Source organism: Azospirillum canadense (genome assembly GCF_025961225.1).
GTDB lineage: Bacteria > Pseudomonadota > Alphaproteobacteria > Azospirillales > Azospirillaceae > Azospirillum > Azospirillum canadense.
Genome location: NZ_JAOQNG010000002.1, coordinates 629,984 through 737,500 on the forward strand (window position 1 = coordinate 629,984; position 107,517 = coordinate 737,500).

Annotated in this window: 87 protein-coding genes, 1 pseudogene and 1 riboswitch (2 of these 89 only partly in view); of the genes and pseudogenes, 42 read left to right on the forward strand and 46 right to left on the reverse strand. The window is 69.2% G+C overall.

Annotated elements, in window-relative coordinates:
- From M2351_RS17440 to M2351_RS17465, 6 genes are all read left to right on the forward strand, one after another.
- Nucleotides 1-134, forward strand: the end of a protein-coding gene (locus M2351_RS17440) for an Lrp/AsnC family transcriptional regulator (protein WP_264657388.1). Its footprint begins 358 nt before the window's first position; the window shows 134 of its 492 coding nt (coding positions 359-492); its start codon lies off the left edge, out of view; its stop codon occupies nucleotides 132-134.
- A gap of 413 nt (nucleotides 135-547) precedes the next feature.
- The gene (locus M2351_RS17445; protein WP_264657389.1) at nucleotides 548-2,041 is read left to right on the forward strand and encodes an NAD-dependent succinate-semialdehyde dehydrogenase; all 1,494 of its coding nucleotides are present in this window, start codon (nucleotides 548-550) and stop codon (nucleotides 2,039-2,041) included.
- Between the two features lie 29 nt (nucleotides 2,042-2,070).
- Nucleotides 2,071-3,450 (forward strand): aspartate aminotransferase family protein, encoded by a 1,380-nt coding sequence (locus M2351_RS17450; protein ID WP_264657390.1) that lies wholly within the window; start codon nucleotides 2,071-2,073, stop codon nucleotides 3,448-3,450.
- Between the two features lie 25 nt (nucleotides 3,451-3,475).
- Nucleotides 3,476-4,573 (forward strand): alcohol dehydrogenase family protein, encoded by a 1,098-nt coding sequence (locus tag M2351_RS17455; protein WP_264657391.1) that lies wholly within the window; start codon nucleotides 3,476-3,478, stop codon nucleotides 4,571-4,573.
- 324 nt (nucleotides 4,574-4,897) lie between these two features.
- Nucleotides 4,898-9,178, forward strand: coding sequence for a response regulator (locus tag M2351_RS17460; protein WP_264657392.1), 4,281 nt, complete (start codon nucleotides 4,898-4,900; stop codon nucleotides 9,176-9,178).
- A 4-nt stretch (nucleotides 9,179-9,182) separates the two neighbouring features.
- Nucleotides 9,183-13,364, forward strand: coding sequence for a hybrid sensor histidine kinase/response regulator (locus tag M2351_RS17465; RefSeq protein WP_264657393.1), 4,182 nt, complete (start codon nucleotides 9,183-9,185; stop codon nucleotides 13,362-13,364).
- On the opposite strand, the gene gcvA is transcribed toward M2351_RS17465, so the two are convergent.
- Nucleotides 13,285-14,232: a transcriptional regulator GcvA gene (gcvA, locus tag M2351_RS17470; RefSeq protein ID WP_264657394.1), complete on the reverse strand. Its 948-nt coding sequence runs from the start codon at nucleotides 14,230-14,232 to the stop codon at nucleotides 13,285-13,287. The two genes, M2351_RS17465 and gcvA, sit on opposite strands and share 80 nt — an antisense overlap.
- A gap of 181 nt (nucleotides 14,233-14,413) precedes the next feature.
- On the opposite strand from gcvA, the gene M2351_RS17475 reads away from it, so the two are divergent.
- The 8 genes from M2351_RS17475 to M2351_RS17510 all read left to right on the forward strand — a co-directional run bounded on the left by M2351_RS17475 (nucleotide 14,414) and on the right by M2351_RS17510 (nucleotide 24,126).
- Entirely contained in the window at nucleotides 14,414-15,259 is an 846-nt protein-coding gene (locus M2351_RS17475; RefSeq protein WP_264657395.1) for a transketolase, read from the forward strand.
- Nucleotides 15,256-16,266, forward strand: a complete 1,011-nt coding sequence (locus M2351_RS17480; protein WP_264657396.1) for a transketolase family protein — start codon at nucleotides 15,256-15,258, stop codon at nucleotides 16,264-16,266. The genes M2351_RS17475 and M2351_RS17480 overlap by 4 nt, the downstream gene beginning before the upstream one ends.
- A gap of 42 nt (nucleotides 16,267-16,308) precedes the next feature.
- The gene (locus M2351_RS17485; protein ID WP_264657397.1) at nucleotides 16,309-17,073 is read left to right on the forward strand and encodes an SDR family NAD(P)-dependent oxidoreductase; all 765 of its coding nucleotides are present in this window, start codon (nucleotides 16,309-16,311) and stop codon (nucleotides 17,071-17,073) included.
- A 26-nt stretch (nucleotides 17,074-17,099) separates the two neighbouring features.
- Complete coding sequence (locus M2351_RS17490; protein ID WP_264657398.1) at nucleotides 17,100-18,005, forward strand: NAD(P)-dependent oxidoreductase; 906 nt, start codon at nucleotides 17,100-17,102, stop codon at nucleotides 18,003-18,005.
- A gap of 69 nt (nucleotides 18,006-18,074) precedes the next feature.
- On the forward strand, nucleotides 18,075-19,118 hold the full coding sequence (locus M2351_RS17495) for a TRAP transporter substrate-binding protein (protein ID WP_264657399.1): 1,044 nt from the start codon (nucleotides 18,075-18,077) through the stop codon (nucleotides 19,116-19,118).
- A 4-nt stretch (nucleotides 19,119-19,122) separates the two neighbouring features.
- A complete protein-coding gene (locus M2351_RS17500) occupies nucleotides 19,123-21,003 on the forward strand; it encodes a TRAP transporter large permease (protein WP_264657400.1) in 1,881 nt (626 codons plus the stop codon).
- A 136-nt stretch (nucleotides 21,004-21,139) separates the two neighbouring features.
- Nucleotides 21,140-23,131, forward strand: a complete 1,992-nt coding sequence (gene tkt / locus M2351_RS17505) for a transketolase (protein ID WP_264657401.1) — start codon at nucleotides 21,140-21,142, stop codon at nucleotides 23,129-23,131.
- A 29-nt stretch (nucleotides 23,132-23,160) separates the two neighbouring features.
- Entirely contained in the window at nucleotides 23,161-24,126 is a 966-nt protein-coding gene (locus tag M2351_RS17510; RefSeq protein WP_264657402.1) for a D-2-hydroxyacid dehydrogenase, read from the forward strand.
- Nucleotides 24,127-24,261: 135 nt separating this feature from the next.
- Here M2351_RS17510 and M2351_RS17515 read toward each other — a convergent pair whose 3' ends face one another.
- From M2351_RS17515 to M2351_RS17540, 6 genes are read right to left on the reverse strand one after another with little or no spacing between them, the layout of a single operon-like run.
- Nucleotides 24,262-25,029, reverse strand: coding sequence for a 3-oxoacyl-ACP reductase (locus M2351_RS17515; RefSeq protein WP_264657403.1), 768 nt, complete (start codon nucleotides 25,027-25,029; stop codon nucleotides 24,262-24,264).
- 20 nt (nucleotides 25,030-25,049) lie between these two features.
- The gene (locus M2351_RS17520) at nucleotides 25,050-26,048 is read right to left on the reverse strand and encodes an ABC transporter substrate-binding protein (protein WP_264657404.1); all 999 of its coding nucleotides are present in this window, start codon (nucleotides 26,046-26,048) and stop codon (nucleotides 25,050-25,052) included.
- Nucleotides 26,049-26,070: 22 nt separating this feature from the next.
- Nucleotides 26,071-26,820 carry an ABC transporter permease gene (locus M2351_RS17525; protein WP_264657405.1) on the reverse strand — a complete coding sequence of 250 codons (750 nt, stop codon included), beginning with the start codon at nucleotides 26,818-26,820 and terminating at the stop codon, nucleotides 26,071-26,073.
- Nucleotides 26,817-27,590, reverse strand: coding sequence for an ABC transporter ATP-binding protein (locus M2351_RS17530; RefSeq protein WP_264657406.1), 774 nt, complete (start codon nucleotides 27,588-27,590; stop codon nucleotides 26,817-26,819). Before M2351_RS17530 ends, M2351_RS17525 begins: the two co-directional genes overlap by 4 nt.
- Nucleotides 27,591-27,603: 13 nt before the next feature.
- Nucleotides 27,604-29,058 carry an acyl-CoA reductase gene (locus tag M2351_RS17535; RefSeq protein WP_264657407.1) on the reverse strand — a complete coding sequence of 485 codons (1,455 nt, stop codon included), beginning with the start codon at nucleotides 29,056-29,058 and terminating at the stop codon, nucleotides 27,604-27,606.
- A gap of 4 nt (nucleotides 29,059-29,062) precedes the next feature.
- Nucleotides 29,063-30,148 carry a LuxE/PaaK family acyltransferase gene (locus tag M2351_RS17540; protein WP_264657408.1) on the reverse strand — a complete coding sequence of 362 codons (1,086 nt, stop codon included), beginning with the start codon at nucleotides 30,146-30,148 and terminating at the stop codon, nucleotides 29,063-29,065.
- A gap of 82 nt (nucleotides 30,149-30,230) precedes the next feature.
- A riboswitch (TPP riboswitch) is annotated at nucleotides 30,231-30,359 on the reverse strand.
- A 154-nt stretch (nucleotides 30,360-30,513) separates the two neighbouring features.
- Here M2351_RS17540 and M2351_RS17545 point away from each other — a divergent pair.
- The 7 genes from M2351_RS17545 (at nucleotide 30,514) to M2351_RS17575 (ending at nucleotide 42,354) form a co-directional block, all read left to right on the forward strand.
- Complete coding sequence (locus M2351_RS17545) at nucleotides 30,514-30,885, forward strand: hypothetical protein (RefSeq protein ID WP_264657409.1); 372 nt, start codon at nucleotides 30,514-30,516, stop codon at nucleotides 30,883-30,885.
- 172 nt (nucleotides 30,886-31,057) lie between these two features.
- Entirely contained in the window at nucleotides 31,058-32,473 is a 1,416-nt protein-coding gene (locus tag M2351_RS17550; protein ID WP_264657410.1) for an MdtA/MuxA family multidrug efflux RND transporter periplasmic adaptor subunit, read from the forward strand.
- Nucleotides 32,474-32,490: 17 nt separating this feature from the next.
- The gene (locus M2351_RS17555) at nucleotides 32,491-35,595 is read left to right on the forward strand and encodes an MdtB/MuxB family multidrug efflux RND transporter permease subunit (RefSeq protein WP_264657411.1); all 3,105 of its coding nucleotides are present in this window, start codon (nucleotides 32,491-32,493) and stop codon (nucleotides 35,593-35,595) included.
- The gene (locus M2351_RS17560; RefSeq protein ID WP_264657412.1) at nucleotides 35,592-38,843 is read left to right on the forward strand and encodes an efflux RND transporter permease subunit; all 3,252 of its coding nucleotides are present in this window, start codon (nucleotides 35,592-35,594) and stop codon (nucleotides 38,841-38,843) included. Before M2351_RS17555 ends, M2351_RS17560 begins: the two co-directional genes overlap by 4 nt.
- Nucleotides 38,844-38,876: 33 nt before the next feature.
- The gene (locus M2351_RS17565; RefSeq protein WP_264657413.1) at nucleotides 38,877-40,358 is read left to right on the forward strand and encodes an efflux transporter outer membrane subunit; all 1,482 of its coding nucleotides are present in this window, start codon (nucleotides 38,877-38,879) and stop codon (nucleotides 40,356-40,358) included.
- A gap of 117 nt (nucleotides 40,359-40,475) precedes the next feature.
- A complete protein-coding gene (locus M2351_RS17570; protein WP_264657414.1) occupies nucleotides 40,476-41,489 on the forward strand; it encodes an AAA family ATPase in 1,014 nt (337 codons plus the stop codon).
- Entirely contained in the window at nucleotides 41,479-42,354 is an 876-nt protein-coding gene (locus M2351_RS17575; protein WP_264657415.1) for a ParB/RepB/Spo0J family partition protein, read from the forward strand. Before M2351_RS17570 ends, M2351_RS17575 begins: the two co-directional genes overlap by 11 nt.
- 88 nt (nucleotides 42,355-42,442) lie before the next feature.
- Here M2351_RS17575 and M2351_RS17580 read toward each other — a convergent pair whose 3' ends face one another.
- Both M2351_RS17580 and M2351_RS17585 read right to left on the reverse strand, forming a co-directional pair.
- Nucleotides 42,443-42,940, reverse strand: a complete 498-nt coding sequence (locus M2351_RS17580; protein ID WP_264657416.1) for a hypothetical protein — start codon at nucleotides 42,938-42,940, stop codon at nucleotides 42,443-42,445.
- Nucleotides 42,941-43,209: 269 nt separating this feature from the next.
- Entirely contained in the window at nucleotides 43,210-44,850 is a 1,641-nt protein-coding gene (locus M2351_RS17585; RefSeq protein WP_264657493.1) for a tetratricopeptide repeat protein, read from the reverse strand.
- 420 nt (nucleotides 44,851-45,270) lie between these two features.
- On the opposite strand from M2351_RS17585, the gene M2351_RS17590 reads away from it, so the two are divergent.
- The 10 genes from M2351_RS17590 (at nucleotide 45,271) to phbB (ending at nucleotide 55,577) form a co-directional block, all read left to right on the forward strand.
- On the forward strand, nucleotides 45,271-47,100 hold the full coding sequence (locus tag M2351_RS17590) for a methanol/ethanol family PQQ-dependent dehydrogenase (protein ID WP_264657417.1): 1,830 nt from the start codon (nucleotides 45,271-45,273) through the stop codon (nucleotides 47,098-47,100).
- On the forward strand, nucleotides 47,072-47,638 hold the full coding sequence (locus tag M2351_RS17595; RefSeq protein WP_264657418.1) for a c-type cytochrome: 567 nt from the start codon (nucleotides 47,072-47,074) through the stop codon (nucleotides 47,636-47,638). Before M2351_RS17590 ends, M2351_RS17595 begins: the two co-directional genes overlap by 29 nt.
- 251 nt (nucleotides 47,639-47,889) lie before the next feature.
- A complete protein-coding gene (gene coxB / locus M2351_RS17600; RefSeq protein WP_264657419.1) occupies nucleotides 47,890-48,873 on the forward strand; it encodes a cytochrome c oxidase subunit II in 984 nt (327 codons plus the stop codon).
- The gene (ctaD, locus tag M2351_RS17605) at nucleotides 48,870-50,801 is read left to right on the forward strand and encodes a cytochrome c oxidase subunit I (protein WP_264657420.1); all 1,932 of its coding nucleotides are present in this window, start codon (nucleotides 48,870-48,872) and stop codon (nucleotides 50,799-50,801) included. Before coxB ends, ctaD begins: the two co-directional genes overlap by 4 nt.
- Nucleotides 50,801-51,409: a cytochrome c oxidase subunit 3 gene (locus M2351_RS17610; protein WP_264657421.1), complete on the forward strand. Its 609-nt coding sequence runs from the start codon at nucleotides 50,801-50,803 to the stop codon at nucleotides 51,407-51,409. The genes ctaD and M2351_RS17610 overlap by 1 nt, the downstream gene beginning before the upstream one ends.
- Before the next feature lies 1 nt (nucleotide 51,410).
- Nucleotides 51,411-51,755: a hypothetical protein gene (locus M2351_RS17615; RefSeq protein ID WP_264657422.1), complete on the forward strand. Its 345-nt coding sequence runs from the start codon at nucleotides 51,411-51,413 to the stop codon at nucleotides 51,753-51,755.
- A 29-nt stretch (nucleotides 51,756-51,784) separates the two neighbouring features.
- Complete coding sequence (locus tag M2351_RS17620) at nucleotides 51,785-52,210, forward strand: c-type cytochrome (protein WP_264657423.1); 426 nt, start codon at nucleotides 51,785-51,787, stop codon at nucleotides 52,208-52,210.
- Between the two features lies 1 nt (nucleotide 52,211).
- Nucleotides 52,212-53,024: a substrate-binding domain-containing protein gene (locus M2351_RS17625; RefSeq protein ID WP_264657424.1), complete on the forward strand. Its 813-nt coding sequence runs from the start codon at nucleotides 52,212-52,214 to the stop codon at nucleotides 53,022-53,024.
- 68 nt (nucleotides 53,025-53,092) lie between these two features.
- Nucleotides 53,093-54,547: a sigma-54 interaction domain-containing protein gene (locus tag M2351_RS17630; RefSeq protein WP_264657425.1), complete on the forward strand. Its 1,455-nt coding sequence runs from the start codon at nucleotides 53,093-53,095 to the stop codon at nucleotides 54,545-54,547.
- Between the two features lie 289 nt (nucleotides 54,548-54,836).
- A complete protein-coding gene (gene phbB, locus M2351_RS17635; RefSeq protein ID WP_264657426.1) occupies nucleotides 54,837-55,577 on the forward strand; it encodes a beta-ketoacyl-ACP reductase in 741 nt (246 codons plus the stop codon).
- Between the two features lie 82 nt (nucleotides 55,578-55,659).
- On the opposite strand, the gene M2351_RS17640 is transcribed toward phbB, so the two are convergent.
- The 6 genes from M2351_RS17640 to M2351_RS17665 form a co-directional block, all read right to left on the reverse strand.
- A complete protein-coding gene (locus M2351_RS17640; protein ID WP_264657427.1) occupies nucleotides 55,660-56,442 on the reverse strand; it encodes a 3-hydroxybutyrate dehydrogenase in 783 nt (260 codons plus the stop codon).
- A 17-nt stretch (nucleotides 56,443-56,459) separates the two neighbouring features.
- Entirely contained in the window at nucleotides 56,460-57,107 is a 648-nt protein-coding gene (locus tag M2351_RS17645) for a 3-oxoacid CoA-transferase subunit B (RefSeq protein WP_264657428.1), read from the reverse strand.
- On the reverse strand, nucleotides 57,100-57,762 hold the full coding sequence (locus tag M2351_RS17650; protein ID WP_264657429.1) for a CoA transferase subunit A: 663 nt from the start codon (nucleotides 57,760-57,762) through the stop codon (nucleotides 57,100-57,102). Before M2351_RS17650 ends, M2351_RS17645 begins: the two co-directional genes overlap by 8 nt.
- Nucleotide 57,763: 1 nt before the next feature.
- Complete coding sequence (locus tag M2351_RS17655) at nucleotides 57,764-59,155, reverse strand: GntP family permease (RefSeq protein ID WP_264657430.1); 1,392 nt, start codon at nucleotides 59,153-59,155, stop codon at nucleotides 57,764-57,766.
- Nucleotides 59,156-59,169: 14 nt separating this feature from the next.
- Nucleotides 59,170-59,652 carry an SRPBCC family protein gene (locus M2351_RS17660; protein WP_264657431.1) on the reverse strand — a complete coding sequence of 161 codons (483 nt, stop codon included), beginning with the start codon at nucleotides 59,650-59,652 and terminating at the stop codon, nucleotides 59,170-59,172.
- Nucleotides 59,653-59,835: 183 nt separating this feature from the next.
- Nucleotides 59,836-60,063, reverse strand: a complete 228-nt coding sequence (locus M2351_RS17665) for a hypothetical protein (RefSeq protein ID WP_209766756.1) — start codon at nucleotides 60,061-60,063, stop codon at nucleotides 59,836-59,838.
- Between the two features lie 206 nt (nucleotides 60,064-60,269).
- On the opposite strand from M2351_RS17665, the gene M2351_RS17670 reads away from it, so the two are divergent.
- Nucleotides 60,270-62,675 carry an EAL domain-containing protein gene (locus M2351_RS17670; RefSeq protein WP_264657432.1) on the forward strand — a complete coding sequence of 802 codons (2,406 nt, stop codon included), beginning with the start codon at nucleotides 60,270-60,272 and terminating at the stop codon, nucleotides 62,673-62,675.
- A gap of 9 nt (nucleotides 62,676-62,684) precedes the next feature.
- On the opposite strand, the gene M2351_RS17675 is transcribed toward M2351_RS17670, so the two are convergent.
- The 10 genes and pseudogenes from M2351_RS17675 to M2351_RS17720 form a co-directional block, all read right to left on the reverse strand.
- The gene (locus M2351_RS17675) at nucleotides 62,685-63,089 is read right to left on the reverse strand and encodes a RidA family protein (protein WP_264657433.1); all 405 of its coding nucleotides are present in this window, start codon (nucleotides 63,087-63,089) and stop codon (nucleotides 62,685-62,687) included.
- Nucleotides 63,090-63,092: 3 nt separating this feature from the next.
- Nucleotides 63,093-63,998, reverse strand: coding sequence for an alpha/beta hydrolase (locus tag M2351_RS17680; RefSeq protein WP_264657434.1), 906 nt, complete (start codon nucleotides 63,996-63,998; stop codon nucleotides 63,093-63,095).
- Nucleotides 63,988-64,656 (reverse strand): annotated as a pseudogene (locus M2351_RS17685) (ABC transporter ATP-binding protein); the annotation flags it as partial. The gene M2351_RS17680 and the pseudogene M2351_RS17685, both read right to left, overlap by 11 nt.
- Nucleotides 64,657-64,708: 52 nt before the next feature.
- Complete coding sequence (locus tag M2351_RS17690; protein ID WP_264657436.1) at nucleotides 64,709-65,479, reverse strand: ABC transporter ATP-binding protein; 771 nt, start codon at nucleotides 65,477-65,479, stop codon at nucleotides 64,709-64,711.
- Nucleotides 65,476-66,516, reverse strand: a complete 1,041-nt coding sequence (locus M2351_RS17695) for a branched-chain amino acid ABC transporter permease (protein ID WP_264657437.1) — start codon at nucleotides 66,514-66,516, stop codon at nucleotides 65,476-65,478. The genes M2351_RS17690 and M2351_RS17695 overlap by 4 nt, the downstream gene beginning before the upstream one ends.
- A 12-nt stretch (nucleotides 66,517-66,528) precedes the next feature.
- Complete coding sequence (locus M2351_RS17700; RefSeq protein ID WP_264657438.1) at nucleotides 66,529-67,413, reverse strand: branched-chain amino acid ABC transporter permease; 885 nt, start codon at nucleotides 67,411-67,413, stop codon at nucleotides 66,529-66,531.
- 46 nt (nucleotides 67,414-67,459) lie between these two features.
- Entirely contained in the window at nucleotides 67,460-68,389 is a 930-nt protein-coding gene (locus M2351_RS17705; RefSeq protein WP_264657439.1) for a hypothetical protein, read from the reverse strand.
- A 14-nt stretch (nucleotides 68,390-68,403) separates the two neighbouring features.
- The gene (locus M2351_RS17710; protein ID WP_264657440.1) at nucleotides 68,404-69,357 is read right to left on the reverse strand and encodes a ferritin-like domain-containing protein; all 954 of its coding nucleotides are present in this window, start codon (nucleotides 69,355-69,357) and stop codon (nucleotides 68,404-68,406) included.
- A 71-nt stretch (nucleotides 69,358-69,428) separates the two neighbouring features.
- The gene (locus M2351_RS17715) at nucleotides 69,429-70,610 is read right to left on the reverse strand and encodes an ABC transporter substrate-binding protein (RefSeq protein WP_264657441.1); all 1,182 of its coding nucleotides are present in this window, start codon (nucleotides 70,608-70,610) and stop codon (nucleotides 69,429-69,431) included.
- A 61-nt stretch (nucleotides 70,611-70,671) separates the two neighbouring features.
- Nucleotides 70,672-71,517 carry a GntR family transcriptional regulator gene (locus tag M2351_RS17720; protein ID WP_264657442.1) on the reverse strand — a complete coding sequence of 282 codons (846 nt, stop codon included), beginning with the start codon at nucleotides 71,515-71,517 and terminating at the stop codon, nucleotides 70,672-70,674.
- Nucleotides 71,518-71,669: 152 nt separating this feature from the next.
- Between M2351_RS17720 and M2351_RS17725 the strand changes: the two genes are divergently transcribed.
- Nucleotides 71,670-72,425: an SDR family NAD(P)-dependent oxidoreductase gene (locus M2351_RS17725; protein WP_264657443.1), complete on the forward strand. Its 756-nt coding sequence runs from the start codon at nucleotides 71,670-71,672 to the stop codon at nucleotides 72,423-72,425.
- Between the two features lie 7 nt (nucleotides 72,426-72,432).
- Here the strand turns inward: M2351_RS17725 and M2351_RS17730 are convergent, their stop codons facing one another.
- The 3 genes from M2351_RS17730 to M2351_RS17740 form a co-directional block, all read right to left on the reverse strand.
- Nucleotides 72,433-74,103, reverse strand: a complete 1,671-nt coding sequence (locus M2351_RS17730) for a methyl-accepting chemotaxis protein (protein ID WP_264657444.1) — start codon at nucleotides 74,101-74,103, stop codon at nucleotides 72,433-72,435.
- A 163-nt stretch (nucleotides 74,104-74,266) separates the two neighbouring features.
- Nucleotides 74,267-76,135, reverse strand: coding sequence for a DEAD/DEAH box helicase (locus M2351_RS17735; protein ID WP_264657445.1), 1,869 nt, complete (start codon nucleotides 76,133-76,135; stop codon nucleotides 74,267-74,269).
- A 246-nt stretch (nucleotides 76,136-76,381) separates the two neighbouring features.
- Complete coding sequence (locus M2351_RS17740; RefSeq protein WP_264657446.1) at nucleotides 76,382-76,684, reverse strand: hypothetical protein; 303 nt, start codon at nucleotides 76,682-76,684, stop codon at nucleotides 76,382-76,384.
- 230 nt (nucleotides 76,685-76,914) lie between these two features.
- On the opposite strand from M2351_RS17740, the gene M2351_RS17745 reads away from it, so the two are divergent.
- Complete coding sequence (locus M2351_RS17745; RefSeq protein WP_264657447.1) at nucleotides 76,915-77,733, forward strand: uroporphyrinogen-III synthase; 819 nt, start codon at nucleotides 76,915-76,917, stop codon at nucleotides 77,731-77,733.
- A gap of 35 nt (nucleotides 77,734-77,768) precedes the next feature.
- Here the strand turns inward: M2351_RS17745 and M2351_RS17750 are convergent, their stop codons facing one another.
- The 4 genes from M2351_RS17750 to M2351_RS17765 all read right to left on the reverse strand — a co-directional run bounded on the left by M2351_RS17750 (nucleotide 77,769) and on the right by M2351_RS17765 (nucleotide 83,443).
- Nucleotides 77,769-79,061 carry an MFS transporter gene (locus M2351_RS17750; RefSeq protein ID WP_264657448.1) on the reverse strand — a complete coding sequence of 431 codons (1,293 nt, stop codon included), beginning with the start codon at nucleotides 79,059-79,061 and terminating at the stop codon, nucleotides 77,769-77,771.
- Nucleotides 79,062-79,133: 72 nt separating this feature from the next.
- Nucleotides 79,134-81,926 (reverse strand): ATP-binding protein, encoded by a 2,793-nt coding sequence (locus tag M2351_RS17755; RefSeq protein ID WP_264657449.1) that lies wholly within the window; start codon nucleotides 81,924-81,926, stop codon nucleotides 79,134-79,136.
- A 207-nt stretch (nucleotides 81,927-82,133) separates the two neighbouring features.
- A complete protein-coding gene (locus M2351_RS17760; protein ID WP_264657450.1) occupies nucleotides 82,134-83,015 on the reverse strand; it encodes an oxidoreductase in 882 nt (293 codons plus the stop codon).
- Nucleotides 83,016-83,083: 68 nt separating this feature from the next.
- Complete coding sequence (locus tag M2351_RS17765; protein ID WP_264657451.1) at nucleotides 83,084-83,443, reverse strand: hypothetical protein; 360 nt, start codon at nucleotides 83,441-83,443, stop codon at nucleotides 83,084-83,086.
- A 277-nt stretch (nucleotides 83,444-83,720) separates the two neighbouring features.
- Here M2351_RS17765 and M2351_RS17770 point away from each other — a divergent pair, with 277 nt between their 5' ends.
- Genes M2351_RS17770 through M2351_RS17780 form a run of 3 tightly spaced genes read left to right on the forward strand, consistent with a single transcriptional unit; the run spans nucleotide 83,721 to nucleotide 86,275 of the window.
- Nucleotides 83,721-84,668 carry an ABC transporter substrate-binding protein gene (locus M2351_RS17770; protein WP_264657452.1) on the forward strand — a complete coding sequence of 316 codons (948 nt, stop codon included), beginning with the start codon at nucleotides 83,721-83,723 and terminating at the stop codon, nucleotides 84,666-84,668.
- A 3-nt stretch (nucleotides 84,669-84,671) separates the two neighbouring features.
- Complete coding sequence (locus M2351_RS17775; protein ID WP_264657453.1) at nucleotides 84,672-85,490, forward strand: ABC transporter ATP-binding protein; 819 nt, start codon at nucleotides 84,672-84,674, stop codon at nucleotides 85,488-85,490.
- Complete coding sequence (locus tag M2351_RS17780; RefSeq protein ID WP_264657454.1) at nucleotides 85,487-86,275, forward strand: ABC transporter permease; 789 nt, start codon at nucleotides 85,487-85,489, stop codon at nucleotides 86,273-86,275. Before M2351_RS17775 ends, M2351_RS17780 begins: the two co-directional genes overlap by 4 nt.
- A gap of 15 nt (nucleotides 86,276-86,290) precedes the next feature.
- Here M2351_RS17780 and M2351_RS17785 read toward each other — a convergent pair whose 3' ends face one another.
- The 4 genes from M2351_RS17785 to M2351_RS17800 form a co-directional block, all read right to left on the reverse strand.
- The gene (locus tag M2351_RS17785) at nucleotides 86,291-89,689 is read right to left on the reverse strand and encodes a PAS domain S-box protein (RefSeq protein ID WP_264657455.1); all 3,399 of its coding nucleotides are present in this window, start codon (nucleotides 89,687-89,689) and stop codon (nucleotides 86,291-86,293) included.
- A 22-nt stretch (nucleotides 89,690-89,711) separates the two neighbouring features.
- Nucleotides 89,712-90,764, reverse strand: coding sequence for an HD domain-containing phosphohydrolase (locus M2351_RS17790; RefSeq protein ID WP_264657456.1), 1,053 nt, complete (start codon nucleotides 90,762-90,764; stop codon nucleotides 89,712-89,714).
- Between the two features lie 128 nt (nucleotides 90,765-90,892).
- Nucleotides 90,893-92,161: a glycerate kinase type-2 family protein gene (locus M2351_RS17795; protein ID WP_264657457.1), complete on the reverse strand. Its 1,269-nt coding sequence runs from the start codon at nucleotides 92,159-92,161 to the stop codon at nucleotides 90,893-90,895.
- A 124-nt stretch (nucleotides 92,162-92,285) separates the two neighbouring features.
- The gene (locus tag M2351_RS17800; protein ID WP_264657458.1) at nucleotides 92,286-92,462 is read right to left on the reverse strand and encodes an RSP_7527 family protein; all 177 of its coding nucleotides are present in this window, start codon (nucleotides 92,460-92,462) and stop codon (nucleotides 92,286-92,288) included.
- Nucleotides 92,463-93,016: 554 nt separating this feature from the next.
- Between M2351_RS17800 and M2351_RS17805 the strand changes: the two genes are divergently transcribed.
- The gene (locus M2351_RS17805; protein WP_264657459.1) at nucleotides 93,017-93,694 is read left to right on the forward strand and encodes a lysozyme inhibitor LprI family protein; all 678 of its coding nucleotides are present in this window, start codon (nucleotides 93,017-93,019) and stop codon (nucleotides 93,692-93,694) included.
- Between the two features lie 13 nt (nucleotides 93,695-93,707).
- Here M2351_RS17805 and M2351_RS17810 read toward each other — a convergent pair whose 3' ends face one another.
- Entirely contained in the window at nucleotides 93,708-94,928 is a 1,221-nt protein-coding gene (locus M2351_RS17810; RefSeq protein WP_264657460.1) for a plasmid replication protein, read from the reverse strand.
- Between the two features lie 699 nt (nucleotides 94,929-95,627).
- Here M2351_RS17810 and M2351_RS17815 point away from each other — a divergent pair.
- Together M2351_RS17815 and M2351_RS17820 are read left to right on the forward strand one after the other, a co-directional pair.
- On the forward strand, nucleotides 95,628-96,506 hold the full coding sequence (locus M2351_RS17815; protein ID WP_264657461.1) for a helix-turn-helix domain-containing protein: 879 nt from the start codon (nucleotides 95,628-95,630) through the stop codon (nucleotides 96,504-96,506).
- A gap of 8 nt (nucleotides 96,507-96,514) precedes the next feature.
- Nucleotides 96,515-97,138 (forward strand): hypothetical protein, encoded by a 624-nt coding sequence (locus M2351_RS17820; RefSeq protein ID WP_264657462.1) that lies wholly within the window; start codon nucleotides 96,515-96,517, stop codon nucleotides 97,136-97,138.
- 58 nt (nucleotides 97,139-97,196) lie between these two features.
- Here M2351_RS17820 and M2351_RS17825 read toward each other — a convergent pair whose 3' ends face one another.
- The 6 genes from M2351_RS17825 to M2351_RS17850 form a co-directional block, all read right to left on the reverse strand.
- Nucleotides 97,197-97,670, reverse strand: coding sequence for an alanine racemase C-terminal domain-containing protein (locus M2351_RS17825; protein ID WP_264657463.1), 474 nt, complete (start codon nucleotides 97,668-97,670; stop codon nucleotides 97,197-97,199).
- Entirely contained in the window at nucleotides 97,646-98,401 is a 756-nt protein-coding gene (locus tag M2351_RS17830) for an alanine racemase (RefSeq protein WP_264657464.1), read from the reverse strand. The genes M2351_RS17825 and M2351_RS17830 overlap by 25 nt, the downstream gene beginning before the upstream one ends.
- Nucleotides 98,398-99,102, reverse strand: a complete 705-nt coding sequence (locus M2351_RS17835; RefSeq protein ID WP_264657465.1) for an RNA polymerase sigma factor — start codon at nucleotides 99,100-99,102, stop codon at nucleotides 98,398-98,400. The genes M2351_RS17830 and M2351_RS17835 overlap by 4 nt, the downstream gene beginning before the upstream one ends.
- 327 nt (nucleotides 99,103-99,429) lie before the next feature.
- Nucleotides 99,430-99,990: a ubiquinol-cytochrome c reductase iron-sulfur subunit gene (gene petA, locus M2351_RS17840; RefSeq protein WP_264657466.1), complete on the reverse strand. Its 561-nt coding sequence runs from the start codon at nucleotides 99,988-99,990 to the stop codon at nucleotides 99,430-99,432.
- A gap of 54 nt (nucleotides 99,991-100,044) precedes the next feature.
- On the reverse strand, nucleotides 100,045-101,013 hold the full coding sequence (locus tag M2351_RS17845; RefSeq protein WP_264657467.1) for a cation diffusion facilitator family transporter: 969 nt from the start codon (nucleotides 101,011-101,013) through the stop codon (nucleotides 100,045-100,047).
- Nucleotides 101,010-101,930 carry a YihY/virulence factor BrkB family protein gene (locus M2351_RS17850; protein ID WP_264657468.1) on the reverse strand — a complete coding sequence of 307 codons (921 nt, stop codon included), beginning with the start codon at nucleotides 101,928-101,930 and terminating at the stop codon, nucleotides 101,010-101,012. Before M2351_RS17850 ends, M2351_RS17845 begins: the two co-directional genes overlap by 4 nt.
- Nucleotides 101,931-102,191: 261 nt before the next feature.
- Here M2351_RS17850 and M2351_RS17855 point away from each other — a divergent pair, with 261 nt between their 5' ends.
- The gene (locus tag M2351_RS17855) at nucleotides 102,192-103,778 is read left to right on the forward strand and encodes a gamma-glutamyltransferase family protein (protein WP_454464589.1); all 1,587 of its coding nucleotides are present in this window, start codon (nucleotides 102,192-102,194) and stop codon (nucleotides 103,776-103,778) included.
- A gap of 95 nt (nucleotides 103,779-103,873) precedes the next feature.
- Here M2351_RS17855 and M2351_RS17860 read toward each other — a convergent pair whose 3' ends face one another.
- Together M2351_RS17860 and M2351_RS17865 are read right to left on the reverse strand one after the other, a co-directional pair.
- Nucleotides 103,874-105,223, reverse strand: coding sequence for an amidase (locus M2351_RS17860; protein WP_264657469.1), 1,350 nt, complete (start codon nucleotides 105,221-105,223; stop codon nucleotides 103,874-103,876).
- Nucleotides 105,224-105,341: 118 nt separating this feature from the next.
- A complete protein-coding gene (locus M2351_RS17865; protein WP_264657470.1) occupies nucleotides 105,342-106,421 on the reverse strand; it encodes a tartrate dehydrogenase in 1,080 nt (359 codons plus the stop codon).
- Nucleotides 106,422-106,534: 113 nt separating this feature from the next.
- Here M2351_RS17865 and M2351_RS17870 point away from each other — a divergent pair, with 113 nt between their 5' ends.
- Nucleotides 106,535-107,455 carry a LysR family transcriptional regulator gene (locus M2351_RS17870; protein WP_264657471.1) on the forward strand — a complete coding sequence of 307 codons (921 nt, stop codon included), beginning with the start codon at nucleotides 106,535-106,537 and terminating at the stop codon, nucleotides 107,453-107,455.
- On the opposite strand, the gene M2351_RS17875 is transcribed toward M2351_RS17870, so the two are convergent.
- On the reverse strand, nucleotides 107,443-107,517 hold the 3' portion of the coding sequence (locus M2351_RS17875; protein ID WP_264657472.1) for a hypothetical protein. The gene runs 312 nt beyond the window's last position; only the last 75 of its 387 coding nucleotides appear in the window; its start codon lies off the right edge, out of view; it ends in the stop codon at nucleotides 107,443-107,445. The genes M2351_RS17870 and M2351_RS17875 overlap by 13 nt on opposite strands.

Below are 107,517 nucleotides of genomic sequence, written 5' to 3' on the forward strand. Positions count from 1 at the left end.
CCTACCAGCGCATCATCGACCGCCTGCTGGAAAGCGAGGTCGGGATCGACCGCTACTTCACCTACATCGTCACCCGCACGGTGAAGGACGAGCCGGTGATGCCGCTGGACGCACTGATGGGTGGTGGGGAGTAGGAGGTTGGGGGGTGGGGAGTGGTTGCGTTGGGCCCCCTCCCTAACCCTCCCCCACCTTCGGCGTCAGGCGAACGCCAAAGGCGTTCGCCTGACGCCGTCAGCGCATGCTTCGCATGCGCGAGAGGCGAGGGAGGGGACTGCCGCCGCGCATCCCTGAAAGCCCTCCCCCGCTCTCGGCGGACCCAAAGGGTCCGCCTGCCGCGTCAGCGCAAGCTTCGCTTGCGCGAGAGCGAAGTGGGGAAGGGTTGGGTGGGGGCCCAACGCGACCACCATCCACCACACCGCAGAGACTTTCTCTACAGCGACGTCACCGCAAAGAGACTTCCTCCACGCGACGGCCCAGCTTCAGACACCTTCTCCGCCAGTAGCCGGTAGCCTTGGGGGACGATTTCCCCCGAGCCACCGAGGCGCCCATGACCGCACAGTTTGCCCGGCCGGACACCCACGACGCGCTTGGCCGCCTGACCGACCGGCGGCTGTTGCGCGAGCTTTCCTACATCGGCGGGCGCTGGACCGCCGCGCGCGATGGCGCCACCACCACGGTGCGCGACCCGGCCGGCGGCGGGACCGTCGCCCATGCCGCGGCGTTGGGGGCCGAGGAAGCGCGCGCCGCCGTCGATGCGGCGAGCGCCGCCTTCCCCGCTTGGCGCGCCTTGCTGCCGCAGGAGCGGGCGGTGCTGTTGCGCGGCTGGTTCGACCGCATCGTCGCGGCCCGGGAAGACCTCGCCCTGCTGATGACGTTGGAGCAGGGCAAGCCGCTGGCTGAATCTCGCGGGGAGATCGACTATGCCGCCTCCTTCGTCGAATGGTACGCGGAGGAAGCCAAGCGGATGACGGTGGAGGGCGTGTGCGGCCACCTGCCCGGCGCCGAGATGATGGTCCGGCGGGAGCCGCTGGGCGTTGTCGGCGTCGCCACGCCATGGAACTTCCCGTCGGCCATGCTGACGCGCAAAGCCGCGGCGGCGCTGGCCGCCGGCTGCACGGTGGTGGCGCACGCCTCGCACCACACGCCGCTGTCGGCGCTGGCGCTGGCGGAACTGGCGGAGCGCGCGGGCCTTCCGGCCGGCGTCTTCAACGTGCTGACCGGCGATCCGGAGCCCATCGTCGGTACCTTCTGCGACGACGCGCGCGTGCGCGCCATGAGCTTCACCGGATCGACCGAGATCGGCCGGCTGATCGCCGCGCGTTGCGCGCCGACCATGAAGCGGCTGGTGATGGAACTGGGCGGGCACGCCCCGCTGTTGGTGTTCGACGATGCGGACCTCGACCGGGCGGTGGACATCGCCGTGGACGCGAAGTTCGCCACCTCCGGCCAGGACTGCCTCGCCGCCAACCGCATCTTCGTGCAGCGCCCGGTCTACGAGACCTTCTGCGCGGCCTTCGCCACCCGCGTCGCGGCTCTGACCGTGGGTCCGGGCCTGCGGGACGGCGTGCAGATCGGCCCGCTGATGCACGAGCGCGCGGTCGCCAAATGCGCGGAGCATGTGCGGGACGCGGTGGAGCACGGCGCGCGCTGCCTGACCGGCGGCAGTCGGCACCCCGCCGGACCGCTGTTCTTCGCGCCGACCGTCCTGGCCGACGTGGCCACGGACGCCCAGATCATGCGGGAGGAGACCTTCGGCCCCGTCGCCGCCGTCCTGCCCTTCGACACGGAGGACGAAGCGGTGGCCCGCGCCAACGACACCGACTACGGCCTCGTCGCCTACGCGGTGACGCGGGACGCGGGCCGAGTCCTGCGCCTGTCGCGGGCGCTGGAGTACGGGATGGTCGCGGTGAACCGGGTGAAGATCACCGGGGCGCCCATCCCCTTCGGCGGGGTCAAGCAGTCCGGGCTGGGCCGCGAGGGCTCCCGCCACGGGCTGGAAGCCTTCACCGACCTGAAATACGTCTGCCTCGACCTCGCCTGAACCAAACCATCTCTGCCGGGAACCACGCCATGACCGACCGCAGCAACGAACTGACCGCCTGGGACCGCGACCATTTCTTCCATCCCTCCACCCACATGGCGGCGCACGCGCGCGGCGACACGCCGACCCGCGTCATCACCGGGGGCGAGGGCGTCTACATCGTTGACCGCGACGGCAAGCGCAGCCTCGACGCTTTCGCCGGGCTGTACTGCGTCAACGTCGGTTACGGCCGGCGGGAGATTGCCGACGCGATCGCCGAGCAGGCGGGCAAGCTCGCCTACTACCACGCCTATGTCGGGCACGGGACGGAGGCGTCGGTCACGCTGTCCAAGATGATCATCGACCGCGCGCCGACGGGCATGTCGCGCGTCTATTTCGGCCTGTCGGGGTCCGACGCCAACGAGACGAACATCAAGCTGGTCTGGTACTACAACAACGTGCTGGGCCGGCCGGAGAAGAAGAAGATCATCTCGCGCTGGCGTGGCTATCATGGGTCCGGCGTGATGACCGGCAGCCTGACCGGGCTGGAGCTGTTCCACAAGGCCTTCGACCTGCCCCGCCCGCCGATCCTGCACACGGAAGCCCCCTATTTCTTCCGCCGCGCCGACCGGTCCATGAGCGAGGAGCAGTTCTCCCAGCACTGCGCCGACAAGCTGGAGGAGATGATCCTGGCCGAAGGGCCGGACACCGTCGCGGCCTTCATCGGCGAACCGGTGCTGGGCACCGGCGGCATCGTCCCGCCGCCCGCCGGCTATTGGGAAAAGATCCAGGCGGTGCTGACCAAGTACGACGTCCTGCTGATCGCCGACGAGGTGGTGACCGGCTTCGGGCGGCTGGGCAGCATGTTCGGGTCCGACCATTACGGCATGAAGCCGGACCTGATCACCATCGCCAAGGGCCTGACCTCCGCCTACGCCCCGCTGTCCGGCACCATCGTTTCGGAGACGATGTGGCGGGTGCTGGAGAAGGGGTCGGACATGATGGGTCCGATCGGCCATGGCTGGACCTACTCCGCCCACCCCATCTGCGCGGCGGCCGGCGTCGCCAACCTGGCGCTGATCGACGAGATGGGCCTCGTCGACAACGCACGGGAGACCGGCGCCTATTTCCGCGCTGCGCTGACCGAGGCGCTGGCCGGGCACCGGCTGGTCGGCGAGGTGCGCGGCGAGGGGCTGATGGCCGCCGTGGAGTTCGTGGAGGACAAGGATGACCGTCGCTTCTTCCCGGCGGAGGCCAAGGTCGGCCCGCGCCTGTCCGCCGCCATGCTGGAACGCGGAGTCATCTCCCGCGCCATGCCGCAGGGCGACATCCTGGGCTTCGCCCCGCCGCTCTGCCTGACGCGGGAGGAGGCGGACAAGGTCGTCGCTGCGGCGCTGGGCGCCGTGAAGGCCGTCGCGGCCGAGCTGTGATCCCCGGAAGCTGGAGGCGATGACCATGGACAGCCTGCCCCGCACCATGCACGCCGTCGTCCTGACCGGGCACGGCGGGCTCGACCGGCTCGTTTACCGCGACGACGTGCCGGTCCCCTCCCCGGCGGCCGGCGAGGTGCTGGTGGAGGTGTCCGCCTGTGGCATGAACAACACCGACGTCTGGGTGCGCGAAGGCGCCTATGGCACCGAAAGCGACCCGGACGCGGTGTCCAGCTGGCGCGGGCGCGGGGAGCGGTCCACCCTCACCTTCCCGCGCATCCAGGGCACCGACACGGTCGGGCGGATCGTCGCCGTGGGCGAGGGCGTGCCGCCGTCGCGCGTCGGCGAGCGGGTGGTCGTCGACTTCAGCATCTACAACGCCGAAGACGACAGCCTGGCCGACATCGACTACATCGGCCACGGGCGGGACGGCGGCTATGCCGACTACATGACCTGCCCGTCCGACCACGCCCACACCACCACCAGCACGCTGACCGACGCCGAGCTGGCGACCTTCTGCTGCGCCTACCTGACCGGGGAGCACATGCTGGACCGCGCCGCCGTCGCCGCGGGTGAGCGGGTGCTGGTCACCGGCGCGTCGGGCGGGGTCGGCTCCGCCATCCTCCAGCTTTGCCGGGCGCGGGGCGCCATTCCCTACGCGGTCACCGCGCCCGGCAAGGAGGCGGCGATGCTGGAGATCGGGGCGGAGGCCGCCATCGCCCGCACCGCCCCGGACCTGCCGGCCGCGGTGGCCGAGGCGACGGGCGGGCGGCCCATCGACGTGGTCGCCGACCTCGTCGGCGGGCCGATGTTCAACGACCTGCTGCGCATCCTGCGGCCGGAGGGGCGCTACACCACCGCCGGGGCCATCGCTGGGCCGGTGGTGCAACTCGACCTGCGCACGCTGTACCTGAAGCATCTGCAGTTGCACGGCTCGTCCCAGGGAACGCGCGGAGCCTTCCGCCGGTTGCTGCGTTACATCGAGGAGGGCCGGATCCGGCCGCTGCTGGCGGGGACCTACCGGCTCTCCGACTTCCACCGGGCGCAGCGGGACTTCATGGGCAAGGGCTTCGTCGGCAAGCTGGTCGTGGTGCCCGACCGGAAATGGCCCGGCCAACAATAACCCGGCCCAAAATAGCGCCGTGTCGCGCGCAAGGGCGATGTTGAACGCACCGGCCGAGCACCACAGAATCCAGCGCAGGGGATTTGACAAAAGCGAAACATCGACAGGGCGGCTACGCCCGCTTCCGGCCCGGCCGCCAATACCACCCCGCCGTTCCTGTGGAACCCGCGTCTTCCGATCCGGTTACGGTTTTCCTTCCCACGGGAAAGCCTATGTCTTTCGAACGAGTGCCATTTTTCGGGATGCACTCTATCAATGGCACACCAACGGTTCCGAACGGAAAGCAGGGGACTCCTTCGAATGAGCGGAAGCGGCGGAACGGCCATGGATGCGGCTGCCCCGACCTTTCTCGCCGGGGGCGGCGAAATGGGCGAACGCATGCGGACCTTCGACTGGTCCGCCACGCCGTTGGGGGTGCCAGAGACCTGGCCGCAGAGCCTGAAAACCGCCATCCGGATCATGCTGACCTCGCGGCAGCCGATCTGGATCGGCTGGGGCCCCGACCTGCTGTTCTTCTACAACGACGCCTACAAGGCGATCATAGGCGGCAAGCACCCGCGCAGCCTGGGCCAGCCCACCGCGGTCGTGTGGCGGGAGATCTGGAGCGACATCGGGCCGATGCTCGCCCAGGCCATGACCGGCATCGAGGGCACCTACGTCGAGAACCAGCTCCTGATCATGGAGCGCTACGGCTATCCGGAGGAGACCTACTACACCTTCTCCTACAGCCCGATCCCCGACGACGACGGCAACGCCGGCGGCATCATCTGCGCCAACACCGACGACACCCAGCTGGTGATCGGGGAGCGCCAACTCTCCCTGCTGAGGGATTTGGCCGCCGGCGCAGGGGAGGCGCGCAGCAGCGCCGAGGTGTGCGAGCGCAGCGCCCGCGCGCTGGAAACCGACGCGCACGACCTGCCCTTCGCCCTGCTCTATCTGGCCGAACCGGGCGCGACGACCTTCGCGCTGTGCGCGATGAGCGGCATCGACCGGTCCCATCCCGCCGCACCCGTCACCCTGACGGAAGCGCCGGACTCGGCCTGGCCCGTCCCAGACCGGTCGCGCGGCCTGGAACTGGTGACCGACCTGCAAGCACGGTTCGGCACAGAGCTGCCCACGGGCCCCTGGGGCAAGGCGCCGGAGCAGGCCGCCGTCCTGCCGCTGCCCGCGGTGAGCGAGAGCGGCCGCGACGGGATCCTGATCGTCGGCCTCAGTCCGTTCCGGCTGTTCGACGACAACTATCAGCGCTTCGTCGGGCTGGTTGCCGGCCAGATCGCCGGAGCCATCGCCAACGCCGACGCCTATGAGGGCGAGCGCCGCCGCGCCGAAGCCCTGGCCGAGATCGACCGCGCCAAGACGGCCTTCTTCTCCAACGCCAGCCACGAGTTCCGCACGCCGCTGACCCTGATGCTGGGGCCGGTCGAGGCGATGCTGGACCGCAATCCTGCCGTGGGTGGCCCGGACGCGGTGGTCGACCGCCACGAGCTGGAGCTGGTCCAGCGCAACGGGCAGCGCCTGCTGCGCCTGGTCAACGCGCTGCTGGATTTCTCGCGCATCGAGGCCGGCCGAATGCGCGCCGCTTTTGAGCCGATCGACCTGGCGGCCTACACCGCCGATCTGGCGAGCAGCTTCCGGTCCGCCATGGACAAGGCGGACCTGCGCTACCGGATCGAGTGCGCTCCCCTGCCCGAGCCGGTCTGGATCGACCGGGACATGTGGGAGAAGATCGTCCTGAACCTGATCTCCAACGCCTTCAAGTTCACCTTGGCGGGCGAGGTGTCGGTCAGCGTGGCGGCGGAGGCCGGGCAGGCCGTGCTGCGCGTGCGGGACACCGGCGCCGGCATCCCGGAGAGCGAACGCGGGCGGGTGTTCGACCGTTTCCACCGGATCGATGGGCAGGTCGGCCGGACCTACGAGGGCACGGGCATCGGGCTGGCGCTGGTGAAGGACCTGACCAACCTGCACGGCGGCACCGTCGCGGTCGACAGCCGCGTCGGCGAGGGCACCACCTTCACCGTCGCCGTTCCCTTTGGAAAAGCCCATGTCCCGCCGGCGGAGCATCACCGGGAAGCATTCGGCACCCCGCCCCAGACCGCCACGTCGACACGCGCCGACATGTTCGTGGCCGAGGCGCTGCAGTGGCTGCCGAACGCCGACCCGACATCGCGGCCGGTTCCCGTCGCGACCGAGGCGTCGGAGCGCGCCAAGGGCAAGACCATCCTTCTGGCCGACGACAACACCGACATGCGCGGCTACGTGGAACGGCTGCTGTCCACCGCCGGATACCGGGTGGAGGCGGTGGCCGACGGGCAGGCGGCGGTGGCGCGCGCCCATCAGGTGCAGCCGGACCTCGTGCTGTCCGACGTCATGATGCCCCTGCTGGACGGCTTCGGGGTGATCGACGCCCTGCGCCGCCACCCGGACACCAAGGACCTTCCCATCATCCTGCTGTCCGCGCGCGCGGGTGAGGAGGCGTCCATCGAAGGATTGCAGGCCGGCGCCGACGATTACCTCGTGAAGCCCTTCAGCGCGCGGGAGCTTCTGGCCCGCGTGGAGGGCACGCTGCGCTTGGCGGAGCTGCGCCGGGAGACGAACGCGGCCCTGCGCGCGGCCAACGAGGATCTGGAACAGCGCGTCGCGGAACGGACGGTCGAGCGCGATCGGGTCTGGCGGAACTCGCGCGACCTGCTCGTCGTCCTCGGCATGGACGGGGTGTTCCGCTCGGTCAACCCGGCCTGGACCGCCATCCTGGGGCACGCGCCGGACGAGGTCGTGGGCCACAGTTTCCACGATTTCGTCTGGCCCGAGGACGCGGACTGGACGCAGAGCGGCTTCAAGGCCGCGGTGGCGGAGCGGGACCTGACCAACTTCGAGAACCGCTACCGGCACAAGGACGGAACGCCGCGCTGGATTTCCTGGCACACGGCGGCGGAGGGGGATCTGCTCTACGCCTACGGCCGGCACATCACGGCCGAGAAGGAGCAGGCCGAGGCGCTGCGCCAGACGGAGGAACAGCTGCGGCGGGTGCAGAAGATGGAGGCCGTTGGCCAACTGACCGGCGGCGTCGCGCACGACTTCAACAACCTGCTCCAGGTCATCGGCGGCAATTTGCAGCTTCTTTTGAAGGACGTGGCCAGCCAGTCACGGGCGGAGCATCGGGTGCGCAACGCGCTGAGCGGTGTGTCGCGCGGCGCCAAGCTGGCCTCGTCCCTGCTGGCCTTCGCGCGGCGCCAGCCGCTGGAACCGCGGGCGGTCAACCTGGGCCGGCTGATCCGCAGCTTGGACGACATGCTGCGCCGCGCGCTGGGCGAGGAGATCGAGATCGAGGTGGTCAGCGGCGGCGGGCTGTGGAACACCATGGTCGACCCGGCCCAGGTGGAGAACGCCCTTCTGAACCTGGCGATCAACGCGCGCGACGCCATGGGCGGGCGCGGCACGTTGACCATCGAGAGCGGCAACGCCGAGCTGGACGACCAGTATGCCGCCCGCCACGAGGACGTCCGGGCCGGCCAGTACGTCATGCTGGCCGTCAGCGACACCGGCTGCGGCATCCCGCCGGACGTCATCGAGCGGGTGTTCGAGCCCTTTTTCAGCACCAAGCCGGAGGGACAGGGTACCGGGCTGGGGCTCAGCATGGTCTACGGCTTCGTCAAGCAGTCGGGCGGGCACATCAAGATCTACAGCGAGCCCGGCCATGGGACGACGATCCGCCTCTACCTGCCGCGCACGCAGGAGGCCGAAGACCTGCCAGTCGCCTTCGACGCCGCCCCGGCGCACGGCGGCAGCGAGACCCTGCTGGTCGTCGAGGACGACGAGGACGTGCGGCAGACCGTGGTGGACATGCTGAACGACCTGGGCTACCGCGTGCTCCAGGCGCGGGACGCCCAGAGCGCGCTCGCCATCCTGGAAAGCGGCGTGGCGATCGACCTGCTGTTCACCGACGTCGTCATGCCCGGCCCGCTGCGGAGCCCGGAACTGGCCCGGAAGGCGCGGGAGCGGTTGCCCAAGCTGGCGGTGCTGTTCACCTCCGGCTACACGCAGAACGCCATCGTCCACGGCGGACGGCTCGACGCCGGGGTGGAGCTGCTGAGCAAGCCCTACACGCGGGAGGTGCTGGCCCGCAAGCTGCGCCACGTCCTGCGCAACCAGCAGCAGAAGGATGCCCAGCTTGCGGCCCCGTTCCCCACGGCGTTCGCGGCGGAGCCCGACGCCGACGGCGCGGAGGACGGCCTGCGCGTGCTTCTGGTGGAGGACGACGCGCTGATCCGCATGACCACGGAGGAGATGCTGGTCAGCCTGGGCCACACGGTGATCGAGGCGGCGGACGCCGAGGACGCCCTGGCGGCGGTCGACGGGGACGAGGCGGTCGACGTGCTGATGACGGATATCAGCCTTCCGGGCCTGTCGGGCGAGCAGTTGGCCGCAAGGCTGCGCCAGCGCCTCCCCGGGTTGCCGGTGGTGTTCGCGTCGGGATATGACCGACCCGCCGAGCGATTGTCACCCGACAAGGCCGGCCCTGCCGTCCACCTGTCCAAGCCCTACGACGTCGCCACGCTGAAGGACGCGCTGCGGACGGCCGTGCGGGACAGACCACGGCGCCCCTGACGCCATGACGAGGGGGCGGCGTCCCGGTTCGGGATCATCCATCGTCCTGCGGAGCGCGCTCCGCCCGATTCATGCGCTCGGCGCGGCCGTGCTGATGCTCGCGGCGGGGTCGGCCCGCGCCAATGCCGGCACCGATCCGTGGGCGAGCCTGTCCAGTTCGCTGTTCAGCCACATTGGCCCGGGCGAGGGCCTGCCCTACTCCGTCGGATCGGCGCTGGCGCAGGACGGCGAGGGCTATGTCTGGATCGGCACGCCCGGCGGGCTGGCGCGCTGGGACGGCTACCGCATGCGGGTCTACCGCCACCGCACCGAAGACCCGGAGTCCCTGCCCGAGAACATCGTCACGAACCTGTTCACCGACGCCCAGGGACGGCTTTGGCTGGGCACGGCGTCGGGCCTCGTCGCGCGGTACGACGCCCGTCAGGATCGCTTCGTTACCTTCCGCGACCAGGGAAGCGGCCTCGGCCGGCTGAGCGGATTGGCCGACGATGGGGCGGAGGGGGCCTGGGCCGTCGGGAACAGCGGGCTGGCCCACCTCGACGGCCGGTCCGGACAATGGCGCCGCGACAAGCCTGGGGACGTCGGCCTGCCGCCGGGCGAGATCCGCAGCGTGCTGCGCGACCGGTCCGGGACGCTCTGGCTCGGCACGGCGGTCGGACTGCGGCGCCGTGCCGCCGGCGAGAGCCACTTCCGCGCGGTGGACGGCCCCGCGGGCTCCATCGTCGCCACGGCGCTGTTCGAGGATTCGTCCGGCACGATCCGGTTCGGCACGGCAGCCGGTCGGTTCGGCAGCATCGTCGGCGGCGAGGCGCGCCTGGAGGACGCCCTCGCCCCGTCGGGGCAGCGGGTGTCCGCCATCGTGGAGCCCGAGCCCGGGACGCTGTGGATCGCGGAGTTCGGCGGGGGCATCCGGGAACTGAATGTGGCGACCGGCGCCGTCCGCTCCTTCCGCAACGACCCGGCCAGCCCGACCAGCATCGCCGACGATTCCATCCTCGGCCTTCTGGTCGACCGGTCGGGCCTCGTCTGGGCGAGTGGGCTGGGCGGGGTGGACCGCCACGATCCGCACGACCGCGGGATCCTGACCGTCCTTCCCGGCAAGCCGTCCGGGCTGCCCGGCAAATATGTGCGCAGCATGACAGTCCGGGCGGACGGCAAGGTCTGGCTGGCGTTCCGCGACAAGGGAATCGCCTTGCTCGACCCTCCCGCGGGCCACATCGAACAGACCATCGCCCCATCCGAGGAACCGGGAAACGGCCTGCCCGGCGCCATGATCCAGGCCATCGCCACCCCCGAGGACGGCCCCGGGGGCGGTGAGGTCTGGGCCGGAACGACCGCCGGGCTGTACCGGGTCCACGCCGAAAGCGGGACGGCATCCGTGTTCCGGCCGCTGGGCATGGCCAACATCCTGTCCCTGATGGCCGACGGGCCCACGCTGTGGGTCGGGGGCAGCATGGGGCTGGCGCGCATCGACCTGAACCGCGGGACCGTGGAGGTGTTCAAACACCGGGCCGACCGGCCGGACAGCGTCAGCGACAACAGCGTGCAGAGCCTGCTGCGCGACGGCATGGGTCGGCTCTGGGTGGGCACCCAGCGGGGCCTGAACCTGTTCGACCCGGCGCGGGGGACCTTCCGGCGTTTTCTGCACGACCAGGACGACCTGACCAGCCTGCCCAACGACATCGTCCACACCATGCTGGAGGACGGCCAGGGGCGGCTTTGGGTCGGCACGGCCGGCGGCATCGGCATCCTTGATCCTTCTGAGGACTCGTTCGACAGCGGCCGAGCCCGCTTCCGGACGCTGAGCGCCGCCAACGGGCTGCCGCACGACACGGTCACGGTGCTTCAGGAAGGCGACGACGGCCAGATTTGGGCCGCCGGCGGCGATCGTCTCGCCACGATCGACCCGCAGACCCTGACCATCCGCAACTTCGGCCCGATGGACGGCGCCGGAATCCGCACCCATTGGGTCGGGTCGGGCGCCCGGCTGCCCGACGGCACGCTGCTGTTCGGCGGCTTCGGCGGGATGACCGTCGTCAAGCCCGGACGGCGGCCACAGTGGGAATTCCAGCCGCCGCTGGTGGCGACCGACATCCGCGTCGGCAGCCGGTCGGTCCCGCCGCCTTCCACGCAAGCGTCTCTGCCGCTGTCGCCCATCGTCGTCACGCCCGAAGACCGCAGCATCCGGGTGGAGTTCGCGGCGCTGGACTTCTCAGCGCCGGAGCGCAACCGCTATGCCTACCGGCTGAAGCCGTACGATGACCGCTGGACCGAAACGGACGCGGGCAACCGGACGGCGACCTACACCAACCTGTCCCCGGGGCGCTACACGCTCACCGTCCGCGGAACGAACCGCGACGGCGTGTGGAGCGGCCATGTGCTGTCCATCCCGTTCCAGGTTCTGCCGGCCTGGTACCAGACGATGTGGTTCCGGACCGCCGCCGCGCTCGCCGGCCTGTCGGTCCTGGCCGCCGCCCTGCACGGATGGACCGCCCTGCTCCGCCGCCGCCAGCGGGAGTTGGAGCGGCAGGTCGCGCAGCGCACCGCCGAGGTGGAGACCGAACGCGCCCGCGCCCTGGCCGGCGAGGCCGGCGCGCGCCGCGCGATGGAGGAGGCCGAGGCGGCAAACCGAGCGAAATCGCGGTTCCTGGCCGTGGTCAGCCACGAAATCCGCACGCCCTTGAACGGCGTGCTGGGAATGCTCCAGCTGCTCGACCCGAAGGCGATGGGCGGCGAGCAGCGCCGCTACCTGGATATCGCCAAGACGTCGGGCAACCAATTGGCCAGCCTGGTCGAAAGCGTCCTGGAATACGGGCGCAGCGAGGCCGAGGAGGACGGGGTCGAGTTGGGGATCGTCGACCCGCGGCACCTCGTGACCAGCGCGGCGGACCTGTTCGCCGTCCAGGCCGCCGCCAACGGGGTGCGCGTCGATCTGGCCATCGACGCGCGGGTGCCGCCGGCGATCCGGTGCGATCGGGTCCGGCTGACCCGCGTTTTGCACAACCTGCTCGGCAACGCCGTCAAGTTCACGCCGCAGGGCCGAATCACCATCTCGCTCGACTTCTCCCCACATCTGGAGGGCGCGCACGGCGATCTGCGCCTCAGCGTCGCGGACACGGGCATCGGCATCGCCCCCGACCTTCGGGAAGCGATTTTCCAGGACTTCGTGCAGGCCGACGATTCCATCACGCGGCGCTTCGGCGGAACCGGACTGGGCCTGGCGGTCTGCCGCCGGATCGCGACGACGCTGGGCGGCAACCTGACGGTGGAAAGCGCGGTCGGCGTCGGCAGCACCTTCCGCCTGACCATACCGGTGGAGGCCGTGCCGGTGGAACCAGTTCAGGCGGCCAAAAGGACGGAGGGGAACGAGGCGCCGGCCCTCGACATCCTGCTGGTCGATGACGACCCGGTGAACCGGCTGGTCGGGCAGGCGCTGATCGGCAAGCTGGGGCACCGGGTGACGGCCGTCGACGGCGGGGCCGCCGCGGCCGACGCCGCGTCCGCGACGCGCTTCGACGTCGTCCTCATGGACATGCACATGCCGGAGATGGACGGAATCGAGGCGATCCGGCACCTGCGCGCACTGCGGGCGGGCCATCCCGATGGAATGCGCGTCGTCGTCATGACGGCCGACATGACCGCGGAAACGCGGGAGCGGTGCCGGCGGGCGGGCGTGGATCGGGTGGTGTCCAAGCCGCTCCACCTCGACGCCGTGCGGAATGCGCTTTCCCTGACCGCGCCGGCAGCCGCCAACGGGGCCGCCGATGGAGACGCCGACGGGGCCGTGGAGACGTGGCTGGATCTCGCGTTCCTGCGCGTGCAAAAGGCCAATCTGGGCGTCCCCGGCCTGATCCGGCTGGGTCGGCTGTTCGCCCGGACGTCGCGCCGGACCCTGGCCGCCCTGGAGGCCGCTGCGGCGGCGGGCGACGCGGAGGCCGTGCGCGACGAGGCGCACCGGCTGCGCGGCGCCGCCGGCGTCCTCGGCCTCACGCAGCTGGCCGCCGCCGCTGCGGCCATCGAGGCCCGGACGGATGGGAGTGCTGCGCTGGACATGGACCGGATCGCCAGCCTGCGGGGCTTGCGCGCGGGATCCTTCAAGGCGCTGTTCAGGGCGGCGCGGATGGCGCCGGAAACGCCGCCCGAACAGCCGGGTCCCTCCCCAACCGGAGCGTCTCCAGCTCGGTGAACAGCCAGTTCTGGAAGCTGCGGATCTTCGGCAGGTCGGCGCGCGATTTCAGCAGGTTGAAGGTGTAGCCCTGGACCTTCAGCCCCTCCAGCCCGAAGGGGGCGACGAGGCGGCCGGTCTCCAGCTCCCGCTGGACCAGAAGCAGGCTTTCCAGGCAGACGCCCAGCCCGTCCACCGCCGCGCTGATCGCCATGAAGGAGCGGTCGAAGCGCGGGCCGCGGGTGATCTCCAGCCGCACCTTGCGGTTCTGCCGCCACCAGTCGCGCCAACCGACCAGGCAGACCTCGCTGTGGATCAGCGTGTGATGGCGCAGGTCGTCGGGCGTGCGGATCGGGTGCGGCCCGTCGGCCAGGGCCGGCGCGCACAGGGGGACGATGGATTCCGTCGGAAAGGGCAGCACCAGCGTGCCGGCCGGCTGGAGCCGCGTGCCGTAGCGGATGTCCACGTCCACCGCTTCCGTCGTCAGGTCGACCGGCTGGGTCGACGCGTTCAGCCGCACGTCGATGTCGGGGTTGAGCGAACTGAACCGCGCCAGCCGCGGCATCAGCCATTGGGTGGCGAAGCTGGGCGTGGAGTGGACCGTCAGGATGTCGCTCTTCTCCGTGCGGCCGATGTTGCGCGTCGCGGTGTCGATGCGCGCGAAGGCCGCCGTGATCTCCTCCGCGTAGCGGCGGCCGGCGTCGGTCAGCACGACCGCCCGGTGGACGCGGTGGAACAGCCGCAGCCCGACGATATCCTCCAGCAGCTTCACCTGATGGCTGATCGCCGAGGGGGTGACCAGCAATTCCTCCGCTGCAAGCGCGAAGGACGCGTGCCGCGCGGCGGCCTCGAACGCCTGGACGGCCTTCAGCGGAATACGATGCTGCATCGCCCCATTCACATGAATTGAATTCAGCTAAGCGCACTGATTATTCGTTTGAGCACCGGATGGCAAGAAAATATGCTTTTCCCAGGTCGCAGGGACATCCCAAGCGGCAAAAGACTTCAAAAAAGCGATCAACCTTCGTCCGAAGACCAGACGCAATGATGGCCGGACCACGGAGAACCGCGTGAACACAACCGCCATAGGGCATAACACCCACCTTGCCGAGCGCGCCTACCGCATCCGCCGCAACGCCTTGCGGATGGGCGAGGTGCAGGGCCAGGGCTACATCGGACAGGCGCTGGACATCGCCGACGTGCTGGCCGTCTCCTACTTCCACGCCATGACCTACCGCCCTGCGGAGCCGGAGTGGGAGGGACGCGACCGCTTCCTGCTGTCGAACGGCCACTACGCCATCGCGCTCTACGCCGCGCTGATCGAGGCCGGGATCATCCCGGAGGAGGAGCTGGAGACCTACGGCAGCGACGACAGCCGCCTGCCCATGTCGGGCATGGCCAGCTACACGCCGGGCATGGAGATGTCGGGCGGCTCGCTGGGGCTGGGGCTGAGCATCGCCGTGGGGCGCGCGCTGGGGCTGAAGCGCACGGGCTCGACCTCCAAGGTCTACACGCTGTTCTCCGACGGAGAGCTGGACGAGGGCTCCGTCTGGGAAGCCATCATGTCGGCGGCACATTGGAAGCTGGACAACCTGATCGGCATCATCGACGTCAACAACCAGCAGGCCGACGGCCCGTCCACCCAGGTCATGGCCTTCGAGCCGATCGTGGACAAGCTGGAGGCCTTCGGCTGGTTCGTGCAGCGGGTGGACGGCAACGACCTGGACGCCGTGGTCGCCGCCTTCGACGCCGCCAAGAACCACACCGAGCCCAAGCCGCGGATGATCGTCTGCGACACCAAGATGGGCAAGGGCGTCCCCTTCCTGGAAGACCGCGAAAAGAACCACTTCATCCGCGTGGACGCGCACGAATGGCAGCTCGCCCTCGACGCGCTGGACGCGGGGAGGAACGCATGAGCAGCACCGCCCAATCAAATACCGACAAGCCGCGCCTGAAGACCTCGGCGATGATCGCCTCGATCGCCGCCGAGGGCCAGCGCACCAAGTCCGCCCCGTTCGGCAACGCGCTGGTCGAGCTGGCGAAGGACCGGCCGGAGGTCGTCGGCATGACCGCCGATCTGGCCAAGTACACCGACCTGCACATCTTCGCGAAGGCCTACCCGGAACGCTTCTACCAGATGGGCATGGCCGAGCAGCTGCTGATGGGTGCAGCGGCCGGCATGGCGCACGAGGGGGCGATGCCCTTCGTCACCACCTACGCCGTGTTCGCCTCGCGCCGGGCCTACGACTTCATCCACCAGACCATCGCCGAAGAGAACCTGAACGTCAAATTCGCCTGCGCGCTTCCCGGCCTCACCTCCGGCTACGGGCCCAGCCACCAGGCGACCGAGGATCTGGCGCTGATCCGCGCCATCCCGAACATGACGGTGATCGACCCCTGCGACGCGCTGGAGATCGAGCAGGCGGTGCCGGCCATGGCCGCCCATTTCGGCCCGGTCTACATGCGCCTGCTGCGCGGCAACGTCCCGCTGGTGCTGGACGAGTACGATTATAAGTTCGAGATCGGCAAGGCGAAGGTGCTGCGCGGCGGCAACGACGTGCTGGTCATCTCCTCCGGCCTGATGACCATGCGGGCGCTGGAGGTCGCGAACCAACTGGCCGGCGACAAGGTGGACGTCGCGGTCCTGCACGTCCCGACCATCAAGCCGCTGGACACCGCGACGATCCTGCGCGAGGCGTCCAAGACCGGCCGTCTGGTCGTGGTGGCGGAGAACCACACGGTCATTGGCGGCCTGGGCGAGGCGGTGGCCGGTGCCCTGATGCGCGCCGGGGTCACCCCGCCCTTCCGTCAGATCGGCCTGCCCGACCAGTTCCTGGACGCCGGAGCGCTGCCGACGCTGCACGACCGCTACGGCATCTCCACCAACGCCATCGCCGCCACCATCAAGGGCTGGCTCGGCTGACGCCGCGGTCCTCTTAAAATTCATCGGTAAAGGAAACGAACCGTGCAGACCTCCCTCCTGCTCGACGGCAAGGTCGCCGTCATCTCCGGCGCCGCCTCGCTCCGCGGCATCGGCATGGCCACAGCCAAGATGTTCGCCCAGCACGGCGCCACGGTCGCCATCCTCGACCTCGACGAGAAGGCCGCGACCGAGGCCGCGGCCCAGCTCGGCCCGAAGCACCGCGGCTACGCCTGCAACGTCACCGACAAGGCCGCCTGCCTTGCCGCCGCGGAGCGCGTCGCGGCCGATCTCGGCGGGATCGACGTCCTGATCAACAACGCCGGCATCACCCAGCCGGTGAAGACGCTGGACATCGACCCGGCGAGCTGGGACCGCATCCTGGACGTCAACCTGCGCGGCGTCCTCTACCTGTCGCAGGCGGTCATTCCCCATATGCAGAAGAAGGGCGGCGGCGCCATCGCCTGCATGTCCTCGGTGTCGGCGCAACGCGGCGGCGGCATCCTTGGCGGCCCGCACTATTCCGCGGCCAAGGCCGGCGTTCTCGGCCTCGCCAAGGCGATGGCGCGCGAGTTCGGCATCGATGGCATCCGCGTCAACTGCGTCACCCCGGGCCTGATCCAGACCGACATCAACGCCGGCAAGATCAGCGACGAGAAGCGCAAGGAAATCCTGGCCGGCATCCCGCTGAACCGCCTGGGCGACCCGAAGGACGTGGCTGGCGCCTTCCTGTTCCTGGCGTCGGACCTGTCGTCCTACATCACCGGCGCGGTGATCGACGTCAACGGCGGCATGCTGATCCACGGTTGATCGGCCTTTTGCACCAGGGAGGATCCATGTCGAACATCGCAGCGGGCCGCACCATCGGATTTGTCGGGTTGGGCGCCATGGGCACGCCGATGGCGAACAACCTGCTGGCCCGCGGCTTCATGGTCCAGGGCTACGATCTGCGGCCGAGCGCCGGGGAGGCCCTGGCCGCCAAGGGGGGCCGGGCCGCGGCGAGCGTTGCCGAGGCGGCCAGCGGCGCCGACGCGCTGATCCTGATGGTGGTGAACGCCGCCCAGGCGGAGGTGGCGCTGTTCGAGCAGGGCGGGCTTGAGGCCCTGCGGCCGGGCAGCACGGTCATCCTGATGTCCACCTGCCCGCCGGCCGCGGTGGAGCGGCTGGCCGCGCGGGTGGACGAGGCCGGGCGGCGCTTCGTCGACGCCCCGGTGTCCGGCGGCATGGTCGGCGCCATCGCCGGCACGCTGACCATCATGGCCGCCGCGCCCGCTGCGGTGTTGAATGAGGTGCGGCCGGTGCTGGAGGCGCTGGGCAGCAAGATCGTTCCTGTCGGGGAGCGGCCGGGCCAGGGCGCCATGGTCAAGACGGTCAACCAGCTGCTCTGCGGCGTGCACATCGCCGTGGCGGCGGAGGCACTGTCGCTGGCCGGCAAGGTCGGCATCGACCCGGAGGTGATGCTGGACGTGCTCGGCGGGTCCGCGGCGTCGAGCTGGATGCTGAAGGACCGCGGCCCGCGCATGATCCAGGCCGATCCGGCTGTGACCAGCGCGGTGGACATCTTCGTGAAGGATCTGGGCATCGTCCTGGAGGCCGGTCGCGAGACCAAGGCGGCGCTGCCGCTGGCCGCGGTGGCGCATCAGATGTTCCTCGCCACCTCCGGCCGCGGTGACGGTGCCGCCGACGACAGCCAGGTGATCCGCGCCTATCAAGCCCTGAACGGCCCGGCCAAGGATCGTTGAACCGCGACAATTGTGAACATTCAGACCGGCGTCCAGCCGGGCAAGACGACAAACCAAGGGAGGAACGGAATGAACAACCGCATCAACAATGGCCGGGGCATCACGCGCCGCTCGCTGCTTGCCTCGGGCGCCGCCCTGGCGACCGCGGTTCCGCTGTGCGGGATCATCACCCGTCCGGCCTCGGCCGCCGAGTTCTCCTACAAGCTCGCGACCGGCCAGGACCCGACCCATCCCGTGAACACCCGCGCCAAGGAAGCGCTGGACCGCATCCGCGAGGCCACCAACGGGCGCCTGGAGATCAACCTGTTCCCGGCCAACCAGCTGGGCTCCGACACCGACCTGCTGTCGCAGGTGCGCAGCGGCGGCGTTGAGTTCTTCAACCTGTCGGCCTCGATCCTCGCCACGCTGGCGCCGATCGCCGGCATGGTCAACACCGGCTTCGCCTTCCCGGACTACGACACCGTGTGGAAGGCGATGGATGGGGATTTGGGCACCTTCATCCGCGCGCAGATCGCCAAGACCGGCATCGTCACGGTGTCGAAGGCGTGGGACAATGGCTTCCGCCACATCTCCTCCGCCACCCGCGAAATCCGCAAGCCGGAGGACCTGAAGGGCTTCAAGATCCGCGTGCCCCCGGCGCCGATGCTGACCTCGCTGTTCAAGGCGCTGGATGCCGGCCCGGCCCCGATCAACTTCAACGAGCTGTACTCCGCACTCCAGACCAAGGTGGTCGAGGGGCAGGAGAACCCGCTGGCGATCATCGCCACGGCGAAGCTGTACGAGGTGCAGAAGTACATCTCCCTGACCGGCCATGTCTGGGACAACTACTGGATCCTCGGCAACCGCCGCGCCTGGGAACGCCTGCCGGCCGACCTGCGCGCCGTCGTGGAGCGGGAGCTGAACAAGTCCGCGGACGACCAGCGCGCCGACATCGCGGGGCTCAGCAAGTCGCTCCAGCAGGATCTGACCGCCAAGGGCATCACCTTCCTGGAAGCCGACCGCGACGCCTTCCGCGCCGCGCTGAGCAAGACCAGCTTCTACGGCGACTGGAAGGCCAAGTACGGCGACGAGGCCTGGGGCCTGCTGGAAAAGTCCGCCGGCAAACTGGCGTGATGACATGACCACGACCCACCACACCAACGCGATGCTCGGCGGCACCCCCGCCGCCGGGCCGCGCCGCTGGGCCGCCGTTTTCGACGGCGCCCTTGGTCCCATCCTGGAGATCCCCGCCGCCCTTCTGGTGGTGGCGGAGATCGCGGTCCTGCTGGCGGGCGTGGTCAGCCGGTATCTGCTGCACAGCCCCATCGTCTGGTCGGACGAGTTGGCCTCCATCCTGTTCCTCTGGCTGGCGATGCTGGGCAGCGCCGTCGCGCTGCGCCGCGGCGAGCACATGCGGATGACCGCGGTCGTCGGTATGTGCTCGCCGGGCACCCGCGCCTTCCTCGACGTGGTGGCGATCGCCGCGCCGCTGGCCTTCCTGCTGATGATCGTCGGCCCCGCGATGGAGTTCGCGGAGGAAGAGGCCTTCATCACCACCCCGGCGCTGGAGATCACCAATTCCTGGCGCGCCGCCGCCCTGCCGGTGGGGTCGGTGCTGATGCTGGTCATCGCGGTGCTGCGGCTGTTCCAGGTCGCGGACTGGCGCCATACCATCGGGGCGCTCGCCTCCGTGGCGGTGGTGGCCGGTGGCTTCGCCCTGCTGGAGCCGGTCTTCCACGGCCTGGGCAACGTCAACCTGCTGATCTTTTTCGTCGGCCTCGTCGCGGTCTGCGTGCTGGCCGGCGTGCCCATCGCCTTCGCCTTCGGTCTGGCGACCTTCGGCTACTTGGCGCTCACCACCACCACGCCCCTGCTGGTCGTGGTGGGGCGCATGGACGAGGGCATGTCGCACCTGATCCTGCTGTCGGTGCCGCTGTTCGTCTTCCTCGGCCTGCTGATCGAGATGACCGGCATGGCCGCGGCCATGGTCGGCTTCCTGGCGAGCCTGCTGGGCCATGTGCGGGGCGGCCTGTCCTACGTGCTGGTCGGCGCCATGTACCTCGTGTCCGGCATCTCCGGCTCCAAGGCCGCGGACATGGCGGCGGTCGCCCCGGTGCTGTTCCCGGAGATGAAGGCCCGCGGCGCCAAGCCCGGCGACCTCGTGGCCCTGCTGTCGGCGACCGGCGCGCAGACGGAAACCATCCCGCCCAGCCTCGTCCTGATCACGCTGGGGTCGGTCACGGGCGTGTCCATCTCCGCGCTGTTCACCGGCGGCATGCTGCCGGGCGTCGTCCTGGCGATCACGCTCTGCGCCGTCGTCTGGTGGCGTTACCGCGGGGAGAACCTATCGAACGTGCGCCGCGCCAGCCGCGGTGAGATCGGGCGCAAGCTGCTGATCGCCCTGCCGGCGCTGGCCCTGCCCTTCGTCATCCGCGCCGCGGTGGTGGAAGGTGTGGCCACGGCGACCGAGGTGTCGACCATCGGCATCGTGTATTCGGTGGCCGCCGGCCTGCTGATCTACCGCCGGTTCAACTGGTCGCGCCTTCTGCCGATGCTGATCGACACGGCGGCCCTGTCCGGCGCCATCCTGCTGATCATCGGGGCGGCGACGAGCATGGCCTGGGCGCTGACCCAGTCGGGCTTCTCCGGCCAGCTCGCCCACGCCATGTCCTCCCTGCCGGGCGGTGCGGCGATGTTCATGGCCGCCTCCATCGTCGCCTTCATCGTGCTGGGCAGCGTGCTGGAGGGCATCCCCGCGATCGTGCTGTTCGGCCCGCTGCTGTTCCCGATCGCCCGCCAGATGGGCATCAACGACGTGCACTACGCGATGGTCGTGATCCTGTCCATGGGCGTGGGCCTGTTCGCGCCGCCCTTCGGCGTCGGCTACTACTCGGCCTGCGCGATCAGCCGCATCCATCCCGACGAGGGCATGAAGCCCATCGTCGGCTACATCCTGGCCCTGCTCGCCGGCCTGATCGTGGTGGCAGCGGTGCCCTGGATTTCCACCGGTTTCCTCTGATCCTCCCTGAACTCCCCCGCCGTGCCGGCGACGACGCGGCGGGGACCTTTCTTTGATCCCTTTCTTTAAACCCTTTCTTCGCAACGAACCCACCAACGCCCTTCCCTCCGAAAAGGGCGAACAGGAGAGTCTTGCCATGCCCACCGCCACGGCCATCCCGAACCCGCAACTGCTGGCCAACGCGATCCGGTTCCTGTCCATCGACGCCATCGAGCGCGCGACCGAAGGGCACCAGGGCGTTCCGCTCGGCATGGCCGAGATCGCCACGGCCCTGTTCACCCGGCACATGAAGTTCGACGCCAAGGATCCGCAATGGCCGGACCGCGACCGCTTCGTGCTGTCGAACGGCCATGGGTCGATGCTGCTCTATTCGCTGCTGCACCTGACCGGCTACGAGCACTTCCCGCTCGACCAGATCAAGAGCTTCCGCGAGATGGGCTCCCACTGCGCGGGGCACCCGGAATTCGAGCCGGCCTCAGGCATCGAGGTGACGACCGGGCCGCTCGGCCAGGGCATCGCCAACGCGCTGGGCATGGCGCTGGCGGAGGCGTACCTGAACGCCAAGTTCGGCTCCGGCCTCGTCGACCACCACACCTACGCCTTCGTCGGCGACGGCTGCCTTCAGGAGGGCATCGGGCAGGAGGTGATCTCGCTGGCCGGTCACCTGAAGCTCGGCAAGCTGGTCTTCTTCTGGGACGACAACCGCATCACCGACGACGGCAGCACGGAGCTGTCGATCAGCGAGGACGTGGCGGAGCGCTTCCGCGTCGCCGGCTGGCACGTGCAGGCGGTGGACGGCCATGATGTGGAGGCGGTGTCCGACGCCATCGCGGCGGCCAAGGCCGACCCGCGCCCGTCGCTGATCGCCTGCCGCACGGTGATCGCCCGCGGCATCCCCCGCTTGGAGGGCAAGCGCGGCGGCCACAGCGCCCGCCTGTTCAAGGAGGATCTGGACGCCACGCGCGAACGGCTGAACTGGCCGCACGGCTCCTTCGTCATTCCGGACGACGTGCTGTCGGCGTGGCGCGCCGCCGGTGCCCGAGGCGGTGCTGACCGCGAGGCCTGGGCCGCCCGCCTTGCCGCCCTGCCCGCGGACGCGCGGGCGGAGTTCGAGCGCGTGCAGCAGGGCCGCCGGCCGGACGCCTGGCGCGAGATTCTGCTCGCCTACAAGAAGCGCGTGGCGGAGGAGGGGCCGGCCCAGCCGCCCATCCAAAGCTCCGGCGAGATCGCCAGCCTGCTGTGCGAGGTGCTGCCCGAGACGGTCGTCGCCTGCGCCGACCTGGAGGCGCCGACCAACCACAAGCGCAACTTGGCCGCCTTCACGGCGACCGACCGCAGCGGCGCCTACGTCCATTGCGGCGTGCGCGAGCATGTGATGGGTGCGATGGCCAATGGCATGGCGGCGCATGGCGGGGTGAACCCGCTGGCGGTGACCTACCTCGCCTTCTCCGACTACGAGCGGCCGGCGATGCGCATGGCGGCGCTGATGGGGCTGCCGGTGAAGTTCGTCTTCAGCCACGATTCCATCGGCATCGGCAAGAACGGCCCGACCCACCAGCCGGTGGAGATCCTCGCCTCCTTCCGCGCTATGCCGAACATGCTGGTGCTGCGCCCCGCCGACGCGGTGGAGGCCGCGGAATGCTGGGAAATCGCCATGGAGCAGACCGCGACCCCCAGCACGCTGGTCTTCGCCCGGCAGGCCACCCCGGCGGTGCGCCGGACCTACGGCGCGGAGAACCTGTCCCGGCGCGGCGCCTATGTGCTGGCGGCAGCCGAGGGCGGCCAACGCCGCGTCACGCTGCTGGCGACGGGGTCGGAGGTGTCGATCGCGCTGGAGGCGCGCGCCACGCTTCAGGCCAAGGGGGTTCCGACTGCGGTCGTCTCCATGCCCTGCTGGGAGCTGTTCGACCGGCAGGAGGCGGGCTACCGGGCGGAGGTGCTGGGCCCGGGCACCGTGCGGATCGGGGTGGAAGCCGCGGTGCGCCTCGGCTGGGACCAGTATCTGGGGGAGAAGGGCGGCTTCGTCGGCATGCCCGGCTTCGGCGCCTCCGGGCCCGCGGACGAGCTGTACCGCCATTTCGGCATCACCGCCGATAATGTGGTCACAGAAGCAATGCGCCGGCTGTGATCCGCGACCCTCTCAGCGAGACCAAAACCATGCACAAGATCGTCTTCCTCGACCGTGCCACCATCGCGCCGCAGATCACGCTGCGCCGCCCGTCCTTCGCGCACGAGCTGGTCGAGCACCAGCAGACGCGCCCCGACGAGGTGCAGGAACGTCTGGCCGGGGCCACCATCGCCATCACCAACAAAGTCGCCCTGCCCGGCGCGATCCTGGAGCAGCTGCCCGATCTGCGCCTGATCGCCGTCGCCGCGACCGGGACCGACTGCGTGGACAAGGTCTATTGCCAGCGAAAGGACATCGCGGTCAGCAACATCCGCGGCTACGCGATCAGCACGGTGCCGGAGCACACATTCGCGCTGATCCTGGCGCTCCGCCGCAGCATCGTCGGTTTCCGCGAGGACGTGCTGGCCGGGGAGTGGCAGAAGGCCGGGCAGTTCTGCTTCTTCAACCACCCGATCCGCGACCTGCGCGGTGCGCGGCTGGGCATCATCGGGGAAGGCGTGCTGGGCCAGCGCGTGGCGGAACTGGGCCGCGCCTTCGGCATGGTGCCGCTGTTCGCCGCCCACAAGGGCAGGAGCGGGCTCGGCCCCCTCTACACCCCCTGGGACGATGTGCTGGAGACCAGCGACGTCATCACGCTGCACAGCCCGCTGACGCCCGAGACGAAGGGCATGATCGGCTTGCCAGAATTCCGGCGCATGAAGCGCAAGCCCCTGATCGTCAACACCGCCCGCGGCGGGCTGGTGGTGGAAGAGGATCTGGTGACCGCGTTGGACGAGGGCCTGATCAGCGGTGCCGGCTTCGACGTCACGGTCAGCGAGCCGCCGCCGATGGACAACCCGCTGATGCGCATCGCCGGCCGCCCCAACGTCATCCTGACCCCGCACGTCGCCTGGGCGTCGGATGAGGCGCAACAGACGCTGGCCGACCAGCTGGTGGACAACATTGAGAACTTCGTGCGGGGCACGCCGAGCAACTTGGTGCTGGGTGCTTACTGACGCCTTCCAAGTCCCCTCTCCCCTCCGGGGAGAGGGTTAGGGTGAGGGGGTCCCGCCATGTTGGTAGGTCCGGCACACGCGCAACCCCCTCACCCTCCCCTCTCCACAGGGGGGAGAGGGTTTACAGCTCCGCGCCTACCCCATCACCAGCCCGCCGTCGACGTATAGGGTCTGGCCGGTCATGAAGCGGCTCCAGTCCGATGCCAGGAACAGGACCGGCCCCGTGACGTCGTCCGGGGTGGCGATCCGGCGCAGCGGGGTCTGGGCGATGATCGTGTCCTTGACGCCTTCCTTCGTGCTGCGGCTGGCGTCGGTCGGGTACACCAGCCCCGGCGCTACGCAGTTCACGCGGATGCCGAGCGGCCCGAGTTCCGCCGCGAGGTTGCGGCTGAAGCCGACCAGGGCGGACTTGGCCGTGGCGTAGTCGTGGTAGGGTACGGTGGGGCGGGCGACGAGGTCGGTCGTCATGTTGACGATGCTGCCCCGCGCCCGCCGACGCATCAGCGGCAGCACCGCTTGGCAGACGTTGAAGGTGCCCCGCAGCGCGCCGTCGACCTGCGCCTGGTAATCGGCCCAGGCCGCGTCCCAGAACAGGGTGCGCTTGTCCGGGTCGAAGGCGTAGGGCTTGAACGCGTTGTTGACGACGGCGTCGAGGTGCCCGACCTCGTCGGCCACGCGGTCCACCATGGCGCGCACGGCAGCTTCATCGGTCACGTCGGCCTGGACAGCCCAGCCGTCGCCGCCCAGCGCGCGGCAGTCCTCCGCCACCCGCTCCGCGGCGTCGGCGTTGCGGAGATAGTTGACGATGACCATCGCCCCTTCCGCCGCGAAGGCCTTGGCGATGGCGGCGCCGATGCCGCGGCTGGCGCCGGTGACGAGGACAGTCTTTTCCCGGAAATCCATGGGCTTCGCGCCGCTTGCCGTTACTGCGGAATGAGGTCGGTGACGACCAGCTTGGACATGTCCAGGTCCTTCGTGATCAGGCCCAGCTGCTTGAAGGTGTCGGCACCCTTCTGCATCAGCTCCGGGTCGAAGGCGCCGAGGCCCTTGGCCTTCGTCGTCTCGGACTGGCTGGAGGCGTTGCGCAGCTTGATGATGGCGAGGTTGGTCGCCTCGTCGCGGCCGTTGATGGCGCGGGTGACGGCGATGCGGGCGGCCTCCTCCGGCTGGGCGATCATCCAGGCGGCGCTGTCGCGATAGGCGGCGAGGAAGCGCTTCAGCACGTCCTTCTTCGTCCGGTAGGTGTCCTCCGTCACCACGAAGATGTCGCTCGGCAGGTTCAGCGTGTCCTTCACCTCGATGACGTTGACGTCCTTCAGCCCCTTCTGCTGGCCGACGTAGAGCCCGGTGTCGGTCGCCGCGGTGGCGTCCACCTGCCCCTGGATCACGGGGGCGAAGTTCAGCAGGCCGGCCACCTCGATGGTGACGTCCTTCTCCGTCAGGCCGACCTGATGCAGCAGCACCTGAAGGTTCTGGTAGGTGCCGCTGGACAGGCTGTAGACGCCAATCTTCTTGCCCTTCAGATCTGCCGGCTTGGTGATGTTGCGCTCCTTCGGCGACACCACGTTGAAGACGTTCTGCGGGTAGATGTTGTAGATGGCGACGAGCTTCTGCCCCTTGTCGAGCGCCAGGAAGAAGGACGCCGGATCGGTGAAGGCGACGTCGGCCTGTCCGGTCAGCATGTTCTGGATCGCCGCCCCGCCGCCGGTGCCCGGCACATAATCCAGCGCAATCCCCTTCGCCTTGAAGAAGCCCTTGTCCGGTTCGGCCAGCAGGCTGGTGATCTCGCTGATCGGCTGGCTCCAGCCGGCGACCGTGACCTTATCCTCGGCCAGCGCCCTACCCGCCCCAGCCAGCCCGATCACGCCGGCCAAGGCGACCATGCTGAGGGAACGCAGCAGTCCGGAAAAGCGTGTCTTCATGGTCGTCGGCCTTTCAGCCCTGTCAGTTGGTCCAATGGCGTCGCAGCAGCCACCGCTCGATTGCGGTGACGGCCTGGTAGAAGGCCATGCCCAGCGCCGTGATGACGATGAACAGGGCGAACATCATGGTGGAGTCCATCATGCCCTGCGCGGCGATGATCGAGGCGCCGAGGCCCGTGCGCCCGCCGATGAACTCCCCGACCACGGCGCCGACCAACGCCAGCACGACCGACACGCGCACGCCGGCCAGGATCACCGGCAGCCCGGCAGGAATTTTCAGGCGCAGCAGCGTTTGCAGGCGCGTCGCCCGCAGCATGCGGAACAGCTCCCGCTTGTTGGGGTCGACCTGGCCGAGCCCGGTCATGGTGTTTTCCAGAAGCGGGAAGAAGCAGATCAGCGCCGTGATCACCACGGTGGAGGTCATGCCGAAGCCGAACCAGACGATGAACAGCGGCCCCAGCGCCAGCTTCGGCACCACTTGGCTGGCGATGATGTAGGGGTAGAGGAGCCGGCGCAGCCCCTCCACCTCCGCCAGCAGCACGCCCGTCAGGAATCCCACCGCGCAGCCGATGGCGAGGCCGAGCGTCATTTCCGCGCTGGTCATGGCGAGGTGTGGCAGAAGGAAGCCGCTGGTCAGGCCATCCCACAGGGTGCGCAGGACAGCGGACGGCAGCGGCACGACCAGCGACGGGATGCCGGACAAGCGCCCGTACAGCTCCCACGCCGCGAGCAGCAGGACGAGCAGAAGCGCGGACCCGATGCGGGCGGTCATGACGCAGCGTCCAGGGGCACGGGTTCCGCGGGCGCGCCGTCCATGGCCCGGCGAAGCGCGCGGCACAGCGCGGTGAAGCGCGGGCTGTAGCGGGCATCACGCCCGCGTGGCCGGGGCAGATCGACGGCCAGGGCGTGGTGGAGCCGGCCGTTCTCCATCACCGCGACCCGGTCGGCGAGGTAGATGGCCTCCGCGATGTCGTGGGTGACGAACAGCACCGTGGTGCCGCGCAGGGCGCAGAGGCGCAGCAGATCGTCCTGCAACTCCTCCCGCGTGATGGCGTCGAGCGCCGCGAAGGGCTCGTCGAGCAGCAACAGCGCCGGCTCCGTGATCAGCGCGCGGGCGATGGCGACGCGGCTCTGCTGCCCGCCGGACAGTGCCCGCGGGTGGCGCCCTTCCAGGCCGGACAGGCCGACGAGGTCCAGCAGCTCTTCTGCCTTGCGCCGGTCCTGCGGCAGCGGACGGCGCGCCAGCGACAGGGGGAGCAGGACGTTGTCGAGCGCCGTTTGCCAGTCCAGCAGGGTCGGCGTCTGGAAGACGAAGCCCACCTCGGGGCTCGGTTCCCGCACCGCACTGCCGCGGATGCGGATGGCGCCGGCGGTCGGTTGCAGCAGGCCGGCGGCGAGCTTCAGCAGGGTCGTTTTCCCGCAGCCGCTGCGCCCGACGAGGCAATGGAACTCGCCGGCCGGGATGGTCCAGTCGATATGGTCGACGATGGACTGGCCCGGTTGGACGTCGTAGCTGGCGCGGTCGATCGACACGAAGCTCATGAGTCCGGCCCCCTCAATCGACGTAGCGGGCGAAGGCGTCGGCCGCCTGCTCCGCCGACTGTTCGATCTCCGTCAGGGTGACGAGGTCGAGCAGGTTGAAGCGCCCGTCGTGGTGCCAGCCCGCCTCCGGCGCGGTCATGCGGCCGAGCGCGCAGATGCGCGTCACCCCGACCGCGCCCAGCAGCCCGGCCAGCCGGTGCAGCTCCTCCGGATCCGCGGCGACGCCGACGGTCTGGAGGAAGGCGCGATGGGGGGCAAGGCCGGGGACGGCGTCGGCCAGCCGGTCCACGGCGACGATGGTGACGGTCCGGTTCAGGCCGCAGGGGGACAGGCCTTCCGGCGCGTCGGCGTAGGCCACGCTCCAGGCGCCGGCCGGGTCGCCGAGCAGGGTGCGGGTGGGCTGGGCGAAGGTCTTCATCTCCTCCGCGTTGCGCCAGGCGGCGACGCTGCCGGCCTCCGCCATGGACAGGGCGCGGCGGGGGAAGCGGGTCTCATGGGCGGCCAACTCGTTGGCGAAATAGCCGGCGAATTCGCGCGGCGACACCCGCCCGCCGCGCTCCACGAAGAACAGCTGCGGCGAGTAGCAGCCCTGCTGGTCGTAGCGGACCACGTCGTAGGCCGCGCGGTTCGCGACCATCCCGGCCTTCCCGACGTCGAGCGCGGAGCGCGCAACCATGCCGAAGCTGATTTTGTGCCCATAGGGCAGGTAGCGCGTGGTGATCGGCACGCGGCCGCGGATCGCCGCCAGCGCGTCGTTGCCGCCGTAGGCGACGACCGTGTCGGCCTGAACCAGCCACATCAGTTCCTGCGCCTCGTCGCCGCCCTTCCACCAGACGATGGCGAGGCAGTCGGCGAGGTCGGGGTCGACCTCCGCCAGGATGCGCGCGAACCAGCCGGCGAACAGAGGTTCGGCGGTGGGGACCTTGCCGACCGTGCCGGCCTTGACCAGCAGGCCGGAGATCAGGCTCCACAGCGGCAGGCCCGGTACGTTGCCGGCCCAGATGTGCAGCAGCAGCTCCGGCCCGTGGGCCTTGGCGAAGCCGCCCTTGGGCGTGGGCTGGAAGTCGTCGAGGATCGAGGGGTTGGCGAAGTCCTCGACCAGGAATTTCTGCAGTTCCGGCCGGCGGAAGGTCTTCAGGTAGCCGGTCAGGCCCAGCCGGACCATCTCCGCGTCGTAGCCGGTGACCAGCGGCAGCAGCCGTTCGGCCTTTTGCCGCCAGGGATCGTCGCGGTCGAGCAGCCGGGCCACCGCGCGGTCGATGGTCGCGGCGATGTCGGCGACGGTCCGGGTCTTCAGGGTGCGGCGGGCGGCGTCCCGGACGCGGGCGGCGAGTGCGGCGATTTGGGCGTCGGTCAGGACGGGGACCGCGACCTCCAGCGCGTCATTGCCGCGCGTAAAGGTCAGCGTCCGCCACTCGACCTGGTCGGCGGGCAACCCCGGCAGATATCCGGCGACTTCCCGTTCCATAGCCTTAGACCCGCGCGGCCTTCAGGAACTCCTCAACCGCCAGGGAGCAGCCTTTGGCATCGGCGCCGTCGGCCCGGCCGAGCAGGCGGAAGCCGGCCTCAACCGCGATGCCCGCATCCTCCGTCAGGATGGCCGAGGCGCAGTTGAAATGGGCCAAGTCATGGTGAACCAGGACGCCGACGGTTCCCTTCGGCACCTCTTCCCCCGTCAGGGGGTTCACGACGCGGCTGCGGATCCAGTGCGGCCCCGACTTTACGGACGGGCAGGCCTCGTTGCCGTCGTCGTAGAACTGGCTGCTCAACTCCGTCATGCCGTACATGTTGATGCAGGAGCGGCGCGGCACGCCGAAGGTGGCGGAGAGCTGGTCGTAGAAGGCGTCGGCCTCCATCTCCCGCGACTGGCCCTTGAAGCCGCCGGTATCCAGGATGCGGCTGCCTTCGGGAAGGGCGAAGCGCCGCCCGCCGAGCGCATCCATCAGGTGCACGAAGCTGTAGCTGGCGCCCAGCAGGGCGTAGGGCTCCCCGGCCTGTTCCGCGCGCTCCAGGTCCGCCGTGACCGCAGCGACGTCGAGGCCTTGGTCGCCGATGAAATTGCGGCTGCCCTCCGCCCCGAAGGTCCGCATGGCCAGCGCCAGATAGCGCGCCAGGGAGGAGTTGGGCATCGCCTCCTCGGTCGGGAACAGGATGCCCATGCGCAGCCGGTCTTGATCACCCATGAAGCGCCGGCGGAAGTTCAGGGTCATCGAGCGGTCCCACACCGCCATGGTCGGGTGGTGGCTCTTGCCGCGCACGCCCTGGGTGGTGCCGCTGGTCATGAACACCCGTTCGCAGTCCTCCGGCGGCCGGCAGGTCAGGGTCAGTTCCTTGAAGGCGCTGATCGGGACGGCGGGGACGTCGCGCCAGCTCTTGACCGTGCGTGCCGTCCGGCCCCGCTGCACGGCGAAGCGGCGGTAGGGCTGGTTGTGTTCGAACTGGTGGGCGAAGACCGCCAGCGCCATCCGGTTGAACGCGTCCTCGTCAGCGCCGGCGGCGCCGATGAAGGCCAGCAAGTCCTCGATGACGCGGGATTCGGAAGCACGAGCGTCTGACACGTCCTGACACACCTTTCGCGACGCAACGGAACCCAATGGTCCGGATCACGGGTATCAGGGCGGAAAGGCGGATAAGGGGCATGATCAGCCCGATGTCCCACATCCCTACGCCGGCATGACCCGGATCAGGTTCGGTGGGTCACCGCGTTGCCCGGACGGGTCCGGGCCGGCGGAGTCTCAGCCTCCTAACGAGGCACCCCAGGGAACGGGGGCAGCCTAGGGGAGCGGCCGCCACGCTGTCAAGAATACCAGCATCAGGAATACCAGAGCGCCCGGTGCCCCGCTCCGTTCCCAATTCCCCATCCCAATCCAATGTTAACCGGCTGCACGCCAAAATCCCGGCCAAATCAGGCCAGGAGCGTCCGGTGAGTGAAGAAACGACCCGTCACATCAGCGTTCGGTTGTCGATCGCCCGCCATGGCCGGGCCGGTTGGAAATGGACGATGCTGCTGACCAGCGAAGACGACGACGCCTGCACGGCCGCGGCCGAGTTCCGGTCCGGCGAGGACGGGCGCGGCACCTGGATGCGGATGATCGGCGACCGGGACTGGACCATGGTCACCCCGCCGGAGGAGCGCACCTACCCCACGGACGAGCAGGAGGCCCACCGGGAGATCGCGCAGGTCTGCGCCCAAGCCGCCGCCCAGTTCGTCGGGAAGGGGCAGGGAAATGGCTGGACCGGGGCCGTGACGGATGCCTTCGATCTGGCGCGGGCGCCGACGGTGGGGTCCTGCTGACCCCGCTTCCCGCTGTTACGGACTGTTACAAAACAGCCCGACCATGGACATAATTTGCAACGGCGTGCGTGGTAGCGTTCAAGCCGAACGCAGGAGACCTTTTCACCGCGGCGGAAGAATGCCGCCATCCCGTCCGGGGAGCATCGACACCGGCCCCGGCCGGAACGATGTCATGAAGGGCACCGCCGCGGCGCACGGCGCGGATAAGCCTCATCCCGACGGCATGCCTGCCGCAATGAAGGACAGCATGGACTTGGATACGCCCGTCAAACTTCCGCCGGAGTCAAAAACGCCCGGAGCCGAGCCGGACACCCTGGCGCCCCCCTACCAACGGCGGACCGAGGGGCGGCGCCGGTCGGTGCTGGGTCGCGTGATCGCCTGGGTGGTGGTGCTGGGCTTGATCGCGGGCGGCGGCTGGTGGTTCACCACCCGCCCCACGACGGAACAGGCGGTGCGGTCCGGTCGCTTCGGCGGGGAACGGCCGCCCATGCCGGTCGTGACTGCCGTGGTGGAGAAGGGCGACCTGCCGATCCGGCTGAACGGGCTGGGCACCGTCTCCGCGCTCGCCACCGTGACGGTGCGCCCGCAGGTCAGCGGGCAGCTGACCCAGATCGCCTTCAGCGAAGGGCAGATGGTCAAGAAGGGCGACTTCCTGGCGGAGGTGGACCCGCGCCCCTTCCAGCTGGCGGTCGACCAGGCGCAGGCGCAGTTGATGCGCGACCAAGCGCAGCTGAAGAACGCGCAGCTGGACCTGGAGCGTTACCGGACGCTGGTGAAGCAGGATTCCATCGCCAAGCAGCAGCGCGACACGCAGGAGGCGCTCGTCCAGCAGTATGAGGGCACGGTCAAGTCCGACCAGGTGGCGGTGGACAACGCGAAGCTGAACCTGTCCTACAGCCGCATCACGGCGCCGGTTTCGGGCCGTGTCGGCCTGCGGCTGGTCGACACCGGCAACTACGTCACCGCCGGGCAGACCACGGGCATCGTGGTCATCACGCAGATCCAGCCGATCTCCGTCTTGTTCACCCTGCCGGAGGACAACATTCCCGCGATCATGGCGCGGCTGCGCGGCGGGGCCACGCTGCCGGTCACGGCTTTCGACCGGACGCGCGCCAAGACCCTGGCCACCGGCACGCTGGAGACGGTGGACAACCAGATCGACGTCACCACGGGCACGGTGAAGCTGCGCGCGCGCTTCGACAACGCGGACCAGACGCTGTTCCCCAACCAGTTCGTCAACGTGCAGCTTCTGGTCGACGCGCTGGCCGGCGTGCCGCTCGTCCCCGTGGCCGCCGTCCAGCGCGGCGCGCCGGGCACCTTCGTCTATGTCGCCAACCGGCAGGACAGCACGGTCGCGGTGCGCCCGATCACGCTGGGCCCCAGCGACGGCACGATGACGGTGGTCGAGAAGGGGCTGAAGCCCGGTGATCTGGTCGTGACCGAGGGGGCGGACAAGCTGCGCGAGGGCGCCAAGGTCACGCTGCCGCCGGAAGGCGGCGCGCCCGCCGCGGGTGCCCCGAATGCCGGCGTGCCGCCCTCCGGCGAGGGTGAGCGCGGCCAACACCGCCGCCAACGGAACGCGTCGTAAGACGCAGGGCAACCCCCATGAACATCTCGCACCCCTTCGTCGTCCGCCCGGTCGCCACGTCGCTGCTGATGCTGGCGATCCTGCTGGTGGGGGCGGTCGCCTATCGCTTCCTGCCGCTGTCGGCGCTGCCGGCGGTCGAATACCCGGCGATCCAGGTCCAGACCTTCTACCCCGGCGCTAGCCCGGAGGTGATGACCTCGTCCATCACGGCCCCCCTGGAGCGGCAGCTGGGCCAGATGCCCGGCCTGACGCAGATGTCGTCGGTCAGTTCGGCCGGCGCGTCGGTCCTGACGCTGCAGTTCGGGCTGGAGCTGGGCATCGACATTGCGGAGCAGGAGGTGCAGGCGGCCATCAACGCGGCCGGCAACCTGCTGCCCTCGGACCTGCCGGCCCCGCCCATCTACGCCAAGGTCAACCCAGCCGACGCGCCGATCCTGACGCTGGCGCTGACCTCCAAGACGCTGCCGCTGACCCAGGTGCAGGACTTCGCCGACAGCCGCTTCGCGCAGAAGCTGTCGCAGCTTCCGGGTGTCGGCCTCGTCAGCCTCAGCGGCGGTCAGCGCCCGGCGGTGCGCATCCGCGCCAACCCCCGGGCGCTGGCCGCCTACGGCCTGAACATCGACGACCTGCGCAGCACCATCAACACGGCCAACGTCAACACGCCCAAGGGCAACATCGACGGGCCGACGCGCGCCTACACCATCAACGCCAACGACCAGCTGCGCAAGGCGAGCGAGTACAACGACATCGTCATCGCCTACCGCAACGGCGCGCCGGTCAAGCTGTCCGACGTGGCGGAGGTGGTGGACAGCGCGGAGAACACGAAGCTCGGCGCCTGGATGAACACGGTCCCGGCGATCATCCTGAACATCCAGCGCCAGCCCGGCGCCAACGTGATCGAGGTGGTGGACCGGGTGAAGGCGCTGCTGCCGCAGCTGACCGCCGCCCTCCCCTCCTCCGTCGATGTGGCGGTGCTGACCGACCGGACCACGACCATCCGCGCGTCGGTCGCCGACGTGCAGATGGAGTTGGGGCTGGCCGTGGCGCTGGTCGTGCTGGTCATCTTCCTGTTCCTGCGCAACATCCCCGCCACCATCATTCCCAGCCTGTCGGTGCCGTTGTCGCTGGTCGGCACCTTCGGCGTGATGTATCTGGCGGGCTTCAGCCTGAACAACCTGTCCCTGATGGCGCTGACCATCGCGACCGGCTTTGTCGTCGACGACGCCATCGTGATGATCGAGAACATCTCCCGCTACGTGGAGAAGGGCGAGAGCCCGCTGCGCGCCGCGCTGATCGGGTCGAAGCAGATCGGCTTCACCATCGTGTCGCTGACCATCTCACTGGTCGCGGTGCTGATCCCGCTGCTGTTCATGGGCGACGTGGTCGGCCGGCTGTTCCGCGAGTTCGCGATCACGCTGACCGTCACCATCCTGATCTCCGCCGTGGTGTCGCTGACGCTGGTGCCGATGCTCTGCGCCAAGCTGCTGCGCCATCACGAGCCGCGGGAGCGGTCCGCCATCGGCCGCCGGACGGAGGCCTGGTTCGACGGGCTGATCGCCGGCTATGGGCGGACGCTGCGCTGGGTGCTGGACCGGCAGGGGGCGACGCTGGTGGTGGCGGTCCTGACGCTGGGGCTGACCGCGGCGCTCTACGTCGCGATCCCCAAGGGCTTCTTCCCGATCCAGGACACCGGGCTGATCCAGGGCGTGTCGGAGGCGACGCAGTCCGTGTCCTACGCCGCCATGGCGGAGCGGCAGAACACGCTGGCGGCGGAGGTGCTGAAGGATCCGGACGTGCAGAGCCTGTCGTCCTTCATCGGGGTGGACGGGTCCAACACCACGCTGAACACCGGCCGTTTCCTGATCAACCTGAAGCCGAAGGACGAGCGGACGACCCACGTCAGCGACATCATCCGGCGGCTTCAGCGCAACACCGCCCATGTCCCCGGCATTTCGCTGTTCATGCAGCCGGTGCAGGACCTGACCATCGACGCGTCGGTCAGCCGCACCCAGTACCAGTTCGTGCTGGAGGACGCGAACCCGGACGAGTTCAAGGTCTGGGTGCCGAAGCTGCTCGACCGGCTGCATCAGGTGCCGGAGATCGAGGACATCGCCAGCAACATGCAGGACAAGGGGCTGGCGGCCTCCATCACCATCGACCGCGACACCGCGGCCCGCTACGGCATCACCACGGCAGCGGTGGACAACGCGCTGTATGACGCCTTCGGCCAGCGCATCGTTTCCACCATCTTCACCCAGGCGAACCAGTTCCGCGTGATCCTGGAGGTCGACCCGGCCCGGATGTCGCTGGCGGACCTGCTGACCTCCATCCACCTGCCGTCGTCCGGCGGCGGGCAGGTGCCGCTGGCCGCCTTCGCGCGGCTGGAGGAGCGCAGCGCGCCGTTGCAGGTCAACCACATCGGCCAGTTCCCGGCGGTCACCATCTCCTTCAACCTGGCCCACGGCGCCTCGCTGGGGGCTGCGGTGGAGGCGATCAAACAGGCGGAGCAGGAGGTCGGGTTGCCGGCCAGCATGATGACGCACTTCCAGGGTGCCGCGCTGGCCTTCCAGGCCTCGCTCGGCAACCAGCTGATGCTGATCCTGGCGGCCATCGTCACGATGTACATCGTGCTGGGCGTCCTCTACGAGAGCTACATCCACCCCATCACGATCCTGTCCACCCTGCCCTCCGCCGGCGTGGGCGCGCTGATCGCGCTGATGCTGGCGGGCAAGGATCTGAGCATCATCGCCATCATCGGCATCATCCTGCTGATCGGCATCGTGAAGAAGAACGCGATCATGATGATCGACTTCGCGCTGGACGCCGAACGGCAGGAGGGCAAGTCCCCGCGCGAGGCGATCTTCCAGGCCTGCCTGCTGCGCTTCCGCCCGATCCTGATGACGACCATGGCGGCCCTGCTGGGCGCCCTGCCCTTGATGCTGAGCAGCGGGACGGGGGCGGAGCTGCGCCAGCCGCTGGGCGTCTCCATCGTCGGCGGGCTGGTGCTGAGCCAGCTGCTGACCCTCTACACCACGCCGGTGATCTACCTGGCCTTCGACCGGCTGGCGGCGCGGTTCCGCAACAGTTCCGAGGAGTTGGGCGAGGAAGGGACGGCGTCATGAACCTGTCGGCGCCCTTCATCCGGCGGCCGGTCGCCACCACCCTGCTGACGCTGGGGCTGGCGCTCGCCGGGGTGATGGCCTTCCTCGGCCTGCCGGTGTCGCCGCTGCCGCAGGTGGATTTCCCGACCATCTCCGTCTCCGCCAGCATGCCCGGTGCCAGCCCGGAGACGATGGCGGCCAGCGTGGCCACACCGCTGGAGCGCCACCTGGGCCAGATCGCCGACGTGTCGGAGATGACGTCGTCCAGTTCCATCGGTTCGACGCGCATCACGCTCCAGTTCGGGCTGAACCGCGACATCGACGGGGCGGCGCGCGACGTGCAGGCGGCGATCAACGCGGCCCGCGCCGATCTGCCCACAAACCTGAAGAGCAACCCGACCTACCGCAAGGTCAACCCGGCCGACGCGCCGGTGTTGATCCTGGCGCTGACGTCCCAGACTTTGAGCCAGGGGCAGCTGTACGACAGCGCAGCGACGGTCCTTCAGCAGAAGCTGTCGCAGGTGGACGGCGTCGGGCAGGTCAGCATCGGCGGCAGCTCCCTTCCAGCCGTGCGGGTGGAGCTGAACCCGCAGGCGCTGTTCCAGTACCGCATCGGGCTGGAGGACGTGCGCGCCGCACTCGCGTCCGCCAACGCCAATGCGCCGAAGGGGGCCATCGAGGACGGCGACCGACGCTTCCAGATCTACACAAACGACCAGGCGCGCAAGGCGTCGGAATACCGCAACCTCGTCATCGCCTACCGCAACAACGCCGCCGTGCGCCTGTCCGACGTGGCGGAGGTGACGGACAGCGTGGAGGACTTACGCAACCAAGGGTTGTCGAATGGCAAGCCGTCGGTGCTGGTCATCCTGAACCGGGCGCCGGGAGCCAACATCATCGAGACGGTGGACCGGGTGAAGGCCCTGCTGCCGACGTTGCGGGCCTCCATCCCCGCGGACATCGACCTGACGGTCGCCAACGACCGCACCACGACCATCCGCGCGTCCCTGGCGGACGTGGAGCACACACTGCTGGTCGCCATCGCGCTGGTGATCATGGTGGTGTTCCTGTTCCTGCGCAACGCGCGGGCCAGCCTGATCCCGACCGTCGTGGTGCCGGTGTCGCTGGTCGGCACCTTCGGGGCGATGTACCTGCTGGGCTACAGCCTGAACAACCTGTCGCTGATGGCGCTGACCATCGCGACCGGCTTCGTCGTGGACGACGCCATCGTGGTGCTGGAGAACATCGCCCGCCACATCGAGAACGGCATGTCCCGCACCCAGGCGGCGCTGCGCGGGGCCAAGGAGGTGGGCTTCACCGTCCTGTCCATGAGCGTGTCGCTGATCGCCGTCTTCATCCCCATCCTGCTGATGGGCGGCATCGTCGGGCGGCTGTTCCGCGAATTCGCCATGACGCTGTCGGTGGCCATCCTCGTGTCGATGGTCATCTCGCTAACCACCACGCCGATGATGTGCGCCGCGTTGCTGCGCGTACCGAGGAGGGGCGAACGGCCGCCGGGGCGGGTGTCGCGCTTTGCCAAGCGGCTGGGCGCCTGGGTGCTGCGCCTCTACGACCGCAGCCTGACCGCGGCGCTGGACAACAGCCTGCTGACGATGGTGGTGTTCCTGGCGACCGTGGCGCTCAGCGTCCATCTCTTCGCCACCATCCCGAAGGGCTTCTTCCCGCAGCAGGACACCGGCCGGCTGATCGGCTTCATCGACGCGGACCAGAGCACGTCGTTCCAACTGATGCGGCAGAAGCTGACGCAGTTCGTGGAGTTGGTGAAGTCCGACCCGGCGGTGGACACGGTGGTGGGCTACACCGGGGGCGGGCGGACCAACTCCGGCTTTATGTCCGTCTCACTGAAGCCGCTGGCGGAACGCGACGCGTCGGCCGACCAAGTGATTGGGCGGTTGCGCGGCAAGCTGTCCCGCGTGGCGGGGGCCAACCTCTACCTGCAAGCCGTCCAGGACATCCGGATCGGCGGACGGCAGAGCAACGCGCAGTACCAGTTCACCCTGCAGGGCGACACGCTGGATGAACTCCAGACCTGGGCGCCGAAGCTGGCGCAGGCGCTGCAACAGGTGCCGGAGCTGACGGAGGTGAACTCCGACCAGCAGCAGAAGGGGCTGGCCATCGGCGTCACCATCGACCGCGACGCGGCCCGCCGCCTGGGCCTGACGCCCAGCCAGATCGACAACGCGCTATACGACGCCTTTGGCCAGCGGCAGGTCTCCACCATCTACAACCCGCTGAACCAGTACCACGTGATCATGGAGGTGGCGCCGCAATACCGCGAGAACCCGGAGATGCTGAAGGACATCTTCATCAGCACGTCGGGCGGCTCGGTCAGCGGCACGCAGGCGACCAGCGCCATCGCCGGGGCCGCGAACGCCGACACCACCGGCGTGACCAACCAGCGCACCAACCAGATCGCCAACACCGGCCGCGGCAGCGCGTCCACCGGGTCGGCGGTCAGCACGCAGGCGTCGACCGTCGTGCCCCTGTCGGCCTTCGCCAGCGTCGGCATGGAGAACACGCCGCTGTCGGTCAACCACCAGGGGCCGTTCGTCGCCACGACGATTTCGTTCAACCTGGCACCCGGCGTGGCGCTGGCCGACGCGGTGGCGGCGATCCGCCACACCATGGACAGCATCGGCATGCCGACCAGCATCCAGGGCAGCTTCCAGGGCACCGCCCGCGTGTTCCAGCAGTCGGCGTCGGACCAGCCGATCCTGATCATCACGGCGCTGCTGGCCGTCTACATCGTGCTGGGCGTGCTGTATGAGAGCTACGTCCACCCGCTGACCATCCTGTCGACCCTGCCGTCGGCCGGCGTCGGCGCGTTGCTGGCGCTGATGGCGCTGAACATGGAACTGAGCATCATCGCGCTGATCGGCGTCATCCTGCTGATCGGCATCGTGAAGAAGAACGCCATCATGATGATCGACGTGGCGCTGGAGGCGGAGCGGAGCGAGGGGCTGGACCCGCGCACCGCGATCCACCGCGCCTGCCTGCTGCGCTTCCGCCCGATCATGATGACGACCCTGGCGGCGCTGCTCGGCGCGCTGCCGCTCGCCATCGGCATGGGCGAGGGGGCGGAACTGCGCCGGCCGCTGGGCATCGCCATCGTCGGCGGGCTGGTGGTCAGCCAGATGCTGACCCTCTACACGACACCGGTCACCTACCTGTATCTTGACCGCTTCCGGCTGTGGTGCCGGCGCCTGTGGAACCGTCCACGGCGCGCCGCACCTTCCCCGGCAGAATGAAAGCGGGCACCGGACGAAACCGACGGACGAACCATGAAGACCAAGAATAACGGGCAGCCTTTCGCAACGCTCGCCCCGACCCTCGGCGCCCTGTGCCTACTGGCCGCCTGCACGGTCGGCCCGGACTATGAACGGCCGTCCGTCCCGGTGCCGACGATCTTCAAGGAGGCCGGGCAAGAGGGAAAGGTGATCCAGGCCGCCCTGACCGCCGCGCCGCGCGCGGACGGCTGGCGACCGGCCAACCCGCAGGAGGCGGGGCTTGAGCCCTGGTGGTCCGTTTTCAACGACCCGGTCCTGGATGGGCTGATGCGGCAGGTGGAGGTGTCGAACCAGACGCTGAAGGCGTCGGAAGCCGCCTACCGCCAAGCGCAGGCTCTGGTCGAGGAATCGCGTGCCTCCTTCTTCCCCACCCTGTCGATTAGTGGGGCCGGCCAGCGGACGGGTCCCGTGGGTTCCGGCCGGACCTCCTCCACCCGCACGTCGTCGAGCAGCGTTGGCGCCCGGACCATCTATGACGCATCCCTGGATGCGAGCTGGGCGCCCGACGTGTGGGGGCGCATCCGCCGCACGGTGGAAAGCGACGAGGCCGCCGTGCAGGCCAGCGCGGCCGACCTCGCGGCGGCCCGGCTGTCGGCGCAGGCGCAGCTGGCGTCGGCCTATGTGCAACTCCGCATCGCGGACGAGCGCAAGAAGTTGCTGGAGGCGTCCATCGCAGCTTTCCGCCGGTCGTTGGAAATCGCCCAGAACCGCCACGCCGCCGGGACGGCGACGCTGGCCGACGTTTTCACCGCCGAGACGCAGGTCCGCAGCACCGAATCCCAGCTGATCGCGCTCGGCGTGCAGCGCGCCCAGTTCGAGCACGCCATCGCCGTGCTGATCGGCAAGCCGCCGGCCGATTTCGCCCTGGTGCCGGAGCCGCTGCGGACCGCCATCCCGGCGGTCCCGCCGGGCATCCCCTCCGCCCTGCTGGAGCGGCGCCCGGACATCGCGGCGGCGGAGCGTCAGATGGCCCAGACCAACGCGCTGATCGGCGTGGCGGAGTCCGCCTACTACCCGGATATCCTGATCAACGGGTCGATCAGCAACACGGCCGCGATCATTCCCAAGCTGTTCCAGGCGCCGACCGCGCTCTGGGCCTTCGGCGCGCAAATCGCCGAGACGCTGTTCGACGGCGGCGCCCGCGACGCGGTGGTGAAGCTGCGCCGCGCCTCCTTCGACCAGAGCGTGGCGCTCTACCGGCAGACCGTGCTGACCGCCTTCCAGGAGGTGGAGGACCAGTTGGCCGCTCAGCGCATCCTGGCGCAGCAGGCCACGGTGCAGGCCGACGCCGTGCGTCTGGCGCGCGAGGCGGAACGGCTGACGCTGAACCAGTACCGGGCCGGCACCCTGCCTTATACCAGCGTGCTGACCGCGCAGACGGCCACGCTGTCCGACGAGGAGAACGCGCTGGCCGTCCAGCAGAGCCGGCTGCTCGCCGCGGTGTCGCTGCTCCAGGCGCTCGGCGGGCGGATGTAGGGTTCCGGGTTCCCGCGGGGTTGCGTCACTCTGTTCCGGCAACTTCGCGGGCGTCCGTTGACAAAGTTCCGGCAACTTGCGCAGAATCCCTTTGAGACAAAATCGAAGGGGATATCGATGCCGCCGCATGGTGGGGACGACATGCGCCAGCTGCGCGAACGCCGCGGGGAAAACCAGACGCAGTTCGCGGACTGGCTGAACGACCAGCTGGGACGCAGCTACACGAAGGCGAAGATCAGCCGGTGGGAGAGCGGGGCGGAGCGGATCCCGCAGCAGCTGGCCGATTTCCTGGCCGGGCAGTCGTCCGACGACCGTCCGCGGTCGGCCACCTTCCTGGCCGTTGCCAACCAGAAGGGCGGCGTTGGCAAGACGGCGACGGCAGTGAACCTTGCCTATGCCCTGACCGAGGGCGGGGCGCGGGTCCTGCTGATCGATTGCGATTCCCAGAGCAACGCGACCGTCCATGTCGGCGTCGGCAACGCGTCCATCGTGGAGCTGGAGCGCTGCCGCAAGACGCTTTACTTCGTGCTGCGGTCGGACGACCCGCTGTCGTCGGTCATCGTGCCGACGGGGGAGCGGGGGCTGGACCTCGCCCCGGCCGGCCTGTCGCTGGCCGACGCCGACGTCGAGCTTGCGGCCGACAGCACCGGCGGGCTCGTGTTGCGTGAGAAGCTGGACGAGGTGCGCTCCTCCTACGACTTCGTGGTCATGGACTGCGCGCCGAACCTGGGGCTGGTGACGGCCAACGCGCTGTCGGCCGCCGAACTGGTCATCGTACCGGTGCAGACGGAGGCGCTGGCCCTGTTGGGCGTGAAGCGGCTGGTCGACACCATCACGCGGATCCGCCGGCGCGTGAATCCCGGGCTGAGGATCGCCGGCATCATCCCGACCATGTACAACGAACGCCTGACCCAGGACCGGGCCACATTGCAGGAGTTGCGCGAGTCTTACGCCGAGCAGGTACCGGTGTTCCCCCCCATCCCCCGCGCCACCGTCTATGGCAAGGCCGCGGCGGCCGGCATGATCACGCTGGCCGGCGACCCCAACGCACCGGGCGCGGAGACCTTCCGCGAGGTGGCGCGGCAGATCCGCGCCTACGCCGCGAAGCGGGAGAACGCCCATGTCGCGTAAGTTCGAGCGCAAGACGAAGGAGCTGCTGGGCGGCACCCCCACCCTGACCGTCGGCACGGACAAGCTGTTCGGCACCTCGGCCGGATTCCCGCATGTGGTGGAGCTGGACCTGGATCAGGTTCACCGCAACCCCGACCAGCCGCGTCGGCATTTCGACGAGGCGGAGCTGAACAGCCTGGCGGCCTCCATCGAGCGGCACGGGCTGCAAAACCCGATCCTGGTCCGCCCGCTCCCCCAGGGCGATTACCTGCTGATCGGCGGCGAGCGCCGCATCCGCGCGCACCAGATCCTCGGCCGCAAGACGATCTTCGCCATCCTCACCTCCGGCGATCCGGACGAGATTGGGCTGATCGACAACGTCCAGCGCGTGGACCTGAACGCGGTGGAATACGCGACCGCCCTCGCCCGCTTGGCCGAGAAGCACGGCTACACCCACGACGAGTTGGCCGCAGTTGTCGGCAAGGACCGCACCGACATCACCAAGCTGCTGGCCATCCTGTCGCTGCCGGCGCCGATGCTGGAGGAATACGCCGCGTCCTTTACCCACGTGTCGCGGTCGGTGCTGATCGAAATCGCGGCAGCGGCGGACGATCTTCAGCCGGCGTTGTGGGAGCAGGCCAAGGAAGGGGCCTCGGTCAAGGCCGTGCGGCAAGCCAAGCGCGACCATGCGCAGGGGCAGAGCGCCCGCGAAGCCGGCCCGCACGACCCGGAGCGGACGCTCCAGGCCAGTGTGAAGCGCATTATGCGCGATGTGGCTGTGGTGCGGGAGCAGCGGCACCTGCTGGACCGGGCCCATCGGGACCGTCTGCTCCAGCTGCGCGCGGAGATCGACGCCATTCTGGAGGACGCGCCGCAGCGGTCCTGAGGTGTCGTGATGTGGGACGTCCCACATCGGTGGAGCGAGGGTGGCGCGTGTGGGACGTCCCACATACGCCACGCCGGACCGAAGCCGGTCAGGGAACGAGGTGGGGAGAGACCGCGGCGTGGAAGGTCTCGACCACCGCTGGGTCGGTGAACTCCGGGAGGCCGGACAGGCCGCAATTCACCAGATCCTGGTTTGATTGCACGACGTTCGCGGCCTCCAGGAAGGCTTGGCAGGCCTGCGCCCGGATGTCCTCCCGTCGCGCCAACACGAACAGGCCAGTGCCGTCGTCGCCGCGGGTCTTGAACATCATTTCGCACCCGACGAAGGGGAAGACGCGGTGCATGTCCTCCGTGCTGTAGGACCCGATGTGGGCCTCCCACGGGTTCCCCTCATACTCGCCCTGCGGCCATTCGCCGATGGGGATGGCGATGTAGACGGCGTCGCACACCAGCAGGATCCGCATCACCAACTGCTGCGCCTCGTCGCGGGTCATGTGCTCGATCACGTCGCCGAGCAGCGCGATGCCGCCCCGCGGCAGCGCGCCGTAGTCGAAGCGGCGGGGCGTCAGCGACATGGACCTCGTCATAGACCGCCTCCAGCCCGTACTCCTTCACGTAGGGACCCCACACCTCCACCGCGGTGAAGCGGGCCTTGGGCAGGATCGGGCGGAGAAGCCGCGCGTAGGTGCCCACCCCCGGCCCGATGTCGAGCATGTGCGACACCGCATGGCGGGCGTTGAAGCGGTTGATCGCCAGCGCGGTGACGGATTTACCGAGGATGGTGCTGAAGGGCATCGGCTGTGTCTCCAAGGGGGTCCGGGATGATGGACCGGACCTGGGGCGCGATCAAAGGGCTTTACGAAAAAGTGCGGCGGGCCAGCGCGACGCCGCGGCGGGCGTAATCGAGGGCGGTTCCGGCCAGCCCTTCCAACTCCAGGCCGTCGTAGAGGCCCGCGTCGAAGGAGGCCTTGCCGAAGTCCTGCATGGGGTCTTCCGGTGTCCACATGTGCAGGTGGATTTCCTGCCCCCGTCCCGGCCCGGCCGGCATCCCGCCTTCGATCACGCCGTCCAGCAGGGTCAGGTCGTCGACCAGGTCGTTGATGGCGACCTCCGACGCGTACATGGTCAGCACGCCGATCCACCAGTCCGGCCAGGACATGCCCCGCCAGTCCTCCTCCAGCAGCAGGCCGGCGACCTCCAGGGACTTGCGGGCGCAGCGGTCGAGCAGCGCGGCCTCCCCGTACCAGGTCGGTCCCAGGTTGCGGTAGCGGCCATAGCGGAAGCCGCGGCGCTGTGCGAAGTCGGCCAGCCGGCGGATGCTCCCTTCCGACGCGTAGCCGCCGCTGCCGATGGCAAAGCGCCGCGGGTGGAACGTCTTGAAGGCCGGCATCAGGATGGTGTCGACATCCGTCAGCAGGGCATAGCAATGCCGGTCCGGCAGGTCCAGCGCGGCGAGGTAATGGTTGCAGTAGGGATAGCGCGTCCCCTCGAACGTGGTGACCGACGCGAAGTTCGGGTGGTCGTAGCGATCCTCCACCGGCTCCATGATCCGGCAGGGAATGCGCGGGTCGATCAGGTGATGGGTGCCCGGCGGGATGGTCACCAGGAAATCGAGGGCGGCGCAATCCAGGTCCAGGTAGGACAGGTACAGGGAATGGAGCTGCCAATTGAGCGCCCATTTCCGCGGGTCGCAGAAGGCGGTGAGCACGGTCGGCGGGAACTCCCGCTCCGGCTCGGCCATGCGGCCGGTGATGTGGACGACGTCGGCGTAGTCCTGTTCGTACCGCACCACGCCGAGGGCGGACAGGTGCCCGCCATAGCGCTCGTCCACACCCAGCAGGGCCGGCGCGCGCCGGCAGGCTTCGGTGAGGTGCCCGCCGCACCACAGGGCGAGGCACAGGAAATAGCGCGCCCGCTCGCTGGTCGGATCGGCCGCTTCCGCGCGCCGCAGAAGCCGAATGGCGTGTGCCGTATGGCTGCAGAACAGCTGGGCGCCCCCAAGGTCGGTCAGGGCCTCGGCCGATCCCGGTTCCAAGACCACCGGCAAGCGGAGAAGCCGCACCTGCTCCCGCCCCTGCCCCAGCACCTCCAGGCTGGCGGACAGGCCGCGGATCGCGTCGGGGCGCATGGGATCCAGGTGAAGGGCACAGCGAAAGGCGCGGGCGGCCTCCGCCGGCTGGCGCGCCCCGCGGTGGGCCTCGGCCAATCCAAGAACGGCCGGGACCCTCGCGCAGTCCACGGCCAGCGCGCGCCGGTAGGCGCGCACGGCCTCGTCGAAGCGGCCCAGCGCGCGGAGCAGGTCGCCGAGCAGGCAGCGGAAGGGGACGACCATCGGGCTGGCCGCGACGCACAGGCCCATGTGGTGGACGACATCCTGAAGCTTGCCCGACTGCGCTTGAACGGAGGCCAGGAGGTACAGGGCCGTCGCGTGGTCGGGGACGGCGTTCACGACCGCCTGGAAGACCGCCTCCGCGTCACCGAGGTGTCCGCCGTCCAGATGCTACAGCCCGATGTCGATGGCTTCTTCGACCGTTGCCATGAACGCCTTTCTCATCCGCTGGCCTATCCGCCGGCGACCGCATCACCGTAGACGGGAATGACTGCCCGACTTTTCATCCCCTGACAAGAGTGCTGAAAAGCTTGACGGAACTGGGCTTGCGATGGGGCGGTGATACCAAACCAGGCGAAGACTTCCGCGACCGTCAACTGCGGGTTTTCGGGTTCCGCGCGGGGTTTTCAAAGCCGGATTTTGCTGGAATGGTCCGGCACACTACCACACGACGACCGGATTGTGTCGGCCGAAGTGCCATCGGCGCCGGTTCGCGTCGCCAACACAGGCGCATGTCCGAAGACATACCCCGGAACTCTGTCGCGCGCCGGTTCGTTCCTTTTCCGGCATTCCAACTGGAGCGCGGAAATGGACGTGACGAGGGTGTGCCGCACCGGGGCCGTCTTTGCCATGACCATGGCCCTTCTTGCGGCTGCCCCCGCGCTCGCTCAGGACACCGCTCCGACAAAGGCCGTTCCCGCACCTGCCGCCTCGCCGCCGGACGACGGCGCCTGGGCGATGCCGGCGAAGAACTACGCCAGCACCCGCTATAGCGAGTTGGACGAGATCAACGCCGGTACCGTCCGCGACCTTCAGGTCGCCTTCACCTTCTCCACCGGCGTCGACCGGGGGCAGGAGGCCGCTCCCTTGGTCGTCGGCAACACGATGTACATCGTGACCCCCTACCCAAACCGCCTCTTCGCGCTCGACCTCACGCAGCCGGGCGCCCCGGTGACGTGGACGTTCGAGCCGAAGCCGGCGGCCTCGGCGCAAGGGGTCGCCTGCTGCGATTTCATCAACCGCGGCGTGGCCTTCGCGGACGGCCGGGTGTTCATGAACACGCTGGACGGCCAGACCATCGCCGTGGAGGCCGGCACGGGGCGGGAGGTCTGGCGGACCAAGCTCGGCGACATCAACAAGGGGGAGACCATCACCATGGCCCCCCTGGTGGTGAAGGGTAAGGTCTTGGTCGGCAATTCGGGCGGCGAGTTCGGGGTCCGCGGCTGGCTGACCGCGCTGGACGCCGGCACCGGCAAGATCGCGTGGAAGGCCTACAACACCGGCCCCGACAGCGATGTGCTGATCGGCCCCGACTACAAGCCCTTCTATGACAAGGAGAAGGGCAAGGACCTGGGTGTGACCACTTGGCCGCCCAACGCGTGGGAGATCGGCGGCGGCACGGTGTGGGGCTGGATCGCCTACGACCCGGAGCTTGACCTGATCTACCACGGTACCGCCAACCCCGGCCCGTGGAACCCGGAGCAGCGGCCGGGCGACAACAAATGGACCGGCGGCATCTTCGCCCGCAATCCGGACACCGGGCAGGCGCGCTGGTTCTACCAGGTGGTGCCCCACGACCTGTACGACCACGATGCCATCAACGAGTTGATCCTGCTCGACATGCCGGTGAACGGCACCATGCGCAAGACCGTCGTCCGGCCGGAGCGCAACGGCTACATCTACGTGCTCGACCGCGCGACGGGGGAGGTGCTGTCGGCCGACCCGTACGCGTATATCAATTCCTCCACCGGCGTGGACCTGAAGACGGGCATCCTGGCGATGGTGGAGGCCAAGGCGCCGAAGATGGGCAAGGTCGTCCGCGACATCTGCCCGACGGCGCCGGGGTCGAAGGACTGGAACCCGTCCTCCTTCTCGCCGCGGACCGGGCTTCTCTACATCCCGCACATGAACCTGTGCATGGACTGGCAGAGCGCGGAGGCCAACTACATCGCCGGCACGCCCTACGTCGGGGCGGAGGTGCGCATGTTCGCCGGCCCCGGCGGCCACCGGGGCGAACTGTCGGCCTGGGACCCGGTCAAGCGCGCCAAGGCCTGGAGCGTGAAGGAGGACTTCCCGCTGTGGAGCGGCACGCTGTCCACCGCCGGCGACCTCGTCTTCTACGGGACCATGGAGGGATGGTTCAAGGCGCTGGACGCCCGCACGGGGGAGGAGCTGTGGCGGTTCAAGACCGGCTCCGGGATCATAGGCCAGCCGATCGCATACCGCGGGCCGGACGGGCGGGAGTATGTCGCCGTGCTGTCCGGCGTCGGCGGCTGGGCCGGGGCGGTGGTGGTCGGCAACCTCGACCCGCGCGACGCCACGGCGGCCAAGGGCTTCGTCAACGCCGTCGCCGACCTGAAGGACAAAACGACCAAGGGGGGAACGCTCTATGTCTTCGCCCTGCCGTCGAAGCGTTAGCCTCGCGGTCCTCGCCGTCCTGGCGCTCGCCGCCTGCGACCGGGAGGAGCGGGAGCCGCGCGGCGCCCCGGTGGGCGAGAGCGGCCCGCAGGCCATCGCGCAAGGCAGCCTCTACGCCGGCGAACCCTCGCCCCCCGACCCGCGCCGGCAAGAGTATGAGGGCAACGCCTACCACCTCGCGCAGGGCAAGCAGCTGTACGTCTGGTTCAACTGCAACGGCTGCCACTCCAACGGCGGCGGCGACATCGGCCCGCCGCTGATGGACGACACCTGGATCTACGGCGACAGCCTGGAGAACATTTTCGCCACCATCGTCCAGGGCCGGCCGAACGGCATGCCCTCCTTCCGCAACAAGATCCCGGAAACGCAGATTTGGGAGATCGCCGCGTATGTGCGGTCGATGAGCGGGCAGACGCCGACCGCCGCCTCCCCCGGGCGCAACGACAGCCTGAACGCCAAGCCGGCCGAACAGCGCGCGCCCAAGGCGGAGCCCAAGCAGTCCAACCCCGGCGGCCCGCAGGTGGAGGGCCGGCAATGACGGCGCGGCTGGCAGCCCCCTCGCCCAGCCCCGCTGGGAGAGGGAGGGACCCATGCGCAGCTCTCGGCGAAGCAAAGCTTCGCCTGCCGCCAGCGCAAGCTTTGCTTGCGCGAAAGGCATGGGAGGGTGAGGGCAAGGTCTTCCCGAGAAACCTAGCCCTCACCCTCCCACTTTGTGGGCCCCTCCCTCTCCCGCCGGGGGCGGGCGAGGGGGCTGCGCCCTGGCGCCGCGCCGCACTGGCGCTGTGCCCCTTGGCGCTGTCGGCCTGCCAGGGCATCCAGTCCGCGCTCGACCCCGCCGGGCACCAGTCCGGGCGGATCGCCGGGCTGTGGTGGCTGTTCCTGGCGGTGCTGGCCGCAATTTACGCGCTCGTCCTGGTCCTCCTGCTGATCGCGGCGTTCCGGTCGCGGCGCCGCCGGAGCCTGCCGCCCGGCCCCGCTTTCCGTCCGGAGGAGCCGACCGAGCGCCGGCTGACCCGCGGGCTCACCGCCTGGGCGGTCGGCACCGCCGCCATCGTGCTGACACTGACCGGGTTCAGCTACGCCGTGGACCGCGACATCCTCGCGCTCGGCCACCGGGCGGAGCTAACCATCGAGGTCACGGCCAAGCAGTGGTGGTGGCAGGTCAAGTACGACGATCCGGTGCCGAACCGCAGCTTTGAGACGGCCAACGAGATCCGCCTGCCGGTCGGCGTGCCAGTGCGCGTGGTGCTGAAGTCGCAGGACGTCATCCACAGCTTCTGGGTCCCGAACCTGCACGGCAAGACCGACCTGATCCCCGGCCGGGTCAACGAGACGGTGATCGTCGCCGACCGCGAGGGCCGTTACCGCGGGCAATGCGCGGAGTTCTGCGGGTTCCAGCACGCCAACATGGCGCTGGATGTGGTGGCGATGCCGCGCGAGCAGTTCGACGCGTGGCGGGAGTCCCAGCTCGCCCCCGCCAGCGCCCCGTCCGACGACCGGAGCCGGGAGGGCCAGCGCGTCTTCCTGACCTCGGCCTGCGTGATGTGCCACACCGTGCGCGGCACCACGGCGGCCAGCCGGGTCGGGCCGGACCTGACCCACGTCGCCGCGCGTCCGTCGCTGGCGGCCGGGACGCTGCCCTACAGTAAAGGGAACCTCGCGGGCTGGATCGCCGACCCGCAACGCATCAAGCCGGGCAGCCAGATGCCGGTGGTCGATCTGTCCGCCGACCAGCTGCAAAGCGTGCTCGCCTACTTGGACGGCCTGAAATGAGCCCCCGCGACGCATCCCCGTTCATTCGCCGCGACGGCCCCGCCCTGGAGGAGGTGGAGACCTATGCCCGGCTGGAGCGGACCTGGGCAACGCCGCCCGGCTTGTGGGGCTGGCTGTCCAGCGTGGACCACAAGCAGGTTGGCCGGCGCTACATCGTCACCGCCTTCGTCTTCTTCCTGCTGGCCGGGCTGCTGGCGCTTGCCATGCGGATGCAACTGGCCGGGCCGGAACAGACGCTGCTGACGCCCGACCGTTACAACCAGATCTTCACGATGCACGGCACGACGATGATGTTCCTATTCGCCGTGCCGGTGATGGAGGCCTTCGCCATCTATCTGGTGCCGCTGATGGTCGGCACGCGCGCCATCGCCTTTCCGCGGCTGAACGCCTTCAGCTATTGGGTCTATCTGGCCGGCGGGGTGATGCTGTGGGTGGCCTTCATCCTCAACGTCGGGCCGGACGTGGGCTGGTTCAGCTACGTCCCCCTGGCCGGACCGCAGTTCAGCCCCGGCAAGCGCACCGACTTCTGGGCGCAGATGATCACCTTCACCGAGGTGGCGGCGCTGGCCGTGGCGGTCGAGATCATCGTGACGGTGTTCAAGCAGCGCGCGCCGGGCATGTCGCTGAACCGCATCCCGCTGTTCGTCTGGGGCCAGTTGGTCACCTCATTCATGGTCGTCTTCGCCATGCCGGCGGTGATGGTGTCCAGCAGCATGCTGATCATGGACCGGCTGATCGGCACCCATTTCTTCAACCCGGCGGAGGGCGGCGACGCCCTGTTGTGGCAGCACCTGTTCTGGTTCTTCGGCCATCCGGAGGTCTACATCATCTTCCTGCCGGCGACCGGCTTCGTGTCCTCCATCCTGCCGACCTTCGCGCGGCGGCCGATCTTCGGCTACACCGCCCTGGTGCTGGCGCTGGTCGCCACTGGGTTCCTGGGCTTCGGCCTTTGGGTGCACCACATGTTCGTGACGGGGCTGCCGCACCTCGGCAACAGCTTCTACACGGCGGCGAGCATGGCCATCGCGGTGCCCAGCGGCATCCAGATCTTCTGCTGGCTCGCCACGCTGTGGGACGGCCGGCCGCGCTTTGCCACGCCGCTGCTGTTCGTCATCGGCTTCATCGTCATCTTTGTGCTGGGCGGCCTCAGCGGCATCATGCTGGCGTCGGTGCCGATTGACAGCCAGGTGCACGACACCTACTTCGTCGTGGCCCACTTCCATTACGTGCTGATCGGCGGGGCGGTGTTCCCGCTGTTCGGGGCGGTCTACTACTGGTTCCCGAAATTCACCGGGCGGATGCTGTCGGAACGGGCGGGGGCCTGGAACTTCGGGCTGTTCTTCGTCGGCTTCAACCTCGCCTTCTTCCCCATGCACATCCTGGGGCTGATCGGGATGCCGCGCCGGGTCTACAGCTACCCCGCGGGGCTGGGCTGGGACGACCTGAACCTGCTGGCGACGGCGGGTGCCACGATCCTGGCGGCCGGGGTGCTGGTCTTCCTGGGTAACGTCTGGCACAGCCTGAAATACGGCCTCGTCGCCGACGACAACCCGTGGGGAGCGGCGACGCTGGAGTGGGCCACCACCTCCCCACCGCCGAGCTTCAACTTCGTCCACATCCCCGTGGTGACCGGCAGCAACCCCCTATGGGAGGAGCCCGACGGACTGCCCGTGGTCGGCGGCCTGCGCGTGGACCAGCGGGAACTGCTGCTGACCAGCGTGGTGGATGCGGAGCCCGAGGTGCGGGAGCCCTCGCCCGAGCCTTCCATCTGGCCGCTGCTGTCGGCGACCGCCGTCACGATCCTGTTCATCGGCTCGATCTTCACGCCTTGGGCGGTGGTCTGGGGTTCCATCCCGCTGGCGGTCGGGCTGATCGGCTGGTTCTGGCCGAAGTCGGCGCCCGACACCCCCGAACCGGTGATCGACTGATGGAACGCGCCCCCCGCTTCGCCGCCGACCTCGCCCACCTGCCGACCAGTGCGCATGGCCCACGCGCGACCACATGGTGGGGGACGCTGGGCTTCATCCTGATCGAGGCGACCGGCTTCGCGCTGGCCGCCGCGGCCTATTTCTACCTGATGGGCCAGACGGAGACCTGGCCGCCGGGCCAGTCGCCGCCGGACTGGCTGTGGGGGACGCTCCAACTCGTCCTGATGCTGGCCAGCCTGTGGCCAAACTGGTGGACCGACCGGGTCGCCCACGCCGACGATTTGCGCAAGGTGCGGATCGGGTTGGTCGCCATGTCGGCCGTCGGGCTGCTCACCCTGGTCGTCCGTGCCTTCGAGTTCGGCGCGCTGAACTGCCGCTGGGACGACAACGCCTACGGTTCCATGGTCTGGGTGCTGCTGGGGCTGCACGCCACGCACCTGATCACCGACGTCGGCGACACTCTGGTCCTGACCGTGCTGATGTTCACCAAGCACGTGGAGCCGCGCCGCTTCACCGACGTCACCGACAACTGCGTCTATTGGAACTTCGTGGTCGCCGCCTGGGTGCCGCTCTGGGCGCTGCTCTACGTCGTGCCGAGGGTGGTCTGAGATGGCGGCGCGGCGCATGCAATGGGCGCCCTGGGCCGGCTGGCTGGCCGGGCCGCTGGGCTGGATCGTCCAGCACCAGGGCGGGTCCAACACCGTGTTCTGGAACTGCAACCTGGGCCAGCCCCCGCTGGTGGTGACGCTGGGCGTGGTCGGCGCGCTGGTGGCGCTGGGCGGCGGTTGGCTGTCCTGGCGGGCAATGCGCGACGCCGAACCGGCGGACATCGCGGAGCCCCGCTGGGGGAGCCAGCGCTTCATCGGCATGGTGGGCGTGCTGGTCGTGCTGATCGTCCTGGTCGCCATCGCCGGGCAGACGATGGCCGGCCTAATCCTGCGCGGCTGCGGGTGACGGCTGCGGGTGAGGGGGGAGGAATCGCCATGTCCTTCGGGCGGAGCAGACGGATCGCGTTGGCGGTGCTCGCGCTCGTCGTCGTTGCGGGCGGGGCGGGCCTCGCTTGGGAAAGCCGACGGGAGCAGGACAAGACCTGGCGCCGCGCCGCCGCCATCACCGGCGGCGATCCCCACGCGGGGCAGGAGGCGGTGCTGCGCTACGGCTGCGGCAGCTGCCACACCATCCCCGGCGTGACGCGCGCCCGCGGGCTGGTCGGCCCGCCGCTGAGCAACTTCGGCAGCCGGGTCTTCGTCGGCGGCGTCCTCCACAACACGCCGGAGAACGTGATGAGCTGGGTGAAGGATCCCCCCGGCATTTCGCCGAAGACGGCGATGCCCAACCTGGGCGTCAGCGACCGCGACGCGCGGGACATCACCGCCTACCTCTACACCCTCACCGACGGGGGCTGGTGACATGCGGCAGTGCGTGATCGTTGCGGCCCTGCTTCTCGTCCTGTGGGCGGGCGGAGCGCCGGCCGGGGCGGAGGCCTTGCGCGTCTGCGCCGATCCCAACAACCTTCCCTACAGCAACGACCGCGGCGAAGGCTTCGAGAACCGCATCGTCGAACTGCTGGCCCGCGACCTCGGCATGACCGTCGACTACACCTGGTGGGCGCAGCGCCGCGGCTTCATCCGGAACACGTTGAAGGCCGGCCTGTGCGACGTGGTCGCCGGGGTGCCTATGGGGCTGCCGATGCTGGCGGTGACGCGGCCCTACTACCGCTCCACCTACGTCTTCGTCACCGTCGCGGCGCGCGGGCTGGACATCCGCAGCTTCGATGACGAGCGGCTGCGCACGCTGCGCGTCGGGGTGCAGATGATCGGCGACGATTTCTCCAACGCCCCACCAGCCCACGCGCTGAGCCGCCGCGGCATCGTGGAGAATGTGCGCGGCTACCTCGTCTACGGCGACTACACCCAGCCGAACCCGACCGCCCGCATTGTGGAGGCGGTGGCGCGGGGCGACGTCGACGTCGCCGTCGTTTGGGGGCCACAGGCGGGCTTCTTCGCCCGGCGCCAACCGGTGCCGCTGACGCTCACCCCGGTGTCGCCGAGCATCGACGGGCCGATCCGCCCGATGATCTTCGACATCTCCATGGGCACCCGCCGCGAGGACACGTACCTTCGCGAACGCCTGGACGATGCGCTGGGGCGCAACGCCGCGGCGATCGACGCCATCCTGGCGGACTACGGCGTGCCCAGGGTCGACCCGCCGCGCGCGCCTTGACCGCTTCGTTTGCAGTCCCCCGCAACGTTCCGCTACACTCGCGCTAAAGTTTCCGGAGTGATGCGCCCTTGTTTGACGATGACCCCGGCGGCCAGGCCGAGATCCTGCGGCGGCGGGCCATGCCGTCCCTGTTCGAGGCCCTGGAAACGCAGTCCGAAGGCACGGTCGCCATCGACCGGAGCGGGCGCATCGTCTGGATCAACGCCAAATACGCCAAGATGCTGGGCATCAGCGATCCGGCCTCCGCCATCGGGCAGGAGGTGGAGGCGGTCATCCCCAACAGCCAGCTGCGTCAGGTCGTGAAGAGCGGGCAGCCGATCCTGCTCGACGTCATGAGCTTTGGATCGCAACGTTTGGTTGTTTCTCGCTTTCCGCTGACCGACGACGACGGCACGGTAATCGGGGCCGTGGGCTATGTCTTCTACGACAGCCTGCACCGGCTGAAGCCGCTGCTTGGCGAACTCGCCCGGCTGGAGGCGGAGTTGGAGGCGGCCAAGCGCCACCTCAACGAACGCCGGCAGCCGCGCCACACGCTGCAAAGCTACGTCGGTGACAGCCCCATCTGCCTGGACGTCAAGCGCCGGGCCCGGCTCGCCGCCCGCCATGACTCGCCGATCCTGCTGCTGGGCGAGACCGGAACGGGGAAGGAGCTGATCGCCCAAGCCATTCACGGCCTGTCGGCGCGGTCGGCGAAGCCCTTCGTCGGGGTCAACGTGGCCGCCATTCCCGACACGCTGCTGGAGGCCGAATTCTTCGGGACGGTGCCCGGCGCCTACACCGGGGTGGATCGGCGCGGACGGGAAGGGCGCTTCAAGACGGCCGACGGCGGCACCCTGTTCCTGGACGAGATCGGGGACATGCCGCTGGCCCTCCAGGCCAAGCTGCTGCGCGCGTTGCAGGAGCAGGAGATCGAGCCGCTGGGCTCCGACCGGCCGGTCAAGGTGGACGTGCGGGTCATCGCGGCGACGAACGTCGATCTGGAACAGCGCATCCGGGACGGACGATTCCGCGCCGACCTCTACTACCGGCTGAACGTGCTGTGCATCCGCCTGCCGTCGCTGACGGAAATGGGGCATGGGCTGGAAGCCATCGCCGAAACCATCCTCCAGGAGATTTCCCTGCGCACCGGCATGCCGAGCCGGGTGTTGACGCCCGAGGCCGTGGCGGCGCTCGGCCGCCATTCCTGGCCGGGCAACGTCCGCGAACTGCGCAACGTGCTGGAGCGCGTGTGCATGCTGACCGACAACCGCAACCTGACCGTCGCGGATCTGGCGGAGGCGCTGCCGGTGGATGGTTCGGCCGATCCGGCCGTCCCGCCGCCGTCCTCCCCCACGGCGGCGGCGGCGGCGGAAGCTCCGTTGCCGTCCTACGACGACGCTTTCGCCACGTTCGAGCGCGCGCTGCTGCAACGGGCGCTGGAGGACTCCGGCCAACGGGCGGCCGAGGCGGCCAAGCGGCTCGGCATCTCGCGGGCCGCTTTCTACAAGAAGCTCACCCGCGCGGGCCTGCGGGCGAAGGGGTAGGGCGCCGGACGGCTGCACGGCGCGATGCCGCGCTGCAGCAACCCTTCCGTCGGGACGAATTTCTTGCCAATCTTGTGAAAAATGCGGTTCACGCTGCGGTGCGATGTTGCAGCGCATTGGCGCGCGAACGATCTTGGTCTATGGTGCGCGTGCCGCTGTGGTTGATGTTCCTGGCGCATAAGCGAGCAGCACGGCAGCGACCAGTAGAGAAAGCAACCTACTGTTTTCCGAAAACACCTGCCGGCACGCCATCCCTGGGGCGTGCCGTATCAATGCTGGAGCGACTGTGATGTCTCAGAAGATCGCGCTTGTCACCGGTGCCATGGGTGGCCTCGGCACCGCCATCTGCCAGGCGCTGGCCAAGGATGGCTTCCTCGTGGCGGCCAACTGCCTGCCGAACTTTGAACCGGCCGCGAAGTGGCTGGGCGAGCAGGAAGCCCTTGGCTTCAAGTTCTACGTGGCCGAAGGCGACGTGTCCGACTTCGAGAGCTGCAAAGCGATGGTCGCCAAGATCGAGGCCGACCTGGGTCCGGTGGACGTCCTGGTGAACAACGCCGGCATCACGCGCGACAAGTTCTTCGCCAAAATGGAAAAGACGCAGTGGGATGCGGTGATCGCCACCAATCTCAGCAGCCTGTTCAACGTGACCCAGCAGGTGTCGGCGAAGATGGCCGAGCGCGGCTGGGGCCGCATCATCAACATCTCCTCGGTCAACGGCGTCAAGGGCCAGGCCGGCCAGACCAACTACTCGGCCGCCAAGGCCGGCGTGATTGGCTTCACCAAGGCGCTGGCCGCCGAGCTGGCGACCAAGGGCGTGACCGTCAACGCCATCGCCCCGGGCTACATCGGCACCGAGATGGTCATGGCGATCCGCGAGGACATCCGCCAAGCCATCACCGACAGCGTCCCGATGAAGCGCCTGGGCCGTCCGGACGAGATCGGCGGCGCGGTGTCCTACCTCGCCTCCGAGATCGCCGGCTACGTCACCGGCTCGACCCTGAACATCAACGGCGGCCTGAACTATCAGTAAGGCGCCGTTCAACCACCGGTCGAAACGGAAAGGGCCTTTCCCACGCGGGAAAGGCCCTTTACCTTTGGCAAATGCTGTCCGGTCAGCGCGCCAGCCAGCCGCCGTCCATGTTGATGGCGGCGCCGCGCATGTTCGACGCGGCTTCCAACGACAGGAAGACCGCCAACTCGCCCAGCTGTTCGGGCGTCACGAAGGTTTCCGACGGCTGCTTCTCGCGCAGCAGCTCGCGGCCAGCCTGCTCGTTGCTCCAGCCGTTCTTCTCGGCCAGGGCGTCGATCTGCTTCTGCACCAGCGGGGTCAGCACCCAGCCCGGACAGATGGCGTTGCAGGTCACGTTGGTCAGCGCGGTTTCCAGCGCCACCGTCTTGGTCAGCCCGACCACGCCGTGCTTGGCCGCCACATAGGCCGACTTGTTGGCCGAGGCGACGAGGCCGTGCACCGAGGCGATGTTGATGATGCGGCCCCAGTTGCGCGCCTTCATGCCGGGCAGCGCGTAGCGCGTGCCGTAGAAGACCGCCGACAGGTTGATGGAAATCACACGCTCCCACGCGTCCTCGGGGAAGTCCTCCACCGGGGCGACGTGCTGGACGCCGGCGTTGTTGACCAGGATGTCCACCTTGCCGAACGCCTGCTCCGCGTTGGCGACCATCGCCTTGATCTCGGCCGGCTTGCTCATGTCGGCACCGTCGTAGGCGACGCGCACGCCGAACTCCCGGCCCAGGCTCTCGCACAGGGCGGCAATCTCCCCGCGGTCCCCGAAGCCGTTCAGCAGGACGTCGGCGCCCTGTGCCGCGAGGCAGCGCGCGATGCCCAGGCCGATGCCGCTGGTGGAGCCGGTGACGATGGCCGATTTGCCCTTCAGCATGTGCTTGTTCCTCCGGCTCAGAGCGGCATCGCCGGCACGTCGGCCGGCACGATCAGTTCGCAGGCCGTGGCGGCCAGCACCTGCTCGACGGTCACGCCGGGTGCCGTTTCCTTCAGCACCAGCCCCTTGTCGGTCGGCTCGATGACCGCGAGGTCGGTGACCACCAAGTCGACGCGGCGGACCGAGGTCAACGGCAGAGTGCAGCGCTTGACGATCTTGGACTCGCCCTTGGCGACGTGCTGCATTGCGACGATCACGCGCTTGGCGCCGGAAACGAGGTCCATCGCCCCGCCCATGCCCGGCACCATCTTGCCCGGCACCATCCAGTTGGCGAGCCGGCCTTCCTCGTCCACCTGCAACCCGCCGAGGACGGTGACGTCCAGGTGGCCGCCGCGGATCAGGCCGAAGGACATAGCGCTGTCGAAGGACGCGGCACCGGGCAGCGCGCTGATCGGGTTGCCGCCCGCGTCGGTCAGGTCCGGGTTCTCCGCACCCACGATGGGGCCGGACATGCCGATGATGCCGTTCTCCGACTGGAAGAAGACGTGCCGGCCGGCGGGGATGTAGCGCGCGACCAGCGTCGGAAGCCCGATGCCCAGGTTGACGAGATTGCCATCGGCCAGTTCCAGCGCCACGCGCTTGGCGATCAGGGTTTTCTCATCCATGGCGGCGCTCCTTGGCGACGATGTAGTCGACCAGCACGTTGGGGGTGGCGACGGCGTCGGGCGGGATGACGCCGATGGGCACGATGTCCTCCGCCTCGACGATGACGGTCTCGGCCGCCATCGCCATCAGCGGGTTGAAGTTGCGCGCGGTCAGCGCGTATTCGAGGTTGCCGTAGTAGTCGGCGCGCTTGGCATTGATCAGGGCGAAATCGGCCTTCAGCGGCTTTTCCAGCAGGAAGGTCTTGCCGTCGACCTCCACGGTCTGCTTGCCCTCTTCCACCACCGTGCCGACGCCGGTCGGGGTCAGCACGCCGCCCAGGCCGAAGCCGGCGGCGCGCACGCGCTCGGCCAGCGTGCCCTGGGGCACCAGCTCGACCTCCGTCTCGCCAGCGATCATCTGGCGCTGCGTCTCGGGGTTCAGGCCGATGTGGCTGGCGATGACGCGGGCGACCGCCTTGGCGGCGATCAGCTTGCCGATGCCGATGCCGGGCAGGGCGGTGTCGTTGGCGATCACGGTCAGGCCGCGCTTGCCCTGGCGGACCAGCTCGTCGATCAGGCGGGGGGGCGTGCCCACCCCCATGAAGCCGCCGATCATCAGGACCGCGCCGTCGGGAATGAGCGCGACGGCATCGGCCAGTTCAATGATTTTCTTCATGTCAGACGATCCCGGTCAGGTAGTAGACGGCGATCACGACGAAGACCGCCAGCGTCTTGATGCAGGTGATCGCGAAGATGTCGCCGTAGGACTGGCGGTGGGTCAGCCCGGTGACGCCCAGCAGCGTGATGACGGCGCCGTTGTGCGGCAGGGTGTCCATGCCGCCGCTGGCCATGGAGGCGACGCGGTGCAGGACTTCCATCGGGATGCCGGTGGCGTTGGCGGCGGTGATGAACTGGTCCGCCATGGCGGCCAGGGCGATGCTCATGCCGCCGGACGCGGAACCGGTGACGCCGGCCAGCGTGGTGACGGTGATGGCCTCGTTGACCAGCGGGTTGGGGATGGCCTTCAGCCCGCCGGCGATCACCAGGAAGCCCGGCAGCGCCGCGATGACCGCGCCGAAGCCGTATTCCGACGCCGTGTTCATGGAGGCGAGCAGCGAGCCGCCGATGGCCGCCTTGGTGCCCTCGGCGAAGCGCTGGGACACCGGCTTCCAGGCGAATGCCAGCACGGTCAGGATGCCGGCGAGCAGCGCGCCCTCGACCGCCCAGATTCCGGCGACGGCGGAAACCTGGGTGACCAGCGGCTTGGCGCCGTCGGTCAGCGCGACTTGGTTGCTGGCCCCGTAGAAGGTCGGGATCAGCATGGTGAAAACCTTGTTCAGCACGCCGACCATGACCAGCGGCAGCAGCGCGATCACCGGGTTCGGCAGAACCTCGGCGTGGATCGCCTCCGGCTCGTTGCTGTGGCCCTCGCCGTAGCCCTCGCCGGCCGCGGCGGCGACCTTGCGGCGCCACTCCAGGTACAGGATGCCGACGACCAAGATGAAGACGGCGCCGATGGTGCCCAGCCACGGGGCGGCGAAGGCGTCGGTCTTGAAGAAGGTGGTCGGGATGATGTTCTGGATCTGCGGCGTGCCGGGCAGGGAGTCCATCGTCACCGTGAAGGCGCCCAGCGCGATAGTGCCGGGGATCAGGCGCTTCGGGATGTTGCCCTGGCGGAACATCTCGGCCGCGAAGGGGTAGACGGCGAAGACGACGACGAACAGCGACACGCCGCCGTAGGTCAGCAGGATGCAGACCAGCACGATGGACATCATCGCCCGTTCACGGCCGACCAGCTTGATCACGGCGGAGACGATCGACTTGGAGAAACCGGACAGCTCGATCACCTTGCCGAACACCGCGCCCAGCAGGAAGACCGGGAAGTACAGCTTCACGAAGCCGACCATCTTGTCCATGAACAGGCCGGTGAAAATCGGCGGGACGGCGGACGGGTCGGTGAGCAGGACGGCGCCGAGCGCCGCGATGGGGGCGAACAGGATGACGCTGAAGCCGCGGTACGCGACGAACATCAGGAACGCGAGCGCTCCCACGCACACAAGAAAACTCATGGACGAACTTCCTCCTACGGGCGGAGTGTCGGGGCCTCGCAAGGCCCAGCCCCCGTTGTTGCGCCCCCCGGTCCGGCAAGGCCGGCGAGGAGCGTGGACAGGTTGTCGAAACCGTTCCGGTACAGCGTCTGGATGAAGGACTCCGCCTCGGCCTCTGTCAGTCCGGACGGACGGAAATTCGCCGTCCAGACCAGCGTGGCGCGGTCGTCCCCGTGCGGCAGCACGCGGATCTGCGCCAGGTGGTCGTCGACCGGGTAAGGGCAGCCGATGGCGGAGTAGGTGTAGGCGTCCTCGATCCGGCTTGCGTGTTCGAGCTTGTGGACGAGCGTCGTGCCATCGCGCAGTTGCAGCCGGCGATGCGCACCCTTGCCCGAGCCTTGGACTCGGAAATCCACAGCGTCGGGGTACCAGTCCAGCAGACGGCCGTCCCACCGCACGAGCGACCAGAGCCGCGGTGCGGAGACCGGCAGAAGAGCTTTCATGGTGACGCGCGCCATCGGCGGACCTTGTGCCGTTCGGGTTCGACACAGCCCTTTAGGCAAAGGTCATGCCATCGTACGCAGACCAGGATTTTCGCGGATTGGGCGATCGGGTGGGAGCGGCAAAGTCTCCAAGACGAGACAAACGGACCGCATATCGTCTCGATATCGAGACGATGTCTCAGTTTGGAGACGCGCTGGTCAGGCAGCGGCGAGGAAGATGCGCACGTTCTCCAGCAGCAGGAACACGCCCAACACGCCGAAGCCGATGACGGCCATGTCGGACAGGACGGCCCGCCCGAAGCGTTCCGCTGTCTGGATGCGCGCGAGCGGCAGCGCGATGGTGAACACCACCAGCGCCACGAAGGCCACCACCTTCCCCAAGGCGGTCAGCAGGATGAAAAGCCAGTAGGCGACCGCGACGAGCATGCGCCCCTCCCCCCGCTTGCGGCATCCGTCATCATGAACTGTACCGCCGCAGCCCCCGCGGCAAACCCACCGCAAGATATAGGAAGCTTGACCAGGGCAAGAACCCGACCACACCCCTAGGTTTTTTCGTCGGCCTCTGCTAAATTTAAAACAATTTTAATGTCGCCCGTTAAGGCTGCGTCTGCAACCAAATCTTGTGAGTATCGATGCTCGACGCCTACACCTGCCTGACGGATCAACACAACCCATGGTTGGTTTCTCTTGCCGGGGTGATCTGCCTGTTCGCGGCCTGGACCGCGCTCAGCCTGACCGACCGCGCCCGCGCGGCCGGCGAACATGGATGGGGGCGGGGTCGGGCGTTGTGGACCGCGGCGGGGGCGTTGGCGACCGGCGGCGGCGTCTGGGCGACGCATTTCGTCGCCATGCTGGCCTTCCAGCCCAACGTGCCGATTGGCTACGACCTGGGCGTGACCGCGTTGTCGGTGGCCCTGGCGGTCGGGCTGACCGGCGTCGGGCTGGGCGTCAACCTGCGCGGCGGCATTCTGCCGGCGCTCGGCGGCGGCGGCCTGCTGGGCGCGGCCATCGGGGCTATGCACTACACCGGCATGGCCGCGGTGCGCGCGCCGGCGACCTTGTCCTACGACTCCGGCCTCGTTACCGCCTCGCTCCTCATCGGCGGGGTGGGGGCGGCAGCGGCCCTGGCCTTGACCGCGGGGCGTGGCGGGCTGCCGCGGCGGGCGGCGGCGGCGGGGCTGCTGACGGCGGGCATCTGCGGGCTTCACTTCACGGCGATGGCCGCCGTCCGCCTGATCCCCACGGAGGCGCTTCTGGTCCCGTCCCCGACGGCGCCGACGGGGCTGGCGGCAGCCGTGGCCGCCATCACTATGATGATCCTGGTGCTCAGCCTCGCCGGTTCCATCGTCGACCAGCGGCTGGCGAACCGTGCCGCACGCGAGGCGGCGCGGCTGCGCGCCAGCGAAACCCGCTTCCGCCAGCTGGCGGAGGTGACCTTCGAAGGCATCGCGATCCACGCCGAGGGGCGCGTCCTGGACGTCAACCGGGCGATGACACGCCTGCTCGGCCACGCGCCGGAGGAGATCATCGGCTTCCCGGTGCTGAATTTCGTGGCCCCCACCCACCACGAGGAGGTGAAGCGCGCCACCGCGACCCCGCACCAGCCGCGGGAGATCGCCCTGCTGCACGCGGACGGCAGCGTCGTGGACGTCGAGATCCTCGCGGAGACGATCGAGCATGACGGCCGTCCGGCGCGGGTCGTCGCGGTGCGCGACCTGCGCGAGCGCAAGCAGGCCGAGGAACGGCTGCGCCACATGGCGCACCACGACCTGCTGACCCAGCTGCCCAACCGCGCCCTGTTCAACGACCGGCTGGAACAGACGCTGGCGGCGGCCGAGCGGGACGGCGGCGCGGTGGCCGTCCTCTGCCTGGATCTGGACCGCTTCAAGGCGGTCAACGACCTGCTCGGCCATCATGGGGGCGACGCGCTGCTCCAGCAGGTGGCGCAACGGCTGCTTCGGGCAGCGAACGACCAGGACACCGTCGCCCGCTTCAGCGGGGACGAGTTCGTCGTGCTCCAGACGCGCATCGCCCAGCCGGCCGGCGCGGAGGCGGCGGCCAAGCGCATGGTGGCGGCACTCGGCGCGCCCTTCGACCTGGACGGCCAGCCGGTCCTGATCGGCACCAGCATCGGCATCGCCCTTTACCCGCAGGACGCCCGCGCCGGGGAAGACCTTCTGCGCAATGCCGACACGGCGCTGTACCGCGCCAAGGCGGACGGCCGCGGCACCTACCGCTTCTTCGAGGCGGAGATGGACGCGCGCCTTCAGGAACGCCGCCGGCTGGAGCGCGACCTGCAACAGGCCCTGCTCGGCAATCAGCTGACCGTGCATTTCCAGCCGCTGGGGGACTGCAGCACCCAGGCGATCGTCGGCTTCGAGGCGCTGGTGCGCTGGAACCACCCGGAGCGTGGCCTGGTTGCCCCGTCGGACTTCATCCCGATGGCCGAGGAAACCGGGCTGATCGTGCCGCTTGGCGAGTGGGTCCTGCGGGAAGCCTGTCGCGAGGCCGTGCGCTGGCCGGACTCCATCCGGGTCGCGGTGAACCTGTCGCCGGTGCAGTTCCGCCACGCCGACCTTGCGGAGCGCGTCATCGCCATCCTCAAGGGCACGGGGCTTCCGCCGGAACGGCTGGAGCTGGAGGTCACCGAAGGGGTGCTGATCGACGACAGCGCGCGGGCGCTGTCCACCCTGAAGGCGCTGAAGCAGGCGGGCATCCGGATTTCGCTGGACGACTTCGGGACCGGCTATTCGAGCCTCAGCTACCTGCAGAGCTTCCCCTTCGACAAGATCAAGATCGACCGGTCCTTCATCGGCAACATGCCGACGAACGAGGGCTCGCGCTCCATCGTCCGGGCCATCATCGCGCTCGCCCGCAGCTTGCGCATCACGGTGACCGCGGAAGGCGTGGAAACGGAGGAGCAGCTGCGCCTGCTGCGGTCGGAGGACTGCAACCAAGTCCAGGGCTACCTGCTCGGGCGGCCGGCACCGGCGGGTGACGTCAGCGCCCGCCTTGCGGAGCCGGAGCTGGCCCGGTAACCCGGCCGGCTATTGGCTGGCGGGGCGGGAGGCGGGGCGGGCGGCAATGGCTTCGACTTCGACCTTCCATTCGGGCCGCGCCAGTCCCTTGACGATCAACAGCGTCGACGCGGGCTTGTGCGTACCGAGGAAGGTGGTGCGCACGGGGCCGAAGGTGGGCAGGTCGGCGGCGTCGGTCAGGAACACCGTCGTCTTGACCAGATGCTCGAAGCCCATCCCGGCGGCGCGCAGGACCGCGCCGATGTTCTCCCAGCACAGCCGCGCCTGCTCATCGAAGCGGTCCGGGACGATCCCGTCCGGCGAGACGCCGACCTGCCCGGAGATGCAGAGCCAGTCATGCTCCCAGGGCACCAGGATACCCTGGGTGTAGTGGCCGAGGGGGCCGGCCATGTCCGGCGGGTTGATCGCTTCCATGCTTCAGTGTCCTTTGTGTTCGAATGGCTGCGGTTGGGCGGCGAGGATTGTCCGCACCTCGTTGAAAACGGGCCCCTGCGGGTCGGCGAGCGTTTCCAGGACGGTGAAGTGCGTCCGGCCCGGAGCCAGCACCATTGCGCCCGGCCGCCCCCGGTCCCGCCATATCTCCAGGAAGTCGCGGCTCTGCTGCTGGAAGCCGGCCGTCTCCTCCCCGCCGACCAGCAGAAGCAGGGGGATTGGCGGCAGGCTCGCCATCTCCGCGGCGAGGCGGTGCGGGCTGAGGGCGTCGGCCACCGCGGGGGTCATGCGGGCGTCGCGGTTGATGCTGGTCCGCAGCAGGCGCGACAGTTCGAACACTCCGCTGACCGGCACGACACCCCGAATGCCGGCGCTGTCGGTCAGCGCCGAGTAGGCGGCGAGATGCCCGCCCGCTGAATGGCCGGACAGAACGATGCGCGACGCGTCGGCCCCAAAGGACGCGGCCTCCGCCCGCAACCAGGCGAGCGCCTGGCGCATCTGCTCAACGATGTCCGCCAGCGGCACCGACGGAACGAGGTCGTAGTTCGGCATCACCACGGTGATCCCGGCCTCCAAGAAGGGCTCCGCCAGGAAGGAGAAGACGTCCTTGTCCAGCGTGCGCCAATAGCCGCCGTGGATGAACAGGAAAACGGGCGCGCCCGCGCCGGCCGGGAAGACGTCCAGCAGGGCGCGCGGGCCGGCGCCGTAGCGTTGGTTCAGCAGGGCGGGGCGCGTTTCGCGGAAGCGGGCGCTGCGGTGGGCGAATTCCGCGTACACGGCCTCGCGTTCGGGATGGCGGGGGCGCAGGTTGAACTCCCGCTCCATGGCCTCGTCGATGGGCGCGGGGGAATCCTCGCCCCACGTTTGACCGGTGGGAAAGTCAAAAGCCAAGGTAGGCCTCCTGAACGGCGGGATCGCGCTGGAGGGCGGCGGTGTCCGCGCTGTTGACGATGCGCCCTTCGGCGATCACGTAGCCGCGCGACGCCGTGCGCAGGGCCATGCGCGCGTTCTGCTCGGCCAGCAGGATCGCTATCCCTTCGGCGTTGAGGGCGCGGATGGTGGCAAAGATCTCCTTCACGACGAGCGGGGCGAGGCCCATCGAGGGTTCATCGAGCAGCAGCAGCTTGGGCCGGGTCATCAGGGCGCGCCCGATGGCGAGCATCTGCTGCTCCCCGCCCGACAGCGTGCCGGCCGGTTGCTGAAGCCGTTCGCGCAGGCGCGGGAACAGGGTTAGGACGAACTCCAGGTCGCGGCCGAAGCCGTCATGGCGGCCCTTTTCCTTGTTGGGGGGCCACAGGTGCCGGAAAGCGCCCATCTCCAAGTTGTCGCGCACGGTCAGCGGGCCGAAGACCCGGCGCCCCTCCGGCACCAGGGCGACGCCCCGCGTCACCACGTCGTGTGCGGATAGACGCGCCAGTTCCTGCCCGTCGAAGCGGATCGAGCCGCCGACCGGGCGCAGCAGGCCGGACAGGCTGCGCATCAGCGTGGTCTTCCCCGCCCCGTTGGCACCGACGAGGCAGACGCACTCCCCGGGCTCCACCGTCAGGGACAGGTCGCGCAGGATTTGGATCTCGCCGTAGCCGGCGTTGAGGCCCATTACCTCAAGCATCATCGTCCTCCTCGCCGAGATAGGCTTCCAGCACGGCGGGGTCGCGGCGCACCACCTCGGCTGGCCCTTCGGCGATCCGGCGCCCGTAATTCAGGACCAGGATGCTGTGGCTGAGCCGCATGACCATGCGCATGTTGTGCTCCACCAGAAGCACGGTGACGCCCTCGGCGTTCAGGGCGCGGATGGTGTCGGTGATGCGCTCCGTCTCCGCGTGGGGCAGGCCGGCCGTGGGTTCGTCGAGCAGCAGGAGCTTCGGCTCCGCCGCCAACGCGCGGGCGATTTCCAGAACCTTGCATTCGCCGAAGCTGAGGGAGCCCGCGCGGTCGTCGGCGCGGTGGCCGAGGCCCAGCCGTTCCAGCTGCTGCATGGCGGAGTCGCGGATTGCTTCCTCCTCGCGCAGAGCAGCACGGGTGCGGAACAGGCCGTGCAGCACGTCGCAGCGGGTGCGCGCGTGCCGGCCGACCATGACGTTTTCCAGCACCGTCATGTCCTTGAAGATCTGCAGGTTCTGGAAGGTGCGGGCGATGCCACGCTCCACCCGCTGGTAGGGCTTCAGTTGGTCGATGCGGGCGCCGTCCAGGGTGATTTGCCCGGAGGAGGGTGGGGTCACGCCGGCGATCAGGTTGAACAGCGTCGTCTTGCCGGCACCGTTCGGCCCGATGACGGCCTTGATCTCGCCTCGCGCGACCGAGAAGGTCAGGTCGCTGACCGCCCGCAGGCCGCCAAAATTGCGCTGGAGGTCGGCGATGTGAAGGAAGCTCATGCCCGGCCTCCCGCCTTCTTTTTGCCGAACAGCCGGTTGCCGAGGGTGGACACCGCCGCGGCGATGCCGCCGGGGAAGAACAGCAGCACCAGGATCATGCACAGGCCGAACAGGAACAGCTCGAAGTCGCCCAGCGAGCGCAGCGCCTCCGGCACCGCGGTGTAGAGCAGGGCGCCGAACAGCGGCCCCCAATAGCGTCCCCAGCCGCCCAGCGCCACCATCACCACCAGCATCACCGAGGTGAAGTATCCGAAGGTCTCCGGCGAGGCGTACTGGTTGTAGTGGACGTAGAGCCCGCCGGCGAGGCCGGCCATGGCCGCCGTCAGCACGAAGACCACCAGCTTGTAGCGGAAGCAGTTCACGCCCAGCGCGTCGGCCCCGATCTCGCTGGTCGCCAGCGCGCTCAGCGCCCGCCCGACGCGCGACTTGACCAGGTTCAGGATGGACAGCATGACCAGCCCGCCGCAGGCCCAGACCAGCCAGAAGACGCGGTCGTCGGTGGCGATGTCCAGCCCGCCGATGCTGAAGGGCGCCACGCCCAGCAGCCCGTTCGGCCCGCCGGTCAGCCCGACCAGCTCGTTGAACAGCACGGTCAGGATGGCGTTGAAGCCCAGCGTCGCCATGGCGAGGTAGTGCCCGCGCAGGCGCAGGGCTGGCAGCCCGATGACCAGGGCGGACAGCGCTGCCACCAGCATGCCGGCCGGCACGCCGATCCAGGGATCGACGCCCAGCTTCACCGACAGGATGCCGCTGGTGTAGGCACCCAGCCCGTAGAAGGCGCCGTGGCTGAGCGAGATCTGCCCGCAGAAGCCCATCAGCGTGTTCAGGCTGGCGATCAGGATCAGGTTGATGAAGAACAGCACACCGAGCGAGACCAGGAAGTCGTTCGGCGCCACGAAGGGGTAGGCGGCCAACACCAGCCAGACCCCGCCCAGCAACGCGTGGTCGCTGGTGAAGCGGCGCACCGCCCGTCGTGGCGGCGCTGCTGATTTGATCCGGCCGCGGCTTCGGTCCATCACATCGTTCATTCCGGTCATCGGTCCGCCCCCTCAGACCTTCTCGACGACGGGCTTGCCGATAAGGCCAACCGGGCGCCAGAAGAGGATGAGCAGAAGCACGACAAAGGCGATGGCGTCCTTGAAGTGCGAGGAGATGTAGCCGCTGGCGAAGGCCTCCAGCACGCCCAGCAGCAACCCGCCGAGGAGCGAGCCGTAGAGGTTGCCGAGCCCGCCGAGCATTGCCGCGCTGAAGCCCTTGAAGCCCAGCATCGTGCCGGCGTCGTAGGAGGTCAGCGTCAATGGCGTGATGATCGTGCCCGCGATGGCGCCGGCCATGGCGGCGATGGCGAAGGACCACATGACAGTGCTACGCGCCTTGATGCCGACCAGCGCCGCCGCGTCGCGATCCGCCGCCGCGGCGCGCAGCGCCTTGCCCAGCACCGTCTTCTCGAAGAACAGGTGGGCCAGCACCATAAAGGCGGCGGTGATCACCAGGATCCACAGCGTCTGCGAATGAACGGTGGCGCCGGCCACGGTCACCAGCGCATCGCCGGCAAAGCCCGGATAGCCCGCCGGGTTCTTGCCCAGCGTCAGCATCACCGCGCTCTTCGTGCAGATGGCAAGGCCGATGCTGATCAGCGTGATCAGGAGTGGGGTCGGCTTGGCGATCGGCAGGATGACCAGCCGTTCCGACACCAGCCCGACGGCGGTCACCACCAGCACGGCGAACAGGCAGGCGAGCCACACCGGCGACGAGGACGCGGTGACCGTCGCGGCGGCCACCATGCCGCCCATCATAACCCATTCGCCCTGGGAGAAGTTGATCGCGTCGGTGCTCTTGAAGATGACGTTGAAGCCGACGGCGACCAGGGCGTAGATGCTCCCCGTCCCGATGCCGGAAAACAGGAGCTGCAGAACGGTGGATGCGTTGTCCATCGTGGGACCCTCCGCCAAATGCGGGACGCGCTCAAACAGTACCGTTTCAGGCGGTGCCGAGCAGCGTGTGCTGGAACTCCGGCAGCTCGATGCCGAGCGACCGCAGCTTTTTCCGGGCGGCGGCGAGATAGCCGCGCAGAACCGCCGCTTCGCCTTCCGCCGTGGCCGCACCCAGGCCGGTGGTGGCGCAGACCATGTCCGCCGCGGCTTCCGTCCCCGCGGCGTTGGACAGCCAGGGGCAGTGATAGCCGGCCAGCTCCACCGTCCGCATGTGGTCCATCAGCTCGCCGGTGATGGTCCGGCGCTCCTCGTCGCTCCAGCCCGGTGCGCGTTCCTCCGCGTAGAGCCAGCCGAAGGAGGCGTGACGCTCCTTGTCGGCGATGCAGCGGTCGAGCACCGCGGCGATCACCGGATCCCCGGCGTTGCGGCGGTAGGCGCGGAACAGCTCCAGCTCCAGCCCGTCCTCGAAGGCGCAGTGGGTGACGACGTAGGCGTCCAGCGACCGTTCCGCGTTCAACGCCCGGCGGTGGAGGCTGCGGTTGAACAGCGCCTCGTAGGCGGATGTGACGGGCCGGTCCATGCGCCCGCCGAAGCGCCCGGCGATGCGGTCGAAGCAGTCGACGTGCCACGCCTCTTCGGTGCCGCGGACGGTCAGGAAGAACTTCGGATCGGACTCCCGCTGGTCCTCGACGCAGAAGCGGACGAGCAGCGAGGGCGTCTCCTTCAGCCCCATGGCCTCGATCCACAGCCGGCGGCTCCAGGTCCAGCGCGCCGCCAGCCGCACCGCCGGATCGTAGCGCTCGGCGTCGAGGTCGGCCCAGGGAATGTCGCGCTGCGGGTCCCAGCGGTTGACCTTGCCGGTCTGGTACAGGTCGCGGATGCCCGTGATGTTGGGCGACAGGCGCAGCGGAAAGCGCTTCTCGACGAACAGGGGCGTCGGTGCGGCGATCGGCGGAGCCTGCGTGGCGGTGTCCATGATGGGCTCCATGATCAGAAGGCGCCGATCTTGTCGTGGTGGAAGGTCGGCAGGGTGATGCCCATGGCCTGCATGCGCTCGCGGATGCGGACGATGGAGGCGACGAAGACCGGCTTTTCCACCTCCTCGACCGTGGCGCCCAGGCCGGCCTCCCAGGTTAGGCGGTCGGCCTCCACCTCGGCGCGCGACGCCGGGTTTTCCGGGGCGAGCCAGGAACTGTGGTAGCCGTTCAGCTCCACCTTCTCGATCATGGTGATGACCGCGTTCTCGACCACCTTCAGCTGCTCCGGCGCCATGCCGCTCACCTGATGCTCCAGGAAGTACCAGCCGAAGGCGCAGTGCCGGACCTCGTCGCGCATGATGGCGCGGCAGATCTGCCGGGCGACGGGGTCGCGGGTGATCTCCACCAGATGCCGGAAGACGTCGAAGGCGATCTCCTCCGCCGCGCAGACCAGCGCCGCGATGATCGCCTCCAGCGGCACCTCGGGGTCCAGCGCGGCCTTGCGCACGCCGTGCGTGGCGACGGAGCCCTGGAACAGCTCCTGCACCGGCTTTTCCAGATAGCCGCCGAGCTTTTCCGCCATCATGAAGCAGACCTCGGCGTGGCGGGCCTCCTCCTGCGAGCGGATGGTGAAGAACAGCTGCATGTCCGGCGGCCGCTTCTCCTCGCAGAAGCGGATTTGCAGCGCCGGGCTTTCGGAAATGGCGCCGTACTCGCTCCAGGCGCGGCGGCTCCAGTATTGGCGGGCCGCGAAGATCTGCTCCTCGCTGTAGGGGGAGAGATCGAGCTTGTCCCAGTCGATGTCGGTGCGCGGATCCCACTGGTTCTTCGTCGCGCTGTGGAACAGCTCGCGGATGCGCGGGATCTGGCTGTCGAAGGTCAGGGGGAAGTTGTCTTCCGGCAGGTCGAGAAGCGTGTTGACGGCCATCACGGCCTGCTCGGGCGTCATGTCGCGGTGGAGGGGCATCGCGTGCTCCTGCGAGTCAAAATGACGGAATGTTGGCGCCAAGTCTCAGTGCCAAGTCTCAGCGCCAAAAATCAGCGGTAATCAGCCAGGTTGAAGCGGCCGTTCTTCCAATCCAGCATCACGATGTCGTCCTTCGACAGCCCGGAATGGCGCGCGGGCGTGAAGGTGAAGGTGCCGCCGGTGCCGTTGTAGCCGGCGATGGCCTCCAGCGCGTCGCGCAGCTTCGCCTTGTCCTTGCCGCCCTTCTCGACGGCGAGGCGGGCGAGCTGGATGGCGTCGTAGGTCTGCGCCACATACTGGTTGGGCGGCCGGCCGTAGCGCTTCTGGAACTTCTGGATCAGCTCCTGCACCCGCGGCTTCAGCGGGTCACTGTCGGGAAGCTGGTCGCCGACCGGGAACTTCACGCTGACCAGAAGCAGGTTCTTCGCGGCGTCGCCGGCCAACTCCATGTAGCGCTGGGACACGAAGCCATAGCTGTGGATCAGCGTCCGATCGCCGAGGCCCAGTTGCTGCGCCTGCTTCAGGAACACCACGCCCGCCGGGGTCACCGTCCAGCAGATAATCGCCTGCGCCCCGCTGTCGCGGATGCGGGTCAGCTGGGCGGTCATGTCGGTGTCGGCGGGGTTGAAGGCCTCGTAGGTGACGTCGAGCTGCCGCTTGGGCGCCAGAAGCTTCATCTGCTCGGTGGCGCTCTGCCCGAAGCCGCTGGAATCGGCGAGCAGGGCCACCTTCTTGATGTCTTTCTTGGCGAGGTAGTCAGCGATGCGGTCGAGCACGCTGTCGTCGTCGACCGTGCTCTTGAAGGCCCATTTCCGCTCGCTGACGGGCTGGACGATGTTCATGGCCCCTTCGGTGGAAATGAAGGGCACCTTGGCCTGCTCGGCCATCGGGGCCATGGCCAGCGCGATGCCGCTCATGCTGCCGCCGCCGACGATCATGTCCACGCGGTCCTGCGTCAGCAGGCGGCGGGTGGCGCTCATCGCCTTTTGCGTCTGGCTCTCCGCGTCGTAGAAGACCCAGTCGACCTTGCGGCCGTTGATCCCGCCGGCCGCGTTGATCTCCTCAACCGCAATTTCCATTCCGGCCTTCATGTCCTCGCCCAGGAAGGCGGCGGGGCCGGTCACCGACAGGATGGAGCCGATCTTGATCGTCTCCTCGGCGCTGGCGGTTCCCGCGCCGGTGGCGGCCATGATGGCCAGGGCCGCGCCGGCGATCCGCGCCCGGATGTGGGGTTTTGCAAAGGCACCAGACATTGTCTCACCTCCTTGTTCTTCGGGGCGAATCCGTCCGCGCACTTTCTTGTTTTTGGTTAGCTTATTTCTTTATCTTCTTGGCGCCGTCGGCGCGCAGTTCCGATGAAAAGCTGACGATGTCGGCCGGCCCGGTGGGCACGACCTTGGACACCGGCACCGTCACCACATAGCGGGCCTGGTCGGCCCGGTAGATCGAATAGCCGGCCATGACCGGCCGCTCGTCCACGTCCAGATAGACGAGATGGCGGCCCAGCACCGGGTCGTTCGGCAGCACCTGGAGGATCTCCGCGACGTCCGCGCTCGCCGCGGTCGCTTCAATGCGCATGACGCCGCGGTCCAGCTCGACACAGGTCTTCAGCAGGTCGAGCAGGGAGCAGCGCTCCACCATCTCGCGGTCGAAGACGGACGCGTAATCGGCGAGGATGTAGCGGTAGTCGATGGAGATCGGGATGCCGCCGCTCGACCGCAGCCGCTCCAGATAGAGGACCGGGGCGCCCGGCGCGACGCCGAGGGCCAAGTGGTAGGCGGCGGGGCAGGGCATCCGTTCCAGGCGGCGCAGCGTCATCACCAACGGCCGGCCGCTATCGGCCCACTGGTCGATGAAGTCCATGTCCGGCGTGAAGCGCTCGTCCACCTTACCAGTGCCGACGAAGGTGCCGACGCCGCGGATGCGCGTCAGGTGCCCCTCGTTGACCAACGCCTGGACCGCCTGCCGCACGGTCATGCGGCTGACCTTGAAGAGCTGGCACAGCTCGTCGTCGGTGTGGAAGCGCTGGTCGGCCCGGTCCCACGACGCGATCATCTGCAACAGCCGCCGCTTGATCTGCACATACAGCGGCAGAGGCGAGGAACGGTCGATGACGTCGACGGTGTCCGTCCCGGGGTCGGCAGGCTGAGGCTTGTGCATCGCTCCGTCCGTCCGTCATCTAGTTGTCTAGTAAGCTAGATATTATGACTCATCGCTGACGGCCGCAAGCCGAAACTTCGTACTCCCATGACTCATCGGGGGAGCCGCGTCCTACATCACTGCATCGACAGAACCGTGATGCAGGAGGAAGCATGGACAAGGTCATTCTCGTCACCGGCGCCACCGCCGGGCTGGGCGAGGCCACCGCCCGCCGTTTCGCCGGGGCCGGGTGGCGGGTCGTCGTCACCGGACGCCGCGCCGACCGGCTGGAACGGCTGGTCGATTCCTTCGGGGCCGAACGGGTCCACGCCGCCGTCTTCGACGTCCGGGACGAGGCCGCGATGATTGAGGCCCTGGCGGCGCTGCCGGAACCGTTCCGCGGCATCGACGTGCTGGTCAACAACGCCGGGCTGGCGCTGGGCACCAAGCCGGCGGTCGACGCCTCGCTGGACGACTGGCGCACGATGATCGACACGAACATCACCGCGCTGGTCACCATCACCCACCGGCTGCTGCCGGTGCTGATCGAGCGGCGCGGGGTCATCATCAACATCGGTTCGGTCGCCGGCACCTACCCCTACGCGGGCGGCAACGTCTATGGCGGGACCAAGGCCTTCGTCCGGCAGTTCTCGCTGGGGCTGCGGTCGGATCTGCACGGCAAGGGCGTGCGCGTCACCAACATCGAGCCGGGCATGGTGGAGACGGAGTTCACGCTGGTGCGCACCCACGGCAACCGGAACGCCTCCGACGCCATGTACCACGGCGCCAACCCGATGACCGCGGAGGACATCGCCGAGACGCTGCACTGGGTGGCGACCCTGCCGCCGCACCTGAACATCAACCGGCTGGAGTTGATGCCGGTCAGCCAGTCCTTCGCCGGCTTCCAGATCCACCGCCAGACGAGCTGAGTCCGCCTTAAACGTGGTAGAAGCGGACCGTTTCCAGCAAGCTCTGGCCGAGGTCGTTGAGGTTGGCGGCGGCACCCTCCAGCTGGCGGGTGCCGGCGGCGGTTTGGGTGCTGGCGTCGCGGATGTTCTGCATGGCGCGGGTGACCTGCTCCATGCCGATCTGCTGCTGGTTGGTGCCGGCGACGATCTGCTGGAAGGCGAGCAGGCTCTCGCGGACGCTCTCGGCCAGATCGCGGATGGTCGCCTGGGTCGCGTCGGTCTGGCGCTTGCCGGCACCCACGCGCTTGACCGCTTCCTCGGTCAGCATCACGGACGCGTTGATGCCGTGCTGGATCTCGCTGAGGTTGGAACGGACCTGCGCGGTCGCTTCCTTGGCCTGGCTGGCCAGGCTCTTGATCTCGCCGGCCACCACCGCGAAGGCGCGGCCGTGCTCACCCGCCGCCGCGGCTTCGATGGCGGCATTGAGGGCCAAGAGGTGCGAGCGTTCGGCGATGTCGTTGACGGTCAAAATGATCTCGCCGATCGCCTGCGTGCGCTCCGACAGGATCACGATGTTTTCCGCCACCGCTTCGGCCTGCTCGCGGATCGCGTCCATGGCTTGGTTGGTGTCCGCCACAGCCTTCAGCCCGCTGTCGCTGGTCGCCACCGCGATCTCGGCGTTCGCCGCCACGTCCTGGGCGCGGCGGGCGATCTGCGCGCCGGATTCGGTGATTTCGCTCAAGGTCGCCGTGGTCTGCTCCACCGCCGCGAGCTGCTGCGCCACGCTGGCCGCCTGCTGCTGGGTGGAGGCGCGGATCTGCGCCGTCGCCGCGTGCACGTTCTCCGCCGTCGCGCGGGTGGAGGAGGCGACGGTGCGCAGCTTCGCGATCATGTCGTTGAGATAGCGGCCGAGCGTCGCCAACTCGTCGGAGCCCTCCGTCGCGACCTTCTGCGTCAGGTCGCCCTCGCTCACCCGGCCGGTGAGCGCGACGGCGTTGCGGAGCCGGACGGTGATCGACCGGCTGATGGAAAACGCGATCAGGATCGCGGCCGCGATGGCGACGACGCCGGCGACGAGCGCCGACCAGATGACGTCCTGGCGCAATTGCCGGACACGCTCCTGCCCCGCCTGGGACAGCGCCCGGCTGATGTAGCCGCCGTTCCGCACGTGCGTTTCGATGGCGACGCGGATCGTTTCGAGCTGCGGTTCCAGGGCGCGCGCGTCGCCGTCGCGCCCTTGCAGAAGCAGGTCGAAATGTGCGCCGGATTCCTGCCGGATTTTCTGGAAGGCGTTGCGCAGACCATCCGCGCGCGTGACCAGATCTTTCCAGAGCCGCTCACGTTCCGACGAGATCGGATCCACCGCGCTGTCCATCGCGAGGGTGCGCAGCTGGTCGACGAACACCTGGACCTGGTCCACCTCGGCGAGATAGCGCTGCTGCATCGGGATGATGTTGGCGGGGCGTCCCTCGACCTTCGCGGCCATCGCCTCCGCCGTGGCGCGGTCGCGCTGGCTGCGCATGTCCGCCTGCAGGCCGGCGATCTCCTTCAGCAGGTCGGTGGCCTCGACGTCGTGGCTTGCCACGTCCTCGGCAATGCCCAGCACGGTATCGACGCGATGCGCTTGATAGACCAAGGGCAGGAGGACAAGCAGACACAGGATTCCAAAGCCAACGCCAAGCTTGTGCGCGATCTTCACGGACGACCTCACCTCGACGACTTGTGAAGTCTTAGCACCGATAATCGCCGCTCACTACAATCAGAGACGACCCATGACTTTTGATAAGGCCCATCACCATCCGAAGGAAATATGACACGGGCGGCGCTTGTACGGCACAACGGTCAGTCTGGACGAAGCCCGGTTATTGTTTCCCTGGTTTTGGCGTGCCACCGCCACCTAAGGGTGCGGGTGGCCGTCCGAGCGCTCCGGGCATCGGGCCGGGCCGATGCGTGGCCGGCCCGCGGCGCCGGCTCGACCAGCGGTACTGCGGGTCGTCGGCGACGAGGTGCAGGTGGTCCGACAGGCGATTGCGCTCCAGCCAGCCGATGGCCGCCTCAAGCTCCGACAGGCTCATGGCCGAGCGCGCCTTGTTCATCAGGCGCTTCAGGACGGCGTTGTAGGTGTGGTAGCCGACCGGCCCGTCGGCGACGAGGTTGTTGTCCTCGTCCTCGATGACCTGGGCCGCGACGAGTTGGCCGATGCGCTGGCGCAGGTAGTGTTCGGCGGCACTCGGCGTCACCGGCGGTTCCCCGTGGTCGCGCGCCGGGCCGCCGAAGTCGGGGCCGGGGGCCACCACGGCGAAGCTCAGCGCCGTCGCGTTGGATTCCAGGGGGATCACCTCCGGCTCCCGGTCGGTGGCGCGTTCCAGCGGCAGTTCGTGCTGCGGGCGCCGGCTTTTCACCAGCGCGCGGATGCCCTGCTGGGTCTCGACCATCGTGCGGAAGCGGTCGAACAGCTCGTCGGCAGGGTGGTAGATCAGCGCCCGCTGCTGGTCGTAAGGGCCGGCGTGCGGGTCCACCCGCGTCGCCCGCGCGATGGCCTGCTCCAGCCAGGGGCGCGAGCGGATGTGCGTCAGGCAGGCCACATGGGTGATGGCGGGGGCGTCCAGCCCCTCGTAGGCCATCGCCACGGACACCAGGATCGACGGCACGGGCCGCAGCCGGAAGGAGGCGACCACTTCGTGGGCGTCGCGGCTCTCGGAGATGGCGAGGCGGACCATGCGCCCGGCCTGCTCCGCTGGCATCCAGCCGCGCAGCGTGTCCAGGTAGCTGCGCGCCGTGTCCTGGTCGGGGGCGATGACCAGCAGCTTGCCCAACCCCTTGCCGTCCGACCCGCCCGGCAGTCTCATCTCCGCTCGCCGCTTGGCCCGGTGCTCCCGGCAGGAGCGGAAGGCCTCGCGCAGCATCGCCGTGGCGAAGCCGGTGCGCAGCGCGGTGAACAGGGCGTCGCGGCTGTTCTCCCCGGCGCGCGACAGCGCCTCGACGGAGCGGGTGGTGCGCTCCGCGTCCAGCCACGTGGCGGAGCCGTCCATAGCGCCGAAGGTCACCGGCAGGATGGCCTTCTCAGCCAGCGCCTGCCGCCGGGAATAGCCGACGATGGCCCAGCCCGGCGCCTTGAAATCGATCTCCCGCATCTTCCGGACGCCGTGCGGCGCGCGGTAGGGCAGCCAGAGAATGGGGCGCCCGTCGGCCCGTTCCAGCGTGCCGCTCATCAGCAGGCGCGCCGCCGCGTTTTCCAGCAGCGGCAGGATGGACCGGCTCCAGCTGGTTTCTTCGGCACCGGTGGTCAGCTGATCGGTGTCGCCCACCGCCGGCAGGTGATGCAGCTCGTCGATGGCGATCAAATAGCGGTGTCGCTGGAATTCCTGGAGGTGGAGGTCGGGTGCGGCGGCCACGGCCTGATAGGTCGTGATGTAGCCCTGAAGCCCGCGGCACAGGTCCGCCCCGTTCTCCGCCGCGCGCAGGGCCATGGAGTGGCCGAGCGCATCGCGCCACAGCGGATCGACGAAGGCCTCCTCCGCCTGCCGCCGCAGGCTGTCGCGTGGGACGATCCAGCAGACCCGGTCGATCACGCCGGCGTCGAACAGCCTCGCCCCCATGAGGACGGGCAGAAGCGATTTGCCCCCGCCGGGCGTGACGGCCGCGAGCACGTCGCGGACGCCGGTCTCCTGCCGTGCGATGGCCTGGGCGATGCCCGCGACCAAATGCTGGTGGCTTCTCAGTTGCGGCATCCCACCCCGTCATGCCCAAGCGCAAAGGAGGAGCAAGCCTAAATGGGCGGGAGTCCCGGGATCACGGACTCAATCGTAGGTTTGCCACCGGCATTGGGGTTACGGTCGAGCCGAAGGCGGCACCGCTCCGGTACGGCACCAGTGCGCAATTTTGGATAGCAACAGCCCTCGCCAAAACGCCCAATTTATGGGCAAATGGTCAACGGAGCGGCGACGGGACACCGCTCCTGATGGTGGACCAACCGGTCAGGCGGCGCCCACCCGTTGCCCCGTAAGGCGGTACACGGCGGTGGCCACGGCCAAATCCTCGCTCTGGCCGACGTCCAGACGTCGGTCGATGTAGTTGCCGAGAAACTCCACGAGGGCATCGCGGGCCACGGATTGAACCCACGCGCCATGGGTGCCGAATGCCTGCATCGTCCAGAACTCCGACGCCAGCAGGGCCGACCGGACGCTCTTGGAGGAGCCGTCCCAATGGGACCATAGAAAATCGACGGCGGTCTGCGCGACCGTGATCACCAAACCAGCATTGATTCCGGGTGCGGCCATGGTGCCCTCCATTCCAGTCCATCGGACGATTGCCCGAGACTTCACCGCGGCGGAGCAAACGCGATGCCAAGCAGTTCACAGGACGGAACGACGGGATCGTGCGTATCCGATTTTTCCGATGGCCTCCCCCGGACGGAGTAGCGCCCCGATGTCGATGCCGTGACGGTCGGCAGGCCTTTCGCCCGCGCCGCTGTGTTACCTTGGGCGGCCAATCAACGAGGAGGGTTGTGATGGGCGGGGACCTTGCCGGGCGACGCGTTCTGGTGCCGGAAAGCCGTGAACTCGATCTCTTCGCCTCAATGCTAGAGGCGCACGGGGCGGAAGCCGTGCGCTGCCCGCTGATCGCCATGCGCGACGTCGAGGATCCCGCCCCGGTGGAAGCGTGGCTGCGCCGGCTGGCCGAGGGCCGCTTCGACGACCTAATTCTGCTGACGGGGGAGGGGCTGCGCCGCCTGATGCCCATCGCCAAGCGGATGGGGATCGACGGGACGGTGGTGGAGGCGATCGGGCGCCTGCGCACCGTAACGCGCGGGCCGAAGCCCGTCCGCGCCCTGCGGGAACTGGGGCTGTCCGCGCAGGTGACCGCCCCGGCCCCGACCACGGCCGGCGTGATCGAGGCGCTGGCCGGCCTGGACCTTTCCGGCCGGACGGTGGGCGTCCAGCTCTACCCCGACAATCCCAACCTGCCGCTGCTGGACGCGATCCGCGCCGCCGACGCCGTTCCCGACCCGGTCCTGCCTTACCGCTATGCCTCCGACGTGGAGACCGACCGGGTCGAAGCGGCGATCCGCGAGATGGCGGACGGGCGCATCGACGTGGTGGCCTTCACCAGCTCGCCCCAGGTCCGCCGCTTCCAAGACGTCGCCAAGGCCCGCGCGCTGGAGGAGCAGCTGCGCAGCGGGCTGTCCCGCACGCGCATCGCCGCCGTCGGCCCGGTGGTGGCGGAAGCCGTGGAAGCGGCCGGCGCGCGGGTCTGGGTGGCGCCGGAGAGCAGCTTCCACATGAAGCCGCTGGTCAACGCGATCCGCGGCGAGTTCCGCGCCGGCTGAACGGGTCGGCTCCGCCATCGTCAGGCACGCGTCCGTCAACGCCGCCCACCCGCCAGCCGCAATGCGTCCGGTCGGCGGCGCAGGGCCAACATGGCCCAGATCCCGACCAGGGGACCGAGCGCCAGGACGGCCGGGGCGACGCTCCACCCCACCGCCCCGGCAAGTTCGGGCAGCAGATGGATGGACAGCAGCGTCAGGGTGAAGCCGCCGCAGGTCTGCGCGGTCAGCACCGTGCCGATCTGCTGCGGCTCCGACAACTCGGCGGCCGCGGCGGAGAACTGGGGGGAGTCGGCGACGGCGCTCACCCCCCAGACGATGCACAGGGCGGCGGTCAGCGCCGGGGCCGCGCCGAAGGTGAAGCCGGCCAGGAGCGCGCAGGTGCCGCTGACCGCCAGCGCGGCGGCCGTGACCGCGGTGCGCCCGATGCGGTCGGCCGCCAGCCCGCCGAGGATACAGCCCGCACCACCCAGGGCGATCACGGCAAAGGTCGTGCAGCGGGCCCAGAAGGCGGCGTCGGCGGGCGGCAGGCTCTGCGCGAAGCTCGCCTGGAGGAAGACCGCCACCCAGGTCCAGAGCGCGTAGAGTTCCCACATGTGGCCGAGATAGCCGAGGTTGACCAGGCGCAGGCTCGGCACGCTCCACACGCGCAGCGCCGTTCCAAGCGCGAAGCGGCGCGGGGCCGCGGTGTTCGGCCCGACGGCGACGGTGGCCATGACCAGGGCCGACAGCCCGGCCATCAGCGAGGCGAGCGCGATGGTCGCCCGCCAGTCCACGCCGCCGAAGGCGCCGATCAGGTGCGGCGAGGCGGAGCCGACCGACAAGGCCCCGACCAGCAGCCCGACCAGCAGGCCGAGGTCGCCGCGCGCCCAGCTCGCGGCGATTTTCATGCCGACGGGGTAGATGCCGGCCATGCAGGCCCCCGTCACGAAGCGCAGCGCCGGTGCTGCCGGGCCGGCCGGGTCGACGGCCAGCAGCGCGGCGTTGGCGGCGCCGGCCACCAGCGCCGACGCCATGAAGAAGCGGCGGGGGTCGAACCGGTCGGCCAGCCCCAGGACCGCGCTAGCCAGGGTTCCCACGACAAAGCCGATCTGCACGGCGCTGGTGAAGACGGCGGCCTGGAAATCGCTCAAGCCCACCTCGGCGCGCAGGGCCGGAACCACCGCCGTTCCGGAGAACCACAGGCTGAGCGCCAGGACCTGGGCGACGGCCAGCGCGGCGATGGACCGCCGCTTTGTCCGCCCGGCGAACGCGGCGTGGTCGCCGGACAGGCGCGCGGCGCGGCTTGCCATGACGATCTCCTCCCGCTTGGCCTGTTCTTCGGTTTGCATCAAGGCTACCGGAGATGCCCGGCCCGCCGGTGGAAGCGTTGGTGGTATGCCCCGGACATGGCTCCCGGCGCGTTACGCAATGCTGTCGAGCAAGGCGGCGGCCGCCCTGAGGTCGGGGGTATCGTGCCCGTCGGTGAAGCGCTGGTAGACGGGCAGGAGCACGGCCGCAGCGTCGCGGGGGCGCCCGTCGGCGATGCGGCGCCGGGCCATGCTCACGGCTGTCCGCAGGCTCCAGGACGTGGCGCGCTGTTCCAGGGCGACGTCCATGGACTGACGGAGCAGGTCGTCGGCCTCCTCCCGGTCCGGCGTGGCCTCCGCCTTCAGCCGGAGCAGTTCCGCCGTCGCCCAGTTCCGCGGGCCGGCGTTCGCCTCCGCCAGGATGTCCGGCGGGATCAGGCGCGGCGCCACGGTCGCCAGCATCCGGATGCGCCGGTTCCGGTGCACCTCGGCGAAGCGGGACGAGCGGCGAAGCGACGCCAGCTCGCCGTCGGAGGCCGTCCGGGCCTCCAGCGCCAGCTGGAAGCACAGGCCGTAGGTGCGCCAGACGAACAGCGCTCCTTCGCTGGTCTTTTCCACCAGCATGTCGGCGTAGCGCGCCGCGCGGTCGTGGTCGCCGAGCCAGAAGGCGACCGGGCAGGCGCCGAGTGACAGGGCGAAGCACAGTGACAGCACGTGGCCGGAGGCGAGCGCCTGCTCCATCGCCTCCTCCATGGCCTGCCGCGCCTGCTCCGGCTGTCCCTGGATCCAGGAAATCCGCGCGAGGTGGGTGAGGGAGACGATCCGCTGTTCGAACTGGTAGCCGCGCAGGCTCGACCCCCGGGTCGGGGCCGGCGCTCTGAGGCACTGTTCGGCGAAGGAGCGCGCCCGGTCGAACTCCCCGACCGTAAGCAGGCCAAGCGTCATCATGCGCTGGTGCATGGATTCCGCGCCGGGGTCGACGGGGTCGCCCAGCAGCGTCCCGAAGCGGTCGGCGGCGCCCAGGGCGTCCTGATCCTCCTCCAGCGCCAGATGGTACAGCCACAGCCCCCACAGGGCGCGGCGCTGGTAGCCGACGTCGCCGAGCTGCCGCGACAGCGCAAGGCCGCGCGACAGGATGTCCCTGACCTCCCGCGTCGGGCCTTGCGAGTTCCACAGCGCGGGGCCGAGGTGAGCGGTGATCGCCATCTCCGACCGGAGGTCGGGCCGGGACTGTTGCCGGATGGCGTTCAGGACCTTTTCCGCGCGCAGCCGGAACTCGTCCGTCAGCGACAGCTGGAACCACATCGGTGCCGAATCGATGGTCAGCGCGATGGCCGTGGGCAGGTCGCCGGAGGGCGACAGCGACCATTCCAGCGCGCTGCGCAGGTCGTCGATCCGGCCACCATACACGCCGTTCCAGGCCGCCGTGCTGGTCGACTGGGAATCGGTCAGCATGCGGCACAGCTGAAGGGCCAGGTTGCGGCAGACCGTGTCCGTCTCCCCGCTGTCCCGCAGCCGTTCGGCGGCGTACTGGCGGGTGGTTTCCAGAAGGCGGAACTGGACGGTCTGCTCCCGATGCTCGACCGACACCAGGGATTTCTTGGCAAGCTCCGCGATGCCCTCGACCACTTCGTCCGCGGACACCGCGCCGAACGCGGCCACGCCGATGGCGAGGTCGCGCGTGAAGGAGCCACGGATGCCCGACAGCCGGTGCAGGACCACGCGTTCGCGCTCGTCCAGCAGGCGGTGGCTCCACTCCAGGGTCGCGCGCAACGTCTGATGGCGTTGGAGCGCGGTCCGCCGGCCGCCGCGCAGCACGTCGAAGACCCGGTCGAGGCTGGCCGCCAGCCCGTGGATGCCCAGAAGCGGCACCCGCGCCGCCGCCAGCTCCAGCGCGAGCGGCACCCCGTCGAGGTGGCGGCAGAGCGCCGCGACGACCGGCGCGTCGGCGTCCGTCAGGCGGAACAGCTCGTCGTTGGACGAGACGCGCTCCACGAACAGCTCCACGGCCGAATAGCGCATCGCCTGCTCCGCGGTCGGCGCACGGTCCTGCTCCGACGGCGCCGCCAGGGGCGGCAGGCGGTATACCCACTCCCCCTGCGCGCGCAGGATTTCACGGCTGGTGACGAGCAGGTGGACGTCCGGCGCGGTCGTCAGGATCCCTTCCACGAGCAGGGCGACGTCGTCGATGAGGTGTTCGCAGTTGTCCAGCACGACCAGCGCGTTCAGACCCTTGATCGCCGCCAGGAACCCGTCCATGGACGCCTTGCCGATGCCGGGCAGCTTCAGCGCCTGGGCGATGTTGGCGCACAGCAGCGCCGGCTCCGACAGGGTGCTGAGGTCGACGAAGAAGGCGCCGTCCCGGTAACCGCCCGCGGACAGCCGCGCGACCTCCACGGCGAGGCTGGTCTTCCCGATGCCGCCGACGCCGGTGACGGTGACGAAGCTCTTCTCCACCACCTTGCGCGCGATGTCGTCGATGGCCTGCTCGCGGCCGATCAGCCGGTCGATGTTTCGTGGAAGGGGTTGGGGAGAGCTTTGCGGCGGGGCCAGGGACGGGGACAGGGGCGGGCGGTCGTCGGCATCATCGGCCGCGCTGCGGACGGTCCCGACGAAGCGGTAGCCCTGCGCCGGCACGTTTTCGATGTAGTCGGTACCGATGCCGTTCTTGCCCAGCGCCTTGCGCAGCGTCCCGATGTGGACGCGGATGTTCGCCTCCTCGACGAACAGGCCGGGCCAGACGCGGGCCATGATGTCCCGGTTGCCGACCACGTCCCCGGGCCGTTCGAGGAGGACGGCCAGGATGGCGAGGGAGCGGCTCCCCAGCTTCACGGCCTTGCCGTCCTTCACCAGCCCGCGCGCCGCGGAGTGGGTGAAGGGACCGAAGGCAACCTCGTCCTGCGCCATGGCGAGCACCTACGATAGGGACGGTTGCCCTGTTGGGCCGGAACGGCCGCCACACAACTCCTTCAGGACGAACAGCAGGAAAGGACCAGGACCGGAACCGACGAACGCCATTTTCCCGAACGCTTTTGTTTCGCGACGCGCAGGCTAGCATAGGCGGGCCGTGCCGTCGGTCAACTCGCCGTGAGCGCAGGCTTGGACAGTGTCCGGTCAGCGGCCCTCCCGGTCCAGCGTGCCGGACTCCACCCCGATGGCGTCGGCCCACCGGCTGCGGACGAGATCGACGGCGCCGGCGCGCGTGAAGTCCCCGGACGCGATGATCGCGGATGGGAAGGCCGCGCGGATGCGGGCCGCGCAGCCGGGCTCGTCGTAGGGCAGGTGGCCGAGCGGCGCCCCATCGGCGGCGGTGCGGACCAGATGCACGAAGGACAGCTCCTGGCCGCCGAGCGTGGACAGGGCGGCCGTGAACAGCGCGACGGGGTCGCTGTCCGACATGCCGCGGAACGCGCCGAACGGCGACAGGCGGACCCCGACCCGCTCCGCGGTCCAGACGCCGACCAGCGCCTCCACCAGTTCGCACAGGAAGTTCAGCCGGTTCTGGATGGACCCGCCGTACCGGTCCCCGCGCCGGTTCGTCCCGTCCTGCAGGAACTGGTCGGGGAGCGCCCCGTCGGCCGCGTCCAACTCCACCCCGTCGAAGCCCAGCCGCCGGGCCTGTTCGGCGGCGCGCCGGTAGTCGTCGATGACCGCGTCGATCGCAGACGCGTCAAGCGCCGCGGGCGTGTCCTCCCTGGTGCCGGGATGCCAAAGCCGCGCCACGACCCTCACATGCTTGCGCTGCGCCGCCCGGACTGCGCCGGCCCACGCCTTGGACGTTCCCGCATCGTCGAAGCCTCGGTGGAACGGCGGCCGCGTCGCGCCAAGTGACACCGGCACGGGCGGCGTGACGACCAGCCCGCCGGGCGCGGCGCGCCGGATGCAGTCTTCGGGATCGGCGTCGCGGGCGCGCCGGTGGTCGACTACGCCGGGCATCACGACCCGGTGGGCCAGTTCCAGGGCGCCGATGTTGATGGGGAGAAACAGCTTCTCCATTCCGGCATCCTCACCGGCATGGTGTGGGTTGGCCGCCGACGGGGCGGCGTTGCGACAGGACGGACCGTTCAGCCATACCGGTACAGGCCTTGCGGCTTGACACCCTTGACCTTGCCCTCCGCCGCCGCGACCAGTTCCATGATCCGGCGGGAGGTCCGGTCGGCGCGGACGATCTCGTTCATGATCAGGGTTTGCATCTTCACGGCCTCGGCGCAGCCCGTGCCTTGGTTTTTCACCCACCGGCGCTTGGCTTCCGTGGCCACCTTGATGGCGGTGATGGCGTTGGCCAGGGCCTTCACGCAGGCATCAACCTCGCCCTCGCCTCCGTCCGAGGTGTCCAGTTGCAACGCCAGGGCCGCCGCTTCCGACCATTGCCGGCGTGACACGAAGGACACCCGCCCCTCATCGATCATGGAAAGCTGAGCCATGGTCCCTGCTCCTGTCTGCGTTCGTTCCGGGGACACTGTGGCCGGCCCGCCGGTGAAGGGCGAGTAAATCGTTGTAAAGACCTCGGCAAGGCCGCAAGGCGGCGCGCCCGTTTGGCGGGCCAAGGCTGGAAGCGAGCAAGCGCCTTGCACCCCGCCGGTTTCTAATGGAACAATGAAGCGCCCGCCCATGCCTGTCCTACGTCCCATGGAAGCATCTATGCAATTGAGAAGGCGCGATATTCTTGCAACCGCCGCGTCGGGGATGCTTCTTGCAACAGTGAAACCTCTGGGTGCTGGCGAACAGTCGGCCCTGTCCATCGTTCTTCCTTCTCAATTCATCCTGGCCTTCATCGAAGTCCTTTTCGCGCAGGCGGGCGGCTATTTCGAACGGGAAGGCCTGCGGGTTTCCATCGAGGAAGGGCGCGGCTCCGCCATGGCGCTGCAGCAGGTCGTGGCGGGCAACGCCCTGGTCGCCCGGATCGGCGCGGTGGACCACATCAAGGCCAGCGCCCTGCCCATCGGCAAGGACCTCGTGGCGTTCGGCACGGTGCAGCAGGCCTCCCCCTGGTTCGTGGTGAGTGGGCGGGACAAGCCCATCCGCTCGCCCCGCGACATGCAGGACAAAACCATCGGCATCCAGTCGGTCGGCGGCACGACGGAAACCATGCTGGACATCATGCTGGTCGACCAGGGCATCGACCGGCGGAGCGTGCGGCGGGTCGTCGTCGGCAATTCGCCCGCGGGCGTCGAGCTGATCGGGCAGGGGCGGATCGACGCCTATTTCGTGACGACCAGCGTCGCGGTGGCGCTCCGCCTGACCGGCCAGCCCGTCCACGCCTGGAACACGGACGAGGTCGCCCCGACCCCGGGCTTCTGCTACACGGCCAAGCGCGACGCGGTGGAGCGGAACGGGCCGGTCATCCGCAGCTTCATCACCGCGGTTCGCACGGCGCTCAGCGACCTGATCGACGGGAAGGTCGCCGTCGCCGACGCCCTGAAGGCGCTGGAGCGGTTCGACATCGCCGAAGCGCGGAACCACGACCTCGCCGCGGCGATCTACGCCGAGAACATCAAGCTCCTGACGATCGACGGCCGCGACACACTGCTGCGCAACGTCCCGCGGCGCTGGCAGAGCGCCTACGACCTGATGGCGTCGTCCGGCATGGTGCCGCGCGGGCTCGCGCCGTCGGACCTCTACACGAACCAGTTCGTCGACGCCGCCTGAGCCATGCCCCCGACCTTGGCCGACCCGGACCACGCCCCGATCGTCCTTGAGGAGGTCGCGAAGACCTTCGACGCCGGGCAGGCGGCGTCCAGCGCCCTTCTGCCCAGCAGCCTGACGATCCGGGATGGTGAGTTCGTCGTCTTCCTCGGCCCGTCCGGCTGCGGCAAGACCACTCTGCTGCGCATGATCGCCGGCCTGCTGGAGCCGACGTCGGGGCGCATCCTGATGTCCGGGCAACCCCTGTGGGAGGACGGCCGCTGCCGGAAGGAGCTTCTGCGCCGGCTGGGCCTCGTCTTCCAGGACGCCTGCCTGTTCCCGTGGCTCACCATCGAGCAGAACGTGCTGGTGCCGCTGAGTTTGCGCGGACACCTGCCCCGGCGGGAACGGGCGCCCGTCGCGCGGGCGATGCTGGCGCTGGTCGGCGCCGCGGACATCGCGGCAAAACTGCCGCATGAGATATCGGGCGGCATGCGCCAGCGCGCCGCCATCGCGCGGGCGCTGTCCTACGATCCCGACATCCTGCTGATGGACGAGCCTTTCGGCGCGCTGGACGCGATTTCGCGCGAAGCGCTGAACCTGGAGCTTCAGGCCCTCTGGCTGCGGTCGCGCAAGACCATGCTTCTCGTCACCCATTCCATCGCGGAGGCCGTGTTCCTGGCCGACCGGATCGTGCTGTTCACGCCGGGGCCGGGGCGCATCGACCGGATCGTCGAGGTGCCGTTCCCACGGCCGCGCGCGCCGGGCCTCGTCTTCACCCAGCCCTTCCAGGACACCGTGCGCGGCCTGCATGAGCGCCTGTCCGCCCTGATGGAGCGGGCATGACCGCGGCGCCCGACCGGAAGGTTTCGCTGTGGACGGCCTTGCGGTCGCCATGGGTCGCCACGCCCTGCCTGCTCGCCCTCGCGGTCCTGGGGTGGGACGCGTTCGTCGCCGCCCGGAACGTCTCTCCCTTCATTCTTCCCGCACCCCGGCCGGTCCTGGGCGAGTGGATCGCCCTTCTCCGCGACGCACGCGCCTGGGGCCACACCGGCATGACCGCCGCCGCCACGATCGCCGGCTTCCTTCTGGCCGCCGTTTTCGGCGTGAGCGCGGGGATCCTGCTGTCCCTGTCCAAGACGCTGGAGCGGATCGCGAAGCCCTTCGTCGTCGCCTTCCAGGTGTTCCCGAAGGTCGCCCTGATCCCGCTGTTCGTCGTCTGGATGGGCTTCGGCCCTGGCCCGAAGGTGCTGACCGCCGCCATCCTGCCCTTCTACCCGATCATGATGAACACGCTTCTGGGCATCCGGTCGGTGCCGGACGGCTTCCACGACATCATGTCCTCCTTCGACGCCACCTGCCTCCAGCGGCTCCGCCGCCTGGAAATCCCCTACGCCTTGCCGTTCATTTTCACCGGCTTCGAGGTCGGCATCGTCCTGGCGCTGGTCGGCACCGTCGTTGCGGAGTTCGTTTCGGGAAGTTCCGGCCTCGGCTACCTGCTCGTCAGCCGGATCAATTCCTTCGAGACGGCGCAGATGTTCGCCATCGTCCTGCATCTGTGCCTGCTGGGGCTGGCGCTCCACGCCGGCGTCGCCCTGCTGCGCCGGCTGGTCGTGCCGCGCGGGGCGTGACCGCGACACCGCCCGTCAGGACGGAACGGTAAGGATCTCGATCGTGGCGGCGAGCGTGCGGCGCAGGTCCGGGACCAGGGCGCGTGCCTCGTCCGGCGAGGCCCTCTCCACGGCCAGGGCGAGGTCGCCCAACCGCTTGGCCCCGACGTTCCAGGCCAGCCCCTTCAGGGTGTGGGCGGCGCGCCGGCATTCCTCGCCGGCCTCCAGCGCGTCGGCGATCTGCCCCACATGCTCGCCCGCGGTGCGGACGAAGCCGTCGAGCGCGCGGCTCCAGTCCTCCGGCCCCAGGGCGTCGCGGACGCTGTCCACCTGCTCCCGGTCCAGCAGGTTGTCCGCCGCGTCAGCGATCGGCGCGGTTTCGCTGCCTTCGTCAGGCGCACGCTCACCCAGGACGGCCGCGATTTCCTCGAACAGGGCGGCCGGGCGGATCGGCTTGGAGACGAAGCCGTTCATGCCCGCGTCCTCGCACTCCGGACGCGAGCTGCCGGAGGCGTGCGCGGTCAGCGCGATCACCGGGACGCGCCGGGCGGGGGCGGGCAGGTTGCGGATCAGGCGCGTGGCGGTCAGACCGTCCATGCCCGGCATCTGGATGTCCATCAGGACGAGGTCGAACGGCTCGCGCCCGGCGATCTGGACGGCTTCCGCCCCATCGGTCGCGGTGACCACGCTGTGGCCGGCACGCTCCAGCATGGCGCGGACAATGTCGCGGTTCACGGGGTTGTCGTCCACCGCCAGCACGCGCAGGCACGGCAGCGCCAGTTGGGGAAGAACGACGGCGTCCATGCCGTCGCTTTCCAGACGCAGATCAGCCGCCTCCCCGGGCAGGCAGGCGATGGAGAAGCGGAACAGGCTGCCGCGGCCGGGCGCGCTGGCCACGTCGATGTCGCCGCCAAGCAGACCGCACAGCTCCTTGCAGATGGCCAGCCCCAGGCCGGTTCCGCCGTAGCGGCGGGTGATGGAGCTGTCGGCCTGCGTGAAGCGGTCGAACATGTGGGGCAGGGCTTCCGGCCGGATGCCGATGCCGGTGTCCTCGACCTCGAACTCCAGGAGGAAGCGGCCGTCCGGCCGGTCCCCGTCCAGATCTCGGCCCCGGCGGGCGCGGATGGCGACGTGGCCGGCGCTGGTGAACTTGATGGCGTTGCCGACGAGGTTGAACAGGATCTGCCGCAGCCGCGCCGGATCGGTGACCACCGCGTCCGGCACGGAGGGCAGCATCCGGCAGGACAGAACCAAGCCCTTCTCGTCGGCCTTCGGCTTGAAGACGTCGACCACCGCCTCGGCGATGCGAGACGGCGCGCAGGTTTCCTCCTCGATGGCGATCTTGCCCGCCTCCAGCTTGGAGAAGTCCAGGATGTCGTCGAGCAGGCGCAGCAGGCTCTCCGCCGACTGCCGGGCGATGCCGGCCAGCCGCCGCTCCTCCGCACCCAACTCGCCGCCGCCGAGCAGGAGCAGCGTGCCCAGGACGCCGTTCATGGGCGTGCGGATTTCGTGGCTGATGGTGGCCAGGAACTCGCTCTTCATGCGGTTGGCGTGTTCGGCGCTGTCGCGTGCCTGCCGCAGGTCACCCTCGATCTGCTTGGCCTTGCTGACATCGCGGAACACGCCGATGAACTGCTCCGCCCCGCCGGTCCGCCAGCTCGACAGGGCGATTTCCGTGGGAATGAAGGTGCCGTCGGCGTGACGGATCGACACCTCGCGGATCGTGCTGATCGGCTGCGCGCGGCCGCTGGCGCGGTAGCCCTGGAACAGCCCGTCGTGCGCGAAGGCCTGGGTCTCCGGCATCAGGACCGTGACGTTCCGGCCGACAACCTCGCCCTCGCGATAGCCGAACAGCGCCTCGGCGGCGGGGTTGAAGCCGGTGATGACCGCCCTCTGGTCGGTGACGACGATCGGCTGGCCGACGGCCGCGAACATTGCGCGATAGCGCTGCTCGCTGTCGGCCAGCGACCGCTCCGCCCGGCGCCGTTCGGTGACGTCGGCGCCCGACCCGCGGTAGCCGGCGAAGCCGCCGTCGTCGCCCAGGACCGGCTTGCCGCTCATCGACCAGATGCGCACCGCGCCGTCCGGACCGCGCACCGCAAACTCGAAGTCGCGGAAGGGACGGTGCTCGTCCAGGCTGCGGCGGAACTCCGTCCAGCGCTCCTCGTCGCCGGACTGCCGCAAGGCGATCTCGTCGCAACGGCGCCCCAGCAGGCGGCCGGGATCGCGGATCGAGCCGGCCGGCGCTCCGGACACGCCCCCGGACACGTCCCCTGACACGTCCCCTGACACGTCCGTGACGCGCATCGCGGCGTCCATCTCCCAGAACCAGTCGGACGCGGTTTCCGCGATGTCGCGCAGCCGCGCCTTGCTGGCCCGCAGCTTGCCGGCCGTCTCGTCCAGCACGGCGTGTGCCCGCCCCTGGGCGCGGCTTTGCCACGTCACCAGCAGCGCCATGGCAAGAAGCAGCGCGGTCGCGGCACTCGCCCCGGCCACGTAGATGCGCTGCCGCGCCCAGGTCTCCGCCATGAACTCCGCTTCGGCGAAGCCGGCCAGCACCACCAGCGGGTAGCTGTCCAGGCGCCGGAAGCTCGACAGTCGCGCCACCCCATCGACCGTGCTGACGGTGCGCAGGAACCCCTGTGCGCTCGCCCGCGAGGCCTTGAAGAGCGCCGATTCCGAAACGTCCTGCCCGATGATCGTCTCGTTCATGACGCTGCGCGCGCGCAGGATGCCGTCCTGCCCGAAGATCGCGACGATGCCCTGGCGGCCGACGTCCAGGTCGTCGAAGATCCGGCTGAAGTAGAAGGGGTCGAGCGACGCGACGATGATGCCGCCGAAGCCGCCGTCCGGCCCGCCCTCCGGGCCGCTGCCGGGCGCGGTCACCTTGCGGCTCAGCTGGATCGACCATTTGCCCGACGCCCGGCCGAACACCGGGCGGCTGATGAACAGGCCCTGGACGGTGCCGTCCCTGTGCACCCGGAAATGCTCGCGGTCGGCCAGGTTCACCCGGGCCGGAGCGTCCTCCACGCTGGTCTGGATCAGGTCCCCCCGGCCGTCGGCGTAGGCGAGTTGCAGGAGAAGCCCTGAATCCTCGGTCGCGTTCCTCAACGCGTCGCGCAGCAGCGCGCTCTGTCCGCCCAGCCGATGGAGATCGTAGGCAACGTAATTGAGGATCCGGTCGGTGCCGGCGATGGCGCGGGTCGTCTGCTCCGCGATGATGCGCGCGAGGTTGCCCGTGTCGCGCTGCGCCCGCAGCGTTGCCTCGCGCTCGTCGCGGTTCGCCAGCGTGAAGGCGGCGAACCAGGACGACGACGCCAGGACCAGCGACGCCAGCCAGACCCCGACGAGCAGCGACCGCGACCGGCGCGCGTAGGCGCGGGTTTCCGGCTCGCCGGCCGGCGTGCTGAGGGGAGGGGTTGTTTCGCTGTTCATCGCCTTGGGCCGTCCGTCGCGCTCACACCACCTCGATGTCGTCCGGGTCGGGGTGGGCGTGGTGGACCGCGATCACGTCGTCCCAGCATTGGAAGAGCGCGTCGACGCAGGCCGGATCGAAATGGGTTCCGCTGTGCTTGGTGAGATGGCCGCGCGCCTCCTCCAGCGTCCAGGGTCGCTTATAGGGGCGCGCGGTGGTCAGCGCGTCGAAGACGTCGGCGACGGACACGATGCGGCAGGACAGCGGAATGTCCGTTCCGCGGACGCCGTTCGGGTAGCCCGAGCCGTCGAACTTCTCGTGATGGCCGAGCGCAATCTCCGCCGCCAGCTGGATCAACGGGTGCTCGCTGCCGCGCAGGACGGCGTGCCCGATCACCGTGTGCTGGCGCATCACCTCCAACTCGCTGGGGCTGAGCTTGCCCACCTTCAGGAGGATGGCGTCGGGAATGCCGATCTTGCCGATGTCGTGCATGGGTGCAGCCTGGGCGAGGCGGTCACATTCCTCCAGATCGAGGCCGAGGCGCACTGCGATCAGGCGTGTGTAGCTGGCCATGCGCTCGATGTGCATGCCAGTTTCGGGGTCGCGGAACTCCGCGGCGCGGGCGAGCCGGGCGACCAATTCCTGCGCCTGCTGGCGGAGTTGCGCCGTCGCCTCCTCCACGCGGCTGCGGAGCATGGCGGTGTGGTCGGTCATCATCCGCTGCCCCAGGCGAAGGCGCAGCAGGTTCTGCGCCCGGGCCAGCAGCTCCGGAACGACGATGGGCTTGGTCAGAAAATCGGTGCAGCCGCTTTCCAGCGCCGCAACCCGAAGCTTCACGGGGGTGTCCGCCGTGATCATGACCACGGGCACGTCCGCCAAGTGGCGCTGCCCGCGGATGCGCTTCAGCATGCCCATCCCGTCCAGGTCGGGCATGACTTGGTCGATCAGGATCAGATCGGGGGTGTTGTGCTCCAGCCAGTCCAGCGCCTCGGCCGGGTTGGAAAACCCGACGGGGTCGGCGTCGTCGATGCGACGGATCACCGCGCTCGTGATGAACAGGGTGCTGGAATCGTCATCGACTATGACAACCTGCATGTGTGCTTCCGCCGACCAAGATGTGCAACGCGCGACCAGACACAACAATATTCGACAATTTATTAAATTTTACTGTCGAATCTCGGTGCCGCTGCACATTCCCGGCCGGCCGGGCCTGAACGGACGCGTCAGGACGGAAGAATCAGGATTGCGCGGAAGTCGTTGACGTTGGTCAGGGTGGGGCCGGTGACCAGGCTGTCGCCCAGCGCCTCGAAGAAGCCGTGCCCGTCGTTGTTGGCAAGGCTGTCCTTCGGCTTGATGTCCTTCGCCCAGGCGCGGGCCAGGCTGTCCGGGGCGAGGTAGGCGCCGGCGATCTCCTCCAGCCCATCCACCCCGTCGGTGTCGCCGGCGATGGCGTGCACGCCCGGCTGGCCGTTCAGCCCGATGCCGAGGGCAAGCAGGAACTCCACGTTCCGACCACCGCGCCCGGTGCCGCGCACCGTCACCGTGGTCTCGCCGCCCGACAGAAGCACGCAAGGGGCGGTGAAGGGCTGGCCGCGCCGGGCGACCTGGAGCGCGATGCCGGCCATCACCGAGCCGACGTCGCGCGCCTCCCCCTCCAGGCTGTCGCCCAGGATGTGCACGGGGATGCCCGCCTTGCGCGCCACCTCGGCCGCAGCCTCCAACGCCATCTGCGGGGTGGCGATCATGCGCACCTCACAGCCGGCCAAGCGCGGGTCGCCGGGCTTGACGCTCTCGCCGCGCCCGCTCTCCAGCGCCTCGCGCACGGGCGCCGGCAGGGCGATGCCATAGCGCTGCACGATGGCCAGCGCATCGGCGCAGGTCGTGGGATCGGCGACGGTGGGACCCGAGGCGATGTCCATCGGGTTGTCGCCGGGCACGTCGGAGATCAGCAGCGTGACCACGCGCGCCGGGGCGCAGGCGGCGGCGAGCCGGCCGCCTTTGATCGCCGACAGGTGCCGGCGCACGCAGTTCATCTCGGAGATCGTCGCGCCGGACTTCAGCAGGGCGCGGTTGACCGCCTGCTTGTCGTCTAGCGTGATGCCGTCCAGCGGCAAGGCCAGCAGGGCGGAGCCGCCGCCGGAGATCAGGCACAGCACGGTGTCATCCGCGCTGAGACCACCGACGAGGTCCTTGATGCGGCGGGCCGCTTCCATGCCGGCGGCGTCGGGCACGGGGTGGGCGGCCTCGACGATCTCGATGCGCTCGCACGGCACGGCGTAACCGTAGCGGGTGACGACGAGGCCGGACAGCTCACCCGGCCAGTGGTCCTCCACCGCCTTCGCCATCGCCGCCGAGGCCTTGCCCGCCCCGATCACCACAAGGCGGCCTTTCGGCGCCTCCGGCAGGTGCGGCGGGATGCACAGCGCGGGCTGGGCTGATGCGACCGCGGCGTTGAACAGGTCGGTCAGCAGCGCGCGTGGATCGAGGCTCATCGAAGGCTCCTGCGTCGGTCGGTTCGCCCCTGAAACGATGGGCGCGCCATACCGTCCGCGATTTCCCCGATGTTGTCCACCACCGGATCGGCGGTTTTCCGCAGAGCGGTGCCGCCGGAACCGATCAGCGGGCGGCGGTCAGGCCGCCATGGGTGTGCGTGTCATGGCGCGTGAAGGCCGACGCGATGCGGCGGAACAGCGAGCGGAGGTAGGCGGCACGCATGACCTCGGCCTCGCGGCGGATGCGCTGCAGGTCGGAATCGGACAGGCGGGACGCGAAGGTCAGGTGTTCGGAGTTCATGATGTCCTCATGGTGGCCGTCGTGGCCGCGGTTCGGTGGAAAAGGGAGAGATCGGCGGATGGAGCGTCAGACCGCGGCGCCGGCCGCGGCGGCGATCAGGGACGCCAGCGCAAAGCCCCCGGTGACGAGGATGCGGGCCAGGGAGTGATTCGACGTCATGGTGTCCACGATCCTTCGGGTGAGGATGGACGGGCCCGCGGCATCGTGTCAAAGCGGCCCGTGTTTGCCTAAGAATGATGGCACCGGTCTGCGCGAAGACGACGCGCAGAAAGCGCATGGCTTCCATATCGTTGTTGCAGCGCAACAACTTCCAGCATGTGAATAAATATGGATCGGACGACAAGAGTTCGCAGCGCTGTTAAAAGGACTTCTTCGCAGCGCTGTTATGCACATTGGGCCAATTCAGCATCGAACCCGGCGACAATGCTTGAAGAGTCGCACCATTGAGGTGGTCAACAAGTACCCCGTTGACCGCACGCCGTTGCCGCGCCAGCTTTGATCCCGGTTCCGCTCAAGCCCGACAATGGCGGGCTCCGTACGAAAGGGGTTCGCGCATGCGCGGCTGCACGCTTCTGGTCCTCTCCCTCCTGGCCGCGCCCTCTCTGGCGCAGGCGGCCAGTTTCCCCTGCGCAAAGGCCTCCACGCCGACCGAAAAGGCCATCTGCGCCGACCCCGGCCTGTCCAAGCTGGACGAGCAACTGTCGGCCGCCTACCGCGCCGCGCTGAACCAGCTGTCGGGGTCGAGCCCGGAGGAGGGGCAGGCCCAGACCGTATTGAAGGCCGACCAGCGGGCCTGGCTCGGCGAGCGGAACGCCTGCGGCGGCGACCAGGCCTGCCTGAAAACGGCGCAGGAGCGGCGCTTGGCCGTCCTAAGCTTCCACCCCGCCCCTGGGGCGCCGTCCCCCGTCGACGCCTTCGCCGGCGTGTTCGAATACAAGGGGGTGATGACGCTGGCGATCCTGCCGTTGCGCAACGGTCAGGCGGCCGTCAGCATCAGCGGGGCCGAGCCGACCTCGGGCCGCTGGGTCTGCGATTTCTCCGGTGTCGGTCAGGTGAAAGGGGACGGCCGCCTGACCGTCGGCACGCCCGACGCGGACGGCAACGGAGTCGTCATTGAAACCCGCGGAACATCCGGTCTGGAGATCCCGGACAACGACGCCAACCAAGCCGTCAGCACCAACTGGTGCGGTGCGGGCGGGAGCTTCGTCCTACCCTACCGCCGCAAGGGGTGAGGAATCGCGATCATCAATCCCCGCCGGCGACCCGGAGCAGGCTGGCCGCCGTCTCCGTCAGGCGCTTCGCCCGGCGCGCGCGCGTCTCGACCGTCGTGGCGGGCGTCACGGGGACGAAGTCGCTCGGACGCCGGTCGTCGCCGGTGATCGCCCGCATCGCCGCCACGTTGGCGCTTTCCACCGCCTGCGCCTTGCGCACCTGGGCCAGGAACTTGGCGCTGGGCAGCATGACGTAGGTGATGCCCTCGATGCGGGCGCCGATCTTGTCGTACAGCTTCTCCGCGCTGGTCAGGATGCCTTCCTCGACCAGGGCCTCGACCGCGCTGGTGACAGCGCGCAGCGTGTCGCGGCGCCGGCTCCACACGTTCATGCCGCTGTTCTTGATGATCTCGTCGGCGGACAGCGTCATGGCCTTGACGCCAAGGTCGCCGGGAGCGTCGGCGCCGCTGTAGTCGTATTCCGCGCTCAACCGGTTGTAGAGCCAGCGCGACACCGGGCTTTTCAGCCGCATCAGCCACTGGTAGCTGACCGGCTTGAACTCCAGGTTCCGGATCGCCGAGGACACCAGCGGGTTGAACTGAAGGTGCGTTTCCTCGTCGCTGCCCTCGTCGCCCACCAGATCCGGGCGCGAGCGGATCGCCAGCACCGGGAAGGCGGTGGATTCCAGCAGGTTGGCCCCGCGGCCCTTCTTGGCGCCGTCGCCCGGCTTGGCGATGATGATGCGCGAGCGCGCGAGGATGGTTAGCGATTCCCGGATGTCGCGGATCGACAGCGTGTGGCCCACGGCCCGCAGCTCGCGCTGGATCTCGTACAAGGTGAAGCGCATCTGCACCTTGTCGCGGTTCTCGCCGCCGAGCGACAGGCGCGAGCGGTCCATGGCGAGCCGGCGCACCACATGCTCCACGACCTGTTCGCGTTCGGCCGGGAACACCTCGTACTCGATCTCGGTCGGCCCATCGGCCTGGGCGGCGGACTCGTCGCGGTTCACCACGCGCGTCAGACGGGCGGGCTGGATGGTCAGGTTGAAGGTCGAATCGCGGTAGGTGAACTCGCGCTTGATCGACGCCACGAAATTGCCCTTCGCCGGCGCCGTTTCCGCCGAACGCCCGCCGTCGCGCGAGGCGAAGACGTAGCGCGGCGCCAGATCGTACAGCGCGATCAGATGCGACTGGGACCGGTCCTCCAGCTCGAACAGCACCAACTGCAACGCATTCGGTGTCGCAACCTTGCTCATCCAGTCCTCCTTGCCTGAAACCGACCATGCTGCCGGACGCGGGCACTTACAACAGCTTCGTGCCGGGTGACCTCGAACGATATGGAGCGATGGCCCGCGGGTATGGAGCTTTTGCCCGCGGGTATGGAGCAACAGCCCGCGCTTTCGGCCGCACCCGTTCGCCCGCAACGCCGAATCCAAGGCGCGGGCTATCGCTCCATAGGGGAGACCGCGTCCGCGAGTCGGAACTCCATCCCGACGGCGCACGCCATCCGGAAGAGCGCGAGCAAAAGCTCCATTGCCCACACGCCGCCGGGCTGCGGGCGGTTTTGACGCAAAGCGCGAGCTGTTGCTCCATGGTTGGCCGCTGCACCTGGGGGGTGCCCCCCAAAGCGCGGGCTATCGCTCCATGCGGGGGCGCCGCGCGAGGACCGATCGCGGGAAAGCGCGGGCAAAGGCTCCATGGTGGGCGCGAGCTATTGCTCCAAGGGCGCGGGCCGCCACTCCAGGATTCCGATTCGGGGGCAAAGCGCGGGCTATCGCTCCAGGGGCGCGACCGCGGGCTCCAAAGGCGCGAGCAAAGGCTTCAAGGGCGCGGGGTGGCGCTCCATAACCGGCTATGGAGCGATTGCCCGCGGTTTGGCAGCGGCGACGCGCCGCGGAATCCTTTCCCGCAAGCATGCCGGCCATCCGCCGGCACCATTCCCTTGCGGAGACCGCATGATGGCATCCCCAAATCCTATCGCACCACCCCCCATCAATTCGCCGGACGACGATCCCCTGCCGCCCACGGACGGCGGACGCTGGGGTCGCATCCCGGCTTGGTGGCTCGGCCATCCGGACATCGACGCCGACGGGCTCGCCGTCCTGGCCGCGCTGTCGACCTACGCCAACGCCCGCGGCGAATGCTGGCCGTCGCAGGCGACCCTGGCGACCGCCCTGAAGCGCAGCCGCAGCACCGTGAACCGCATCCTGGGCCAGCTGGCCGAAGCCAAGGTCATCGAGATGCAGCCGCGCCGCTCCCCCTCCGGCGGTCGGCTGTCCTGCCTCTACCGGCTGCGGCTCGTTCCCGGCGACGGCGCGGCCCTCCCGGATTTTGGCCCGGAATCCGCGCCGCGGAAGGCTGTGCGGCCACGCGACAGCGTTGTCGCGTCCGCCGACTCCCCCCGTTCACCGGTGCGACAGGAACAGCCGGAATCCGAACAGACTCCGGACTCGCTCCCCACGCACGAGGCCGCGACCGCTAAGACCGTTCCGGCGGACTGGACGCCGAGCAACGATGACTTGGCCTGGGCGCGGGGCCGCTTCGCCGACATCGACCTCGGCCGGCATGTGGAAGGGTTCTTGTTGCGCTGCCAAGCCCATGGCTACCGGTATCGGGACGCGGGTGCAGCCTGGAAGGCGTGGCTGGCGCAGGATGTGGCGGCGGGCAAGGCTCCGCTGGCGACGGTCACGGCCGGATCCGGCGCGAACAACCGTCCTGAGACCGCCCGCGGTCCGGAAAAGGCGGCGGAGCAACGGCTTGGTGCCTGGATGGCCGCCGCGGCGCGGCTGAACGCGGCCGGCCGGCCCTCTTGCCCGCAACAACCCTGGCGTTGAGGATCGGCATGACCGCGATCGTAACCTCCCTGCCGCCCCGCTCCCCGCTTCCCTTCGATCCCGGCATGCCGGCCGCGGACCGCTGCGCCATGCTTGCGGCCGCCCTCCCGGCGCCCTTGCAGGAGATTCTGGCCCACGGCCGCGTCGCGCGGCGGACGCGCTTCACCGACGATGGCTTCGACGGGGTGACCGAGGACTGGACCCCGCCCGCGACCGTGACCGAGCAGCATGTCCGAATGGCCCGACGGGCATTGGACGAGCTGGCCGCCACCGTCCTGACACCGGTGTCACCGGAGCATCTGCTGGCGCGGATCCTCGCCCTTCTGAGCCATTACCCCGCCAAGGGGATGACGCCGGAGGTGGAGCAATTGGTCGCGCTCGACTGGGCGGAGGATTTGGGGGAATTCCCGTCCTGGGCCGTGGACACCGCCGCGCGGACGTGGCGCCGGACCCGGAAATGGCGGCCGTCCATCGCCGAGATGCGGGCCCTGTGCGCCGAATCCTGCGCCGAGGAACGCGCCCTGGCGACGCGGTTGGCCGCCATCGCGTCCAGCGCGCCGGAACCGGGCGGGAATCATCGCTCCACCCGCGTGCAGTCGCTGGCGGCCGGGGCCATCCGGAGAATGCGGTGACCGACGCCCGCACTGTCCAGGCGGTGCCAAAGCGCGAGCCATGGCTCCATAGGGGACGTTACGCCGGCGCCGTCTCGCGGTGGGGGGCACGCGCCGTTTCGGGTTCCGCGGTGGCCCCGGGAACGGTGCGGTAATGGCGGGGCACCCGCGGGCCGAGCAGCGGAATCGCCGCTGGAGGCAGGCCACTCCGCTCCGCCAGCGCTTCGGCGGGAAGAGTCGCACCGCCCTGGCTCCCGAGCAGCACCACCTCGTCGCCGGGCTGGACGTCGGGGACGCTGGAGACGTCGGCGAGAAGGCCGCTCATGAAGGGCGTTCCCAGAATGGGCACCTCTTGCCCGCGGACCAGCAGGCTCCCCCCGGCGAGGCGGAGGAGATGGTGCGCGTCGGAGAAGCCGATCGGCACCAGCGCGGCGCGCGTCCGGCGGCTCACCGACAGCGCGGCGCTCCCAGGGATCCGGTCGCCGGGCTCCAAGGTCGCCAGCCGGATGATCCGCGCCTTCACCGCCATCACGGGCGTGTAGGGAAAGGGCATGGAGCCCGGCATCGCGCGAAGACCATAGAGCAACGACCCGCAGCGCACCGCCGTGCAGCCGATGCGCTGCGCGGCCGTCGCCAGCGCCGCGTCGGCGAGCGCGGAACCGCTGAGCGCGTGCACCAGCGGCGGCAGCAGGCCGGCTGCGCCACCAGCATGCCGAACCGTTCCAGCTCCTTCAGCCCGGCCATGCTCCCGTGACCGGACAGATGGGTGTAGAGGCCGGCGAGCCGCAGCGCCGGTGTCCGGGCGATGGCGGCGAGCAGATCGAGCAGCGAGCCGGGCGGTGCATTGAGGCCGCCGAATCCCGTGTCCGCCCGCACATGCACCGGGACCGGTGCGGCGGTGTCGGTGCGGACGGCGGCCCGCGCCAGCTGTTCCGCCTCCACGACACTCGTGACGGTGGCGGCCAGGCCTTGCGCCGCCAGGGCCGTCGCCTGCTGCGGCAGTGGCGGGTCGAGCACCAGCACGGGCCGCTCGATCCCGACGCGGCGCAACGCCGTGCCCTCCTCCAGGTCGGCGACGACCAGCCCGTCGACACCGGCGTGCTGCAACGCCCGCGCGACGGCCGGCGCCCCGTGCCCATAGGCGTCGGCCTTCACCACCCCATAGACGGCCATCCCCACGGGAAGGTACCGGCGGAGAGTCGTCAGGTTGCGGCCCAGCGCGTGCAGGTCGATGTCGGCCCAGACGGTCGGGAACCGCCGCCGGTCCAGGGATGCGCGTGTCATGCGCGCCGCGGGGCGGATGGCCGCAATCGGGACGCGGACAGGCCGTCCCGATGATCCGGCACGGATTGGCGCAGGTGCGCGCGAACCTGCTGGATCCATTTCCGGGCCAGCTCTTCGGTCACCGACATGGCCTCGGCGATGGCGGTGTAGGGCTGCTCCTCGATGAAGCGCATGTGCGCGGCCCGGCGCACGCGCGCGTCGCGGATCTGGTCGAGCGAGCGAAGCACCTTGAGAAGCAGGGCGCGGTCGGCGTTGGTGCGTTCCGGATCGTCGCTCTCGCGCGCGCCGCTGCCGTCGGCGAGAAGGGCGACCTCGTTCAACGAGCCAACCAGCACCGGGCTGCGCTGGTGGGAGCGGTGGGTGTCGATGAAGTGGTTGATTGCCGTGCGCCGCAGCCACGTCCGGCATTTCACGATCGAACGCGCGTAGACCGGCAGCGCTTCCGACAGGTTCAGGCAAAGGCCGCTGAGGCAGTCGTGGATTTCCTGCCGGTTTCCCTTGCAAAGGCGATGGTACGTCCAGAAAAGGTCGGCGTGGTAACGGCACCAGAAGACCCAGAACGCCGAACGGTCGCCCTGCGCGATACGGTCTAGAAGGGAGGCGTCTTCCATTTGCTGAAGATCGCGGTCGTCGCGGAACAGGCGCCCACCCTTTTCGAAGGAGGCCTTGTCGAAGGGGGGTGGGCAGGGGCGGGGCCGCATGGCCCCACGCCTCCGGTCCGCCATGTTTCCGATTGCGACCGCAGGCTTAGATTGTATGTTCTGCCGCATAAAACGTCCCTTGCGCGTTATGCCAAAGGGACGTTCGCTGCTCGGGATGTGTGAATGATCTGGACGTAAATTTTTATGCGTTACGTATGTATTGTGCGCGACAAAAGCTGGACAAACGAGGCTGTTGTGATTGGGTTTTGCCCGCTGTGACAGAAGATCGCGGGCGGAGCCACCGGTTGGCGCCCCGCGTTTGCAGCACAGCAATCATTTTCGTTTTGCGGGGAAGAAAAAGAACCCCGAAACGGCGACGCGACGCGGTCACCCCAAACGGATGCTGGTGTCGTTCAGGAAGGCGTAGGGCGGCACCACAAGGTTGGCCGGAGCGGGCCCCCGGCGGATGCGGGCCGACGTGTCGTATTGCGAGCCGTGGCACGGGCAGAACCACCCGCCATAGTCGCCGCGCGGGTCGGTCGGCTTCTGGCCCAGCGGCACGCAGCCGAGGTGGGTGCAGATGCCGATGACGACCAGCCACTCCGGCTTCTTGACGCGCTTGTCGTCCGCCTGCGGGTCCGGCAGGTCGTTCAGCGCGACCGAGCGGGCCTCCTGGATTTCCTCCGGCGTCCGGTGGCGGATGAAGACCGGCTTGCCGCGCCAAGTGACGGTGAGCGATTGACCCACGGCCACCGGCGCCAGGTCCACGTCGATGGACGCGAGTGCCAGCGTGTCGGACGACGGGTTCATGCTGTCGATGAAAGGCCAGATCGCCGCGGCGGTGCCGACCGCGCCCACCGCCATGGTGGTCAGGTAGAGAAAATCGCGCCGCTTGGCATGTGCGTCGGCTTCACCGGCGGAGCCATACGCGGGCGTCGGGTCGTCCATGGCAAACCTCCCTTGATCGTTCGGAGGGCGCCGTCCAGAGGGGCGGACAGGGAATCAACTTCGGGCGACGCGGCGGGTTCCATCGTGGGGCGTGCGGGACGCACGGATTTCGGTGAACACCCGCTTGATCTCCGGATAGCGGTCCTTGACCGTCCGCTCGATCCGCTCCAGCGCCTCTTCCACGTGGCCGGCGGCAAGGTCGTCGCGGACGTCCACGCTGATGTTGGAGACCACCACCTCGGGGCCGAGATGCAAGGCCAGCACCTCGTTGACCCGCTCCACCGCGGGCTCGGCCTCCAGGATCGCGCGCACCCCGTCGACGAGGTCGCGGCGTGCCGACTCCCCGATCAGCAGGCTTTTCGTCTCATAGGCCAGGAAGGCCGCGGTCACCGCCAGCACGCCGCCGATCAGCACCGACCCGATCCCGTCGTACACCGGGTTTTCCAGCACGACCTCGGCGGTGATGCCGGCGGCGGCGATCAGCAGGCCGATCAGGGCGGCGCTGTCCTCGAACAGCACGATGAAGACGGTCGGGTCCTTGCTGGCGTGCACCGTCTCGAACACACCGGCGTCGCCGCGGCGCGCGTTGAACTCCCGCCAGGCGACCACCCAGCTTACCGTCTCCATCACGAAGGCGACGCCCAGCACGGCGAAATTGATCCAGGCGGATTCGATGGGCTGCGGGTGCAGGATCTTCTCCACCCCCTCGTAGACGGAGACCACGGCGCCGCCGGCGAAGATGACCAGCGCCACCACGAAGGGCCAGAAATACAGCTCGCGCGCGTAGCCGAAGGGATGGCTTTCGTCCGGCGGCTTGCGGGCGCGCCGGATGCCGACGAGCATCAGCGCCTCGTTGCCGGTGTCCACCACGGAATGCACCGCCTCGCTCAGCATGGAGGAACTGCCGGTGATCGCCGCGGCGACGAACTTCGTGACGGTGATGGCGAAGTTGGCCGCGATGGCGGCGTAGACGACCTTCGTCGATCCCTCGGCCTTTGATCCTTCTGCGGCGCTTTGCGTCATGCCATTCCTTTCGTCGGCCCCTTTGTCGGTCCTTCTGCGGCCGCGCCGTGCCGGGCGGCCCGTTCGCGGTGCGCGCGGCTTCCGATCCGCTCGGAATAGGCGCGGGTCAGCTCCGCCCCGAACAGGAAGATGGCGGCCGAATAGTAAACCCACATCAGGATCAGGACGAACGACCCCGCCGCCCCGTAGACCGTCGCGACTCCGCTGGTGCCCAGGTAGAAGCCGATCAGGAACTTGCCTACCGCGAACAGGAAGGCGGTGACCGCCGCCCCCAGCCAGACGTCCATCCACGGGATCCAGGTGTCGGGCAGGATGCGGTAGATCATCGCGAACAGCGCTGTCAGCACCAGCCAGGACATGCCGACGTCGAACACCCACAGCAAGGTCGGCAGGGCCGGCAGGTAGCTGGCGGCCCAGGTGCCGAAGGCCGCCAGCGCCGCGCTGACCACCAGCGAGACGATCAGCAGGAAGCCGATGGCGCCGATCAGCGCCAGCGCCTTCAGGCGCACCTTCACCAGCCAGGTAATGGTCGATTCCTGCGGCGGCGCCGCCTTCCACACGCGGTTCAGCGCGGCTTGCAGCTCGGCGAAGACGGTGGTGGAGCCGACGACGATGGTCCCGATGCCGATCACGCTGGCCCAGACGCTGGTTCCCCGGTTGCCGGCGCGGGCGATCAGTTCCTGCACCGTGTGCGCGGCGTCCTGCCCGATCAGTGCCCCCAACTGGTCGACCAGCGCCCCCCGCGCCGCCTCGTCGCCGAAGACGAGGCCGGCGAGCGCGATCACCAGGATCGCCAGGGGCGCCAGCGAGAAGATGGTGTAGAAGGCGATGGCCGCGCCCAGGCTCATCGCGTCGTCGTTCAGCCAGCCCATGGTGGCGTCCGATACGATCTCCCACCCACGTCGCAACGCCGTCATTCCACGCCTCCGGTCCAGCCGCCATTGCCGCCGCGCTCCCGGTCCTGGCCCCGATCCTGACCGCGAGCAAAGACGGTAACGGCCGGGTGGGCATTCCGTCGCGCGGATGATCCTTCGGGCGCGAGGTGCCCGTGCCGCTCATCCCGGCCATGCGCCGCCCCTTGCAACGCTGAAATCCCCGGCGTGGTTCTGCAAACTGTGGTCTGCTGATGCGCAGCAACCGGTCCGGAACCGCACCGGACCATATTGGGGAGGGGATCCTTGATCCGAGACTTCTGCCGGCCCGGCCGGTCACCGGTCGTCGCCAGCGAGGCGGTGGCCGCCACGTCGCACCCGCTCGCCACCGCCGCCGCCTTGGAAATCCTTCAGGCGGGCGGCAACGCCGTGGACGCCGCCATCGCCGCCGTCGCCGTCCAGTCGGTGGTCGAGCCGCACATGACCGGCATCGGCGGCGATTGCTTCGTCCTCTACGCCCCGGCTGGCGGGCCGGTTCTGGCGCTCAACGGCAGCGGGCGGGCGCCGGCCGCCGCCAGCGTCGCGGCGCTCGCCGAACTGGGCGTCACCGGAGAGATCCCGCGCCACGGCGCCCACGCCGTCACCGTTCCGGGCGCCATCGCCGCCTGGACGCGGCTGCACGCCGACCATGGCCGTCTGCCGCTCGGCCGCCTGTTCGAACGCGCCATCCGCTACGCCGAGGAGGGCTACGGCGTCGCCCCGCGCGTCGCCCACGACTGGGCGAACGACGCCGCCCTGCTGGAGCGCGACGAGGGCTGCCGCGCCGTCTTCCTGCCGAACGGCCGCCCGCCGCGCGCCGGTGAACGCCACGCGCAGCCCCTGCTAGGTCAGCGCCTGCGCGACATCGCCCGCGGCGGGGCGGCGGCCTTCTACACCGGTGCCACGGCGGAATCGCTGGTCGCCTTCCTGCGCGCCCGCGGCGGCCTGCACACGCTGGACGACTTCGCCGCGGCGATGGATGGGGCGGAGTATGTGACGCCCATCAGCACCGACTACCGCGGCTACGAGATCCTGGAATGCCCTCCCAACGGCCAGGGCCTCGCCGCGCTGATGATCCTGAACACGCTCGGCGGCTTCGACCTGTCGGAGGGGCTGGACGACGCCACGCGCCACCACCTGCACGCGGAGGCGACGAAGCTCGCCTACCATCACCGCGACGCGCTAATCGGCGACAGCGGCCCGGAGGTCGCGGCAACGCTCCTGTCCGACGCGGTGACGCAGGCGCTGCGCCGCTGCGTCGACCCGACCCGCGCCCAGCCCCCCGTGCTGTGGACGGAGGCGGAGCACAAGGACACCATCCACCTCTGCGTGGTGGACCGCGACGGCAACGCGATCTCCTTCATCAATTCCATTTTCCACGCCTTCGGCAGCGTGCAGCTGGATCCGGCGACCGGCGTGCTGCTGCACAGCCGCGGCACCTCCTTCCGGCTGGTCGAGGGGCACCCGAACGCGCTGGCGCCGCGCCGCCGGCCGATGCACACCATCATCCCCGGCCTGATCCGCAAGGGCGGGCGGACGGTGTGCCCCTTCGGCGTGATGGGCGGGCAGTACCAGGCAGCCGGCCACGCCGCCTTCGTCTCCGGCGTGATCGACCGCGGGATGGACGTGCAGACGGCCATCGACGCGCCGCGCAGCTTCGCCTTCAACGGCGTGCTGGAGGTGGAACGCTCCATCCCCGACGCCACAGTGGCGGAGTTGGAGCGGCGCGGCCATAAGATCACCCGACGCGCCGACGCGCTCGGCGGCGCGCAGGCCATCTGGATCGACCACGCAACCGGCCTGCTGGTCGGCGGGTCCGACGCCAGAAAAGACGGCTGCGCGCTCGGTTTCTAAAGCGAACTTCCGTTCGCTTTAGATTCAAACGGCCTCACATGCCGGCCGGGCTTCGGCCGCACGTGCGGCCGGGACCGCCGTCGCGGTCCAGCGGACTACCGGGGCGCCACCACCGGCTCGACCGCGCCAGCGACGGCCAGCAGGCGCCGGTCGGCGCCGGTGGCGCCCACCAGCATCAGGCCGCAGGGCAGGCTCCCCGCCTCCTGCATCGGCAGGCTGATGGCGCACCGGTCCAGGAAGTTGAACAACGCGCAGTTGCGCAGCAGCAAGATGTTCAGCCGCGTGAAGTCCGAATCCGCGGCGAATTCCTCGAAGCGCGGGGCGGTGATCGGCACCGTCGGCATCAGCAGAGCGTCGTATTCCGCCGTGCTGCGGTCAGCGCGGGCGATCATGTCGGCGCGGCGCTGCGTTACGTCGATGTAGTCGGCGGCGGTCATGGTCCGCCCGCGCTCGATGCGCACCCGCACCCGCGGGTCGTACAGGTCGCTCTTCCGGTCCAGCAGGTCGCGGTGCCAATAAATCGCCTCGGCGGCCGGGAGGCCACCCCGCGCGTTGGCCGGGCCGATGTCGGTCAGCTCCGCCATCGGAATTTCGACGATGCGCGCGCCGGCCTCCGACAGGCGGCGGCAGGCAGCGTCGAAGGCGCGGGCAACGGGCTCCGCCAGACCCTCCAGCACGACCGCCTGCGGAACGGCGAAGCGCAGCCCGGCCAGGCCAACCGGCGGCGGTACCCATTCCGCCTCTCCCGCCAGCACGGCGTCGGCGACGGCGCAGCACTCAACGGTCCGGGCGAGCGGCCCGATGGAATCGAGCGACCAGGACAACGGGACCGTGCCGCGCAGGGACACGCGCCGCTGCGTCGGCTTGAAGCCGACGACCCCGCACAATGCGGCGGGGATGCGCACGGAACCACCCGTGTCCGTGCCCAACGCCAGCGGAACGTAGCCCGCCGCCACCGACACGCCGGCCCCGGAGGAAGACCCGCCGGGAATGCGGGCCGGGTCGGTCGGATTGCCGGGCGTGCCGTAATGGGGGTTGATGCCGACGCCGGAAAAGGCGAACTCGGTCATGTTAGTGCGGCCGACCACCACCGCCCCGGCCGCGCGCAGGCGGGCAACCGCGTCGGCGTCCCGTTCGGCGGGCGGAGCACCAACCAGGGCCTTCGACCCGGCCAGCGTCGTGCGACCGGCCTCGTCGAACAGGTCCTTGATGGACACCGGAATTCCGGCGAGCGGGGAGGGGGGCCGCTGGCCGGCCCGGCGCAGCAGATCCTGCGCCTGGCCGGCGTCGCGTGCGGCGGCGTTATGCACCGCGGTGAAGGTTTTGCGGGCTTCCTCCCCGCCGGCCGCGATGGCGGCGAGGCTCGCCTCGACGAGCGTTTGGCTCGTGGTGGCGCCCGCTTCCAACTGGCGGGACAGGCTGAGGACCGTCGGGTTCGTCGTCATGGCGTCTTTGGCGGCGTGGTGGAATGTGCGCCGCCAGAGTGTCAGGGCGGCGCCGGGTGATGCAACGCCCGCGTGGCGATGGCAGCCGTGACGGATGCTCGGTATGCGGGCGGGCGGATCACAGAGCCGCCGCGACGGCCTTGCCGACCTCCGTCGTGTTGGCCGTCCCGCCGACGTCGGGCGTGCGCGGGCCTTCGACCAGGACCTTTTCGATCGCCGCCATGATGGCGTCGTGGGCCGCCTTGAAAGCCGCGTCCCCGTCGCCGAGGAAATCGAGCATCATGGCGCCGGACCAGATCATGGCGATCGGGTTGGCAATCAGCTTGCCGTAGATGTCCGGCGCGGACCCGTGCACCGGTTCGAACAGCGACGGGAAGCGGCGCTCCGGGTTGAGGTTGGCGGAGGCCGCCAGCCCCATGGTGCCGGTGCAGGCCGGGCCCAGGTCCGACAGGATGTCGCCGAACAGGTTGGAGGCGACGACCACGTCGAAGCGGTCCGGCTGCATGACGAAGCGTGCGGACAGGATGTCGATGTGCTGCTTGTCCCAGGCGACGCCTGGGTAGGACTTGCCCATCTCCACCACCCGCTCGTCCCAATAGGGCATGCTGATGGAAATGCCGTTGGACTTGGTGGCGGCGGTCAGCTTCTTCCGCGGCCGGCTGTTGGCCAGCTCGAAGGCGAATTTCAGGATGCGGTCGACGCCGTGGCGGGTGAACACGGCCTCCTGAAGCACGAACTCGCGCTCCGTGCCTTCGAACACGCGGCCGCCGACGGCGGAATACTCGCCTTCGGTGTTCTCGCGCACCACGAAGAAGTCGATGTCGCCCGGCTTGCGGTTGGCCAGCGGGCAGGGCACCCCCGGTAGCAGCCGCACCGGCCGCAGGTTCACATACTGGTCGAACTCCCGCCGGAACTTGATCAGCGATCCCCAGAGCGAGATGTGGTCCGGCACCTTGTCCGGCCAGCCGACCGCGCCGAAGTAGATCGCGTCGAAGCCCTTCAGGGTCTCGAACCAGTCGTCCGGCATCATCTGGCCGTGCTGGAGGTAGTAGTCGCAGCTCGCCCAGTCGAAGCTGGTGAATTCGATGCTCAGGCCGAACTTGGCGGCGGCGGCCTCGACCACGCGGATGCCTTCCGGCAGCACCTCCTTGCCGATGCCGTCGCCGGCAATGGCGGCGATCCTGTAGGTCTTGCTCATGGTTCCTCCTGTGACCGCCGCGCGGCGGATGATTTGGTTCAGCGGGGCGCTAGCCTAGCAGAAGCGGAAAGCGTTAATAATCCGCCGATCCATGCACACATAAGCCACGAACCATGAACAATGAGCCGCAACTCCAAGATCTGCGTGTGTTCTGCCTCGTCGCGCGCAAGTCGGGCTTCGCCGCGGCCGCCGACGCGCTCGGCGCCTCGCCCGCCTACGTCAGCAAGCGGATCCAGATGCTGGAAGGCAGCCTGGGCGTGAAACTGCTCCACCGCAGCACGCGGCGGGTCGCGGTGACGGAGGCAGGGGAGCGCGTCTACCGCTGGGCCCAGACCATCCTCGACGACGTCGACCATATGGTGGAGGAGGTGTCGGAGACGCGGCTCGCCCCGCGCGGCCTCATCCGCATCAGCAGCAGCTTCGGTTTCGGCCGCGTCCACGTTGCGCCGGCCCTCAACACGCTGGCGGAGCGGTATCCCGCGTTGGAGATCCGCTTCGACGTGTCGGACCGGCTGGCCGATCTGGCGGGGGAGGGGATCGACCTGGACATCCGCGTCGGCAACGAGATCGCGCCGCAGCTGATGGCGCGGCGCCTCGCCTCCAACCGACGCATCCTCTGCGCCTCACCGGCCTATCTGGAGCGGCGCGGAACGCCGCGGCACCTGGACGACTTGGCCAGCCACGACTGCCTGGTCATCAAGGAGCGCGACCACCCCTTCGGCGTCTGGCGACTGAATGGCCCGGAGGGCGAGACCTCCGTGCGGGTCACCGGGCCCTTGGCGGCCAATCATGGGGAAATCGTGCACCAATGGGCGTTGGCCGGCCGCGGCATCATGCTGCGGTCGCTGTGGGACGTCCGATCGGCGGTGGACGCCGGCCGGCTGGTCCGGATCCTCCCCGGCCACAGCCAGCCGGCCGACGTGTGGGCGGTCTATCCCGCCCGCCTCACGACGTCGGCCAAGCTTCGGGTCTGCGTGGAATTCTTCGAACAGCACTTCCGTCAAGTCGATTTGGCGAACGCTCAGGCCGAATAGGCACCCTCGAACAGGTCGCCAAGCGCGAAACGCATCAGCGAGCGCACCCGCGCAACCTGCCG

Excerpts from the sequence above, each read along its gene's own strand:
- M2351_RS17870 (WP_264657471.1), top strand. The coding sequence starts at position 106,535 with ATGAACAATGAGCCGCAACTCCAAGATCTGCGTGTGTTCTGCCTCGTC.
- M2351_RS17660 (WP_264657431.1), bottom strand. The coding sequence starts at position 59,652 with ATGGCGCGCGTCACCATGAAAGCTCTTCTGCCGGTCTCCGCACCGCGG.
- M2351_RS17695 (WP_264657437.1), bottom strand. The coding sequence starts at position 66,516 with ATGACCGGAATGAACGATGTGATGGACCGAAGCCGCGGCCGGATCAAA.
- M2351_RS17510 (WP_264657402.1), top strand. The coding sequence starts at position 23,161 with ATGCACAAGATCGTCTTCCTCGACCGTGCCACCATCGCGCCGCAGATC.
- M2351_RS17520 (WP_264657404.1), bottom strand. The coding sequence starts at position 26,048 with ATGAAGACACGCTTTTCCGGACTGCTGCGTTCCCTCAGCATGGTCGCC.
- M2351_RS17535 (WP_264657407.1), bottom strand. The coding sequence starts at position 29,058 with ATGGAACGGGAAGTCGCCGGATATCTGCCGGGGTTGCCCGCCGACCAG.
- M2351_RS17490 (WP_264657398.1), top strand. The coding sequence starts at position 17,100 with ATGTCGAACATCGCAGCGGGCCGCACCATCGGATTTGTCGGGTTGGGC.
- M2351_RS17765 (WP_264657451.1), bottom strand. The coding sequence starts at position 83,443 with ATGGCTCAGCTTTCCATGATCGATGAGGGGCGGGTGTCCTTCGTGTCA.
- M2351_RS17455 (WP_264657391.1), top strand. The coding sequence starts at position 3,476 with ATGGACAGCCTGCCCCGCACCATGCACGCCGTCGTCCTGACCGGGCAC.
- M2351_RS17550 (WP_264657410.1), top strand. The coding sequence starts at position 31,058 with ATGAAGGGCACCGCCGCGGCGCACGGCGCGGATAAGCCTCATCCCGAC.
- M2351_RS17500 (WP_264657400.1), top strand. The coding sequence starts at position 19,123 with ATGACCACGACCCACCACACCAACGCGATGCTCGGCGGCACCCCCGCC.
- M2351_RS17580 (WP_264657416.1), bottom strand. The coding sequence starts at position 42,940 with ATGACGAGGTCCATGTCGCTGACGCCCCGCCGCTTCGACTACGGCGCG.
- M2351_RS17865 (WP_264657470.1), bottom strand. The coding sequence starts at position 106,421 with ATGAGCAAGACCTACAGGATCGCCGCCATTGCCGGCGACGGCATCGGC.
- M2351_RS17795 (WP_264657457.1), bottom strand. The coding sequence starts at position 92,161 with ATGAGCCTCGATCCACGCGCGCTGCTGACCGACCTGTTCAACGCCGCG.
- M2351_RS17625 (WP_264657424.1), top strand. The coding sequence starts at position 52,212 with ATGCGGCAGTGCGTGATCGTTGCGGCCCTGCTTCTCGTCCTGTGGGCG.
- M2351_RS17445 (WP_264657389.1), top strand. The coding sequence starts at position 548 with ATGACCGCACAGTTTGCCCGGCCGGACACCCACGACGCGCTTGGCCGC.
- M2351_RS17495 (WP_264657399.1), top strand. The coding sequence starts at position 18,075 with ATGAACAACCGCATCAACAATGGCCGGGGCATCACGCGCCGCTCGCTG.
- M2351_RS17815 (WP_264657461.1), top strand. The coding sequence starts at position 95,628 with ATGATGGCATCCCCAAATCCTATCGCACCACCCCCCATCAATTCGCCG.
- M2351_RS17725 (WP_264657443.1), top strand. The coding sequence starts at position 71,670 with ATGGACAAGGTCATTCTCGTCACCGGCGCCACCGCCGGGCTGGGCGAG.
- M2351_RS17760 (WP_264657450.1), bottom strand. The coding sequence starts at position 83,015 with ATGGAGAAGCTGTTTCTCCCCATCAACATCGGCGCCCTGGAACTGGCC.
- M2351_RS17645 (WP_264657428.1), bottom strand. The coding sequence starts at position 57,107 with ATGGATGAGAAAACCCTGATCGCCAAGCGCGTGGCGCTGGAACTGGCC.
- M2351_RS17805 (WP_264657459.1), top strand. The coding sequence starts at position 93,017 with ATGCGCGGCTGCACGCTTCTGGTCCTCTCCCTCCTGGCCGCGCCCTCT.
- M2351_RS17595 (WP_264657418.1), top strand. The coding sequence starts at position 47,072 with ATGTCTTCGCCCTGCCGTCGAAGCGTTAGCCTCGCGGTCCTCGCCGTC.
- M2351_RS17810 (WP_264657460.1), bottom strand. The coding sequence starts at position 94,928 with ATGAGCAAGGTTGCGACACCGAATGCGTTGCAGTTGGTGCTGTTCGAG.
- M2351_RS17620 (WP_264657423.1), top strand. The coding sequence starts at position 51,785 with ATGTCCTTCGGGCGGAGCAGACGGATCGCGTTGGCGGTGCTCGCGCTC.
- M2351_RS17780 (WP_264657454.1), top strand. The coding sequence starts at position 85,487 with ATGACCGCGGCGCCCGACCGGAAGGTTTCGCTGTGGACGGCCTTGCGG.
- M2351_RS17515 (WP_264657403.1), bottom strand. The coding sequence starts at position 25,029 with ATGGATTTCCGGGAAAAGACTGTCCTCGTCACCGGCGCCAGCCGCGGC.
- M2351_RS17745 (WP_264657447.1), top strand. The coding sequence starts at position 76,915 with ATGGGCGGGGACCTTGCCGGGCGACGCGTTCTGGTGCCGGAAAGCCGT.
- M2351_RS17670 (WP_264657432.1), top strand. The coding sequence starts at position 60,270 with ATGCTCGACGCCTACACCTGCCTGACGGATCAACACAACCCATGGTTG.
- M2351_RS17705 (WP_264657439.1), bottom strand. The coding sequence starts at position 68,389 with ATGGACACCGCCACGCAGGCTCCGCCGATCGCCGCACCGACGCCCCTG.
- M2351_RS17830 (WP_264657464.1), bottom strand. The coding sequence starts at position 98,401 with ATGACACGCGCATCCCTGGACCGGCGGCGGTTCCCGACCGTCTGGGCC.
- M2351_RS17820 (WP_264657462.1), top strand. The coding sequence starts at position 96,515 with ATGACCGCGATCGTAACCTCCCTGCCGCCCCGCTCCCCGCTTCCCTTC.
- M2351_RS17615 (WP_264657422.1), top strand. The coding sequence starts at position 51,411 with ATGGCGGCGCGGCGCATGCAATGGGCGCCCTGGGCCGGCTGGCTGGCC.
- M2351_RS17480 (WP_264657396.1), top strand. The coding sequence starts at position 15,256 with ATGAGCAGCACCGCCCAATCAAATACCGACAAGCCGCGCCTGAAGACC.
- M2351_RS17590 (WP_264657417.1), top strand. The coding sequence starts at position 45,271 with ATGGACGTGACGAGGGTGTGCCGCACCGGGGCCGTCTTTGCCATGACC.
- M2351_RS17570 (WP_264657414.1), top strand. The coding sequence starts at position 40,476 with ATGCCGCCGCATGGTGGGGACGACATGCGCCAGCTGCGCGAACGCCGC.
- M2351_RS17700 (WP_264657438.1), bottom strand. The coding sequence starts at position 67,413 with ATGGACAACGCATCCACCGTTCTGCAGCTCCTGTTTTCCGGCATCGGG.
- M2351_RS17715 (WP_264657441.1), bottom strand. The coding sequence starts at position 70,610 with ATGTCTGGTGCCTTTGCAAAACCCCACATCCGGGCGCGGATCGCCGGC.
- M2351_RS17465 (WP_264657393.1), top strand. The coding sequence starts at position 9,183 with ATGACGAGGGGGCGGCGTCCCGGTTCGGGATCATCCATCGTCCTGCGG.
- M2351_RS17825 (WP_264657463.1), bottom strand. The coding sequence starts at position 97,670 with ATGCCCTTTCCCTACACGCCCGTGATGGCGGTGAAGGCGCGGATCATC.
- M2351_RS17845 (WP_264657467.1), bottom strand. The coding sequence starts at position 101,013 with ATGACGCAAAGCGCCGCAGAAGGATCAAAGGCCGAGGGATCGACGAAG.
- M2351_RS17640 (WP_264657427.1), bottom strand. The coding sequence starts at position 56,442 with ATGCTGAAGGGCAAATCGGCCATCGTCACCGGCTCCACCAGCGGCATC.
- M2351_RS17775 (WP_264657453.1), top strand. The coding sequence starts at position 84,672 with ATGCCCCCGACCTTGGCCGACCCGGACCACGCCCCGATCGTCCTTGAG.
- M2351_RS17735 (WP_264657445.1), bottom strand. The coding sequence starts at position 76,135 with ATGCCGCAACTGAGAAGCCACCAGCATTTGGTCGCGGGCATCGCCCAG.
- M2351_RS17655 (WP_264657430.1), bottom strand. The coding sequence starts at position 59,155 with ATGAGTTTTCTTGTGTGCGTGGGAGCGCTCGCGTTCCTGATGTTCGTC.
- M2351_RS17750 (WP_264657448.1), bottom strand. The coding sequence starts at position 79,061 with ATGCAAACCGAAGAACAGGCCAAGCGGGAGGAGATCGTCATGGCAAGC.
- M2351_RS17785 (WP_264657455.1), bottom strand. The coding sequence starts at position 89,689 with ATGAACAGCGAAACAACCCCTCCCCTCAGCACGCCGGCCGGCGAGCCG.
- M2351_RS17560 (WP_264657412.1), top strand. The coding sequence starts at position 35,592 with ATGAACCTGTCGGCGCCCTTCATCCGGCGGCCGGTCGCCACCACCCTG.
- M2351_RS17850 (WP_264657468.1), bottom strand. The coding sequence starts at position 101,930 with ATGACGGCGTTGCGACGTGGGTGGGAGATCGTATCGGACGCCACCATG.
- M2351_RS17575 (WP_264657415.1), top strand. The coding sequence starts at position 41,479 with ATGTCGCGTAAGTTCGAGCGCAAGACGAAGGAGCTGCTGGGCGGCACC.
- M2351_RS17740 (WP_264657446.1), bottom strand. The coding sequence starts at position 76,684 with ATGGCCGCACCCGGAATCAATGCTGGTTTGGTGATCACGGTCGCGCAG.
- M2351_RS17565 (WP_264657413.1), top strand. The coding sequence starts at position 38,877 with ATGAAGACCAAGAATAACGGGCAGCCTTTCGCAACGCTCGCCCCGACC.
- M2351_RS17675 (WP_264657433.1), bottom strand. The coding sequence starts at position 63,089 with ATGGAAGCGATCAACCCGCCGGACATGGCCGGCCCCCTCGGCCACTAC.
- M2351_RS17835 (WP_264657465.1), bottom strand. The coding sequence starts at position 99,102 with ATGCGGCCCCGCCCCTGCCCACCCCCCTTCGACAAGGCCTCCTTCGAA.
- tkt (WP_264657401.1), top strand. The coding sequence starts at position 21,140 with ATGCCCACCGCCACGGCCATCCCGAACCCGCAACTGCTGGCCAACGCG.
- M2351_RS17790 (WP_264657456.1), bottom strand. The coding sequence starts at position 90,764 with ATGCAGGTTGTCATAGTCGATGACGATTCCAGCACCCTGTTCATCACG.
- M2351_RS17720 (WP_264657442.1), bottom strand. The coding sequence starts at position 71,517 with ATGCACAAGCCTCAGCCTGCCGACCCCGGGACGGACACCGTCGACGTC.
- M2351_RS17610 (WP_264657421.1), top strand. The coding sequence starts at position 50,801 with ATGGAACGCGCCCCCCGCTTCGCCGCCGACCTCGCCCACCTGCCGACC.
- gcvA (WP_264657394.1), bottom strand. The coding sequence starts at position 14,232 with ATGCAGCATCGTATTCCGCTGAAGGCCGTCCAGGCGTTCGAGGCCGCC.
- ctaD (WP_264657420.1), top strand. The coding sequence starts at position 48,870 with ATGAGCCCCCGCGACGCATCCCCGTTCATTCGCCGCGACGGCCCCGCC.
- M2351_RS17525 (WP_264657405.1), bottom strand. The coding sequence starts at position 26,820 with ATGACCGCCCGCATCGGGTCCGCGCTTCTGCTCGTCCTGCTGCTCGCG.
- M2351_RS17755 (WP_264657449.1), bottom strand. The coding sequence starts at position 81,926 with ATGGCGCAGGACGAGGTTGCCTTCGGTCCCTTCACCCACTCCGCGGCG.
- M2351_RS17555 (WP_264657411.1), top strand. The coding sequence starts at position 32,491 with ATGAACATCTCGCACCCCTTCGTCGTCCGCCCGGTCGCCACGTCGCTG.
- M2351_RS17800 (WP_264657458.1), bottom strand. The coding sequence starts at position 92,462 with ATGAACTCCGAACACCTGACCTTCGCGTCCCGCCTGTCCGATTCCGAC.
- phbB (WP_264657426.1), top strand. The coding sequence starts at position 54,837 with ATGTCTCAGAAGATCGCGCTTGTCACCGGTGCCATGGGTGGCCTCGGC.
- M2351_RS17650 (WP_264657429.1), bottom strand. The coding sequence starts at position 57,762 with ATGAAGAAAATCATTGAACTGGCCGATGCCGTCGCGCTCATTCCCGAC.
- M2351_RS17710 (WP_264657440.1), bottom strand. The coding sequence starts at position 69,357 with ATGCCCCTCCACCGCGACATGACGCCCGAGCAGGCCGTGATGGCCGTC.
- M2351_RS17530 (WP_264657406.1), bottom strand. The coding sequence starts at position 27,590 with ATGAGCTTCGTGTCGATCGACCGCGCCAGCTACGACGTCCAACCGGGC.
- M2351_RS17450 (WP_264657390.1), top strand. The coding sequence starts at position 2,071 with ATGACCGACCGCAGCAACGAACTGACCGCCTGGGACCGCGACCATTTC.
- M2351_RS17690 (WP_264657436.1), bottom strand. The coding sequence starts at position 65,479 with ATGAGCTTCCTTCACATCGCCGACCTCCAGCGCAATTTTGGCGGCCTG.
- M2351_RS17665 (WP_209766756.1), bottom strand. The coding sequence starts at position 60,063 with ATGCTCGTCGCGGTCGCCTACTGGCTTTTCATCCTGCTGACCGCCTTG.
- M2351_RS17860 (WP_264657469.1), bottom strand. The coding sequence starts at position 105,223 with ATGACGACGAACCCGACGGTCCTCAGCCTGTCCCGCCAGTTGGAAGCG.
- M2351_RS17460 (WP_264657392.1), top strand. The coding sequence starts at position 4,898 with ATGGATGCGGCTGCCCCGACCTTTCTCGCCGGGGGCGGCGAAATGGGC.
- petA (WP_264657466.1), bottom strand. The coding sequence starts at position 99,990 with ATGGACGACCCGACGCCCGCGTATGGCTCCGCCGGTGAAGCCGACGCA.